At 66.2% G+C, this 115,343-nt stretch carries 94 protein-coding genes, 3 tRNA genes and 1 pseudogene (1 of these 98 cut by a window edge); 59 read left to right on the forward strand and 39 right to left on the reverse strand.

The window, feature by feature from the left end:
- The 4 genes from HWW87_RS04780 to HWW87_RS04795 all read right to left on the reverse strand — a co-directional run.
- On the reverse strand, positions 1–601 hold a 601-nt coding region (locus HWW87_RS04780), incomplete at its 3' end, for a hypothetical protein (protein ID WP_175819457.1).
- Positions 602–931: 330 nt separating this feature from the next.
- A complete protein-coding gene (locus HWW87_RS04785; protein ID WP_175819458.1) occupies positions 932–1,231 on the reverse strand; it encodes an H-NS histone family protein in 300 nt (99 codons plus the stop codon).
- 144 nt (positions 1,232–1,375) lie between these two features.
- Positions 1,376–2,554 (reverse strand): mandelate racemase/muconate lactonizing enzyme family protein, encoded by a 1,179-nt coding sequence (locus HWW87_RS04790; protein ID WP_208449928.1) that lies wholly within the window; start codon positions 2,552–2,554, stop codon positions 1,376–1,378.
- On the reverse strand, positions 2,551–3,303 hold the full coding sequence (locus HWW87_RS04795) for a GntR family transcriptional regulator (RefSeq protein WP_175820674.1): 753 nt from the start codon (positions 3,301–3,303) through the stop codon (positions 2,551–2,553). Before HWW87_RS04795 ends, HWW87_RS04790 begins: the two co-directional genes overlap by 4 nt.
- A 114-nt stretch (positions 3,304–3,417) precedes the next feature.
- Here HWW87_RS04795 and HWW87_RS04800 point away from each other — a divergent pair, with 114 nt between their 5' ends.
- From HWW87_RS04800 to HWW87_RS04820, 5 genes are all read left to right on the forward strand, one after another.
- Entirely contained in the window at positions 3,418–4,185 is a 768-nt protein-coding gene (locus tag HWW87_RS04800; RefSeq protein WP_175819459.1) for an ABC transporter permease, read from the forward strand.
- Positions 4,182–5,009, forward strand: a complete 828-nt coding sequence (locus tag HWW87_RS04805) for an ABC transporter ATP-binding protein (protein ID WP_175819460.1) — start codon at positions 4,182–4,184, stop codon at positions 5,007–5,009. The genes HWW87_RS04800 and HWW87_RS04805 overlap by 4 nt, the downstream gene beginning before the upstream one ends.
- A gap of 45 nt (positions 5,010–5,054) precedes the next feature.
- Positions 5,055–6,056, forward strand: coding sequence for an ABC transporter substrate-binding protein (locus HWW87_RS04810; RefSeq protein WP_175819461.1), 1,002 nt, complete (start codon positions 5,055–5,057; stop codon positions 6,054–6,056).
- A gap of 5 nt (positions 6,057–6,061) precedes the next feature.
- Positions 6,062–7,681 (forward strand): GMC family oxidoreductase N-terminal domain-containing protein, encoded by a 1,620-nt coding sequence (locus HWW87_RS04815; protein ID WP_175819462.1) that lies wholly within the window; start codon positions 6,062–6,064, stop codon positions 7,679–7,681.
- 162 nt (positions 7,682–7,843) lie between these two features.
- Positions 7,844–8,809, forward strand: a complete 966-nt coding sequence (locus HWW87_RS04820) for a dienelactone hydrolase family protein (RefSeq protein ID WP_175819463.1) — start codon at positions 7,844–7,846, stop codon at positions 8,807–8,809.
- A 181-nt stretch (positions 8,810–8,990) separates the two neighbouring features.
- Here HWW87_RS04820 and HWW87_RS04825 read toward each other — a convergent pair whose 3' ends face one another.
- Positions 8,991–9,500 (reverse strand): Lrp/AsnC family transcriptional regulator, encoded by a 510-nt coding sequence (locus HWW87_RS04825; RefSeq protein WP_174388571.1) that lies wholly within the window; start codon positions 9,498–9,500, stop codon positions 8,991–8,993.
- A gap of 295 nt (positions 9,501–9,795) precedes the next feature.
- Positions 9,796–10,995 (reverse strand): amino acid aminotransferase, encoded by a 1,200-nt coding sequence (locus tag HWW87_RS04830; RefSeq protein WP_175819464.1) that lies wholly within the window; start codon positions 10,993–10,995, stop codon positions 9,796–9,798.
- A 259-nt stretch (positions 10,996–11,254) separates the two neighbouring features.
- Here HWW87_RS04830 and uvrB point away from each other — a divergent pair, with 259 nt between their 5' ends.
- From uvrB to HWW87_RS04855, 5 genes are all read left to right on the forward strand, one after another.
- Complete coding sequence (gene uvrB / locus HWW87_RS04835) at positions 11,255–13,345, forward strand: excinuclease ABC subunit UvrB (protein WP_175819465.1); 2,091 nt, start codon at positions 11,255–11,257, stop codon at positions 13,343–13,345.
- 226 nt (positions 13,346–13,571) lie between these two features.
- The gene (locus HWW87_RS04840; protein ID WP_006483880.1) at positions 13,572–14,123 is read left to right on the forward strand and encodes an iron transporter; all 552 of its coding nucleotides are present in this window, start codon (positions 13,572–13,574) and stop codon (positions 14,121–14,123) included.
- Positions 14,124–14,178: 55 nt separating this feature from the next.
- Positions 14,179–14,511 carry a cupredoxin domain-containing protein gene (locus HWW87_RS04845; RefSeq protein ID WP_174387796.1) on the forward strand — a complete coding sequence of 111 codons (333 nt, stop codon included), beginning with the start codon at positions 14,179–14,181 and terminating at the stop codon, positions 14,509–14,511.
- Between the two features lie 58 nt (positions 14,512–14,569).
- Positions 14,570–15,412 (forward strand): FTR1 family protein, encoded by an 843-nt coding sequence (locus HWW87_RS04850; protein WP_027784952.1) that lies wholly within the window; start codon positions 14,570–14,572, stop codon positions 15,410–15,412.
- Complete coding sequence (locus HWW87_RS04855) at positions 15,409–16,806, forward strand: 4Fe-4S binding protein (protein WP_006478305.1); 1,398 nt, start codon at positions 15,409–15,411, stop codon at positions 16,804–16,806. Before HWW87_RS04850 ends, HWW87_RS04855 begins: the two co-directional genes overlap by 4 nt.
- 269 nt (positions 16,807–17,075) lie before the next feature.
- Here the strand turns inward: HWW87_RS04855 and HWW87_RS04860 are convergent, their stop codons facing one another.
- From HWW87_RS04860 to HWW87_RS04870, 3 genes are all read right to left on the reverse strand, one after another.
- On the reverse strand, positions 17,076–17,321 hold the full coding sequence (locus tag HWW87_RS04860) for a hemin uptake protein HemP (protein ID WP_174387798.1): 246 nt from the start codon (positions 17,319–17,321) through the stop codon (positions 17,076–17,078).
- Positions 17,322–17,461: 140 nt separating this feature from the next.
- Positions 17,462–17,944 carry an SRPBCC family protein gene (locus HWW87_RS04865; protein ID WP_175819466.1) on the reverse strand — a complete coding sequence of 161 codons (483 nt, stop codon included), beginning with the start codon at positions 17,942–17,944 and terminating at the stop codon, positions 17,462–17,464.
- A 97-nt stretch (positions 17,945–18,041) separates the two neighbouring features.
- Positions 18,042–18,914 (reverse strand): pirin family protein, encoded by an 873-nt coding sequence (locus HWW87_RS04870; RefSeq protein ID WP_175819467.1) that lies wholly within the window; start codon positions 18,912–18,914, stop codon positions 18,042–18,044.
- Positions 18,915–19,035: 121 nt separating this feature from the next.
- Here HWW87_RS04870 and HWW87_RS04875 point away from each other — a divergent pair, with 121 nt between their 5' ends.
- Complete coding sequence (locus tag HWW87_RS04875; protein ID WP_027784947.1) at positions 19,036–20,010, forward strand: LysR substrate-binding domain-containing protein; 975 nt, start codon at positions 19,036–19,038, stop codon at positions 20,008–20,010.
- A gap of 364 nt (positions 20,011–20,374) precedes the next feature.
- On the opposite strand, the gene HWW87_RS04880 is transcribed toward HWW87_RS04875, so the two are convergent.
- From HWW87_RS04880 to HWW87_RS04920, 9 genes are all read right to left on the reverse strand, one after another.
- Positions 20,375–20,803: a biopolymer transporter ExbD gene (locus HWW87_RS04880; RefSeq protein ID WP_006478310.1), complete on the reverse strand. Its 429-nt coding sequence runs from the start codon at positions 20,801–20,803 to the stop codon at positions 20,375–20,377.
- Positions 20,804–20,816: 13 nt separating this feature from the next.
- Complete coding sequence (locus HWW87_RS04885; protein ID WP_006483875.1) at positions 20,817–21,551, reverse strand: MotA/TolQ/ExbB proton channel family protein; 735 nt, start codon at positions 21,549–21,551, stop codon at positions 20,817–20,819.
- A 36-nt stretch (positions 21,552–21,587) separates the two neighbouring features.
- Complete coding sequence (locus HWW87_RS04890; protein WP_174433924.1) at positions 21,588–22,319, reverse strand: energy transducer TonB; 732 nt, start codon at positions 22,317–22,319, stop codon at positions 21,588–21,590.
- 218 nt (positions 22,320–22,537) lie between these two features.
- Positions 22,538–22,774 carry a (2Fe-2S)-binding protein gene (locus HWW87_RS04895; RefSeq protein ID WP_006482749.1) on the reverse strand — a complete coding sequence of 79 codons (237 nt, stop codon included), beginning with the start codon at positions 22,772–22,774 and terminating at the stop codon, positions 22,538–22,540.
- A gap of 151 nt (positions 22,775–22,925) precedes the next feature.
- Complete coding sequence (murI, locus tag HWW87_RS04900; protein WP_175819468.1) at positions 22,926–23,783, reverse strand: glutamate racemase; 858 nt, start codon at positions 23,781–23,783, stop codon at positions 22,926–22,928.
- Between the two features lie 34 nt (positions 23,784–23,817).
- Positions 23,818–24,294: a bacterioferritin gene (gene bfr / locus HWW87_RS04905; protein ID WP_006762677.1), complete on the reverse strand. Its 477-nt coding sequence runs from the start codon at positions 24,292–24,294 to the stop codon at positions 23,818–23,820.
- A gap of 193 nt (positions 24,295–24,487) precedes the next feature.
- Positions 24,488–26,011 (reverse strand): fumarate hydratase, encoded by a 1,524-nt coding sequence (locus tag HWW87_RS04910; protein WP_006762441.1) that lies wholly within the window; start codon positions 26,009–26,011, stop codon positions 24,488–24,490.
- Between the two features lie 44 nt (positions 26,012–26,055).
- A complete protein-coding gene (locus HWW87_RS04915) occupies positions 26,056–26,640 on the reverse strand; it encodes a TIGR00645 family protein (protein ID WP_124484546.1) in 585 nt (194 codons plus the stop codon).
- Between the two features lie 112 nt (positions 26,641–26,752).
- The gene (locus tag HWW87_RS04920; protein WP_175819469.1) at positions 26,753–27,661 is read right to left on the reverse strand and encodes a DMT family transporter; all 909 of its coding nucleotides are present in this window, start codon (positions 27,659–27,661) and stop codon (positions 26,753–26,755) included.
- Positions 27,662–27,978: 317 nt separating this feature from the next.
- On the opposite strand from HWW87_RS04920, the gene acs reads away from it, so the two are divergent.
- From acs to HWW87_RS04935, 3 genes are all read left to right on the forward strand, one after another.
- Positions 27,979–29,961, forward strand: a complete 1,983-nt coding sequence (gene acs / locus HWW87_RS04925) for an acetate--CoA ligase (protein WP_175819470.1) — start codon at positions 27,979–27,981, stop codon at positions 29,959–29,961.
- 85 nt (positions 29,962–30,046) lie between these two features.
- On the forward strand, positions 30,047–30,391 hold the full coding sequence (locus HWW87_RS04930; RefSeq protein ID WP_175819471.1) for a DUF4212 domain-containing protein: 345 nt from the start codon (positions 30,047–30,049) through the stop codon (positions 30,389–30,391).
- 3 nt (positions 30,392–30,394) lie between these two features.
- Positions 30,395–32,410 carry a sodium:solute symporter family protein gene (locus HWW87_RS04935; RefSeq protein ID WP_175819472.1) on the forward strand — a complete coding sequence of 672 codons (2,016 nt, stop codon included), beginning with the start codon at positions 30,395–30,397 and terminating at the stop codon, positions 32,408–32,410.
- A 222-nt stretch (positions 32,411–32,632) separates the two neighbouring features.
- On the opposite strand, the gene HWW87_RS04940 is transcribed toward HWW87_RS04935, so the two are convergent.
- Both HWW87_RS04940 and HWW87_RS04945 read right to left on the reverse strand, forming a co-directional pair.
- Positions 32,633–32,723, reverse strand: a tRNA-Ser gene (locus tag HWW87_RS04940).
- Between the two features lie 57 nt (positions 32,724–32,780).
- Positions 32,781–34,961 (reverse strand): TonB-dependent siderophore receptor, encoded by a 2,181-nt coding sequence (locus tag HWW87_RS04945; RefSeq protein ID WP_175819473.1) that lies wholly within the window; start codon positions 34,959–34,961, stop codon positions 32,781–32,783.
- 344 nt (positions 34,962–35,305) lie between these two features.
- On the opposite strand from HWW87_RS04945, the gene HWW87_RS04950 reads away from it, so the two are divergent.
- The 12 genes from HWW87_RS04950 (at position 35,306) to HWW87_RS05005 (ending at position 50,245) form a co-directional block, all read left to right on the forward strand.
- Entirely contained in the window at positions 35,306–35,935 is a 630-nt protein-coding gene (locus HWW87_RS04950) for a LysE family translocator (protein ID WP_175819474.1), read from the forward strand.
- A gap of 405 nt (positions 35,936–36,340) precedes the next feature.
- The gene (locus HWW87_RS04955; RefSeq protein WP_175819475.1) at positions 36,341–39,118 is read left to right on the forward strand and encodes a type VI secretion system tip protein VgrG; all 2,778 of its coding nucleotides are present in this window, start codon (positions 36,341–36,343) and stop codon (positions 39,116–39,118) included.
- Positions 39,119–39,141: 23 nt separating this feature from the next.
- Positions 39,142–41,403, forward strand: coding sequence for a DUF3274 domain-containing protein (locus HWW87_RS04960; RefSeq protein ID WP_175819476.1), 2,262 nt, complete (start codon positions 39,142–39,144; stop codon positions 41,401–41,403).
- Positions 41,400–42,881 (forward strand): virulence factor, encoded by a 1,482-nt coding sequence (locus HWW87_RS04965; RefSeq protein WP_175819477.1) that lies wholly within the window; start codon positions 41,400–41,402, stop codon positions 42,879–42,881. The genes HWW87_RS04960 and HWW87_RS04965 overlap by 4 nt, the downstream gene beginning before the upstream one ends.
- A gap of 9 nt (positions 42,882–42,890) precedes the next feature.
- Positions 42,891–43,154 carry a PAAR domain-containing protein gene (locus tag HWW87_RS04970; protein WP_027784933.1) on the forward strand — a complete coding sequence of 88 codons (264 nt, stop codon included), beginning with the start codon at positions 42,891–42,893 and terminating at the stop codon, positions 43,152–43,154.
- A gap of 46 nt (positions 43,155–43,200) precedes the next feature.
- The gene (locus HWW87_RS04975) at positions 43,201–44,538 is read left to right on the forward strand and encodes a virulence factor (protein WP_175820675.1); all 1,338 of its coding nucleotides are present in this window, start codon (positions 43,201–43,203) and stop codon (positions 44,536–44,538) included.
- Positions 44,539–44,887: 349 nt separating this feature from the next.
- Positions 44,888–45,994 (forward strand): toxic anion resistance protein, encoded by a 1,107-nt coding sequence (locus tag HWW87_RS04980; protein WP_175819478.1) that lies wholly within the window; start codon positions 44,888–44,890, stop codon positions 45,992–45,994.
- Positions 45,995–46,014: 20 nt separating this feature from the next.
- The gene (locus HWW87_RS04985; protein WP_175819479.1) at positions 46,015–46,755 is read left to right on the forward strand and encodes a VWA domain-containing protein; all 741 of its coding nucleotides are present in this window, start codon (positions 46,015–46,017) and stop codon (positions 46,753–46,755) included.
- Between the two features lie 43 nt (positions 46,756–46,798).
- The gene (locus HWW87_RS04990) at positions 46,799–47,815 is read left to right on the forward strand and encodes a DUF475 domain-containing protein (RefSeq protein ID WP_175819480.1); all 1,017 of its coding nucleotides are present in this window, start codon (positions 46,799–46,801) and stop codon (positions 47,813–47,815) included.
- A gap of 99 nt (positions 47,816–47,914) precedes the next feature.
- Positions 47,915–48,571 (forward strand): TerD family protein, encoded by a 657-nt coding sequence (locus tag HWW87_RS04995; RefSeq protein ID WP_175819481.1) that lies wholly within the window; start codon positions 47,915–47,917, stop codon positions 48,569–48,571.
- A 51-nt stretch (positions 48,572–48,622) separates the two neighbouring features.
- Positions 48,623–49,495 (forward strand): hypothetical protein, encoded by an 873-nt coding sequence (locus tag HWW87_RS05000; protein ID WP_175819482.1) that lies wholly within the window; start codon positions 48,623–48,625, stop codon positions 49,493–49,495.
- A gap of 129 nt (positions 49,496–49,624) precedes the next feature.
- Complete coding sequence (locus HWW87_RS05005; RefSeq protein WP_175819483.1) at positions 49,625–50,245, forward strand: HAD family hydrolase; 621 nt, start codon at positions 49,625–49,627, stop codon at positions 50,243–50,245.
- 29 nt (positions 50,246–50,274) lie between these two features.
- On the opposite strand, the gene HWW87_RS05010 is transcribed toward HWW87_RS05005, so the two are convergent.
- Positions 50,275–51,384 (reverse strand): fatty acid desaturase, encoded by a 1,110-nt coding sequence (locus HWW87_RS05010; protein WP_175819484.1) that lies wholly within the window; start codon positions 51,382–51,384, stop codon positions 50,275–50,277.
- A 225-nt stretch (positions 51,385–51,609) separates the two neighbouring features.
- On the opposite strand from HWW87_RS05010, the gene HWW87_RS05015 reads away from it, so the two are divergent.
- On the forward strand, positions 51,610–52,647 hold the full coding sequence (locus tag HWW87_RS05015; RefSeq protein WP_175819485.1) for an AraC family transcriptional regulator: 1,038 nt from the start codon (positions 51,610–51,612) through the stop codon (positions 52,645–52,647).
- Positions 52,648–52,722: 75 nt separating this feature from the next.
- Here the strand turns inward: HWW87_RS05015 and HWW87_RS05020 are convergent, their stop codons facing one another.
- Complete coding sequence (locus HWW87_RS05020; RefSeq protein WP_175819486.1) at positions 52,723–53,769, reverse strand: beta-propeller fold lactonase family protein; 1,047 nt, start codon at positions 53,767–53,769, stop codon at positions 52,723–52,725.
- Positions 53,756–55,123 (reverse strand): MFS transporter, encoded by a 1,368-nt coding sequence (locus HWW87_RS05025; RefSeq protein ID WP_175819487.1) that lies wholly within the window; start codon positions 55,121–55,123, stop codon positions 53,756–53,758. Before HWW87_RS05025 ends, HWW87_RS05020 begins: the two co-directional genes overlap by 14 nt.
- Before the next feature lie 410 nt (positions 55,124–55,533).
- Here HWW87_RS05025 and HWW87_RS37080 point away from each other — a divergent pair, with 410 nt between their 5' ends.
- The 3 genes from HWW87_RS37080 (at position 55,534) to HWW87_RS05040 (ending at position 58,471) form a co-directional block, all read left to right on the forward strand.
- Positions 55,534–55,683, forward strand: coding sequence for a hypothetical protein (locus tag HWW87_RS37080; protein ID WP_244107136.1), 150 nt, complete (start codon positions 55,534–55,536; stop codon positions 55,681–55,683).
- Between the two features lie 17 nt (positions 55,684–55,700).
- Positions 55,701–56,681 carry an acetyltransferase gene (locus tag HWW87_RS05035; protein WP_175819488.1) on the forward strand — a complete coding sequence of 327 codons (981 nt, stop codon included), beginning with the start codon at positions 55,701–55,703 and terminating at the stop codon, positions 56,679–56,681.
- 311 nt (positions 56,682–56,992) lie between these two features.
- On the forward strand, positions 56,993–58,471 hold the full coding sequence (locus HWW87_RS05040) for a deoxyribodipyrimidine photo-lyase (RefSeq protein WP_175819489.1): 1,479 nt from the start codon (positions 56,993–56,995) through the stop codon (positions 58,469–58,471).
- A 22-nt stretch (positions 58,472–58,493) separates the two neighbouring features.
- Here the strand turns inward: HWW87_RS05040 and HWW87_RS37400 are convergent, their stop codons facing one another.
- From HWW87_RS37400 to HWW87_RS05050, 3 genes are all read right to left on the reverse strand, one after another.
- Positions 58,494–58,616 carry a hypothetical protein gene (locus HWW87_RS37400; RefSeq protein WP_006478335.1) on the reverse strand — a complete coding sequence of 41 codons (123 nt, stop codon included), beginning with the start codon at positions 58,614–58,616 and terminating at the stop codon, positions 58,494–58,496.
- Entirely contained in the window at positions 58,607–59,836 is a 1,230-nt protein-coding gene (locus HWW87_RS05045; protein ID WP_244107137.1) for an MFS transporter, read from the reverse strand. The genes HWW87_RS37400 and HWW87_RS05045 overlap by 10 nt, the downstream gene beginning before the upstream one ends.
- 165 nt (positions 59,837–60,001) lie before the next feature.
- Positions 60,002–60,943, reverse strand: coding sequence for a LysR substrate-binding domain-containing protein (locus HWW87_RS05050; protein ID WP_175819490.1), 942 nt, complete (start codon positions 60,941–60,943; stop codon positions 60,002–60,004).
- A gap of 136 nt (positions 60,944–61,079) precedes the next feature.
- On the opposite strand from HWW87_RS05050, the gene HWW87_RS05055 reads away from it, so the two are divergent.
- Both HWW87_RS05055 and HWW87_RS05060 read left to right on the forward strand, forming a co-directional pair.
- Complete coding sequence (locus HWW87_RS05055; protein WP_175819491.1) at positions 61,080–62,120, forward strand: alpha/beta fold hydrolase; 1,041 nt, start codon at positions 61,080–61,082, stop codon at positions 62,118–62,120.
- A 130-nt stretch (positions 62,121–62,250) separates the two neighbouring features.
- Positions 62,251–63,006: a 4'-phosphopantetheinyl transferase superfamily protein gene (locus HWW87_RS05060; protein WP_175819492.1), complete on the forward strand. Its 756-nt coding sequence runs from the start codon at positions 62,251–62,253 to the stop codon at positions 63,004–63,006.
- Between the two features lie 21 nt (positions 63,007–63,027).
- On the opposite strand, the gene HWW87_RS05065 is transcribed toward HWW87_RS05060, so the two are convergent.
- Positions 63,028–63,948, reverse strand: coding sequence for a glutamate/aspartate ABC transporter substrate-binding protein (locus tag HWW87_RS05065; protein WP_175819493.1), 921 nt, complete (start codon positions 63,946–63,948; stop codon positions 63,028–63,030).
- 212 nt (positions 63,949–64,160) lie between these two features.
- Here HWW87_RS05065 and hutH point away from each other — a divergent pair, with 212 nt between their 5' ends.
- The 10 genes from hutH (at position 64,161) to HWW87_RS05115 (ending at position 76,727) form a co-directional block, all read left to right on the forward strand.
- A complete protein-coding gene (gene hutH, locus HWW87_RS05070) occupies positions 64,161–65,684 on the forward strand; it encodes a histidine ammonia-lyase (protein WP_175819494.1) in 1,524 nt (507 codons plus the stop codon).
- 4 nt (positions 65,685–65,688) lie between these two features.
- Positions 65,689–66,384, forward strand: coding sequence for a histidine utilization repressor (hutC, locus tag HWW87_RS05075; RefSeq protein ID WP_174387840.1), 696 nt, complete (start codon positions 65,689–65,691; stop codon positions 66,382–66,384).
- A 39-nt stretch (positions 66,385–66,423) separates the two neighbouring features.
- Positions 66,424–68,112 (forward strand): urocanate hydratase, encoded by a 1,689-nt coding sequence (gene hutU, locus HWW87_RS05080; RefSeq protein ID WP_175819495.1) that lies wholly within the window; start codon positions 66,424–66,426, stop codon positions 68,110–68,112.
- A 2-nt stretch (positions 68,113–68,114) separates the two neighbouring features.
- Positions 68,115–68,738 (forward strand): HutD family protein, encoded by a 624-nt coding sequence (locus tag HWW87_RS05085; RefSeq protein ID WP_175819496.1) that lies wholly within the window; start codon positions 68,115–68,117, stop codon positions 68,736–68,738.
- A 4-nt stretch (positions 68,739–68,742) separates the two neighbouring features.
- Positions 68,743–69,966: an imidazolonepropionase gene (hutI, locus tag HWW87_RS05090; protein ID WP_175819497.1), complete on the forward strand. Its 1,224-nt coding sequence runs from the start codon at positions 68,743–68,745 to the stop codon at positions 69,964–69,966.
- A 209-nt stretch (positions 69,967–70,175) separates the two neighbouring features.
- On the forward strand, positions 70,176–71,552 hold the full coding sequence (locus tag HWW87_RS05095; RefSeq protein ID WP_175819498.1) for a formimidoylglutamate deiminase: 1,377 nt from the start codon (positions 70,176–70,178) through the stop codon (positions 71,550–71,552).
- A gap of 51 nt (positions 71,553–71,603) precedes the next feature.
- Entirely contained in the window at positions 71,604–72,401 is a 798-nt protein-coding gene (hutG, locus tag HWW87_RS05100) for an N-formylglutamate deformylase (RefSeq protein ID WP_175819499.1), read from the forward strand.
- Positions 72,402–73,142: 741 nt separating this feature from the next.
- Positions 73,143–73,955 (forward strand): gamma-glutamyl-gamma-aminobutyrate hydrolase family protein, encoded by an 813-nt coding sequence (locus HWW87_RS05105; RefSeq protein WP_174432986.1) that lies wholly within the window; start codon positions 73,143–73,145, stop codon positions 73,953–73,955.
- Positions 73,956–73,966: 11 nt separating this feature from the next.
- Complete coding sequence (locus tag HWW87_RS05110; RefSeq protein ID WP_175819500.1) at positions 73,967–75,304, forward strand: glutamine synthetase family protein; 1,338 nt, start codon at positions 73,967–73,969, stop codon at positions 75,302–75,304.
- 28 nt (positions 75,305–75,332) lie between these two features.
- Positions 75,333–76,727, forward strand: coding sequence for an aspartate aminotransferase family protein (locus HWW87_RS05115; RefSeq protein ID WP_175819501.1), 1,395 nt, complete (start codon positions 75,333–75,335; stop codon positions 76,725–76,727).
- Between the two features lie 154 nt (positions 76,728–76,881).
- Here HWW87_RS05115 and HWW87_RS05120 read toward each other — a convergent pair.
- Both HWW87_RS05120 and HWW87_RS05125 read right to left on the reverse strand, forming a co-directional pair.
- Positions 76,882–76,956, reverse strand: a tRNA-Val gene (locus HWW87_RS05120).
- A gap of 98 nt (positions 76,957–77,054) precedes the next feature.
- On the reverse strand, positions 77,055–77,957 hold the full coding sequence (locus HWW87_RS05125) for a LysR family transcriptional regulator (protein WP_175819502.1): 903 nt from the start codon (positions 77,955–77,957) through the stop codon (positions 77,055–77,057).
- 173 nt (positions 77,958–78,130) lie between these two features.
- On the opposite strand from HWW87_RS05125, the gene HWW87_RS05130 reads away from it, so the two are divergent.
- The 3 genes from HWW87_RS05130 (at position 78,131) to HWW87_RS05140 (ending at position 82,643) form a co-directional block, all read left to right on the forward strand.
- Positions 78,131–79,882 (forward strand): acyl-CoA dehydrogenase family protein, encoded by a 1,752-nt coding sequence (locus HWW87_RS05130; protein ID WP_175819503.1) that lies wholly within the window; start codon positions 78,131–78,133, stop codon positions 79,880–79,882.
- Positions 79,879–81,081 (forward strand): CoA transferase, encoded by a 1,203-nt coding sequence (locus HWW87_RS05135; RefSeq protein ID WP_175819504.1) that lies wholly within the window; start codon positions 79,879–79,881, stop codon positions 81,079–81,081. Before HWW87_RS05130 ends, HWW87_RS05135 begins: the two co-directional genes overlap by 4 nt.
- 161 nt (positions 81,082–81,242) lie before the next feature.
- Positions 81,243–82,643: an MFS transporter gene (locus HWW87_RS05140; protein ID WP_175819505.1), complete on the forward strand. Its 1,401-nt coding sequence runs from the start codon at positions 81,243–81,245 to the stop codon at positions 82,641–82,643.
- Positions 82,644–82,803: 160 nt separating this feature from the next.
- Here HWW87_RS05140 and HWW87_RS05145 read toward each other — a convergent pair whose 3' ends face one another.
- Both HWW87_RS05145 and argA read right to left on the reverse strand, forming a co-directional pair.
- The gene (locus tag HWW87_RS05145) at positions 82,804–83,079 is read right to left on the reverse strand and encodes an oxidative damage protection protein (protein WP_006478357.1); all 276 of its coding nucleotides are present in this window, start codon (positions 83,077–83,079) and stop codon (positions 82,804–82,806) included.
- 48 nt (positions 83,080–83,127) lie between these two features.
- Positions 83,128–84,507 (reverse strand): amino-acid N-acetyltransferase, encoded by a 1,380-nt coding sequence (gene argA / locus HWW87_RS05150; RefSeq protein WP_174391077.1) that lies wholly within the window; start codon positions 84,505–84,507, stop codon positions 83,128–83,130.
- A gap of 23 nt (positions 84,508–84,530) precedes the next feature.
- Between argA and hrpA the strand changes: the two genes are divergently transcribed.
- The 5 genes from hrpA (at position 84,531) to HWW87_RS05175 (ending at position 92,663) form a co-directional block, all read left to right on the forward strand.
- The gene (gene hrpA / locus HWW87_RS05155) at positions 84,531–88,730 is read left to right on the forward strand and encodes an ATP-dependent RNA helicase HrpA (protein ID WP_175819506.1); all 4,200 of its coding nucleotides are present in this window, start codon (positions 84,531–84,533) and stop codon (positions 88,728–88,730) included.
- A 179-nt stretch (positions 88,731–88,909) separates the two neighbouring features.
- Positions 88,910–89,899 carry a beta-propeller fold lactonase family protein gene (locus HWW87_RS05160; RefSeq protein ID WP_174391075.1) on the forward strand — a complete coding sequence of 330 codons (990 nt, stop codon included), beginning with the start codon at positions 88,910–88,912 and terminating at the stop codon, positions 89,897–89,899.
- A 16-nt stretch (positions 89,900–89,915) separates the two neighbouring features.
- Complete coding sequence (locus HWW87_RS05165; protein ID WP_175819507.1) at positions 89,916–90,890, forward strand: sterol desaturase family protein; 975 nt, start codon at positions 89,916–89,918, stop codon at positions 90,888–90,890.
- Positions 90,891–91,023: 133 nt separating this feature from the next.
- On the forward strand, positions 91,024–91,851 hold the full coding sequence (locus HWW87_RS05170; RefSeq protein WP_175819508.1) for an EI24 domain-containing protein: 828 nt from the start codon (positions 91,024–91,026) through the stop codon (positions 91,849–91,851).
- Positions 91,848–92,663 carry a molybdopterin-binding protein gene (locus tag HWW87_RS05175; RefSeq protein WP_175819509.1) on the forward strand — a complete coding sequence of 272 codons (816 nt, stop codon included), beginning with the start codon at positions 91,848–91,850 and terminating at the stop codon, positions 92,661–92,663. The genes HWW87_RS05170 and HWW87_RS05175 overlap by 4 nt, the downstream gene beginning before the upstream one ends.
- 116 nt (positions 92,664–92,779) lie before the next feature.
- Here the strand turns inward: HWW87_RS05175 and HWW87_RS05180 are convergent, their stop codons facing one another.
- Positions 92,780–93,244 (reverse strand): rhodanese-like domain-containing protein, encoded by a 465-nt coding sequence (locus HWW87_RS05180; RefSeq protein ID WP_027784887.1) that lies wholly within the window; start codon positions 93,242–93,244, stop codon positions 92,780–92,782.
- 406 nt (positions 93,245–93,650) lie between these two features.
- On the opposite strand from HWW87_RS05180, the gene glnA reads away from it, so the two are divergent.
- The 4 genes from glnA (at position 93,651) to HWW87_RS05200 (ending at position 100,123) form a co-directional block, all read left to right on the forward strand.
- Positions 93,651–95,066: a type I glutamate--ammonia ligase gene (glnA, locus tag HWW87_RS05185; RefSeq protein ID WP_174432999.1), complete on the forward strand. Its 1,416-nt coding sequence runs from the start codon at positions 93,651–93,653 to the stop codon at positions 95,064–95,066.
- Between the two features lie 161 nt (positions 95,067–95,227).
- Positions 95,228–96,370 carry a nitrogen regulation protein NR(II) gene (gene glnL, locus HWW87_RS05190; protein WP_174391238.1) on the forward strand — a complete coding sequence of 381 codons (1,143 nt, stop codon included), beginning with the start codon at positions 95,228–95,230 and terminating at the stop codon, positions 96,368–96,370.
- Between the two features lie 37 nt (positions 96,371–96,407).
- Positions 96,408–97,922, forward strand: a complete 1,515-nt coding sequence (gene ntrC / locus HWW87_RS05195) for a nitrogen regulation protein NR(I) (RefSeq protein WP_175819510.1) — start codon at positions 96,408–96,410, stop codon at positions 97,920–97,922.
- Positions 97,923–98,014: 92 nt separating this feature from the next.
- Positions 98,015–100,123: a prolyl oligopeptidase family serine peptidase gene (locus HWW87_RS05200; RefSeq protein WP_175819511.1), complete on the forward strand. Its 2,109-nt coding sequence runs from the start codon at positions 98,015–98,017 to the stop codon at positions 100,121–100,123.
- 15 nt (positions 100,124–100,138) lie between these two features.
- Here the strand turns inward: HWW87_RS05200 and xth are convergent, their stop codons facing one another.
- A complete protein-coding gene (gene xth / locus HWW87_RS05205; protein ID WP_175819512.1) occupies positions 100,139–100,915 on the reverse strand; it encodes an exodeoxyribonuclease III in 777 nt (258 codons plus the stop codon).
- Positions 100,916–101,098: 183 nt separating this feature from the next.
- On the opposite strand from xth, the gene HWW87_RS05210 reads away from it, so the two are divergent.
- Positions 101,099–101,175 (forward strand) — tRNA-Met (locus HWW87_RS05210).
- 98 nt (positions 101,176–101,273) lie between these two features.
- Here the strand turns inward: HWW87_RS05210 and HWW87_RS05215 are convergent.
- Positions 101,274–102,068, reverse strand: a complete 795-nt coding sequence (locus HWW87_RS05215; RefSeq protein ID WP_175819513.1) for a DUF3472 domain-containing protein — start codon at positions 102,066–102,068, stop codon at positions 101,274–101,276.
- Positions 102,069–102,363: 295 nt separating this feature from the next.
- Positions 102,364–103,056, reverse strand: coding sequence for an aspartate/glutamate racemase family protein (locus HWW87_RS05220; RefSeq protein ID WP_175819514.1), 693 nt, complete (start codon positions 103,054–103,056; stop codon positions 102,364–102,366).
- Between the two features lie 151 nt (positions 103,057–103,207).
- Between HWW87_RS05220 and dinB the strand changes: the two genes are divergently transcribed.
- Positions 103,208–104,371 carry a DNA polymerase IV gene (dinB, locus tag HWW87_RS05225; protein WP_175819515.1) on the forward strand — a complete coding sequence of 388 codons (1,164 nt, stop codon included), beginning with the start codon at positions 103,208–103,210 and terminating at the stop codon, positions 104,369–104,371.
- Positions 104,372–104,429: 58 nt separating this feature from the next.
- Here dinB and HWW87_RS05230 read toward each other — a convergent pair whose 3' ends face one another.
- From HWW87_RS05230 to fixL, 4 genes are all read right to left on the reverse strand, one after another.
- Positions 104,430–106,517, reverse strand: a complete 2,088-nt coding sequence (locus HWW87_RS05230; RefSeq protein WP_175819516.1) for a M3 family metallopeptidase — start codon at positions 106,515–106,517, stop codon at positions 104,430–104,432.
- 301 nt (positions 106,518–106,818) lie between these two features.
- Positions 106,819–107,679, reverse strand: a complete 861-nt coding sequence (folD, locus tag HWW87_RS05235) for a bifunctional methylenetetrahydrofolate dehydrogenase/methenyltetrahydrofolate cyclohydrolase FolD (protein ID WP_174391041.1) — start codon at positions 107,677–107,679, stop codon at positions 106,819–106,821.
- 242 nt (positions 107,680–107,921) lie between these two features.
- On the reverse strand, positions 107,922–108,560 hold the full coding sequence (gene fixJ / locus HWW87_RS05240; RefSeq protein ID WP_006493245.1) for an oxygen response regulator transcription factor FixJ: 639 nt from the start codon (positions 108,558–108,560) through the stop codon (positions 107,922–107,924).
- Positions 108,557–111,073, reverse strand: coding sequence for an oxygen sensor histidine kinase FixL (gene fixL, locus HWW87_RS05245; RefSeq protein WP_175819517.1), 2,517 nt, complete (start codon positions 111,071–111,073; stop codon positions 108,557–108,559). Before fixL ends, fixJ begins: the two co-directional genes overlap by 4 nt.
- Between fixL and HWW87_RS37520 the strand changes: the two are divergent.
- From HWW87_RS37520 to aceF, 3 genes and pseudogenes are all read left to right on the forward strand, one after another.
- A pseudogene (locus HWW87_RS37520) lies at positions 110,993–111,210 on the forward strand (hypothetical protein); the annotation flags it as partial. The gene fixL and the pseudogene HWW87_RS37520 sit on opposite strands and share 81 nt — an antisense overlap.
- A 136-nt stretch (positions 111,211–111,346) precedes the next feature.
- The gene (gene aceE, locus HWW87_RS05250; protein WP_175819518.1) at positions 111,347–114,043 is read left to right on the forward strand and encodes a pyruvate dehydrogenase (acetyl-transferring), homodimeric type; all 2,697 of its coding nucleotides are present in this window, start codon (positions 111,347–111,349) and stop codon (positions 114,041–114,043) included.
- Between the two features lie 68 nt (positions 114,044–114,111).
- A protein-coding gene (gene aceF, locus HWW87_RS05255) for a dihydrolipoyllysine-residue acetyltransferase (RefSeq protein ID WP_175819519.1) crosses the window boundary here: on the forward strand, positions 114,112–115,343 show its 5' portion. 421 nt of this gene lie beyond the right edge of the window; the window shows 1,232 of its 1,653 coding nt (coding positions 1–1,232); it begins with the start codon at positions 114,112–114,114; its stop codon lies beyond the right edge, outside the window.

Raw genomic sequence — 115,343 nt, forward strand, 5'->3', positions numbered from 1 at the left:
GCATCGTGCAACTGCTCCAGAACGCCATGAACTTCGCGGCGATGGCATCCGCCATCGACGCCGAGTAGGGCGGCGCGTTCCTTTGCACGAATTCGACGAGGAAGTGCAAGTCGTCGTTGATGCCCGCGAGCGTTTGACGCATGATCTCGACATTGTTTTTCGAAATCTCGTCCGTCGCAATGCGACGGATCATCGTTTCTTCATCCGGCCCGCGCTCGAATAGCGTATTCAGGTGGTTGAACAACAGGTTCAATACTTCGCCGACGAGCGGCCCGGCAGCCGGAATGAACGATGCGAGTGCCTTGATCGTGACTTCGCCGAATGCGATGAGCCCCGGCAGCGTATCGGCCGACAACGCTGCATTGACGACATCCGCAATCGCGATGGCCGCCGGCTGGTATTGCTCGATTTGCGTCTTGATTTCGCCGAGCTTCATTTTGAAACCGGGAACCAGCAAGTCGTTTTCGTCGAAGGCATGGACGGGCAGGCCGGCATTTCCCCCAAGACCCGATGCGATGGCGCGTGATCGGGCCGGTGGCGTGCCGTTGTCGTCGCCGCACGCGGCGAGAAGCGGCAGCACTGCGCTGCATGCGCTGTACATCAGGAAGGTTCGTCGGTCGATTCGAGGTGTCATCGCATCTCCGCAGGAAAGTAACGGTGCAACGTGCGGCCGGCGTAATCGGTGATGAATCGGCTGGCTGACGTGCGAATACCCGGCTTGCCGGGCAACGGGAACGGATGTGGGGAGGGGCGGTTCGGGTGCCGCGTGTGTCTTGGGCGAGGTGGCCTTTTTCTTGCTCGGCTTCTTCTTTATGGCGGGAAGGATAACATTTCAAGATACAGGGAAAGCATGCTGCGGTCGGCTACTCGGTAGTCACTGGCAGCGGCCGCAGCCGGCACACGGTGTGTGTATCCGGTGTTTCGCGGGAGTTCAAGACCGGGTGGCGCTTTGCGGGACTTCGAAGAGCGCCCGGTCTTTACCCTCGATCCATGCAGGCGGCCGGCCCCGGCCGCTCCAGGTCGCGCCGGTTTTGGGATCGCGATACTTTACGTCGGGGTGGCTCCGCTTGCGGGTTTGGCGCGCGCCGTAGATCTCCCGGACGCTGATATCGAATTCGCCGACGAGCCGGCGCACCTCCTTCAATGCCGATTCCCGCGCAGGCCTTTTGGCCGCGTTGATTTCCGCTTCGAGTGCGGTGCGCTTTGCGAGAAGTTCTTGGTATGTCGCCATGTTTTCTCCGTTCGTGGTGAGGAAGTTGATACGGGAGCTTCCGGCCGGCATGCCTGAACACGCATGGGTTCTTGCCACTGGCGGATGCTCACAGCAAAATCGACGAATGGCGCGCGTGCTATGACCCTGATCCTCGAAAGCGGATCAGACCTTGTAGCCGTCGTAATCGCCGGCGGCTGCAACGATCTGCCCGATCTGCTCCGGGACCGGCTCGACCCCGATACCCGGTACCTCGCCAAGCGAGAGATATCCCTCCTCAATCCGATGCAACGCCGGGCAGAGTTCCGTGCGCAGCGGATTGGGATTCGCGTCGACCTCCAGCAACCCATCGCCGCCAGCGGCGGCCAGTAGATGTGCAGACGCCAGAAGGCCGATACCGCTTCCCAGATAGTGCGGACAGTAGCGCACCCCCACCGCTTGCGCACGGCGAATCACTGGCCAGCAGCCGGATATGCCGCCCCATTTGGCAGCATCCGGCTGCAGCACTCCAAGCGCCCGAGACTGCAGTGCCGCATCAAAAGCAGCGTTGCCGACAAGGTTCTCACCTGCAGCTAATGCCGGACTTGTGCTTCGTTTCAGTTCCTGCCATTCGGACCACGGTCGATCGGCGCGTAGCGGCTCTTCCAGCCAGGCCAACCGGTAAGGTGACAGTCGCGCGATCATGTACTGCGCCTGTGGCAACGTCCAGGCCTGATTGGCATCGACCATCAACATTGCGCCGCTGCCCAGCGCGTCTCGTATCGAGTCGAGGTTCGCCAGATCCACGCGTTCCCCGAAGCCGACCTTGAGCTTGAAGGCGCGATAGCCCTCGTCGCGCCGCCGAAGGGCGATCTCTTCCGGTCGCTCGGGGTTCAGACCGCTGGCATACACGGGGACGCGGCTACGGTTGCCACCAAGATAGCGCCACAAAGGCTGGGCTTGCCTGCGAGCAGCCAGATCCCAGAGTGCCAGATCGATGCCTGCGATGGTCTGTGCGATCGGCCCATACTCGCCCGACTGGATGGCGAGCACGGCAGTCGATTCGCTTAGATAAGCGAAGGCAGCCTGCGGGCCGTCGAAGCGCCTGCCGACCAACAGCGGAGTCATGATTGTCTCCACCAGACGTGCGCGATGTTCAGCACCGCATCCAGGGAAGTTGCACCAGACCTCTCCCCAGCCCACGACGCCATCGCTATCCTCGACCCGCACGAAAAGGGCGGGCCGATCGTGCATGGCGCCGAAAGATGTACGCACAGGCGTCTTGAGCGGGTGGCGAAACACCATCGCCTCAATCCGTGCGACGGCCAGCGGCATGCGCGGCAGTTCAACGGCCGGCTCGCTCATGGCTTCAGGTTCATTTCCACATGGATCGCATCGCCCCGGTAGACGATTTCGCCGAGATAGATCACCCGCTCATTCTCGTCGCGGAAAACTCGGCGCACCTCGGCCACCGGAGCGTTTAACGGTACATCGAGCAGGTGTGCCACCTCGACGCCGGCAGTCCCCACGGTCAGGACCTGGTGCGCCTTGGCGATCGTTACATTCTTCATCGAAGTCAGCAACGGGATCACTGTTTCTTCGCGGAATCGCTTCGGATAACGGCGGAAAATTTTTTCATCAAGATGGATGTCGATCACGCAATAGGCACGCCCGTCGCGCGAATGCACACGGCGCATATAGACGTAGCGTTCAACCGGGACGCCTTCACCGTCACCCAGCACAGGCGCAGCGGCTGATTCGTCAATCGCGATGATCTGTGTTTTGGTGCCCTGATAAACCCGCGACAACGCATCCAGCGAAGTCACTACATTCAGCCAGCGATCGTTGGCGGGCTGCGCAGTGACAAAGGTGCCACGTCCTTGCTGTGAAGAAAGGAGGCCGTCACGCGCCAGCAGTTCTACCGCCTGGCGGACGGTAATGCGGGCCACGCCGAACTCCGCCATCAGCTTTTCCAGCGAAGGTAGCCGGTGACCCACGGGCCAGGCGCCGCGGGAAATTCGCTGACGCATTACGTCCGCTATCTGCAGATACAGGGGAGCGGGACTCCTGGCGAAGCGAAGATGATCCGTCGATCGCATCAATGGTATTTGCATATTCAAAAAAAATGGTTCTAACAACTAGGACGTTCGGTCAATAATACAACCGGATGGAGGCGAGCGCACGTAGCCGCAAACACTATTTTTCGTTTTTTGTTAGAGAACGCATTCATGTCTATCCGGTCGGTTTTGCCTCGCATTCCGCTGATTCTCGCTCCTTGGGGATTGCTGTTGCTATTGTGGTATGCGGTACGTTCCAGCGGCCTGGTGAACCCGGCCCTGGTGCCGGCGCCACTCGAGGTGGCAGCGAGGTTCCTGAATTTGGCGCGTGGCCGCCTTCTCGGCGACGTCTGGATGTCCACGCAACGCGTGCTTATCGGCGTTACATTTGGCTCGTTGCTAGCGGTGCCGGTGGGCTTCTGCCTGGGTTGGTACAAAGGCCTGCGCAGTTTCATCAACCCGGTCATCAATTTTTTTCGCGCCCTTCCACCCATCGCTTTGATTCCGTTGACCATCGTCTACTTTGGTATCGGCGAGGTGGCGAAGACCGTGATCCTGTTCTATGCCTCCTTCTTCGCCGCGGTCATCGTGATGTATGAAGGTATTGCACAGATCAGCCCGGTCTACATCCGCGTGGCTCGCGCACTGGGCGCGAATGACTTGGAGGTCTTCGGGAGGGTGGTGGTGCCGCTGACGGTGCCGCATATGCTGACGGCCGTGCGTGTGGCATTGGGGGTAGCGTGGGCCACGCTGGTAGCCTCCGAACTGATTGCCGCACAGCAGGGACTGGGTGCGCTGATCCAGAATGCATCGGCATTTTTCCAGCTCGACATCATCTATGTCGGGATAGCCTGCATCGGCTTCATCGCGCTGGCGATGGATTTGGTGTTGCGCACCCTCAGCCACAGACTGGTCGCGTGGCAGGACCGCATCGCATGAGCGCAACGTTCCCTACCGACGCCCCAGTGCGCGTCTCGTTTCGTAACGTGTCGATGGAGTTTTGCACCCCGCAAGGCCGGATTCGTGTGCTTGACGACGTATCGCTGAACATCCGCCAGGGAGAGTTCATCTCGATCGTCGGCCCTTCGGGCTGCGGGAAGACCACATTGATGAATCTCCTGGGTGGCTTCGCGCAACCGACCAGCGGGCAGGTGCTGCTCGATGGCCGGCCGGTGGCAGGCCCGGGCCCGGACCGTGGCGTGATCTTCCAGGAATACGGCGTCTTCCCATGGCTGACAGTGCGGCAGAACATCGCCTTCGGCTTGAAGCTATCGGGTAGCAAGATACCCAGGGCTGGGCACCACGAAATCGTCCAGCGCTACATGGCACTCATGGGGCTGAAGGATTTCGCCGACCATTTCCCCAAACAGTTGTCTGGCGGCATGCGTCAGCGGCTGGCGATCGCGCGCGCCTATGCGGTGCAACCTCAGTTCCTGCTGATGGACGAGCCGTTTGGCGCACTCGACGACCAGACACGCAGCGCGATGCAGAACCTGCTGCTGGAAGTACTTCAGACCGAGGGAAAAACGGTACTGCTGATCACGCACTCGGTGGACGAGGCGATCTATCTATCCTCGCGCATCATCGTTGTCACAGCGCGGCCGGCACGTGTCCGCGCCGTGATCGACGTACCCTTCGGCTACCCGCGCACCGAGAGCGTGTACGAAGACCGGCGCTTTGGCGAGCTACGTGCCCACATCCGTGCGCTCGTCATGGAGGAGTATGCCGTACAGACGCAGCAAACCGGACAGTCGATGGACTGACGGCGGCCAGAGCCTGTAGCACCAGCCATTTTTCGGGGAGAAACCATGCTCATCGAGCGAAGACGCTTTGTCCGTACAGCCGTCGGGGCTGCGGCCGCCATCACCGGCGCGCCGCTGTTTGCGCAGTCGCGCACCCGTGTCAGGGTCGGCTATTTGCACACCCCTGCGGTCGACGGCCACATCTGGCTTGGCCAGCAGACCGGCAGCTTCGCCCGGCAGGGACTGGAGCTCGAACTGGTGCAGTTCGCCACCGGACTGGAACTTTTTCAGGCAATGATTGGCGGCAGCCTCGACGTGGTGTCCGCCGGCGCGGTACTGTCGAATTTCCCGGCGCGCGGGCAGGGCAAGGTGTTTCTGCTCAACGACATCGAATATGCTACCGCGCAGCTCTGGGTGCGTGGCGACGCGGGCATCCGTTCGCTGGCGGATCTAAGGGGCAGGCAGATTGTCACCAGCACCGGCACCACAGCACACGTGTTCCTCGACCGGGCACTACGCTCTGCTCGTCTAGATCCGGCGAACGACGTGCGTGTCGTCAACCAGCGCATGACTGATGCCGTCACTTCGTTTATTGCGGGTGCTGTGCCGGCGATTGCCCTGTGGACACCTTTCGACGCCACGGTCCGCCAAAAGGCGCCGGGGGCGCGCAAGCTGATCGACGCGTCGGCCTTCTTCCCACAGGCGGCCATTGTCGACGGCTGGGCCGCCCGCAACGATTTTTACGAGCGGAATCGAGACACATTGCGCAGGCTGGTGGCCGCATGGGTTCCGGTCAACGACTACATCGTCAATCATCCGGACGCAGCGGCGGAAACACTCCAGAAGGCGCAGTACAAGGACATTCCGCTGGCCGACTTCAAGGAGCAGTTCAAAGCCTCCAGGTACTATTCCTCGGCCGACTGGCACGTGAAGTATGTCGACGGTACGGCCACCCGATGGCTGCAGCAGGTGACCGACTTCTTTGTAAAGAACAGCGGCATTCCCGATTCACTGAAGGCCGGCCAGTACTTCGATCCGTCGATCTACCGCGAAGTCGTGAGGGCCTGACGAAGATGCGCACAAGGGATGGCTGGGACTACATCGTCATCGGCGCGGGATCGGCCGGCTGCGTGTTGGCCAACCGCCTGAGCGCCGATCCAGATAAACGCGTGTTGCTGCTGGAGGCGGGGGGCGCGAGCCGCCATTTCTGGCTGCGCCTGCCGGTAGGCTACTTCCGCTCGATCTACGATCCACGGTTCTCATGGCAGTTCGAGGTGGAGCCGCAGGAGGAGACCGCGCACCGACGCATAGTCTGGCCACGCGGGCGCGTGCTGGGTGGCTCCAGCGCCATCAACGGCCTGCTCTACATCCGCGGCCAGAAGGCCGATTTTGACGATTGGGCACGCGCCGGCGCTGACGGCTGGAGCTATCGCGACGTATTGCCTTTCTTCCGGAAGTCGGAGTGCTACGCGGGCGGTGGAAATCAGTATCACGGTTACGACGGCGAACTCTGTGTCTCCGACCTGCGCAACGATCACCCCTACTGCGCATCCTGGCTAGCAGCCGGTGCGCAGGCGGGCCTGCCTGCTTGCGACGACTTCAATGGCGCACACGACGAAGGCCTGGGAGCGTACCAACTCACGCTGCGCGGCCGTTGGCGCTGCGACGCCGCCACTGCATTCCTGCAGCCGGCGCGGTTACGCGCGAATCTGGACGTGCGTACCGGTGCACACGTGACCCGCATCGCGATTGAGCGGGGGCGGGCAGTCGGTGTCGAATGGCTGCAAGACGGCGAGATACACGCAGCGCGCGCCGAGGCCGAGGTGATTCTGTCGGCCGGAGCCCTGCAAAGCCCGCAGTTGCTGCAGCTCTCGGGTATCGGTCCGGCCGGGATGCTACGTGCCCACGGCATTCCGATACACGTCGATGCACCCGAAGTCGGCGCCAATCTGCAGGACCATTACCAGGCGCGCGTGATCGTCAAGTTGCGCGAAAGGATGTCGCTCAACGACCAGGTCCGCAACCCATTTGCATTGGCCAGCATGGGCGCGCAGTGGCTATTTGGCCGGCGCGGCCCGCTGACCGTTGGTGCCGGCCAGGTCGGCGGTATGGTGCGTACGCCGGTAGCCAAAGACGCACGTCCCGACGCGCTGTTCAACGTGATGCCACTGTCGGTGGACAAGCCGGGCGATGCGTTACACCGCTTCTCCGGCTTTTCCGCATCGGCGACACAGTGCCGGCCCGAGTCGCGCGGAAGCGTAGGACTGCGCTCGGCCGATCCGTTGGCGCCGCCCCGTATCGTGTCCAATTACCTTACCGAGCCTCATGACATTCGGGTGTTGGTCGAGGGCCTGAAGATGTTGCGCGATATCTACCGTCAACCGGCCTTTCGCGACCTGGTGACTGGCGAGGAATATCTGCCGGGCAATGACCTGCGAAGTGATGCGGACCTCGCGCGCTTCGCGCGGGAGAAGGGCGGTACGGTGTTTCATCCGGTCGGTACGTGCCGCATGGGCAGCGATTCGCGCTCAGTCGTCGACGCCGAGCTTCGTGTGCGGGGCATAGCGGGCCTGCGCGTCATCGATGCTTCGGTGATGCCCACCATCACATCTGCGAATACCAACGCGGCAGCGATCATGATCGGCGAGAAAGGTGCCGATCTGGTACTGCGAAAGTACTGCCCGACAAAATAATAGACGAAGGCCGTTTCAACTCATCGAAGGGAGCGCTCTCCAATGAGAGGCAGAGTGACAGGAAGCCATGTTGAAGCGTAATCAGAACATAATCGACGCCCATCAACGAGGTAATTCGAGTCAAGCGATTTTTATTTGAAATAGATCTATAAGGCGAGGAACATGATCACGTGGAATAAACTTCAACGTATGGTTGCTCACTCTTCGGGAAATATGAGGGGGAATGTTTTCCGTAAGGATATCGTATTACTCGTCCTCGTTTTTTCATTGCCTTTGGCCGGACGTGCTCAGTCGGCCGGTGGAAATCCATATGCGATCGGCCCCGATCCCACTGCCAGCAGCCTTGAGGCGAGCAGCGGGCCATTCGGCTATACGTCGACGACTATTCCATCGTCAGAAGCGACAGGATATGGCGGCGGGACAGTCTATTACCCGACCAATGTAAATATTGCAACGGGGGGTATCGTTGTCGTTCCAGGTTATGGTGCGACCCAATCCAATATCAGTTGGTGGGGACCCAGGCTGGCCTCGAACGGCTTCGTGGTTTACACGATCGATACGACCAACCTTTACGACTTACCGGCTCAACGCGCGAAGGAAATCATGGCTGCCGTAGCGCAGTTGAAAACATTCAGCACAACGACTGGCAACGAGATCTACGGGAAGGTCGACACGAATCGTATCGGCATCATGGGCGGGTCGTTTGGCGGCGGTGGCACGCTCATCGCTGAAACGACCCATCCGCAACTCAAAGCCGCCATTCCTTTCGTGCCGAAAATTGCGTCAGGCAACCCGGACCTCTCCAAAATAACCATTCCGACATTGATCATCGGATGCCAGGAAGACCAGGTCGCCCCACCCAAATCCTATGCGATTCCGTATTACAGCGCGATACCCGAACAGAATCACAAGGCATATCTTGAAATATCAAATGGCCAGCATCTATGTGCCAGCACGCAGGGTAGCGACCAAAACAAACCGATTATTGGAAAATATGGCGTTGCGTGGATGAAGCGCTTTGTCGACAACGATAGCCGCTACAACCCATATCTGTGCGGTTCGCCACATCAAAATGACGTATCAAATTCCACGGTCATTTCGGGTTATAAAGACACCTGCCCCTATTGACGGTTCCCCAGCAATAAAGTTGACCACGATGGCTTTTTTGAAGCCATTTCTTATCGAATCGAGCTGTGAACGCGTCCGCGCCAGACGGCACCGACGCGCGAAGCGTGATTGGCTCAGGTCCGTTCGTCCGGGTCGACGCGCACGACGACCTTGTCGAAATTCCTGCCGGCGAGCAATCCGATCAGCGCTCGACCTTCGAATCGACCAGGTCCTCGAGAGCGACACCTCGAAATGGCTTGATCGATTTCAATACGATGTAGCTGGAGAGATTGCTGACCTGCGGGCCGATCTTCAGCAGTTCGTCGGAGAGCATCTGATAAGCGAAGATATCGGGGCAGACGAAATGGACAAGATAGTCGGTCTGCCCACTGACCTTGGTGCATTCGACCACGAATCGCATGGACAACACCATATCCTCGAAGGTATGAAAATCCTCGAGCGTGTGATTCTTCAGTGTGACTGCGGCGATGACGTCGACGTGACGACAAATTTTGGTTAACTGAATTCGTGCCTGATAGAAGGAGATGATGTCGGCACGCTCGAGTCTTCTGATGCGATTCAGGCACGCACTGGGAGAAAGCCCAATCGAATCCGCCAGTTCCTGGTTGGTGGCCCGACCGTCCGCCTGTAGCCGGCTGAGGATTCGAAGATCCAGCTGATCCAGGGTCGTTGCGCCGTCGCCGTCTTTCATTGCCACACTCCAGATGATGCTGATGCAAAGCCGATATCTTTTCGACGCCGCGTCGCTCCGATGCGAATGACGGAGCGGTTTTGTCGAAGCGTAAATGATCAAATTATTGTCGTGCGCAAGATCGTGTGTGACCGACGAAGACCGCAGACGCGACAGCGAAGTGCCGTGTCGGGATGGCAACGTTTTCATCGAATCGTAGGTGCTTGTCCGGTAATCGAGGCCGCGGGAGCAGGCGAGGCGCCTCGAGCGCATGGCACCCGAGGCCGGAAGCTACCGCCAGCCCGACGGCGCGGGGTTACTTCAGCACGGCTGCGACCGCATTGGCGACCGCGTCGAGGTTGCGCGTGTTCAGCGCGGCGACGCAGATCCGGCCCGTGCCGACCGCATAGATGCCGAACTCGTCGCGCAGGCGATCGACTTGTGCCGAGGTCAGGCCCGAATACGAGAACATCCCGCGCTGCGCGTTGATGAAGCTGAAATCGCGATCGACGCCGCTTGCCTTCAGGCGCTCGACGAGACCGTTGCGCATCGCGCGGATGCGGTCGCGCATTTCGCCGAGTTCCTGCACCCACGAAGCGTGCAGTTCCGGCGACGCGAGCACCGCGGCGACCACCGCGCCGCCGTGGGTCGGCGGGTTCGAGTAGTTCGTGCGGATCACGCGCTTCAGTTGCGACAGCACGCGCGTGGCCTCTTCCTTGCTCGACGTGATGATCGACAGCGCGCCGACGCGCTCGCCGTACAGCGAGAACGACTTCGAGAACGACGACGACACGAACGCGTTCAGGTCGGCCGCGGCAAACAGGCGCACGGCAGCGGCATCGGCTTCGATGTTCTCGCCGAAGCCCTGGTAGGCCATGTCGAGGAACGGCACGAGGTTGCGCGCCTTCACGACGTCGACGACCTGTTGCCATTGCGCTTCGGTCAGGTCCACGCCGGTCGGGTTGTGGCAGCACGCGTGCAGCACGACGACCGTGCCGGCCGCGTAGCCGTTCAGCGCCGACAGCATGCCTTCGAAGTTCACGCCGTGGGTGGCGGCGTCGTAATACGGGTACGCGACGACTTCGAAGCCGGCCGCTTCGAACAGCGCGCGGTGGTTTTCCCAGCTCGGATCGCTGATCGCGACCTTCACGTTCGGATTCACGGTGCGCAGGAAATCGGCGCCGATCTTCAGCGCGCCCGTGCCGCCCAGTGCCTGGGCCGTGACCACGCGGCCCGCCGCGATCAGCGGCGAGTCGTTGCCGAGCAGCAGCTTCTGCACGGCCGCATCGTAGGCGGCGATCCCGTCGATCGGCAGGTAACCGCGCGGCAGGCCGGCCTCGACACGCGCCTTCTCCGCGTCGCGCACCGCGCGCAGCAGCGGAATCTTGCCGTCTTCGTTCGTGTACACGCCGACGCCGAGGTTGACCTTGGTCGGACGCGCATCGGCGTTGAAGGCTTCGTTCAGGCCCAGGATCGGGTCGCGGGGAGCAAGCTGGACAGCGGAGAAGAGCGACATGATGATTCGGCAGTAGTGAAAAGAGGGTCAGGCTTTCAGCCGGCGGGGCGGGCGCAGTGGAGCGCGCCAGCGGCGCGACGCCGGGAAGCGCAGCAGCCTGACATTGTAGCGAATTCGCGCTGGCGGGGGCGGTGATTCCGTCGCGATCGGGGCGGCGAATCGCGAATTCGGGCGGCCGGCGCGCGTCAGGAGCCGACAGCAGTTCGCGCGGCCGCGAAGCGCTAGAATGCTTTCTTTGCCCTTGCTCCGGCCGCATTCCATGTCCGAACATCATGCCGAAGTCGGCGACGCGCTCGACGAATCCAAATTCGTCACTTTCGAAGGGTCGCCGTTCCAGCTTTACCAGCCCTATCCGCCTGCGGGCGACCAGCCGACCGCGATCGACACGCTCGTCGAAGGCATCGGCGACGGCCTTGCCTTCCAGACGCTGCTCGGCGTGACCGGTTCGGGCAAGACCTTCACGATGGCCAACACGATCGCGCGGCTCGGCCGCCCGGCGATCGTGTTCGCGCCGAACAAGACGCTCGCGGCCCAGCTTTACGCGGAGTTCCGCGAGTTCTTCCCGCGCAACGCGGTCGAGTATTTCGTCTCGTACTACGACTACTACCAGCCTGAGGCCTACGTGCCGCAGCGCGACCTGTTCATCGAGAAGGATTCGTCGATCAACGAGCACATCGAGCAGATGCGGCTGTCGGCGACGAAGAGCCTGATGGAGCGCCGCGACGTGGTGATCGTCGCGACGGTGTCGGCGATCTACGGTATCGGCAATCCGTCCGAATACCACCAGATGATCCTGACGCTGCGCACCGGCGACAAGCTTGGCCAGCGCGACGTGATCGCGCGGCTGATCGCGATGCAATACACGCGCAACGAGCAGGATTTCCAGCGCGGCACGTTCCGCGTGCGCGGCGACACGATCGACATCTTCCCGGCCGAACACGCGGAAATGGCCGTGCGCGTCGAGCTGTTCGACGACGAGGTCGAGACGCTGCACCTGTTCGACCCGCTCACCGGGCGCGTGCGGCAGAAGATTCCGCGTTTCACCGTGTATCCGTCGTCGCACTACGTGACGCCGCGCGACACCGTGATGCGCGCGGTCGAGACGATCAAGGACGAATTGCGCGAACGGCTCGAGTTCTTCCATCGCGACGGCAAGCTCGTCGAGGCGCAGCGCCTCGAGCAGCGCACGCGCTTCGATCTCGAGATGCTGCAGGAGCTCGGCTTCTGCAAGGGCATCGAGAACTATTCGCGGCATTTCTCGGGCGCGGCGCCCGGCGATCCGCCGCCGACGCTCGTTGACTACCTGCCGCCCGATGCGCTGATGCTGCTCGACGAATCGCACGTGCTGATCGGCCAGCTGAACGGCATGTACAACGGCGACCGCGCGCGCAAGGAAAACCTCGTCAATTACGGATTCCGCCTGCCGTCGGCGCTCGACAACCGGCCGCTGAAGTTCCCCGAGTTCGAGCGCAAGATGCGCCAGGTCGTGTTCGTGTCGGCCACGCCGGCCGACTACGAGAAGCGCGTGACGGGGCAGATCGCCGAGCAGGTCGTGCGACCGACGGGCCTCGTCGATCCGGAAATCGAAGTGCGGCCGGCGAGCTCGCAGGTCGACGACGTGCTGACCGAGATCAACGCGCGCGTGAAGGCCGGCGAGCGCGTGCTGATCACGACGCTGACGAAGCGCATGGCCGAACAGCTGACCGAGTTCCTGGCCGACCATGGCGTCAAGGTGCGCTACCTGCACAGCGACATCGATACGGTCGAGCGCGTCGAGATCATCCGCGACCTGCGGCTCGGCACGTTCGACGTGCTGGTCGGGATCAACCTGCTGCGCGAGGGCCTCGACATTCCCGAAGTGTCGCTCGTCGCGATCCTCGACGCGGACAAGGAAGGCTTCCTGCGCGCCGAGCGCTCGCTGATCCAGACGATCGGCCGCGCCGCGCGCAACGTGAACGGCAAGGCGATCCTCTACGCCGACAACATGACCGAGTCGATGAAGCGCGCGATCGGCGAGACCGAGCGGCGCCGCGCGAAGCAGATTGCCCACAACGAGAAGATGGGCATCACGCCGCGCGGCGTCGTGAAGCGCATCAAGGACATCATCGACGGCGTCTACAACGCCGACGATGCGCGCGCCGAGCTGAAGGAAGCGCAGCAGCGCGCGAAATTCGAGGACATGTCGGAAAAGCAGCTCGCGAAGGAAATCAAGCGTCTCGAGAAGCAGATGGCCGACTACGCGAAGAACCTCGAATTCGAGAAGGCCGCCGCGACCCGCGACCAGCTTGCCGTGCTGCGCGAACGCGTGTTCGGCGCGAACGTCGGCGACCACATCAGCGGCGGTCGGTAAATCTTTCCAAGCGTCACCGAATCCTTTTGGTAAAGCGCCTGTAAGCCTTGTCGGATCAGGGGTTTACGGCGCTCTCCATTTGTTCCGAAACGGGTTCGGTGCTAAACTCCCCATGTATTGAGAATAGTTCGCATTAACGTTCGTCATCGCGTTAGTGTTTCCAGCGGGCGGCCCGGCGGCGGCTCGTATGTCGTCAAGATAGTCAGACAAATAACAAGGAGTGTCCATGTTGGGTTCTTCGTTCATCCGCACGACGGTTGCGGTAGCGGCGGCGCTGGCCGCGATGTCGGCCTCGGCGGCCGAGTATCCGATCGGCAAGCAGCAGATCCAGGGCGGCATGGAAATCGGCGCGGTGTATCTGCAGCCGATCACGATGGACCCGGAAGGCATGATGCGCAAGGCGTCGGATTCCGACATCCACCTCGAGGCCGACATCCATGCGGTCAAGAACAACCCGACCGGTTTCGCGGAAGGCGACTGGATGCCGTACCTGCAGGTCACGTACAAGCTGACGAAGCAGGGCGACACGAAGTGGAAGGCCGAGGGCGACCTGATGGGCATGGTCGCGAGCGACGGCCCGCACTACGGCGACAACGTGAAGCTCGCCGGCCCGGGCAAGTATCACCTGACGATGGTCGTCAAGCCGCCGATGCAGTCGGGTCACATGGCGTTTGGTCGTCACGTCGACAAGGAAACGGGCGTGGGCCCGTGGTTCAAGCCCATCACGCTCGAATACGACTTCCCGTTCGCCGGTATCGGCAAGAAGGGCGGTTACTGATCGGTGGCATCACGAACGGCGCGCTTCGGCGTGCCGTCGGCGTAGAGAACCCAGAATGAAAATTCCCCAGAAAATCGTTGCTGCAGCCGCTGCGCTGTGGCTTGCCGGCGCGGCGCATGCGGCCGATCTGCCGACGTTCAAGCTCGAGATGACGGATGGCAAGCTGACGCCCGCCCGCATCGAAGTACCGGCCGGCCAGCGTTTCAAGATCGAGATCAGGAACACCGGCAAGGGCGCCGCCGAATTCGAGAGCGTGCAGTTGCGCAAGGAGAAGGTGCTCGCGCCGGGCGCCGATTCGTTCGTGGTCGTCGCCCCGCTGTCGCCGGGCGAATACAAGTTTTTCGACGATTTCCACCAGCAGGCACAGGGCGTGATCGTCGCGAAGTAACGCGTCTTATCTGCGCGCGGGCGCACCAGTCCCTTGCCCCGCGCGTCAGGAGGTATCGATGGGTCAGATCTTGTTCATCGTCTGGCGGGAGAGCGTCGAAGCGCTGCTCGTCGTCGGCATTCTCTATGCATGGCTGAAAAACGGCGACGACGACGCGCGCCGCGGCCTGCCTTTCCTCTGGGCCGGCGTCGGCGTCGGCCTGCTGATGGCCGTTGGCCTCGGCGCCGCGCTGGTCGGGTTCACCGAAGTGTTGTCCGGCGACGCGCAGGACTATTTCCAGACGGCGATGGTGCTGATCGCGTGCGTGCTGATCGTGCAGATGGTGCTGTGGATGCGCCGGCACGGCCGCACGCTGAAGCGCGACATGGAGCAATCGCTGCAGCAAAGCACGCGCGATTCGAACTGGTGGGGCGTCGCCGTGCTGGTCGCGCTCGCGATCGCGCGTGAAGGCAGCGAGACGGTGATCTTCCTGTACGGCCTCGGTTTCGGCCAGTCGGGCCACGTCGACGGCAGCCAGATGCTCGCGGTCGTGATCGGCCTCGGTCTCGCGTTCCTCACGTTCTATCTGCTGCAGCTCGGCGGCAAGTACTTCTCGTGGCGGCATTTCTTCCGCGTCACCGAAGTGATGCTGCTGTTCCTCGGTGCGGGCCTGTTCCAGACCGGCGTCGACAAGCTGATCGACAAGGAAATCCTGCCGCTCGGCATCTCGCAGGTGTGGGATACGTCCGCGATCCTCGATGATTCGGGCACGTTCGGCTCGCTCGTCGCGACGCTGACCGGCTATCGCGCGCACCCGGCGCTGACCAACCTGGTGGCGTATGCGGTGTACTGGGCAGTCGTCTGGCTGCTGATGAAGCGCGCGAGCCGTCGTCCGGCCGTTGCAGCGGGTCGCGCGGCATGAGCGTTGTCGCCGCCGTCAAGCCGGGCTGGCTCGCGCAGGCCGGCCAGTGGATGCAGCGCCACGGTGCGCTGATCCGCGGTATCCAGTGGATCGTCGTCGCCGTCTACGCGTTCCTGATCATCGTGCCGGCCGTGTTGCCGCTACCGGACGATTCCGCGCATCTGTGGAACAACCTCACGCTCATCGCGCAGTTCGCGTTCTGGGGCATCTGGTGGCCGTTCGTGCTGCTGTCGATGGTGATGCTCGGCCGCGTCTGGTGCGGCGTGCTGTGCCCGGAGGGCGCGCTCACCGAATACGCGAGCAAGTTCGGCCGCGGCGGCCCGATCCCGCGCTGGATCCGGTGGGGCGGCTGGCCGTTCGTCGCGTTCGGCATCACGACGATCTACGGGCAGATGGTGAGCGTGTACCAGTACCCGCTCGCGGTGCTGTTCGTGCTCGGCGGCTCGACCGTCGGCGCGATCGTGATCGGCGTGTTGTACGGCCGCGAGAAGCGCGTGTGGTGCAAGTACTTGTGCCCGGTCAACGGCGTGTTCGGGCTGCTCGCGCGGCTCGCGCCGATGCGCTACAAGGTCGACGAGGATGCGTGGCGCCGTTCGTACAAGAACGGCGAGCACGGCCATCGCGTGATTCCGATCAACTGCGCGCCGCTCGTGCCGTTGCGCAACATGAAGGGCGCGGCGGACTGCCATATGTGCGGCCGCTGCAGCGGGCACCGCGATGCGATTTCGCTGTCGCTGCGCTCGCCGTCCGACGAAGTCGTGAACCTCGGTGCTGAGCGGGCCAACCCGTGGGACACCGCGCTGATCCTGTACGGCCTGCTCGGCGTGGCGATCGGCGCGTTCCACTGGACCGTCAGCCCGTGGTTCGTGCAGATCAAGCAATGGCTCGCCGGCTGGCTGATCGACCACGACATCACGTGGCCGCTCGAGACCAATGCGCCGTGGTTCCTGCTCACGCACTACCCGGATCGCAACGACGTGTTCTCCTGGCTCGATGGCGGGCTGGTCGTCAGCTACATCGTCGGCACGGGGCTCGTGTACGGCACGGCGCTGCTGGTGTTGCTAGCCGGCGCCACGCTGATGCTCGGCCGCTTCGATCGCGTGCGCCTGCATCACCTCGCGCAGGCGCTGATCCCGATCGCGGGTGCGGGCGTGTTCCTCGGGCTGTCGGCCACGACGCTGTCGTTGCTGCGCGCCGAGCATGTGCCGCTCGGCTGGGCAACCGATGTGCGCATCGCGATTCTGGTCGGCGCCAACGTATGGAGTGCGTGGCTCGCGTGGAAGGTGACGGGGCGCTATGCGGCGTGGCCGCGCCGGCTCGCGGCATTCGCGTGGTTCGCCGTCGGGTTGGCCGTCGTCGACAGCGCATGGTGGTTGATGTTCTGGGGGTTCTGAAGCTGCCGCTTCTCGCTGCCGCGCATTGACGGCAGCCACGATACCCGGGCGACGCGTTTCGCGCATTGGCGGCCCCAACAAAAAAGCGACACGTCCATTGACGTGTCGCTTTTTTTCTTCCTTGTGCGAGAACCAAAAAAAGTGGCTTGGCTTGCTGCAACGGCTGCTTGAGTGTGTTTGCACGAAGGGGTCTAGATCTCGCGTGCAAGCCGTTACGCTGGCTACTGCCCAACACCTCTCAGGGAGGTGGTCCCCACAATACTCGGTTGTTACTTCGTCAGGATCAGTTTGCCGAGCCGCGTGGCGCGCAACTGATAAGTCTCTCCGTTGTGCGCGATGCTGACGTGGCTTTGGCCTTGCAGCAGCGCATCGCTGTTGACGACCCGCGTGCCTGCATCGCGGTTGCCGGCGGGTTTCGCCGGCGTGGTGACCGCTGCCGTCTTCTGACGGCTGCTGGCTGCGGTGCTGGTGGTGCGGTGCAGGGTCAGCGTGGTCGGGCGCATGGTGTCGGTCATTCGGTTTGATCGGTGACTGTCGATACGATGGAATGAATTCTAAATGATAACTATTCCCATTTACAAAAACTCTTTATCGATCGAAATGACAGCTCTGATAGCTTGAATCAAAAAGGGCGGCCCGCAGGCCGCCGCCGGGTTCAGTGCAGCGGATCGGGATCCTTGCGACCCTGCGCGTATTCGCGGATCAGGCGAACGGTGTCGATATCCGACGTGCGGTACGCCTCCTTGACGATTCCGTGCGTCTGTCGCGCATCTTCACTGTCGTCCGTGACCGTCAGCGTCGTGCGGTACTCGAAACGCAGGAACAATTCGTGGTCTTCGCGCTCCTCGATCGTCATCGTCAAGGAGCCGCCGATTTCGCCATCGGCCGCGCGGATGTCGTAGCGGACCTGCTGGTTCGGCGTGAACGTCACCTGGTCGCGCACGGTCGCGTGGCCGTAATGCAGTTCGCGTTCGAGCGTCGTGTCCGTCCGTTCGTGGATGACGCAGCTGTCGAGGCCCATCACGAACAGTTGCGGCTGTTCCGCACGCAGCACGAGACCTTCCCAGAGCTGGTCGCGGGTGAGGGTCGGCACGGCCGGATCGTCGGAGTTGATCTGGATCAGATGTTCGAAGTTCAAGGGGGCGGGTTCCTTCTGGTGGGTGCGTGGCCACATGGTTCAAGAACTTATTGTGACGCAAAACCACCGGCTTCGCGGCACCTGCGCCCCATCTGGTTCACGCTTCGATGCGTCCCATACGGCCGCTCTGGTAGTCGACGACGGCCTGCCGGATCTCTTCCTCGGTATTCATCACGAACGGGCCGTAACGGACGATCGGCTCGTTGAGCGGCACGCCGCCGATCAGCAGCAGGTCGAGCGACGTGTCGCCGGCAGCGAACGTGACGGTGTCGCTATCGTCGCCGTAGACGATCATGTGCCGTGCGTCGACAGCCTGCCTGTCGGGCCCGTAGAGGCCCGTTCCGTCGATCGGATAGGCAAACACGCGATAACCGGCCGGCACGGGCTGCGTGACCGTTGCACCGGGCTCCAGCGTGAAGTGCTGATAGAGGATCGGCGTGCGCGTCTCGATCGCGGCCTGTACGCCGAATGCTTCGCCGGCGATGACGCGTACGCGCGCGCGGCCGTCCGGCGACGTCGCGGTCGGAATGCGGGCAGCCGGGATCTCCTGGTAGCGCGGCGCGATCATCTTGTCGCGGCGCGGCAGGTTGACCCACAGCTGGAAGCCGTGGGAGCGCCCGCCTGCCTGGGCGAACGCCGGGTCCGGCATCTCGCTGTGCACGACGCCGGCGCCGGCCGTCATCCACTGCACGTCGCCGGGGCCGAGTGTGCCGGCATGACCGGACGAGTCGCGATGGCGGAAGCGTCCATCGAGTGCGTAGGTCACGGTTTCGAAGCCGCGATGCGGATGGTCGGGCGCGCCCACGGCTTCGCCGGGGGCGTAGTCGACGGGGCCCATTTCATCGAGCAGCAGGAACGGATCGAAATCCATCAGCAGCCGCGTCGGGAACGGGCGGTGAACCACGAAACCGCCGCCTTCGGTGGTGCGAAGCGCGGGGTAGGTGCGATCAAGCGAGCGAGCGGTGGTCATGGGAAGCCCTCGAAATCATTGGAATAGCGTTATTTTTGAAACATAGCGCTATTATATTGGGGGTTTTACCGTTCGATTTATGGCGGTTCGCAATGGATTGTTCTGAAATTGGAACGATGAGATGAATATCGATGCACATAACCTGAACGACCTGATGTACTTCTCGCAGGTCGTCGAACATGGCGGCTTCTCGGCCGCCGAGCGCGTGCTGGGCATCTCGAAATCGCGCCTGTCGCGGCGCCTGACCGAGCTCGAGGCGGCGCTCGGCGTGCGCCTGCTGCAGCGTTCGACGCGCAAGCTCGCACTGACCGAGGCGGGGGAGCTGTTCTACCAGCATTGCCAAGCGATGCTCGCCGAAGCGCGGGCCGCGATGAACGCGGTGCAGCAGTTGCGCGCGTCGCCGCGCGGCTCGGTGCGCGTCAGCGTGCCGGTGACGCTGTCGCAGACGATGCTGTCGCGCATCCTGCCCGAATTCCTGCGCCGCTATCCCGAGGTGAAGGTGCATGTGCGCGTGACGAATCGCGTGATCGACCTGTTCGAGGATTCGATCGACGTCGCGTTGCGCGTGCGCTCGGAGCCGCCGCAGAACGCCAACATCGTCGTGCGGCCGCTGTGGCGCACCGAGCAGATGCTGGTCGGCGCGCCGAGCCTGCTGAGCCAGAATGCGCCGCCGTTGGCGCCAGACGACCTGACCGGCTTCGAGACGCTCGATACGCCGAGCGTCGACGGCCGGCACGTATTCAACCTGATCGCGCCGGACGGAACGCGCCACGTGCACGAGCATGATCCGCGGCTCGTGACGGCCGACCTGATGACGATCCGCGAGGCCGTGCTCGATGGCCTCGGCATCGCGGCGCTGCCGGAGATGATGTATGGCAACGCGCTGCGCGCGGGGCAACTGTCGCCTGTGATGCCGGGCTGGACGCTGCCGGTGCCGCAGCTGTATGCGGTGTTCGTATCGCGGCAGGGGATGCCGCCTGCGGTACGTGCGTTCGTCGATTACCTGGTCGAGAAGCTCGACCATGGCGCGTACAAGGAGCCAGGTTGCCCCGAGCGCGCGAAGAAGGAAGCGGCGGCCGATGTTTCGGCGACCTGAACACGTCGCGCACGACGACGCAAATTTGTTTTGTCATTGAAGCGTCGTCTGCAATCGCAAGTTTCAATCGCTTGAACCTTGAATGCGTGCGCGGGCGGGCCTATATTGAAATCCCATTTCGTGAAGGAAGTTCTGAGCGAAATCAGGTGGCCGCATATATTGTGAGCCAGATAGGGCAGAACGCGCAGTCCGTGCAGACCACGGCAGAGTCGCATTTGCGTTGCTCGAGGCGCAACCGATACCGCCAAAGAGCCCGCCGCCCGAAGGCGCCCGCGTGCGCATGAAAAAAGGCCTTCATCTGGCGATGAAGGCCTTTTACTTTGTGGTGCAGTTGCTGCTGGCGGCGGGGTCGAACGTGCGCGCGTTACTTCGCTTTTGCGCCGGGCTCCGTCACGAAGCCGAGCTTCGTCAAGCCGCCTGCCTGCGCATCCGACATCACTTCCGCGACGTGCTCGTAGGCTACCTTGCGGTCCGCGCGCAGGTGCAATTCCGGCTGCGGCGTGCGTTTCGCGGCTTCCGCGATGCGTGCCTGCAGCTGTTCGCGCGTGACCGTGTGGTCGTCCCACAGGATCGTGCCGTCGCCCTGGATCGCGACGTCGACGGTCTGCGGCTTTTCGTCGACGGGCTGGCTGCTGGCGTGCGGCAGGTCGATCTTCACCGCATGCTGCATCGCCGGGATCGTCACGAGAAAAATGATCAGGAGTACGAGCATGACGTCGACGAGCGGCGTCATGTTGATCTCGCTCATCACGGCATCGTCGTCATCGTCGCTGAAACCGGTGTTCATGGCCATGGTTCACCTCGTCTCAGCTGGCGGCGCGCGATGCGAGACGCAGGCCGTCGCGCGTCGACGACGACGCGAGGCTCGCGCCCGTCACGAAGTACGCGTGCAGGCCGTGCGCGAAGCGGCGCAGCTTGCTGACGACGCCCTTGTTCGCGCGGGTCAGCGCGTTGTAGCCGAGCACCGCGGGAATCGCGACGAACAGGCCGAAGGCCGTCATGATCAGCGATTCGCCGACCGGGCCCGCGACCTGGTCGATCGACGTCTGGCCGGTGGCGCCGATCGCGAGCAGCGCGTGGTAGATCCCCCAGACCGTGCCGAACAGACCGACGAACGGCGCCGTGCTGCCGACCGATGCGAGGATCGCGAGGCCGCTCTGCATGCGCGAAATGCCTTCGTCCATCGTGTCCTTCAGGCAGCGCGTGACCCAGTCCGATACGTCCATGCGATCGTGCAGGTGCGGTTGCGTCTGATGGTGGTGGTCGGCGGCTTCCTTGCCCGACAGCGCGAGCGCGAGGAACGGGTTGTCGTTCGGCGTCGATGCGGCGAGGCCGAGCTTCTTGATGCCGTCGTCGAAATTGTCGGAATGCCAGAATGCCTGTTCGGCGTTCTTCGTGAGGCGGTTCAGGCGGATCACGTTCCAGCCCTTGATGACGATCACGATCCACGACAGGACCGACATCACGAGCAGCGTGATCGCAATGGCGCGCGTGACGAAATCACCTTGCGCCCAGACGTGCGCGATACCGTAGCTTTGCATTTTTTTGTTTCCTTTGAATCTTCCGGATGAGGCAGGTTAGTCGGTGAGCCCGAAGCTGTAGGGCTGTGTGCGGGCGGCGCGGATCGCCTGGCCGTTCTCGATGTACGGACGGCAGGTGGTCGAGCGCATCGCGTCGAGTGCGGCATCGTCGAGGCGCGGATAGCCGCTGCTCTTCTGCAGATCGATGCTCTCGATCTTGCCGGTCACGCCGACGACGAAGTGAACATAGGCGGTGCCCGATTCGCCGCGGCGGCGCGACATCGACGGATAGTCGGGCTTCACGAAGTTGCATTGGAGCGTCGGCACGTTCTTCGGTGCGCTGACCTGCATCGTTTCGCGCGCCGGGCTCGGCGTGGCGGCCGGTGCCGCGGGAGCGGGTGCGGCGGCAGCAGGTGTCGGATCGGCGGCGGGCGCGGGTACGGGCGACGGGGCCGGCGACGGCGCAACCGGCTGCGGGGTCGGCTTTGCCGCCTTCTGCACCGGCTTCGGCTCGACCTTCGGCTTCACGCGCGGCACGGGCTTCGGCGGCGCGGGCTGCGGGATCGATTCGGCCGCGACCTGCTGCGCGATCGGCGCAGGCGTGATGAGCTGCGCGGTGATCGTCTGGACCTCGACCGATTTCGGCGGCGGCGCGTTGCGATGGAGCCACGCGGCCGTCAGCATGATCGCGTGTGCGGCAAGCACGCCGACCGCGACGACGATCACTCGGGGATTCATACGTGGTGCAGCCGGCATGGCGCCGGCAGGAGCGAGATGCGAAGCCTGCATGTTAGCTTGAAAGAACGATGTCGCACCCGGGGCGCGGCGGGTGAATCGGCATCACTTGCGGAAGATCAGCAGCGAGATGCAAACGGTGGTTAAGAATCCGATCAGCAATTCCATCACAGGCTCCTTGGCAGGTAAGCCGTTGGCTCGCGCAGACGGTGGCTTGCTGACGGTCAAAACAAAAAATGCGGCCTGGGCCGCATGCGCACGCTCGGCGCCGCTCAGGCCGCCTTGCGGTCGTAGAACGTGACCGGGATCGGATGTGCATGATGCTCGACACCGCACCGGCTCGCGCAGACGCCTTGCTCGGCCATGAGGTCGCGTACGGACTCCTCGCACTTGCCGCAGCACGTGGCCACGCCGAGCTCGAACTGGAGTTCATCGAAAGAGTTCACGCCCTCGGCGAGGGACGCGCGAATCTTGCGATCGGAAACAGACTTGCACACGCAGACGATCATGATGAGTTGCGATAGCTAACGTTAATACGAATTATTATCATTAATTTTGCGGGCGTTGACAAGCCTGGGTGGGGCTTTTTTTAAGGTCATCGGACCCTTGAAACGGCGGGAGGCGGCGAAGCCGCGGTGGGGGCGGGCCTGCCGGCCCGCGTCAGGCGGTCGCGCAGGCGTGCGCGTTCGGCGAGGAAATGGTGACGGATTCGACCGGCGCATCGAGGCCGAGCAGCGTCGACGCGAGCGCGCGCAGTTGCAGGCCGTCGCTCGTCGAGCAGAAGCGCGGCGGCGCGGCATGCGTGCCGGCCGGTGCGCGCAGCCCGCGTTCGTCGAGTACCCGCGCGAGCTGGCGGGCGATGGCATCGCTCGTGTCGACGATCGTCAGGCGCTCGCCAACAAGGTCACGAATCGTTTCTGTGAAGAACGGGTAGTGCGTGCAGCCGAGTACCAGCGTATCGGCGCCGTCGTCGAGCATCGGCTGTATGTAACGCTCGAGCAACGCGCGCAACGCGGGCGAGTTCGTGTCGCCGCGTTCGATCGCCTCGACGAGCCCGTGGCCGGGCTGGCAGATGAAGCGGCGGCCCGCGCCGTAGCGGTCGAGCAGTGCCTGGAAGCGCGGGCTGTTCAACGTCGATTGCGTGGCGAGGACGCCCGCGACGCCGGTCGCGGACAGCGCGGCGGCCGGCTTGATGCCCGGCTCGACGCCGACGAGCGGGATCGACAGGCGTTCGCGGATGGCCGCGATCGCCCGTGCCGTCGCCGTGTTGCACGCGATGACGAGCGCCTTCGCGCCTTCGCGGGCGAGCCACTCGCCGATCGCCAGCGTGCGTTCTGTGATGAACGCCTCGTCGCGCGGGCCATACGGCGCGTGGTGCGAGTCGGCGACGTAGACGAACGACTCGTCGGGCAGGTGCGCGCGCGCGGCGCGCAGCACCGACAGGCCGCCGAGCCCCGAGTCGAAGATGCCCACAGGGGAGGCGGCGCGCGGCGCGGGTGCGGCGGACGGGTTCGTCATCGTCGGGCGGGCGGCGGGCTGGCGGGTGGCGCGATTACTCGGCCGAACCCATCATCGTTTGCTGATAGTTCTGCAGGCCGACCTTGCCGATCAGGTCGATCTGCGTTTCGAGCCAGTCGATGTGCTCTTCGGTGTCGTCGAGGATTTTTTCGAAGATCTCGCGCGACACGTAGTCGCGAACCGATTCGCAGTAGGCGATCGCTTCCTTGCAGGTGGTCTGCGAGATCTGCTCGAGCTTCAGGTCGCACTTCAGGATCTCTTCGGTTTCCTCGCCGACGAGCAGCTTGTGCAGGTCCTGCAGGTTCGGCAGCCCGTCGAGCATGAACACGCGCTCGATCAGCCAGTCGGCATGCTTCATTTCGCCGATCGACTCGTCGTATTCGTGCTTGCCGAGCTTGTCGAGGCCCCAGTGCTTGTACATGCGCGCATGCAGGAAGTACTGGTTGATCGCCGTGAGTTCATTCTTCAGTTGGGCGTTCAGATATTCGATGACTTTCTTGTCGCCTTGCATGGCTGTTCCTTGTTCAGTGGGGCTTCAGAAACCGAACGATAATCGCTCGAACGAGAAAAGCCAAGCCTCGAAGCCTTGTCGGGCCTGCCTTTTGCGTGTAATGAGAATCAGCCTTGAACAACCGGCCGAGCACAATAATGAGAATGAGAAGTAAAAAGGCCGGACTTCCGTCCGGCCTTTGGTTCGATCGCGCTTAAGCGGTGGCGACCGGGATCTTGCCGATCTTCGCCTGCCATTCCTTCGGACCCGTCTGGTGCACCGACGTGCCCGACGAATCGACGGCGACCGTCACCGGCATGTCCTGCACGTCGAACTCGTAGATCGCTTCCATGCCGAGGTCTTCGAACGCGAGCACCTTGGCGCCGCGGATCGCCTTCGACACGAGATAGGCCGCGCCGCCGACCGCCATCAGGTAGGCCGCCTTGTGCTTCTTGATCGCATCGATCGCGACCGGGCCGCGCTCGGCCTTGCCGACCATCGAGATCAGACCCGTCTGAGCGAGCATCGTCTCGGTGAACTTGTCCATGCGCGTGGCCGTCGTCGGGCCGGCCGGGCCGACCACTTCGTCGCGCACCGGATCGACCGGGCCGACGTAGTAGATCACGCGATTCGTGAAGTCGACCGGCAGCTTCTCGCCCTTCGCGAGCATGTCGGCGATGCGCTTGTGCGCGGCGTCGCGGCCGGTGAGCATCTTGCCCGACAGCAGCAGCGTCTGGCCCGGCGCCCAGCTCGCGACTTCTTCCGGCGTCAGCGTGTTCAGGTCGACGCGCTTGCTGGTTTCCGTGTTCGGTTCCCACTGCACCTTCGGCCAGGCGTCGAGCGACGGCGCTTCAAGCTTGGCCGGGCCCGAACCGTCGAGCACGAAGTGCGCGTGGCGCGTGGCCGCGCAGTTCGGGATCAGCGCGACCGGCTTCGAGGCCGCGTGCGTCGGCGCCGCCATGATCTTCACGTCGAGCACGGTCGCGAGGCCGCCGAGGCCCTGCGCACCGATGCCGAGTGCGTTGACCTTCTCGTGCAGTTCGACACGCAGCTCCTCGACCCAGTCCTTCGGGCCGCGCGCGATGATTTCCTGGATGTCGATCGGCTCCATCAGCGATTCCTTCGCCATCAGCATCGCCTTTTCGGCGGTGCCGCCGATGCCGATCCCGAGCATGCCGGGCGGGCACCAGCCGGCGCCCATCGTCGGGACCGTCTTCAGCACCCAGTCGACGATCGAGTCGGACGGGTTCAGCATCACGAACTTCGACTTGTTCTCCGAGCCGCCGCCCTTCGCCGCGACCTGCACGTCGACCTTGTCGCCCGGCACGATCTCGTAGTGGATCACGGCCGGCGTGTTGTCCTTCGTGTTCTTGCGGGCGCCTTCCGGCGGATTGACGATCGACGCACGCAGCACGTTGTCCGGGTGCGTGTAACCGCGGCGCACGCCTTCGTTGATCATGTCGGTGAGGCCCATCGTCGCGCCGTCCCAGCGCACGTCCATGCCGACCTTCACGAAGATCGTCACGATGCCGGTGTCCTGGCAGATCGGACGCTTGCCTTCCGCGCACATGCGGCTGTTCGTGAGGATCTGCGCGATCGCATCCTTCGCCGCCGGGCTCTCTTCCAGCTCGTACGCGCGGCCGAGGGCCTGGATGTAGTCGAGCGGGTGGTAGTAGCTGATGTACTGCAGCGAATCCGCGATGCTCTGGATCAGGTCTTCCTGTTTGATGACGGTCATGGCTGAGACTCTGTGGGGACAGTGGGGAATGGTTTGCCGACGGTTCAGGCCGCCGGTCGGGACGCCGCGGGCGCATGCGTCTCGTGGAAATGGGCCGGGTGCGTGTGCGTCGTCAGGCGATCGACCCACGCCATCACGAGCGCCGACACGAGGAACGACACGTGGATGATCACCTGCCACATGATCGCGTGCGTCGTATGCTGGTCGGGGTTGATGAAGGTCTTCAGCAGGTGGATCGACGAAATGCTGATCAGCGCCATCGACAGCTTGACCTTCAGCACGCCCGCGTTCACGTGGTCGAGCCATTCGGGCTCGTCGGGGTGGCCCTCGATGCCGAGCCGCGACACGAACGTTTCATACCCGCCGACGATCACCATGATCAGCAGGTTCGAGATCATCACCACGTCGATCAGGCCGAGCACGGCGAGCATCACGCTGATTTCGTCGAGGCCCGTCGCATGCGACAGCAGGTGCCAGACTTCTTTCAGGAACAGGAACACATAGACGGCCTGCGCGACGATCAGGCCCAGATAGAGCGGAACCTGGAGCCAGCGGCTCATGAAAATCAGCGCGGGAAGCGGACGAAGCGGGCGACGGCCAGGATGGCCGGGCGAATGCGGGGCGGACATGTCGGGGTACGGGCGCGGTGCGCAGGTATCGGGGGTAATCTTGAAAAGGCGCGCTATTGTAACGCGTCGGCCGGCGCGGCTGCAGCGACGCGCCGGCACTGCGGGGGACGGATCAGGAGGCGGCGGCCGGCACGCGTTTCACCCGCAGGCTCGCGAGCACGATGCCGGCGACGACGCACGCGAGCGCGATGCCGTGCGCGAGCGTCGGGCGCTCGCCGAGGAACGCGATGCCGTACGCGGCCGCGGCGATCGGCAGCACCGCGCTGAACACGCCGGCGAGGCTGCCCGGCACGTGCCGGATGCCCTTCATCCATAGCCAGAACGAGAAGATGCTGGCCGACAGCCCGTACCAGACGACGAGCGCCCAGGTGCCGGCGGGCACGCTCGCGTAATCGAAGTGCCACAGCGCCGTCGCGCCGAGCGGCAGCATCAGGAACAGGCCGAACAGGTGGGTATAGGCGCAGATGTCGATCGGCGCGAGCGTTTGCGTGAGCCGGCGCGACAGGATCACGTAAATCGATTCGCAGCACACCGCGCCGAGGATCAGCAGGTTGCCGGTCAGCGAACCGGACGCGTCGCCCTGCGCGCCGTGGCCGGCCGCGCCGCCGTTGGCGAGGTTGATCGTCACGACGCCGATGATCGCGAGCGCGATCGACACGAGCGCACGGCCGTTCGGTTTTTCACGCAGGATCAGCCACGCGAACAGCGCGACGATCGCCGGGATCGTGCTCGTGATGACGCCAGCTGCCACCGCGCTCGTGCGCTGCACGCCGTTGAGCATCAGCAGCGTGAACATGAAGGTGCCGAAGAACGCCTGCAGGAACAGGTTCAGCCATTCGCCGCGCTTGACCGCGCGCATCTTCGCGGGCCTGAACAGCGGCCACAGCACGGCGATCGCGATCACGAAGCGCAGCGTGGCGAGGATGGCGACGGGGACGAATGCAACGATGGATTTACCGATACCGACGTTGCTGCCGACGAACAGCATCGACAGGATGAGGAAGAGGGCGTAGCGATTCAAGCTGGAATCCGGAAGGCGAGTTCAGTTAGGATTGTAGGGTCGCGGTCGTAACAGCGTAAAGCTGACCTCGATGCGGCGCCGCCCGGCGCACGACACGGCGATGCCGCGTAAGTGACGGGTAAGTTGGAGCGCTTATCGTGGAAACTACCGGCCGCAGGTCACGTTCGTGTGATGTGGTGCGGTGCAGCATCGTGCGCAGGCCTTCGCGGTCGCGTGCGGGTGGGTGGGAGACAGCGGCGCGCAGGCGCCGGCCAAGACGCGCGGCGTGCACGATCGCGCCGCCATGCAGAGGATTCATGTTCACCAAGGGGTTGTCGATGTCTGCGATTGAATCGGTTCTTCACGAAACCCGTCAGTTCGCGCCGCCCGCGGCGCTCGAGAAGACGGCGACCATTTCCGGCATGCCGGCCTATCGCGCGCTCGTCGCCGAAGCCGAGCAGGATTACGAAGGCTTCTGGGCGCGTCTCGCGCGCGAGGGCCTCGCGTGGCACAAGCCGTTCACCAAGGTGCTCGACGAGAGCAACGCGCCGTTCTACAAATGGTTCGACGACGGCGAGCTGAACGCGTCGTACAACTGTCTCGACCGTCACGTCGAAGCCGGCAACGGCGAGCGCGTCGCGGTGATCTTCGAGGCCGACGACGGCACCGTCACGCGCGTCACCTATGCGGACCTCCTCGCACGCGTGTCGCGCTTCTCGAATGCGCTGAAGAAACGCGGCATCGGCAAGGGCGATCGCGTCGTGATCTATATCCCGATGTCGATCGAAGGCATCGTCGCGATGCAGGCCTGCGCGCGCATCGGCGCGACGCACTCGGTCGTGTTCGGCGGCTTCTCCGCGAAATCGCTGAACGAGCGGCTCGTCGACGTCGGCGCGGTCGCGCTGATCACCGCCGACGAGCAGGCGCGCGGCGGTAAGACGCTGCCGCTCAAGAGCATCGCCGACGAGGCGATCGCGATGGGCGGCTGCGAGGCGGTCAAGAGCGTGATCGTCTATCGCCGCACCGGCGGCCAGATCGACTGGCATGCGGAGCGCGACCTGTGGATGCACGAACTCACCGACGGCGAGTCCGACACGTGCGAGCCGACCTGGGTCGGCGCCGAGCATCCGCTGTTCATCCTGTATACGTCGGGCTCGACCGGCAAGCCGAAGGGCGTGCAGCACAGCACGGGCGGCTACCTGCTGTGGGCCGCGCAGACGATGAAGTGGACCTTCGACTGGAAATCCGACGACGTGTTCTGGTGCACGGCCGACATCGGCTGGGTCACGGGCCACACGTACATCACCTACGGGCCGCTCGCGTGCGGCGGCACGCAGGTCGTGTTCGAGGGCGTGCCGACTTATCCGGACGCCGGCCGTTTCTGGAAGATGATCGACGATCACAAGGTGACGGTGTTCTACACCGCGCCGACCGCGATCCGCTCGCTGATCAAGGCGGCCGAGGCCGACGACAAGGTGCATCCGAAGAGCTATGACCTGTCGAGCCTGCGCATCATCGGCACGGTGGGCGAGCCGATCAATCCGGAAGCGTGGATGTGGTACCACAAGCATGTCGGCGGCGAACGCTGCCCGATCGTCGACACGTGGTGGCAGACCGAAACCGGCGGCCACATGATCACGCCGCTGCCGGGCGCGACACCGACCGTGCCGGGTTCATGCACGCTGCCGCTGCCGGGCATCATGGCCGCGGTGGTCGACGAGACCGGCCAGGACGTGCCGAACGGGCAAGGCGGCATCCTCGTCGTCAAGCGTCCGTGGCCGGCGATGATCCGCACGATCTGGGGCGACCCGGAGCGTTTCAAGAAGAGCTATTACCCGGAAGAACTCGGCGGCACGCTCTATCTGGCCGGCGACGGCACGGTACGCGACAAGGAGACCGGCTATTTCACGATCATGGGCCGGATCGACGACGTGCTGAACGTGTCGGGCCACCGGCTGGGCACGATGGAGATCGAATCGGCGCTGGTGTCGCACGAGCTCGTGGCCGAGGCGGCGGTGGTCGGCCGTCCGGACGACACGACGGGCGAGGCGGTGGTCGCGTTCGTGGTGCTGAAGCGTTCGCGCCCGGAAGGCGACGAAGCCGCGGCGCTCGCGAAGACGCTGCGCGACTGGGTCGGCAAGCAGATCGGGCCGATCGCGAAGCCGAAGGACATCCGCTTCGGCGACAACCTGCCGAAGACGCGCTCGGGCAAGATCATGCGGCGCCTGCTGCGCTCGCTCGCGAAGGGCGAGGCGATCACGCAGGACACGTCCACGCTCGAGAATCCGGCCATCCTCGAGCAGCTCACCGAAGTGCGCTGAACGCCTGCCGGTTGCGCGTCATGCGCGCGAGCCCCTGCGCGGCAATCCCGATTGCCCGTGCAGGGGCTTTTTGCTACATAACGGCATGACCGTTCCGACCCGTTCGGCGCCTGCTGCGCCACCCCCCGTTCCCGAGCCGCTCGCGCGTGCGCACGCACGCTACTGGCGCTTCAACGTCGCGCTGATCGTGGTGCTGATGGTGATCGGCTTCGCGGTGTCGTTCATCGTGCCGTTCTTCGGGCCCGCGCTCGCCGGCGTTCGCTTCGCCGGCTTCAGCCTGCCGTTCTATGTCGGCGCGCAGGGCGCGATTCTCGTGTACCTCGTGCTGATCGTCGTCTACATCGGGCTGATGCAACGCGCGGAACGTACGCTGCGCCGCGCGTACGACGAGCATGCGGCACGCGCCGGCCATGCGAACGGCGGGCGCTGATTCATGCTGACGCATCGACTGATACGCGCGTACGCGCTCTACACCCTCGGGTTCCTCGGATTCGTGTTGCTGATGTGGCGGATCGAGCGCGCGACGGGCCCGGGCGTGTGGATCGGCTACGTGTTCCTGTTCGTGCCGATCGCCGTGTACGCAGTGATCGGGTTGTTGTCGCGCACGTCCGATCTCGTCGAATACTACGTGGCCGGGCGGCGCGTGCCGTCCGCGTTCAACGGGATGGCGACGGCGGCCGACTGGCTGTCGGCCGCGTCGTTCATCGGCCTGGCCGGCTCGCTCTACGCCACCGGTTACGACGCGCTCGCGTACGTGATGGGGTGGACGGGCGGGTTCTGCCTCGTCGCGTTCCTGCTCGCGCCGTATGTGCGCAAGCTCGCGCGCTACACGATTCCCGATTTCCTCGGCACGCGCTTTTCGAGCACGGCCGTGCGCGCGCTCGCGGCCGGCGCGGCGATCCTGTGTTCGTTCGTGTACCTCGTCGCGCAGATCCAGGGGATCGGCCTGATCGCGACGCGCTTCATCGGCGTCGATTTCGCGATCGGCATCTTCTGCGGGCTCGCGGGCATTCTCGTGTGCTCGTTTCTCGGCGGGATGCGGGCGGTCACGTGGACGCAGGTCGCGCAGTACATCATCCTGATCAGCGCGATCCTGATTCCGGTGTCGCTGATCGCGATGAAGAACGGGCTCGGGCCCGTGCCGCAGTTCAATTACGGCAAGCTGATGGAGCGTGTCGCGGCGCGCGAGGCGCAGGTGCGCGAGGCGCGCGACGAGCAGCAGGTGCGTGATGCGTACCGCCGGCAAGCCGCGGATATCCAGACGCGGCTCGACCGGTTGCCGGCGTCCCATGCGGATGCGCGCCGGCATCTCGTCGACCAGCTTGCGGACCTGCGGCGCCACAACGGGCCGCTGCGCGAGATCAGCCAGCGCGAGCGCGAGCTGGCCGATTTTCCGCGCGATCCGGCGGCGGCGCGCGTGGCGTGGACGCAGGCGCGTGACGACCTGCTCGCGCGTGCCGAGCCGCCGGTGCCGATGCATGAGCCGTTTCCGGCCGCGAGCGAAGACGAACGCAAGCCGCGCGAGCGGAATTTCCTCGCGCTGCTGCTATGCCTGTCGCTCGGCACCGCGAGCCTGCCGCACATCCTGACGCGCTACAACACGACCACGTCGGTCGCGTCCGCACGGCGTTCGGTCGGCTGGACGCTGTTCTTCATCGCGCTGTTCTACCTGAGCGTGCCGGTGCTCGCGGTGTTGATCAAGTACGAGATCCTCGCGAATCTCGTCGGGCGGCCGTTCGCGGAATTGCCGGCGTGGGTCACGCAATGGCACCACTTCGAACCCGACCTGATCAGCGTCGTCGAGGTGATTCGCGACGGCATCGTGCACTGGTCGGAAATCCAGATGCAGCCGGACATGGTCGTCCTGGCCGCGCCGGAAATCGCGGGGTTGCCGTACGTGGTGTCGGGGCTGATCGCGGCCGGTGCGCTGGCCGCGGCGCTGTCGACCGCGGACGGGCTGCTGCTGACGATCGCGAACGCGTTGTCGCACGACGTCTATTACTGCATGGTCGCGCCCGATGCCACGAGCCAGCGACGCGTGACGATTTCGAAGGTGCTGTTGCTGGGGGTGGCGCTGTTCGCGTCGTATGTCGCGTCACTCAATACCGGGAAGATCCTGTTTCTCGTCGGCGCCGCGTTTTCGCTGGCGGCGTCGAGCTTTTTTCCGGTGCTGGTGCTGGGGGTGTTCTGGAAGCGCACGACGACGCGTGGCGCGATCGCCGGGATGGTGACGGGGTTGGCGGTGTGCGTGTACTACATCGTGTCGACTTATCCGTTCTTCACGCAGTTGACCGGGTTCGCCGGGCCGACGTGGTTCGGGATCGAGTCGATCAGTTCCGGGGTGTTTGGCGTGCCGGCGGGGTTTGCGGTGGCGATCGTGGTGAGTCTGTGTGATAAGCGGCCGGATGAGTATACGCGGGCGTTGGTGGATTACATTCGGCATCCGTGAGGGGAGCAGGATATCGACGTGCCAAATGAAAAGCCCCCTGACTTCTCGGGAAATCAGGGGGCTTCATGCATTCTGGTGGAGAGGGGGATTCGCCCATACAAGCGCGGGCTGCGGATTCGGATTCGCTTGCAAGCGAATCCCTTCGAATCCCCCGCGCAAGCCGAACTATCGGCTTGCTTCTCTCCGGAAACGAAAATGCCCGCTGGCGCGGGCATTGAATCCTGGCGGAGAGAGGGGGATTCGAACCCCCGATAGGCGATTAACCTATACACGCTTTCCAGGCGTGCGACTTAAACCACTCATCCATCTCTCCGGAAGACCGAGAGTATAGCAAACTCTGGCGGCAGCTCGCCACCCCCTTCCGCGCCCGTCAGAAATCCGTCGTCATCGACAGCCACACCGAGCGCGGGTCGCCCTGCGTCAGATATCCGCCGATCGTCGACGACCAGTACGACTTGTTCGCGACGTTGCGCACGGTCGCGCGGAACGTCGTCTTCTTGCCGAGCACGTCCGTCGCGTAACGCGCGCCGAGGTCGAAGCGGTCCCACGCCTGGATCGACATCGTGTTCGCGACGTCCAGGTACTGCGGCCCGGTGTGGATCCAGCGCGCGGTCAGCGTGAGCCCGCTCAGCATCGGCACGTCGTATTCGGCGCCCGCGTTGAGCAGGAACGACGGCACGCCGATCGGCCGGTGGCCGTCGTTCGCGCCGCTCGCCGTGTTCTGCAGCGTCGCGTTGAGGTACGTCGCGCCCGCGATCAGCCGAACGCCTTTCCACGGCTCGCCGTACACGGCCGTCTCGATGCCGCGGTGCCGCTGCGTGCCGTCGGCGCCGAACAGGTTCGTCGCCGGAACGGTGTACGCCATCGGCTTCTCGATCTGGAACAGCGCAAGCGACGCGCCGTACTTGTCGGTGTCGTAGCGGATGCCGGCTTCATATTGCTTCGACCGGTACGGCGACAGCGCCTGGCCTGCGTTGCGCGCGGTGTTCGGCGCGATCTCGCCCTGTGCGAGCGCTTCGCTACGGTTCGCGAAGATCGACACGTTGCGCCACGGCTTCACGACGAGACCGAACACCGGCGTCGTGATCGCGTCGCTGTAGGCGCTGGTGACCGCGCCCGTATAGCTGAAATTGTCGACCGAGATCGACTGGCGGCGTGCGCCGATCGTGAACAGCACGCGGTCGTCGAGGAAGCCGAGCGTATCGGACACCGCGAGGCTGCGCAGCCATGTCTTCGTGACGGTGCCCGGATCGTTCATGTCGCCGCCTGTGTAGGCCGTCGGCGGGGACGCGACCGGCGCCGGATCGTAGAGCGTCGTCGGGAACGCGTTCGACATCGTGTACGCGGACTGGCTGTCGACGCGGATGAACGACGTGCCGGCCGTCACGAAGTGCGACACGGGGCCGGTCGTGAAGCGGCCGCGCACCCCGGCTTCGGCCGACTGCGCATCTTCCTTGTGCGGCACGCTCAGGCGCGAGCCGGTCGTGCCGGACGACGAGTAGGTCGGCGTGTAGTAGTCTCCGTGCTCGTTCGTATGGCGCGCGCCGGCCGATACATAGGCCGTCCACGCGGGCAGGAAGTCGTACTCGACGCGCACGATCCCGACCGTGTCCTCGAGTTCGCTGAAGCTCCACGGCTGCGCATAGTTGTGCGTCGCGGACGGCACGGCGGGCAACTGATTGCCGCTGACGAGCACGACCGGGCGGCCGTTGTCGATTCGTTGCCGCTGATACAGGAAGTCGCCGGACAGGCGCAGCCTGTCGCCGCGCCAGTCGAGCGACACCGCCGTCACGTTGCTGCGGCGGCGCTCGTCGTCGACGGCCGTGTCGCCGCCGCTGATCGACTGGTTCACGCGCACGCCGAACTGGCCTTCGCTGCCGAAGCGGCGGCCGATGTCGACATGCGTGCCGAGCGAACCGGACGTGGCGCCGTCGACGGTGACGCGCGTAAGCGGCTTGTCGTCCGCGCGCTTCAGTTGCAGGTTCACGCCGCCGCCGACCGCCGAGCCGTTCGGCGACGCACCGTTCAGGAATGCATTCGCGCCCTTGAACACGTCGACGCGCTCGACCGCATCGGTCTGGACGAGCTGCCGCGGCGTGACGCCGTACAGGCCGTTCAGCGACACGTCGTCGCCGGCGAGCGCGAAACCGCGGATGACGAACACCTGCGAGAAGTTGCCGTAGCCGGATGCGCTGCGCACGGCCGGATCGTTGTCGAGCACGTCGGCGAGCGTGTGCGCCTGCTGGTCCTCGATCAGTTTCGACGTGTAGGTGGTCATGCTGAACGGCACGTCGCTCGCCTTTTGCCGGCCGAGCACGCCAAAATCCGCGCCGCGCGCGACCTGGCCGCCGGCGTAGGTCGGCGCGAGATCCCCGGGCAGCGGCTCGGCCGCGCCGGTCACGTTGATCGACGGCAGCACGGTGGAGTCGGGCGCGGCGTTGGCGGCGGAAATCGCCTGCTGGGCTCGTGCGGCGGCCGGGAAGGTGCAGGCAAGCGCAATGCCGAAGGCGATCGGCGAGAGACGCCGGACGGGTAGCGAAAGTGTCGACATGGGACGCAAATCGGGTGTGGTCAGTGATCCATCCCAGGGCGGCAAGTCGGAATCCGGGCGGCGTGACGCGTCCGTACTGTCGCGGACGTGTTTTTATCGAGCGGCGGAGTCTAACGTAAACGAGAATCATTGTCGTTTACGAAAAAGTCGGGATCACTATTTGGGATAACGGGTGCCGCTCATGCTCGATGGCGCACAACCGTCGAGCGGATGTCGGGATGAACATGCGACTATGCGAAGTCCGCATTCGTCGTAACAAACCGTGCGCACCGGTCGCGGCCTGTCGGGCCGATCATGTCGATGCCGCTGGTCCGCATCGCTATCTTCAAAAGGAACGCCACGCCATGTCGCTCTCCGCCTTGCTCGCTTTTGCGCTGATCCTGTCCGTCGGGGTCGCGACGCCCGGCCCGACGGTGTTGCTCGCGATGAGCAACGGTTCGCGCTATGGGTTGCGTCACGCGATGGTGGGCATGCTCGGCGCCGTCACCGCCGACGTCGTGCTCGTCGCGCTGGTCGGGTTCGGCCTCGGCGTGCTGCTCGATGCGTCGGAAACGGCGTTCGTGACGCTGAAGCTGCTCGGCGCGGCGTGGCTCGCGTATGTCGGCATCCGGATGCTGATGTCGAGCGGCCGGGCCGCGGCTGCGCAGCCACGCGTGCCCGCGACGCCCGATCGGCGGAGCGCCTTTCTGAAGAGCTTCTTCGTCGCAATGAGCAACCCGAAGTACTACCTGTTCATGTCCGCGCTGCTGCCGCAGTTCGTCGACCGGTCGCAGGCGATCGCGCCGCAGTACGCGATTCTCGCGGCGACGATCGTCGCGATCGACGTGATCGGGATGACCGGTTACGCGCTGCTGGGCGTGCATTCGGTTCGTGTGTGGAAGGCGGCCGGGGAAAAGTGGCTGAACCGGGTCAGCGGATCGCTGCTGCTGATGCTCGCGGGGTACGTTGCGCTGTATCGGAAGGCCACGCATTGACACGGTGATGGAGCGCGGAAGCTTCGCGCCGATACCGGCGCGACGATGAAACCGGTCGATCGCTTCGCGCTCGAAACGCACGACGGGCCGTACGAAACGTGGCCGGCGCGCACGCGTGTGCTCGTGGATGGCGTGCGTTCCGGTCTTGCCGTTTCCGGTTACGTACGACACCGGGACGACGATCGAGGGGCATGGGATGGGACCGGCCCGTTTCGAAAGAATGTGAACTGCTGAGCCCGTTGGGCGCTTTGCAAAAAGGATTCTAAATCCTGTCAAAAAGCCGTCACCAAGCTGACAAATTTGCTATGCTCGCCGAAAACCAGACGGGCGGCACTCCCAGGACGGACCAGCGGGCGTGATTGCTCGCCGAACAACGAAGTCAAACAAAATCCTGAGAGTCACGCTGTGAATACAGCCGAATTGCTACGCACGTTTGCGTTGGGGGTGGTCGATCAAAACAATCGGCCGGTTCGCATGAACTGGGGGCCTGCCCAGAAAACGCTCGAGCAAGTGCTTGCGCTCCAGTATGCCGATATCCGCGAAGGGTTGATGACGGGTATCGAGGGGCATCTGACCTGCGTGTCAGCACGGGCCGATCTTCCGATCCGCAGCTTCATCGGGCTGCCGGTTTCCGTCGAGATGACGACCGATCGCGGGCGTCTCCACACCATCAATGGCATCGTCACCGACGTTCGCACCGGACAGTCGGACGGTTCGCTGACCTGCTACCAGCTGACGATTCGCGATGTGCTGTCCGTGATGGAGCGGCGGACCAATTCGCGGTTGTTTCGTTCCAAGAGCCTGCCCGACATCCTGGGTGTGCTGCTTCAGGAATGGCGCCAGCGTAGCTCGGCGCTGGCAGGCGCATTCGAGTTCGACCTGTCCGGCCTGCAAGGCGAGCGTTACCCGGCGCGTGAACTCACGCGGCAGGTCAACGAGTCGGACGCGCATTTCATCCGGCGGTTGTTGCGACGGGACGGGGCGACCGTATTCGTCAAGGCGGGTAAGGCCGGCGAGCGGGCGAGCGGCAATGCGCACGACACGCCGGTGCATACGCTGGTCTTTGCCGACGACTCGATGAAGTTGCCGGAGACGGTCGCCGGCACCATTCGCTACCACCGCGACGCCGCCACCGAAGAGCGTGACTCGATCACGCTGTGGGCGACGAGCCGCCGGTTGATCCCAGGCAAGATCGTCCGGCCGACGTGGGACTACAAGAGCGGCCGGATGTCGCAAACCGAGCAGGCGACGATCGTCGATCAGGGCGACGGCGGCAACGACCTCGGGCATTTGCTGGCCGACGTCGTCATCGATATCCCGCATGCCGGGGATTCGTCGTCCGATCTTGACCGGATCGGCAAGGACCGGATGCTGGCGCATGAACTGCGTGCCGAATCCGTCGATGGCGTAAGCAATGTGCGTGATCTGGCCGTCGGTCACTGGTTTGCGCTCGTAGAGCATCCGCAACTCGACACGTTGCCGGCCGAACAGCGGCAGTTTGTCGTCACGTCGCTTCATCATTGCGTGCGGAACAACTTGCCGAAGGAACTGAACGAGCGCGCGCAATCGCTGTTCGCGGCAAGCCGCGTGCTGTTCAACGCGGTGCCGACCGACGTGAGCGGCAAGCCGGGCGACGAAAGCGACAGGCGCTACGAGAACACGTTCTCGTGCGTGCGGCGCGGCGTGCCGCTGACGCCTGCCTACGATCCCCACGTCGACCTGCCGCCCGTGCATCCGATGACGGCCGTCGTCGTCGGACCGGAGGGCGAGGAGGTGTTCTGCGATGAAATGGGCCGCATCCGTGTGCGGATCCAGGGGCTGAGCGCGGACGATCATGCGCACGCGCAGGGCGCCGGCACGAGCGGCACGCCGTCCGACAGTGCGCCGGTGCGCGTCGCCTGCGCGCTCGCCGGGCCGAGTTTCGGCGCGAATACGTTGCCGCGCGTCGGCATGGAGGTGCTGATCGGCCATATCGGCGGCGATCCGGACCGGCTCGTCGTGATGGGCGTGCTGGCCAACGGGCCGAACATGCCGGCGACCTTCAGTCATACTGGCGCGCTGCCGGGCAACCGCTATCTTTCCGGCACGAAGACGAAGGAAATCAAGGGGCAGCGCTACAACCAGATTCGCTTCGACGATACGCCCGGGCAGATCAGCAGCCAACTGGCGAGCGAGCATGCGTACAGTCAGTTGAACCTCGGCTATCTGACGCAGCCGCGCGACAACGGGCAGGGTGCGGCGCGCGGCGAAGGCGCCGAGTTGCGCAGCGATGCGCACGTGGCGATTCGCAGCGGCAAGGCGATGCTGATTTCAGCCTGGGAGCGGCTGCGCGCGAGCGACGGCCACCTCGCGCGGGACGAGTATCTGCAGTTGATGCAGGAATGCGTCGAGCTGTTCAAGAGTCTCGGCGACTATGCGGGCCAGCATCAGGGCGTTGCGCCGGATATGCAGCCGCACGATGCGCTCATGACCACGGTGAAAGGCTGGCCGAACGGCGAGGCGTCCGGCGGCGGTGAATCGCCAGGCGCGTCGATGGCCGCGATCGGCATCACCGCGCCGGCCGGCATCAGCATGGCGACGCCCAAGACCGTGACGACCCATGCGGGCGGCAACGTCGATGTCGTCGCGCAGAATCACCTGCAGTACACGAGCGGGCAGCGGATCAACCTGCAGGCCGGGCATGGCGTGGCGATGTTCGCCCACAGCGAGGGCGTGTCGGCGATCGCCAACCAGGGGAAGGTGGCGCTGCAGAGCCAGAACGACGACACGCAGATCGATTCGGCGAAGAACATCCAGATGACGGCGGGCGGGGGCAAGCTCGCGGGCATGGCCAGCGAGCAGGTCGTGTTCGTGACGTCGGGCGGCGCGTATTTGAAGCTGCATGGCGGCGATATCGAGCTCGGGTGTCCGGGGAGTTTTACCGTCAAGTCCGCGTCGCATACGTGGGCGGGGCCGGCGAGCATGAGCGCCGACTTTCCGAAGTTCGACCAAGGCTCGCTGGGGCGGGTGCCGAAGCTGGTCCGGGCCACTGACGGGCAGCCGGTCGAGGGCATGGAAGCCGAGGTGCGAAAGGCGTCGGGTGAATTGATCAAGGGGAAGACCGACGCGCAAGGCAAGCTGGCGCCGGTCAGCAGCGATCAGTTCGAACAATTGGCGGTTCGCTTTTTCAAGTCGAGAACCTGAGCTGAGTCTTCAAGAAAAACAACATGTTCAACTACAACTTTGCGCAGAACCCGGGCGGGCAACCGTCGACGGACGACCCGTCGCAGACTTCGGTGGGCGGTGGACTGGGGACGACGCTGTTCAACCGCAACGACCTCGAGTGCGTGATGCAGATGCCGCTGCCGGGCGTCGTCATTTTCGTGCACGGGGTGAATTCGGAAGGGGAATGGTTCAAGGAGGCCGAGAAGGGGCTGTGTGCCGGATTGAACCGGCGCATGGGGCGTTATGACGATCAGCTGTTCCATTGGGGGCCGGTGGCCGGGCAGATGACGCCGGTCAGCTATATCGAAAGCCTGACGCCGGACGGCTTCCTGAATCCGGACATGTCGTCGAAGACGTACATCAAGCCCGATCCGTCCTTTTCGCCCGTCATCCACTTTCGGTGGGGCTATGCTGCGAATGCGGTGGAGCTGAAGGAGTATGGCGACAAGATCATGCTCAACGAAAAGAATTACTGGGGCGGTGGCCCGTTCGCGGGCGGGTGTTCGAGTCTGCCGGATCTGTGGAACGACGGGTTGAACGATCGGCTTTTTCTGTGGCTGACCGTTCAGCACATGAATGGCATCGGCAATCGAAAAATCTACTCCACGCCACCGCGCACTTACGGTGTGCTTGGCGCACTGCGGCTGGCACGCCTGGTCGAATCGATCCGCAAGCGACAGGCCGACGCGCCGATCACGATCGTATGCCACAGCCAGGGGAACATGATCGGCCTTGCCGCTGCATTCCTTGGAGACCGTTTGCCCGAGGTGACGGATCAATGGGGCAAGAAAGGGCGCTGCGTCGCCGATACCTATGTTCTCGCCAATCCCCCGTACAGTCTCGTCGAAGCCAACATGACCGACTCATGGGCCCAGCGCGGGGTGCGCGACAAGAACGGGCACGTGGGGCGCGAGACCTATGTCGCGCGCAAGGAAACGCTGAGGGAGTACTTCGATATCCTGCGTGCCCGGGCCGATCTCGAGATGCCTGCGGAGGATCTCGATCGCGCAATGGAAAACGCAAGGCCGTCGAAGAACGGGGGCAAACCATATAGCGCAGCCAAGGACCGGGAGGCGCATGGGCTGTATCAGAAAAACACCTACGGGAGAGTGACGCTGTACTGTTGCCCGCACGATCAGGTCATTTCTGCCCTGACCGTTCAGGGAATCGGCTGGCGCGGGATGAGTGTCGACGACATCAGTGCGACGAACGCGTGGGGTGTTTTTTCGCAACGCGTGTTTGCATCGAATTTCGAGGTCGGTGGAGAGAACAAGCTCTATCGGTATTGGCAGGATGACTGGCGCAAGGACAAGAACCAGAAGGAAGGTTTCTGGTATCCGCCATCACCGCCTGCGCGGTATGGTCTTGGACGAGGTGTTCATTCCAATGGATGGTGGCTCCCGCAGTTTTTCACGATTGCCACGAGCCCCGTCCTCTCCCTGTTCAATTTGACGAACATGGCGGTCAATGCCGATCCGCCCAAAGACTGGGAAATCCCGATTACGGCACCGATGCTCGACAAGGAAACTCGCTTCCTTCCGCAGGCGTTGCGCTACGACAAACCATCGGGCGCTTGCGATGCGCAAGGGAAACCGATTGAGGAAGGGCGCTTCAACGAGAGTTACGATCCGCCGTCGGCTGGGCGTGACGCCAAGAAGGAGAACAAGCGCGATGACGATCCGTATGACAACTTCGACGCGAAGTCGGAAAAATTCAAGACTGAGGGTGATGCGCTGAAAGCGCAGGGGGATGCGGCGTCCGAGGCTGCTCAGCGGTATGAGGATCATTCGATTCTTCGCATGGAAGCGCGGAGATCCGGAAATCGTCGCTGGATCGACAAGGAAGGAAATGTGGTCGGGGAAGACAATCCGGAGGCAGCGAGTGCTGACTATACCGAATGGCGGAACAACGAGATTTTTCAGATTCTGAACGGCGGGGACAAGAATAACCCCACCAACCATTCGACCATCATGACCAACAAGGACCATGCTGAAAAGGCGTTGGCTTATGATGTCGCAATTGGGCTTTGCTATCTGACTGAAGATGATTTGGCATATCTCAGAACTCAAGCTGATTGGAGGTTTGCCAGTGATTCCAGGAAGAGTGATCCTAATTTCAATTTGATGAATTATATAAATACTGGCAAGCATGGCGATTTGTTTTTGCCTGATTGGGCAAAAAAAGACGAAAATGCCAAGATGCCAGGGAAAATATATGACGAGCGAGATGGCGGATTTTTCCTGAAGCTGGGAGGTGTTTTGTGAAGGCGGTCATTTCTACCTGGCCGCGCCGAGTCGGGATTGCAAGTCTTGCGTTGTTTTTTGCTTTAGGGGCATCATTTTTGATATTGATTTCGTCTGGCAAGCCGACGGGAGAGTTATTGAGTATGGGTAATCTGATGAGACGATTGGTGCTGGTCCCTGGGCTCGTGGCAATCATGGTATTTGCGTTCGCAACAGTGATTGCAGCCCCTCGCGCGGTGGCTGCCTCGTCGACCGATAAGGCAGTCCCCATAGCTGGAGCCAGTTCATCCAAACCTTTCGTTGCTCAAGTTGTAGGGCTTGGATGGATGAATCCCCTTCAACGCAGAGACTATCCTACCGAGTGGCAAATATTGTGGACACTTGGTCTAGTCAAGCCAAATGTCAACGACGATATGGTTCGAACGAACCCGAGGAAATATTCGACGTTGCAGGCAATTTCCATTGTCGCCGATGGCAATCGAGGTAGCGAATCTTTTTCTGGATTTTATGAGAAGTATGTTGATAAGTTGTTGTTGCTGTTCCGGGTTCCGTATTTTACTAACGAAGATTATTTTTATACCGTCAGTGCGGATGAGAAAGGGAAGTGGCGAGAGTTGGCTGGTGTGCACGTCGAACTGGCTATTCCTTCTGGTCGAATTGAGCCTGCATCGGCTGCGTCATATCTGCGCAATCGCATTGTCAATATATTCGAAATCGGCAATCCATCCGCAAAAAATCTATGGAGCCGCGACACACCGCCCGACGTGCACGTGACGACGGGCCACGGCAATGCCGGCTTCGCATCGCTGGACGCCGCGCTGGACTATCTGGCTACGCATCCGGACAAGAGTGCGTGGGTGATGAACTGGGACGCGCCGAGCTTTCCGCCGAACGACGAACAGATCAACGAGAACATGGTGGTGCTATTCCTTGCCGGCCCGGATCTGAAGACCGAGCGCGAGCCGCTGGCGTGGATCGGTAAAGCCGCACGAAGCAACGTCAAGGACTTCGAGGCAAAGCAAGGCGCGAGCCGCGCGGTGCAGGCATGGAAGTCGACGATCGATACGGCGGTGAATAATGCGGGTGTGCCGGTGTCGTCGGTGAATTACGTCGTGCACGACGCGGGCAAGGGCAGCGATGCTGCATCGACACGTATTGCCTCACTGTCGCAGACGCTGACCGAAGTGCTGCCCGAGTACGATTTCCGTACGCAGACCTTCAATACATCGGCGTTGCTCGGTGACATGGGTGCCGGCGCGGCGCTGACCGATGTGGCACTGGCAATCGGCCGAGCGAATCACCTCGGTGGAAATGTGCTCGTAGCCGGAACGACCGACACCGAGCACCCGACAGCGGTGGTGGTGGTCGCGCCTTCGAAACTGACGCCGATTGATGCAAGTAAGAATTGGTTTCGCGCGCGCGGCGGAAACAACGCCTATCTGCCTTGGTGGGGACGTCGTCACGATGCGAGCCCTACGACCCAAGGCTATTCAAAGTAAGGAGCGCGCATGCGCGGAATCATTCGAGTCGGCGACGCAACGAGCCACGGCGGTCAGGTCGTGACCGGCAGCGCGGTCAGCGAAGTGATGGGGCGGCCGGTCGCGCGGCTCGGTGATACGTGTGTCTGTCCGATCGCGGGCCATCAGGCCTGCTTTATCGCCGAAGGCGATCCGCAGGTCATCGTCGACGGGAAACCGGCCGCATTCGATGGTCACAAAACGTCGTGTGGTGCGACGCTGATTTCGAGTCTGGCGTCGTCCGGACGGGAGTGAATTACCGGACCGGCGTTCGGGGTTGGCCGGTTCGATCGGGATATTCATGCACTGCTTCACTCTTGCTAAACGCATCGGGTGCGTCTCGATCGTCATGGCGGCACTCTTGTCGGGTTCGCCGTTGCGGGCCGAGACGAGCACCGCATCGGCGAAATCTGTCGAAGGTGCGGCTGCTGCGCCGTTTGTCGCCCAGGTTGTCGGACTTGAATGGCTCAATCCGCTGCAACGCCGTGACTATCCGACCGAGTGGCAATTGTTGTGGACGCTCGGGTTGGTGAAACCGAATGCCAACGACGATATGGTCCGGACCAATCCCGTGAAATACTCGACCTTGCAAGCGATATCCATCGTCGCGGATGGCAGCCGGGGACGTGAGTCGTTTGCCGGCTTCTATGAAAAATACGTCGACGAACTTCTTGTGTTGTTCCGTACGCGCTACGTGATGAACCCCGATTATTTTTACACCGTCAGCTCGAAGCACAAGCGGGAGTGGCGTGAACTGGCCGGGGTGCGTGTCGAACTCGCACTTCCTGCCGGCCGTCTCGACCCGGTCGCTGCCGGCGCGTTCTTGCGCGACGAAATGGTAAATATGTATGAAATCGGCAACCCCTCCGCAAAAAATCTATGGAGCCGCGATACGCCGCCCGATGTGCACGTGACGTCGGGCCAGGGAAATGCCGGCTTCACGTCGCTGAACGCCGCTCTGGACTACCTGGCCGTGCATCCCGACAAAAGCGTGTGGGTGATGAACTGGGACGCGCCAAGTTTTCCCCCGCAGGACGAACAGATCAACGAGAACATGGTGGTGTTGTTTCTCGCCGGCCCGGATCTGAAGACCGAGCGCGAACCGCTGGCATGGATCGGCAAGGCGGCGCAAGGCAACGTCCAGGATTTCGACGCGAAGCAGGGCGGGAGCCGCGCGGTGCCGGCATGGAAGTCGACGATCGATGCGGCCGCAGGCAATGCGGGCGTCGCAGTCTCGTCGCTGAACTACGTTATTCACGATGCGGGCAAGGGCAGCGCTGCCGCGTCGGCAAGGGCTGCGTCCCTTTCGCAAGGGCTCGCGGAAGCCGTGCCGGAAAGCGACCTCCGCGGCGCGACCTTCAACACGTCGGCACTGCTCGGTGACATGGGTGCCGGCGCGGCGTTGACCGATGTGGCGCTCGCGATCGGCCGCGCAAATCACCTCGGCGGAAACGTGCTCGTGGCGGGAACGACCGACGCCGAGCATTCGACGGCCGTGGTGGTGGTCGCGCCGTCGAAGCTGACGCCGATCGATCCCGGCAAGGACTGGTTCCGCGCACGCGGGGAGAACAACGCGTACTTGCCGTGGTGGGGCCGCCGTCACGACGCGCGCCCGGCGTCGCAAGGCTATTCGTACTAGGACGCGACGTCAGGCCTGCGTTAAGCAATCTGTAACAATCAGCGGAATAGCGAGAGGCAAATTCTTTCAAAATACTTTCAATTTCTCTTTGCCGACGTGTCACGATGAGTCCGGATTCGCGCTCCATCAAGGCATTTGTCCTGACGTTGCCGGAGGCGGCATCGAGGTTCCCATCGCATATATTACAAAGCGTATGAAAATTGAAAGAATCACCCGGCTTGACGCGCCGCACCGTCGCCCTTTATTGTCCGTCTGCCGCCCGTGAGAGAGCACGACGGCACTCGCGGAAGCGCGCCTCGCGCGCACGACAACACGTAGCAAAAAGCAGAAAAGGAAACGGGGTAGCCACATGAAGCCGCTATTCGACGACAAGCAATCCGATGCGGTCAGCGATCGTCCTGCCCCCCCGTCTTTGTCGCCCGTCGCCGTGCCAGCCGCCGTCGCCAACGCTGCCAACGTCGTCGTGCCGGCAGCGCCGCCGACGGAACACGCGCGCCTGATCACCGTCGACGAGATCGACCAGCTCGGCGCGACGCAGGGCACGCGGATCGCCGCCTTCTCCCAGCAGATTCTCGCGAGCGTCCGGGCATCGGACGCCGACCAGTTCGGCGACAAGCTCAACGAGCTGATCGCGACCGCGAAGGAACTCGACCCGCGCGGCGCCGACAAGGGCGGGCTGCTCACGCAGGTCACGCGGCTGTTCCGCTCGACCAAGGAGAAGCTGCTGTCGCAATACGAGTCAGTGAGCAAGCGGATGGACACGCTCGTCGTCGAACTCGAAAACCATGCGCAGCGCCAGAAGGCCGGCATCGACGAGCTCGAGCGGATGTACAACGACAACTACGCGTTGCATCAGGAGCTTGCGCAGTCGAAGGCGCACGGCGAAACGGCGCTCGCGACGCTGCGCGCGCATCTCGCGGCCGGCCAGCAGCCGGCGGACGATGCGTTCGCCGCGCAGCGCCTGCTCGACGTGAAGCGCAAGGTCGACGCGCTCGAAAGCAAGCTCGACGACCTCGACCGCGCGATGCTGATGTCGAAGCAGCTCGCGCCGCAGATCCGGATGGAGCAGGACCAGAAACGCACGCTGACGTCGAAGTTCATGACGATCAAGACCGTGCTGATCCCCGCGTGGACCAACGCGTTCGCGCTCTATCTCGAGCAGCTCAGCACCAAGCGCGCGGCGGCGCTCGCGAACGCGACGTACGACGCGGCCGACGAGGCGATCCGCGCGCAGGCCGACCTGAATCGCCAGAACGCGCAGGAAGTCGCGAAGCTCGGCCAGCGTCCGGTGATCTCGACCGACACGTTCGAATACGCGCAGCAGCAGCTGTTCGGCGCGTTCGACGACATCACGCAGATCATTGCCGACGGCCGTCGCCAGCGCGAGCAGGACGCGCCGCGCCTGCGCCAGCTCGAACAGGATCTGATCACCCGATTCGCTCCGAAGCACAACTAAGAGAACCGAGAGAACACCGCATGATTACGCTTGAGAAACGCGCGGCGAAGGTCGCGATCGTCCTCGAAAAACGTCAGATCCTGAAGCCGCCCGTCGTGCGCGTCGGTGCGGCGCTCGACATCTCGGGCTCCGCGAAGCCGCTGTACCAGTCGGGCGTGATCCAGGAGACGCACGACCGGATCCTCGGCATTGCACTGAAGTTCGACGACAACGGCGAAGTCGACACGTGGACCTTCACCGAAGGCTACGACCGCCTGCCGACCGCGACGCCGGACAACTACGGCTCGTACATTTCCGACCATGTGCTCAACGCGCGGATCGACAAGTGGGGCGGCACACAGTACGCGCCGGTGATGAACGACATCGTCGACTTCTTCTTCCGCGCGCCGGAGCCGAAGCGTGAGGAAAAGCGCGGCTTCCTGAGCCGGCTGTTCGGCGGTGCGGACGACACGTCCGCGCCGGCCGCCTCCGCGCCCGTGAACGGCCATCTGCCCGCGTGGGTGCTGTTCGTCACCGACGGCCAGAACCCCAAGAACGACCGCAAGCGCGTGCGCCAGTTGCTGGCCGAATCGCAGCACTTCCCGCTGTACTGGTCGCTGGTCGGCGTCGGCGATCCGACCGAATTCGACTTTCTCGCGGAAGTCGCGGGCGAAATGCCGAACGTCGGCTTCCTGCATCTCGAGTCGCTCGACCTCAGCGACGAACAGATCTACGAACAACTGATCACGCAGGAATTCTGCGACTGGGTGCGCGCGAAGTAAGCGCGCACCGCCTGCCCATTTTTCTGAACTCGATTACCCCATCATGTTGAAAGACTTCAAGATCCCCTTGTCGCTCACGGTGCTCGCGCTGATCGCGGCCTATCTCCTCGGCGGCGTGAAGGACATGCTGATCGTCGCGGTCCTGTGCGTGCTCGAAATTTCGCTGTCGCTCGACAACGCGGTCGTCAACGCATCGGTGCTCAAGAACTGGTCGGAGAAGTGGCGCAACCGCTTCATGGTGTTCGGCCTGCCGGTCGCGGTGTTCGGCATGCGGCTCGTGTTCCCGCTGCTGATCGTCGCGGTGATCGGCCACATCGGCCTGTGGGACGCGCTGACGCTCGCGGTCGAATCGCCGGACAAGTACGCGGCGGTGCTGACGTCCGCGCATCACGAAGTGTCGGCGTTCGGCGGCGCGTTCCTGCTGATGGTGTTCTTCAAGTTCATGCTCGACACCGAGAAGGACGAGCACTGGATCGGCTTCCTCGAAGGCCCGATGCGCCATCTCGGCCGCATCACCGCGCTGGAAGTGGCGCTGACGCTCGCGATCGTGATCATCGCGTCGTTCTACGTGCCGGCGGCCGAGCAGGTGAGCTTCCTGCTCGCGGGCGCGTTCGGCGTGATCGGCTTCGTGATCGCGCACGGCGTGGGCGACCTGGTCGGCGGCGAGGACACGGGCACGCGCGTGGTGCGCGAAGGCGTCGCGGGCTTCATGTATCTGGAAGTGCTCGATTCGTCGTTCAGCTTCGACGGCGTGATCGGCGCATTCGCGCTGTCGAACAACATCTTCCTGATCGCGCTCGGCCTCGGCGTCGGCGCGGCGTACATCCGGGAAATGACGCTCGTGCTGCTGAAGAAGGGCACGCTCGCGCAGTACCGCTTTCTCGAGCACGGCGCGTTCTGGGCGATCGGCGCGCTCGCGACGATCATGTTCCTGGGCGTGAAGTTCGAGGTGCCCGAGGTCGTCACGGGCCTGGTCGGCGCGGCGATGATCGCCGCGGCCGTGTGGTCGTCGATCGTCGTACAGCGCAAGGAAGACCGCGCTGCGGTGGCGGGCAAGTAAGCGCGCGTCACGCGGCACGAAAACCATCAACGAAGGGGCCGCCCCATGCGGCCCGGCATCGCCGCCGGCGCAACGGCGGTTCCAGCAGAAGAGGTTCAGATGATCAATTTGTCGAAAGGCGGTCGCGTCAACCTGTCGAAGGAAGCGCCCGGCACGCAGAAATTCCGCATCGGTCTCGGTTGGGACGCGAACGCGACGGACACGGGCACGGATTTCGATCTCGACGTGTCGGTGTTCCTGTGCAAGTACGATGCGCAGAGCAATCCGAAACTGATCTCGGATCAGCACTTCGTGTTCTACAACAGCGAAGTGCGCACGATGGAGCGCAAGGAAACCTTCATCCAGCCGGGCGACGATTTCCCGAAGCGCGGGATGCCTTCGTCGAAGTGCCTGGGCGTCGTGCATAGCGGCGACAACCGTACGGGCAGCGGTGACGGCGACGACGAAGTGATCTTCATCGACATGACGAAGCTCGCGGCCGATGTCGAGGAGATCTCGGTGGTCGTGACGATCGACCAGGCCGAAGCGCGCCGCCAGAATTTCGGGCAGGTTCGCAACAGCTACATCCAGATCGCCGACGAGGTGTCGGGCACGGTGATCGCGAAGTACGTGCTCGAGGAAGACTTCTCGATGGAGACGTCGGTGCAGGTCGGCAGCTTCTATCGCCGCGACGGCCACTTCATGTTCAAGGCGGTCGGCGCGGGCTATAACCGCGGCCTCGGCGATTTCGTCCGCGCGTATGGCGGCGCGGTCTGACTGGCGGCAGCCCGGCGCGCGGAACCCCGCCGCGCCGGGCAGGAAGCAGCGATGACGAATCCGTCCGACGAGCCGAAGCGGCTCGAGTTCGATACGACGCCCGAGCGCCCGCCCGGGCGTCTTGCGTTCGACGCGCCGGCCGCGCCCGGTGCGGCGGTCGCACGTGCGCCGGCGCGGCCCGCGCCGCAGGCGCTCGACTTCGGGCCGGCGCCCGCGTCCGATCAAGCCGTGCGTGCGGCGCCCGCCGATGCGGTCGGCCGCGCGCTGTTCGGCGAATCGAATCATCCGCAGCTCGAAGCGTGCTTCCGCGCCGCACAGGCCAGCTTTCCGAATCTCTATCCCGACTACGCGCCGCGCATCGAGCGGCATATCCGGCAACTGGTGCCGCTGAAGCTCGCGACGGTCGCGACGATCGGCGACGGTGCGCTGGAGACGGCCGGCAACCTCGTCGAGGCCGTCGCGGCGACGACGCGAGAATTCAACGAACTCGGCGCGGCCGACATGATGGCCGGGATGCTCGCGCAGGCGACGCGCAAGGCCGGCATGTTCGAACGCTGGTTCGGTGCGGCGTCGGGCCATGTCGACTACCGCGCGGCGCTCGGCGCGCTGAAGCAGTCGCTCGGCTTTTTCCCGCGCCGGACCGAGGAGCTCGCCGCGAAGGTCCGCCATGCGGAGGAGAACCTCGTGGTCGTGCTCGCGGCGCTGAGCGCGGTGTCGGACGTGGTGCGGGCGCCGGACGATGCAGGCGTCGAGCGCACGCTGTTCGATCGCCGCAACATCGTCGGGCAGGCCGTCCAGCAGATCCGGATGCAGCCGGCGCAACTGCGCGGGCTCGACGAGCGCGTGATCGACCTGCTGTCGCGCGCCGATCACCTGATGAACGTCGTGCTGCCGGCGGCGCTGGCCGCGCGGCCGCCGCGCTGAGCGAACGATACGACCGACCGCACGCGCTTCGACGCGCGTGGTCTCGTGTCGGGCGCGGCACGGTTTCGCGCGGGTGGACGCGAGTCTGCTATCTTCCCGGGCATCTCATCGCTTTCCCGCCGATTCTCCATGACCGATCGCATCGTCGCCGCCTTCGATTTCGACGGCACCATCACGACCACCGACAGCTTCCGCCATTTCGTCCGCCAGGCGGTCGGCACGCCGCGTTTCGCGTGGGCCGGGCTGCGCGCGCTGCCGTGGATCGTCGCGATGAAGGCAGGGCTGCTGTCGCGCGGCGACGCGAAGGCGAAATTCGCGTCGTTCGCGTTCGGGCCGATCCGCGAAGACGCGCTCGATGCGCAGGCGCGCAGGTTCGTCGACACCTATCTGTCGAGCCTCGTGCGTCCGGAAATGCTCGAGCGCATTCGCGAGCATCGCGCGCGCGGGCATGAAGTCGTGCTGGTCAGCGCGTCGCCGTCGCTGTATCTGGAGAAGTGGGCGAAGACGGCCGGCTTCGACGCGGTGCTCGCGACGCGGCTCGCGTTCGAGCGCGGCGTCTTCGCCGGGCGGCTCGACGGCGAGAACTGCTGGGGACCGCAGAAGGTCGTGCGGCTGCGCGGGTGGTGGGGCAACCGGCCGCCGAAGCAGTTGTTCGCGTACGGCGACAGCCGCGGCGACAAGGAAATGGCCGAGCTCGCGAACTGGTCGTGGATTCGCGGGCAGGGGCCGATGCCGCCGATCGGCGATTGATGAAGCGCTGAGGCGGCGCGCCGCCGGCGTTACGCGTCGGCCTGCGCGTGGTGCGTGCCGCGAGACGGGCGATAGCCGCCCCAGCGATTCGCGCGCGCGAACGTGCCGACGTCGTTGAAGCGCACGCCGATTTCGCGCAGCGCCGCATGCGCGGTGCGCGCGGTCAGCTGCCGGATGTAGAACGGATCGCGCACCACGAAGTGATGGATCGCGTGCGTGCTGCCGAAATTGAAGCAGAACAGCTGGAACGGCAGCATCCACCACGGGTTCAGCACCTGCGTCTGCTGGATCACGTTGCGCGAATCGATGTCGCCGAAATAGTGCATGTTCGAGCTGACGAAGTTGATGCAGAAGCTGCGCACGAAGTTCGGCCCGAGCCACACCACCGCCAGGAAATCGACGACACGCATCACCCGCTCGACGACGGCCGGCACCGTTACCGCGTAGCCAAACGCGTGCAGCGCAAACAGGCCGACGTGATAGACGATGAACGCGTGCCACAGCGTGTAGTACAGGTGACCGATCGGCATGTACGACGACACCTGCTCGACACGCAACTGCAGGCGCTCGGACGGATCCTGCACCGGCTGCGCGGCCACGTACTGCTTCACCTTGCGGCGCATCGCGGCCGGCCGCAGCACGACGGCGAGCATGCCGTCCGCGATCATCAGCAGGCGCTTCACGCCCCAGCGTTCGCCGTTGGTGATGCCGAATTCCTCGAGATCCGATTCGCCGCCCGACACCTTGTGGTGATGCAGGTGCATGCGCCGGCGCGTCCACGGGTTGATCGTGCCGGGCCGCGTGAGCCAGCACAGCGCCATCATCAGGTGATACGCCCACGGCGTCTTCTTGAAGTACATCAGGTGGATCAGGTCGTGCTCGAGCTCGTGGATCAGCGACGTGACGAACGCGGCGAGCGGCAGCGCGACGTACCACGCGAGCGCGCCGCGCGCATACAGCCACGCGATCGCGAGCATCGCGCTCACCGACACGGCCATCACGGTCGCGCCGACGAGGTTCTGGTTGTCGAGCAGCGGAAAGCGCGCGCGGATCGCGTCGCTCGCGGCGTTGACTTCGCGGCGGACGTACGCGACCTTGTCGGCGTCGTTTCGAAAGACGGTTCGTGCGGGTTGGCTCATCGACCGGGATCCGTGCGAAAAGAGTGGGGCGCAATGCCGATGTGACAAGCATAGGCGCGTGCCGGAGCGCACGCGAGGGCCGTCGGTGCCAATGGTGGTGTCATTTCGGGCCACGTTGGCCGGCAGGCCGGCGCCCGATGCACGGCTGCATGGCTAGAGTGCCGCCGCGGTGTCATTGCGGGCCAGCGACGCTACAATCCGCCGAAACCGCCCGGAGTGAGCCGCATGGTCCTGTCCGTTCCGGATGCCGCGCGCCAGTTGAACAAGGCGACGGTGTCGTCCGCGTATGCGCTGTTCATGCTGATGCTGGCCGAGGAGCGCGGCATCGACGGTGGCCGCATTCTTGCCGGCTCGGGCGTCGAGCGCGAGCGGCTCGCGCAGCCCGATGCGCGCATCACGCCGCTGCAACAGGCGGCGATCGTGTTCAACCTGCTCGACGCGACCGACGATCCGTCGATCGCGATCGAGATCGGCCTGCGCAGCAGCCTGACGAAAGCCGGGCTGATCGGCTTCGGGCTGATGAGTTGCGCGACGCTCGGCGAGGCGATCGCGCTCGGCATCCGTTACCTGCCGACGCGCGTGCCGTTTTTCTCGGTGCGGCTCGCGCAGCTCGACGGCATCGTCGACATCGACGTGCTCGAAGCGTTTCCGCTCGGCCGGCTGCGCCAGTTCGCGGTGGAAAACTTCCTGGTCGAGACCGCGATCCTGTTCAATTCGCTGCTGTATCCGACGCCGGGGCGCACGCTGCAGTCGCGTGCCGAACTCCATTTCGAATGGCCGGAGCCGCCATGGTTCGAGCGTTATCGCGCGCGGCTGCCGCGCTGCCATTTCGATGCGAGCGCGAACCGCATCCGCTGCGACGCCGCGCTGCTCGACGAGCCGATCGGCACCGCGAACGCGCAGACCGCGCAGATGATCGTCCAGCAGTGCGAGGCGGAACTCGCGCGGCTCGGCTATGCGGAAAGCATCGTCGAGCGCGTGCGCAACCTGCTGATTTGCGGCGAGGGCGGCTATCCGTCGGTCGACGACGTCGCGCGCGAGCTGCATGTGTCGGCGCGCACGCTCAAGCGCAAGCTCGCCGAATACGGCGCAACCTATTCGGCACTGCTCGACGAAATCCGGCTGCGCGACGCGCTGCGGCTGCTCGAAGGCACACGCCTGCCGGTCGATGAAATCGCGGCGCGCGTCGGTTATACCGACCGCGCCAATTTCACGCGCGCGTTCAAGCGCTGGACGGGTGTTGCGCCGAGCGAGCGGCGCTGAACGCCGCTGAACGCCGCACCCGCACCCACATCGGCGTGCCGGTTCCCGCGCAGGCGCTGATGCTTCTTCAAACCTTCAGACGATCGCGATCCAGTTCGCGCCGCGGCCGCCCGGCACGCGCGCGTGCAGCGACAGCGTGCCGTCGTCCGGCGCGATCGCATACACCGCCACGTGTTCCGACTGTTCGCCGCAGGCGACGAGCCAGCGTCCCGACGGATCGATCGCGAACCCGCGCGGCTGCGTCTCGGTGGCCGTCGCGTGTGTGGGCTCGAACGCCCCGTCTTCGGTGCGGCGATAGCCGAGCAACCGGCTCGACGTGCGCTCGCTGACGTACGCGAATCGCTCGTCGGGCGTCAGGTGCAGATCGGCGGCCCACACGGACGGCTCGGCGGGGGCGGGCGGGCGCGCATGGCCTTGCGCGAGTTCGGCGACGGCCGGGTGGCGCACGCTCACGAGCGGGTCGCCGAGCCGGCCGGTGTCGGTGTCGCGGGCGAAGGCGGCGAGCGTGGCCTGGAATTCGCTGACGACGACGAGCGTGCGGCCGTCATCCGCGAACCGCAGGTGACGCGGACCGAAGCCGGCCGGCACGCGCGTTTCGCCGTGTTCGACCGCGCGTAGGCCGGCGGCATCCTCGACGAGCGCGAAGCCGAACACGCGGTCCGAGCCGAGCGAACTGACGTACGCGAAACGGTTGTCCGGCGACACGATCACCGCATGCGCGTTCGCGATGCCGCCCGCGACTTGCAGCGGCGTGCCGTCGCCGTCGCGCACGCGTGCCGCGTCGTAGAGGCTCAGCGAATTCCCGCCGTACGACGCGCCGAGCAGCCAGCGGCCGCTGCGGTCGAGCGACAGGTACGCGTGGCTCGCGTCGATCGCGGTCGTGCCGATGCGCGCGAGCGCGCCCGTGGCGGCAACGCGGAATGCGACGATCGTCGGTTGCTCGCCGCGCGTCGCGACGTAGAGCCGCGTGCGGTCGGCCTGCACGGCGATCGGCATCGCGACGTCGGCGGCGGGATAGCGGGCGAGCGGCGCGAGCGTGCCGTCGCCGGCGAGGGAGAACGTGGCGAGGTCGCCGTCGGCGGCATTCGAGACGACGACGGTCAGGCGGTCAGTGTTCGGCATGGCGGAGCATCGAGGCGTGCGTGAAGGATTCGTCGGCCGGCCGGCCGCGCGGCGGATCGCTGCGCCGCTGCGTGCGCGCGAACAGCGCGGCGACCGCGGCGACGAGCGAAGCGATCGCGAGCGCATACAGCCCGCCCGTGATCGAACCCGTATGTTGCTTCAGATAGCCGAAGGCCGTCGGCGCGACGAAGCCGCCGAGGTTGCCGACCGAGTTGATCAGCGCGATCACGGCCGCGGCCACGCGCGTGTCGAGATAGCCCTGCGGAATCGGCCAGAACAGCGACGCCGCGGCCTTGAAGCCGAGCGCGGCGAAGCAGATCGACGCGAACGACCACACCGGATTGGGCGACGTCGACGCGAACAGCCCGCACGCGGCGAGCACGAGCGCGAACGCGAGCCAGCGCTGCGGATGCTTCCACTTCGACGACAGCACCGCGAAGCCGTACATCGCGCCGATCGCGATCATCCACGGAATCGTGTTGTACAGGCCGACCTGGAAATCGGTGAGGCCGCCCATCTTGCGGATGATGGTCGGCAGCCAGAACGTGGCCGCGTAGATCGTCAGCTGGATCGAGAAGTACAGGAAGCAGAACAGCATGATTTGCGGATCGCGCAGCAGCGTGGTGGCGCGCACCGGCACGTTCGAGCGGACGTCGCGCGTCGCGCGCTCCTCGTCGAGCGCGCTCTGGAGCGCCGTGCGTTCCTCGGCGGTGAGCCACGTCGCGTCGCGGATATGCGATTTCAGCAGCAGCCAGCTCGCGCCGCACAGCGCGACCGAGAACAGCCCTTCGATCAGGAACATCCATTGCCAGCCTTCGAGGCCGAAGCCGCGGATCGACAGCAGGGCGCCGGTGACGGGCCCGGACAGCACCGACGCGAACGCGGAGCCGCCGAGAAAGATCGCCATCGCCTTGCCGCGCTCTTGCGGCGGCAGCCATTGCGACAGGTACAGCACGACGCCGGGGAAGAAGCCGGCCTCGGCCGCGCCGAGCAGGAAGCGCAGCGTATAGAACGACGTGTCGTTCCACACGAACGCCATCGCGGCCGCGACGATGCCCCACGTCGCCATGATCCGCGCCAGCCAGATGCGCGCGCCGTAGCGCTGCATCAGCAGGTTCGACGGCACTTCGAACAGCGCATAGCCGACGAAGAACAGCCCGGCGCCGAGCCCGTACGCGGCCGCGCCGATGCCGATCGACGCTTCGAGATGGCGATCGACGAAGCCGACGTTGACGCGGTCGATGTAGTTCGCGATGAACATGATCAGCACGAGCGGGAGCACGTGCCACTTCACTTTCGAGACGGCGGACGCGAGCGGGTCGCGGCCGGGCAGGGCGGACGAGGGCGGGTTCAAGGGTGTCTCCGGTCGGGCGGCGGCGGACGGGGCGGCAGCCCGCGTCGGCGTCTGGGTGGCGGTCTGTGTAGTATGTCGTCGTATGACATGGTACGCCGGTGCACCGACGATGACGTCGCGGGTTTACCCGGAAATTTCCCTGATTTTGGAGAAACTGCGGGATGGGAAGCGCATGGTTTCACATCTGATGACGTATGACATGAAATGACGTTGCGCCGACCGCCAGTCCAGGAGCGGACCAGACTCGGCGTGAAACTCGCGGTCGAGGCGGCGCATCGTGCACGGTACGTTTCCGAAGCCGGTGGAGAAAACCGACCTCGACGGGGCAGTGCTCGATGCCCGCGTGTTTCGCACGATGGCGCTCATGCGGGAAGTCGTGCCGCACATGAAGTGGCGGCAGCGCGATCGTGATGAACGACAGGCAGGCGACCCGCAAGCCGTTTGCAGGGGAGGGCGGCTACGCTCTATTGAAGAACGCGCTCGCGGTTGCGGCAAAATACTGGGCGCGCGACCTCGGCGTGCACGCCACTCGCGCGAACCGCGGCGATTTCATGCCTTGACGATGGAGCAACGGATCATGCAGGACAACCAGCACGCGCGGCATGTCTTCGCGTTCAACGGCGACGCGGACGGCCTGTGCGCGCTTCAGCAACTGCGGCTCGCGGAACGCGTGCACGGCACGCTCGTGACCGGCGTGAAGCGCGACATCAGGCTGCTCGAGCGCATCGACGCGCACGGGGGCGACCTCGTCACCGTGCTCGACGTGTCGTACGACCAGAACCGCGACGCGTGCGCACGGCTGCTGCGCGACGGCGCGACGGTCCGTTACTTCGACCATCACTTCGCAGGCGAGCTGCCCGACCACCCGCGCTTCGACGCGCATATCGACACGGCGGCCGACGTCTGCACGAGCGCGATCGTGAACCGCTATCTCGGCGGCCGGTACGTGCGCTGGGCGATCGTCGCGGCATTCGGCGACGAACTGCCGGCGCTCGGCGATGCGCTGGCGCGCGAGCATGGAATCGACGAAGCCGAACGTTGCGTGCTGGCCGAACTCGGGCTTTACCTGAACTACAACGCATACGGCGAGTGCGTCGACGATCTGCATTTCGATCCGGCGGCGCTCGCGGACGCGATGCTGCCGTGCATCGATCCGCTCGATTTCGTGCGCGAGACCGCCGTGTTCGTCGCGTTGCGCGACGGCTACCGCGACGACATGGCGCGTGCGTGCGCACTGCTGCCGCTGCGCGAGGTGCCGGGCGCGACGCTGTTCAGGATGCCCGATCATCCGTGGGCGCGGCGCGCGACCGGCATGCTCGCGAACGAGCGGATGCGCAATGCGCCGTATGTAGCGCTCGCGGTGCTGTCGCCGAGAGCAGGCGGCGGGCTCGTCGTCAGCGTGCGCGTGCCCGACGGCCGGTCGATCGGCGCGGACGAGTTCTGCCGCGGCTTCGCGACCGGCGGCGGGCGCAAGCGCGCGGGCGGCATCAACCATCTGCCGGAAGACGAGTTCGATGCGTTTGCCGAGCGCTTCGAGGCCGCGTTCCGGCTCGATTGACGCGACGCATCGTTGACCGGATCAGCCGGTCGCACCGGCGAGCACGGTCGGCCCATCGGGCCGCCGCAGCGTGACTCGATGCGTTCGTCAGCCGTGCGCGGTGTGCACGAACCGGTCGACGCACCCCAGCCAGAGAAGCATTGCGTGCGTACCGCCGTCCGGCCGCGCGACTTCCATCGGATTGAAGCGGATCGTGCGGTCGCACGCAGTATCGCCGTGGCGTGCTGGCCGTGACGGCCGGCGTCGACACCGCGCAGCGCAGCCGCGACAATACGCGTCTCTTTTTGCTTTCGCCATCGAGGTGCCTGCCCGTGCCCGCCCAGTCGTCCGTTGCCCCCGCGATCGTCTGGTTCCGCGACGATCTGCGCGTGACCGATCAGCCCGCGCTGACGCGTGCGGTCGAATCCGGCCGGCCGCTCGTCTGCGTCTTCGTCGACGACACGGGCGCCGGCGCCAGGCCCGCGCTCGGCGGGGCGGCACGCTGGTGGCTGCACGGGTCGCTGGCAGGGCTCGACACCGCGCTCGCGCGGCATGGCGGGCGCTTGCTGCTGTTGCGCGGCGACGCGCAGCGCGAGATCGAGCGACTCGTTCGTGACACGGGCGCGGCGGCCGTGTACTGGAACCGCCGCTATGCGCAGCCGCAGCGTGACGCCGACGCGGCGCTGAAGGCGTCGCTCAAGGCGCACGGCGTGACGGTCGAGAGCAGCAACGGCAGCCTGTTGAACGAGCCGTGGGAGGTGCTGACGGGCAGCGGCGGGCCGTACCAGGTGTTCACCGCATACTGGCGCGCGGCGCGCCGCGATCGCACGGTCGCCGCGCCGCTGCCGGCACCCGGGCGGATCGCGCTTCGTCCGTGGCCGCAAGCCGTGCGCGACCGCGCGCTGGCGCTCGACGCGCTCGCGTTGCGTCCGCATGCGCCGGACTGGGCCGGCGGCCTGCGCGATGCGTGGTCGGCGCCCGACGAAGCCGGCGCGCACGTGCAACTCGACACGTTTCTGACGACATCGCTCGCCGGCTATGCGGAGGCGCGCGACCGGCCCGACCGCCCGACGACGAGCCGGCTGTCGCCGTTCCTGCGCTTCGGCAACGTGTCGCCGCGACAGGTGTGGCATGCGGTGCAGGGCGCCGCGAGCGCCGGCGGCGCGGCGTACGCGGCGCACGCCGACAAATTCCTGAGCGAGCTCGGCTGGCGTGAATTCAGCTACATGCTGCTGTATCACTTCCCGTCGCTCGCGACCGACAACTTCCGCGCGCCGTTCGATGCGATGCCGTGGCGCGACGATCCCGCCGCGTTACGTGCGTGGCAGCGCGGGCAGACCGGCTACCCGCTCGTCGATGCGGGCCTGCGCGAGCTGTGGACGACCGGCTGGATGCACAACCGCGTGCGGATGGTCGTCGCGTCGTTCCTGATCAAGCATCTGCTGATCGACTGGCGCGCGGGCGAAGCGTGGTTCCGCGACACGCTGGTCGACGCCGATCCGGCGAACAACGCAGCGAGCTGGCAATGGGTGGCCGGCTGCGGCGCCGACGCCGCGCCGTATTTCCGCATCTTCAATCCGGTCGCGCAGGGGCAGAAGTTCGACCCGGACGGCGCGTACGTGCGGCGCTGGGTGCCCGAGCTTGGCGGCCTCGACAACGCGTCGATCCATGCACCGTGGGAAGCGTCGCCGCTGGCGCTCGAAGCGGCCGGCGTACGGCTCGGCGTCGACTACCCGGCGCCGCTCGTCGAGCACGCGGCCGCGCGCGCCCGTGCGCTCGATGCGCTGGCCGCGTTGCCGAAGCGCCGCTGACCGTCCGCTCCGGTTTGCCGCATCAATTGCAGAACGCGACGTGCTCGAGCAGCGCGTACGCGACGCCCGAATCGAAGTAGGCCGCGCCGCACCACGCGACGAACGCGAGGGTGCCGGCGGCCAGCGCCGCGCGGATCATGCCCATGCCGCGCCGCCCGATGCCGGGCGCGCGACGCGCGCGTCGTCGATCGGCAGGTGCAGCAGCGCCGCGAGCACGCCGAGCGCGATCGAGCCGATCCACAGCGGCATGTACGAATGCGTCGCGTCGTACACGAGCGCACCGAGCCACACGCCGAAGAAGCTGCCGAGCTGGTGCCCGAAGAACACGAAGCCGAACAGCGTCGCGATGTAGCGCACGCCGAACACCTGCGAGATCACGCCGTTCGTCAGCGGCACCGTGCCGAGCCATGTGAACCCCATCACGGCCGCGAACACGTAGACGCTCGCGGGCGACAGCGGCGCGGCGACGAACGCGGCCATCGCGAGCGCGCGCACGAGGTACAGCACCGACAGCACGTACTTGCGCCGCAGCAGCCCGCCGAGATGGCCGCACGCATAGGTGCCGGCCACGTTGGTCAGCGCGATCAGCGCGAGTGCGACGCTCGCGTGGCGCGCCGGCAGCCCGTGGTCGAGCAGGTACGCGGGCAGGTGCGTCGCGATGAACGCGAGCTGGAAGCCGCACGCGAAGAAGCCCGCGTTCAGCAGCCAGAAGCCGCGATGCGCGAACGCCTCGCGCACGGCTTCGCCGATCGACTGCTCGGGGCCGGCGGCGGCGGCCGCCTTCGCGGGCCGGTCGCGCAGCAGCACGGCGAGCGGCGCGAGCAGCGCGGCGACGAGCGCCAACGCGATGAACGCGTGCCGCCAGCCGATGCCGCCGATCAGTTCCTGCGCGACGGGCACCATGCAGAACTGGCCGAGCCCGCCGATCGCGCCGGCGACGCCGAGCGCCCAGCCGCGCCGGTCGGGCGGAAACAGGCGGCTCAGCGCGCCGTAGATCGACGCGAATGCCGAGCCCGACAGCGCGATGCCGATCACGAGCCCGGCGCCGACCGTGAACAGGCCGGTCGTGGCCGCCTGCGCCATCGTGACGAGCCCGGCCGCGTACAGCAGCATGCCGGCGACGATCACGCGCACCGAGCCGAAGCGGTCGGCGACCATCCCGGTGAACGGCTGCGCGACACCCCAGATCAGGTTCTGCAGCGCCAGCGCGAGCCCGAACGCTTCGCGCGACCAGCCGTGGTCGAGCGAGACGGGCGCGAGGAACAGGCCCTGCACGTGGCGGATGCCGAGCGCGGCGCCCATGATCAGGCCGCCTGCCAGCACGGGCAGCCAGCGGCGCCGGACTTCCTGCTCGATCGGGGTCATGCGTGTCTCCGGATGAAGGCGCGCGGCGAAACGGCCGCGCTCGATCCGATTAGACGAGCGGGGCCGCTCTCGCTCAAGCGATCATTCGGTCAGGTTGGCATGCGTGACGGGAATGCGAAGGGATGACGGCGCCCGCCCGCGGTCACGCGCATCCGCACAGTCGGCTCAGGCCGACGTCGTATCGTGCGCGTGCATCGCCGCATCGCATTCGGCCGCTTCGGCGAGCATCCAGTCGCGCACGTCGGCGACTTCGCGGCGCGGGGCCGGATCGTGCTGGAACAGCCAGTAGCCGTACGTCTCCGACAGCGTCTGCGTGTGCGGCCCGAGCATCGCGAGCCGGCCGTCGGCGAGCATCGGCGCGACGAGCGCGAGCCGGCCGAGCGCGATGCCCTGGCCCGCGATTGCGGCCTGGATCACCTGGTCGTACTGGTTGAAGCGCAGCACGCCTTTCGGGCGCGCGTCACCGAGCCCGGCCGCGTGCAGGTGCGCGTGCCACTGCAACTGCGGTTGCGGCGGGCCGTCGAATTCGAGCAGCACGTGATCGGCGATCGCGGCCGCGCTCGTGACCGGCCGCGCGGCGAGCGCGGGATGCGCGACCGGCACGACGATCTCGTCGAACAGGCGCAGCGCGCCGGCCGGCGCGCGGTCGCGCGGGCAGTAGCGGATGCCGAGGTCGATGCCTTCGGCGCGCAAATCGAGTACCTTGTCGTTCGCGGCGACGCGCAGGTCGATCCCGGGCAGGCGCGCCTGCAGCCGCCCGAGCCGCGGCAGCAGCCACAGCGCGGTCACGCCGATGCTGGCGGTGATCGTCACGGGCTGGCGCTCGCGCGCGGCGGCGAGCGACGCGACGGTGTCCTGCAGGCTGTGCAGCGCCGCATCGGCGACGCGGAACAGCCGCTCGCCTTCCGGCGTGAACGCGATCTTCCGGTAGCCGCGCTGCAGCAACGTCACGCCGAGATGCGCTTCGAGCGCATGGACCTGGCGGCTGACCGCCGACTGCGTGACGCACAGGTCCTGCGCGGCGAGCGTGATGCTCATGCGGCGGCCGACGGCGACGAAACCGCGGACGAGGTCGAGCGACGGGAGACGGACGAGTGGCGTTGACATGCGCGTGACTCATGCGAACGGAGCAGCAAGATTGGTTGAGAACGCGGTACGCGTCAAGTTCAATGGAGGCGGGTGGATCGCGGAGGAAGGGGCTGAGTAAGCGCTGAAGCGCTAACTGGGGTCGACAGGAGACACGATGACGATTTCGAACGAGGAAAGCGGGGCGGCGCAGGGCAGTCGCGCGGCGGGCGCGTTGCCGCCCGAACCCGTGACGCTGCGCGCGGCCGACGGCTACGCATTGCGCGGCCATGTCTGGCACCATCGCGGCGGCGGCGCCGTGCGGCCCGTGACGGTCATCAATTGCGCGACGTCGGTGCGCTGCGACTACTACTTTCGTTTCGCGGCCTGGCTGTTCGCGCAGGGGCGCGACGTGCTCGTCTACGACTATCGCGGCATCGGCGGGTCGCGTCCGGAACAGCTCGCGAAGCTGCGCGCGAACTGGCTCGACTGGGGGCGGCTCGATTGCGAAGCCGCGCTGCATTACGCGCGCGACGCGTTTCCGGGCCAGCCGCTCGATGTGGTCGCGCACAGCATCGGCGGCTGCGTGCTCGGCCTCGCGGCATCGAACGTGCACGTACGGCATGCGGTGACCGTCGGCGCGCAGTACGCGTACTGGCGCGACTATCTGCCAGCCGAGCGGCGCCGCATGTGGTGGAAGTGGCATGTCGCGATGCCCGCGCTCGCGGCCGTGTTCGGCTACGTGCCCGCGAAGCGGCTCGGCTGGATGGAGGACACGCCGCGCGGTATCGCGCTGTCGTGGGCGCGTGCGCAGCCGCGTTTCGAGGATGGCTACATCGGCAGCGTGCTCGACGACGGCGGGGCAAGCCGCGTCGCGTTGCCGGCGCGCTTCGCGGGACTGTCGGCGCCGATGCTCGCGATCGGCCTCGACGACGACGCGTTCGGCACGGTCGACGCGATCGAGCGGCTGGTCAGCTATTACACGGGCAGCAACGTCACGCATCTGCGGATCGCGCCGGCCGACATCGGCGTCGACGCGATCGGCCATTTCGCGTTTTTCCACAGCCGCTTCACCGACACGCTGTGGCCCGTCGCGCTGTACTGGCTGCAACACGGCGTGCTGCCGGCCGGTGCGCCGGGTGCCGTGCATGCGCTGCACCCGGCGTCGCGCGGGCGGCTGACGGGGAGCGGCGTGCCGGGCATGGCCGCGAACGGGTGACCGGGCGTAGACGAACGCAACGCGCTATCCCGGTTTGCTTCCCGATCCTGCGGCAGCGGCCGCAGCCGCAGGTCGGCGCGATCGATTAACATCGGACGTTTCGTTTGACAGCACAGGCTGCCGCGCGCCGATGTCCATTCCTTCCGATTCCGCTTCTCCCGTTGCAACGCCCCGCGCGTGGCGCGTGCAAGCACTCGACGTGCCGCCCGCCGCGGCGCGCGCCGGCGTGCGGATCGCGCGCGTCGATTTCGACTGGCGCGTGCCGCTCGTGTCGCCCGCGTATGCGGCGCTGAGCGATGACGAGCGCGCACGCGCCGCACGCTTCCTGCGGCACGAGGATGCGGTACGCAGCGCCGCGACGCGCGCCGCGCTGCGCGACGTGCTCGGCGCGGCGCTCGGCATCGCACCGCACGCGGTCGCGATCGTCGTCGACGCATCGGGGCGGCCGTCGTTGGACCGCGCGCGTTGCGCGTCGCTCGACTTCAACGTATCGCACGCGGGCGATCACGCGCTGCTCGCGTGGGCGCCGACGGGCCGCGTCGGCGTCGATATCGAGGGCTGCAACCGCGCGGCCGACTGGCGCGCGCTGACGCGTGAAGTGTGCGCGCCCGCCGAGGTCGCGTATCTCGACGGCCTGCCGCCCGGCGTGCGCGAGGGCGAATTCATGCGGGTGTGGTCCGCGAAGGAGGCGCTGCTGAAGGCGCTCGGCACCGGCATCGTCGGCGGGCTGCGCGCGTTCGCGGTCGTGCCGCCGCGCGACGCGGCGACGCCCGCGACGACGATCGTCGAGCCGGCCGCGCCTGCCGCCGGCGTCGCGGCGTTCGACGCGGCGTGGCTCGACGCGGCGCCCGGCTACGCGGCGTGCGTCGCGTGGACGCGCGCGTAGGCCGGGGTCCACGCGCGGCGCTTACTCGAGCGGCGCGTCGTTCGGCGCCGCATAGCGCGCCTTGATCACGTCGCTCATCGGGAAGTCGAACGACAGCCCTTTCGGCGGCACCGGCTTCATGAACCACTTGTCGTACAGCGCGTTGATCTCGCCGCTTTTCATCAGCTGCACGAGCACGCCGTCGACGAGCGCCTTGAACTGCGGATCGTCCTTGCGCAGCATGAACCCGTAGGCTTCCGACGATTGCGGCGTGCCGACGAGCTGCCAGTCGGCCGGTTTCGCGGCGAGCTGGCGCACGCCCGCGAGCAGCACGTCGTCCATCATGTACGCGGCCGCGCGGCCCGATTCGAGCGTGAGGCGTCCTTCGCCGTAGTCCTTCGCGCTGATGATCTGCATGTTCATCTTCTTTTCCTCGTTCATCTTGCGCAGCAGGCGTTCGGACGTCGTGCCCTGGTTCGTCACGACCGTCTTGCCGGCGAGATCGGGGAAGTCGTGGATGCCCGAGCTCGTGCGTGTGAGCAGGCGCGTCGTCGCGACGAAGAAGGTGGTCGAGAACGCGACCTGCGCATGGCGTGCGGCGAGATTGGTCGTCACCCCGCATTCGAGATCGACGGTGCCGTTTTGCACGAGCGGAATGCGGTTCTGCGACGTGACCGGAATGAAGCGCACCTGCAGGTCGGGCTTGCCGGTGCGCGCCTTCACCGTGGCGATCACGCGGTCGCACAGGTCCTGCGAGAAGCCGATGACCTTGCCGCCTGCATCGACATAGGAGAACGGCACCGACGTTTCGCGATGGCCGATCGAAATCAGGTTGCTCTGCCGGATCTTCTCGAGCGTGCCGGACAGCGGCTCCGCGGCGACGGATGCGCCGCACGCGAACGCGCATGCGGCGACGAGCAGGGGGCGGCCGAGGCGGGCGGCGAATCGTGACGGGAAAGGCATGGTGGTCTCCGAGGCGAATGGTGATCCGTATGTTGCCAAAGACAAAATAACTGCAACATCTGTTAATACCCGGGTCCGCCGGGCAAGTCGGGCGGGCCATGCCGGACATCAGGGAAATTCCCGAGCCGGAATTATGAAAAACAGGTTGTCTAGACAAGTTGGCGTGGCTACACTTCAATCCATTCCGAACTTGTCTAGACAGGATTGCTCACATGATTACGTTGACCCCCGGCCGCCTGACCCTCCCGCAACTGCGCCGGATCGCACGCGAATCCGTGCAACTGAAGCTCGACCCGGCGAGTTTCGCGAAGATCGACGCGGGTGCGAAGGCCGTCGCCGACATCGCCGCAAAGGGCGAGCCGGCCTACGGCATCAACACGGGCTTCGGCCGCCTGGCGAGCACCCACATCCCGCACGACCAGCTCGAACTGCTGCAGAAGAACCTGGTGCTGTCGCACGCGGTCGGCGTCGGCGAGCCGATGGCGCGCTCGTCGGTGCGCCTGCTGATGGCGCTGAAGCTGTCGAGCCTCGGCCGCGGCCACTCGGGCATCCGTCGCGAAGTGATGGACGCGCTGATCACGCTGTTCAACGCCGACGTGCTGCCGCTGATCCCGGTGAAGGGCTCGGTCGGCGCATCGGGCGACCTCGCGCCGCTCGCGCACATGTCGGCCGCGCTGCTCGGCGTCGGCGAAGTGTTCATCCGCGGCGAACGTGCGAGCGCGCTCGACGGTCTGCGCGTCGCGGGCCTCGCGCCGCTGACGCTGCAGGCGAAGGAAGGCCTGGCGCTCTTGAACGGCACGCAGGCATCGACCGCGCTGGCGCTCGACAACATGTTCGCGATCGAAGACCTGTACCGCACCGCGCTCGTCGCGGGTGCGCTGTCGGTCGACGCGGCAGCCGGTTCGGTGAAGCCGTTCGACGCACGCATCCACGAACTGCGCGGCCATCAAGGCCAGATCGACGCCGCCGCGTCGTACCGCGAGCTGCTCGAAGGCTCGCCGATCAACCAGTCGCACCGCGACTGCGACAAGGTGCAGGACCCGTACAGCCTGCGCTGCCAGCCGCAGGTGATGGGCGCGTGCCTGGACCAGATGCGCCATGCGGCCGACGTGCTGCTGATCGAAGCGAACGCCGTGTCGGACAACCCGCTGATCTTCCCGGATACCGGCGAAGTGCTGTCGGGCGGCAACTTCCACGCCGAGCCCGTCGCGTTCGCGGCCGACAACCTCGCGCTCGCCGCGGCGGAAATCGGCGCGCTGGCCGAACGTCGCATCGCGCTCCTGATCGACGCGACGCTGTCGGGCCTGCCCCCGTTCCTCGTGCGGGACGGCGGCGTGAACTCCGGCTTCATGATCGCGCACGTGACGGCGGCCGCCCTCGCGTCGGAAAACAAGACGCTCGCGCACCCGGCGTCGGTCGACTCGCTGCCGACTTCCGCGAACCAGGAAGACCACGTGTCGATGGCGACGTTCGCCGCGCGCAAGCTCGCCGACATCGCGGACAACACGAAGCACATCCTCGCGATCGAACTGCTGGCCGCCGCGCAGGGCGTCGACCTGCGCGCGCCTTACCACACGAGCCCGAAGCTCGCGCCGGTGATGGAGACGATCCGCGGCCAGGTCGCGCACTACGAACTCGACCACTACTTCGCACCGGACATCGCGGTGATCGCGAAGCTCGTCGGCGAGCGCGCGTTCGCGAAGGTCGCGCCGTTCTCGTTCGCATCGGAACAGTAAGCCGATGAGCGCGCCGGTCTACCAGGAGATCAAGGATTTCATCCTGGGCCGCATCCACGCCGGCGAGTGGGAGGAGGGCGACCAGGTGCCGTCCGAGAACGAGCTGGCGCGCGAGTTCAAGGTGGCGCGCATGACCGTCAACCGCGCGCTGCGCGAGTTGACGGCCGAGCAGGTGCTCACGCGCATGAAGGGCGCGGGCACCTACGTCGCGCGGCCGAAGTACGAGTCGACGCTGGTGGCGATCCGCAGCATCTCGGAGGAAGTCGGCGCACGCGGGCATGCATACCACGCCAGCGTGCTCGGGCTCGACACGATCCGCGCCGACGATGCCCTCGCCGACGAGATGCAGGTGGCCGTGCGCACGAAGCTGTTTCATTCGCAGGTGCTGCACTTCGAGAACGACGAGCCGGTACAGCTCGAAGAACGATGGGTGAATCCGGCGGTCGCGCCGGATTACGCGGAGCAGGATTTCACGAACACGACGCCGAACCTGTACCTGATGCGCGCGGCACCGCTGCAGCGCGTCGAGTACCGGATCGAAGCGGCGGCGCCGGCGCCGGAGCGGCGCGAGCAGCTGCGGATGGACGACGTCGAGCCGTGTCTGGTTTTACATCGGCGCACCTGGTCGCAGGGCGTCGTCGCCTCGGTGGCGAATCTGTGGCATCCCGGCAGCCGTTATCGCTTCACCGGGCATTTCTGATTCCTTATTGAACTTCACTTTCCTTCGGGAGCAGTCGTCATGAACCATCCGAAACACATCGATCCCCGTCTCGATCCGACGCGCACGATCCGCGCGCCGCGCGGCAGCGAGAAGACCTGCAAGACCTGGCTGGCCGAAGCGGCCTACCGGATGATCCAGAACAACCTCGATCCGGAAGTCGCCGAGCATCCGCATGCGCTCGTCGTGTACGGCGGCATCGGCCGCGCGGCGCGCAACTGGGAATGCTACGACCAGATCCTCGCGTCGCTGAAGGATCTCGAAGAAAACGAAACGCTGCTGATCCAGTCGGGCAAGCCGGTCGGCGTGTTCCGCACGCACAAGGATGCGCCGCGCGTGCTGCTCGCGAACTCGAACCTGGTGCCGCACTGGGCGAACTGGGATCACTTCCACGAGCTCGACCGCAAGGGCCTGATGATGTACGGCCAGATGACGGCCGGCAGCTGGATCTACATCGGCAGCCAGGGCATCGTGCAGGGCACCTACGAAACGTTCTTCTCGGTCGCGAACCAGCACTTCAACGGCGATCCGTCGGGCCGCTGGATCCTGACGGGCGGCCTCGGCGGGATGGGTGGCGCGCAGCCGCTCGCCGCGACGATGGCCGGTTTCTCGATGATCGCGGTCGAATGCGACGAGACGCGCATCGACTTCCGCCTGAAGACGCGCTACGTCGACAAGAAGGCGACGACGCTCGACGAAGCGCTCGGCATGATCGAGGAAGCGAAGCGCACCGGCAAGCCGGTGTCGATCGGCCTGCTCGGCAACGCGGCCGACGTGTTCGCGGAATGCGTCGAGCGCGGCATCACGCCGGACTGCGTGACCGACCAGACGAGCGCGCACGACCCGATCAACGGCTACCTGCCGCAAGGGTGGACCGTCGCGCAATGGCGCGAAGCGCAGAAGGTCGATCCGCAGAGCATCGTGAAGGTCGCGAAGCAGTCGATGGCCGTCCAGGTGCGCGCGATGCTCGCGCTGCAGGAACGCGGCGCGGCGACGCTCGACTACGGCAACAACATTCGCCAGATGGCGCTGGAAATGGGCGTCGAGAACGCGTTCGACTTCCCGGGCTTCGTGCCGGCGTACATCCGCCCGCTGTTCTGCGAAGGCAAGGGGCCGTTCCGCTGGGTCGCGCTGTCGGGCGATCCGGAAGACATCTACAAGACCGACCAGAAGGTGAAGGAGCTGATCCCCGACGATCCGCACCTGCACAACTGGCTCGACATGGCGCGTGAGCGCATCGCGTTCCAGGGCCTGCCGGCACGGATCTGCTGGGTCGGCGTGAAGGACCGCTACCGCCTCGGCCAGGCGTTCAACGAGATGGTGAAGAATGGCGAACTGAAGGCCCCGATCGTGATCGGCCGCGACCACCTCGATACCGGTTCGGTCGCGAGCCCGAACCGCGAGACGGAATCGATGAAGGACGGTTCGGATGCCGTCAGCGACTGGCCGCTGCTCAATGCACTGCTGAACACGGCGGGCGGTGCATCGTGGGTGTCGCTGCACCATGGCGGCGGCGTCGGCATGGGCTTCTCGCAGCACTCGGGGGTCGTGATCGTCGCCGACGGCACCGCCGACGCGCACGAGCGTCTCGGTCGCGTGCTGCTGAACGATCCGGCGACGGGCGTGATGCGCCATGCGGATGCCGGCTACGAACTCGCGCAGCAGACGGCCCGCGAAGCCGGCCTGAAGCTGCCGATGCTCGGCCGCTGAGCATGACGGCGCTCGACCACGCGCCGGTGAACGTGACGCTGGCCGCCGCGCTGATCCGCGCGGCGGATCTCGTCGCGTCGCCGTGGAAGAACGGCGGCGGCGTGACGCGCGAAATCGGCGCGTTCCCGCCGGGCGCCGCGCTCGACGCGTTCGCGTGGCGCGTGAGCGTCGCGGACGTCGGCACGGCCGGGCCGTTCTCGCGTTTCGACGGCGTCGACCGCACGCTCGTGCTGCTGTCCGGCGCGGGCATGACGCTCGCCGAAGCGGGCGGCACGCGGCACGTGCTCGATGCACCGCTGGCCCGTGCGGATTTCGCGGGCGAAACGGCGATCGACGCGACGCTGCACGACGGCGCGACGCGCGACTTCAACCTGATGACGCGCCGTTCGGCTGCGCGCGGGTCGGTCGACGTGTGGCCCGAGGGCACGCACCGCATCGAGCGCGCCGACACCGTACTGCTGTTCTGCGCAACGGGTGCGGTCGGTGTCGAGATCGACGGCGCGCACTACGCGCTGCAGGAAATGGACACGTTGCGGCTCGACGGGCCGCGGCGTGCGTTTGACGTCGTCGTGAGCGGAGGCGGCGCGCTGCTCGCCGTCTCGCTCACCGTCGGCGAACGAGACTGAACGCATGAAACCGACTGTCTGGCATCACCTGAGGCTGTGTCCGCACGGCCATCCCGACGAGACGATCGACGACGCGGCGATCGCCGTCGACGAAACCGGCGCGATCGCGTGGCTCGGCGCGCTGTCCGCGCTGCCGCACGGTTATGCGCACTGGCGGCGCGAGGACCTGCACGGCGCGTGGGTGACGCCGGGCCTCGTCGACTGCCATACGCACCTCGTGTATGGCGGCACGCGCGCCGACGAGTTCGCGCAGCGCCTCGCCGGCGTCAGCTACGAGGAAATCGCGCGGCAGGGCGGCGGGATCGTGTCGACGGTGCGCGCGACGCGCGCGGCCGACGAGACGACGCTGTTCGTGCAGGCCGCCGCGCGGCTGCAGCCGCTGCTCGCCGAAGGCGTGACCGCGATCGAGATCAAGTCGGGCTACGGGCTCGATCTGGCGAGCGAGCGCAAGATGCTGCGCGTCGCGCGCCAGCTCGGCGAGCGCTTCCCGGTCACCGTCTACACGACCTTCCTCGGCGCGCATGCGCTGCCGCCCGAATATGCGGGGCGCGCGGATGCATACATCGACGAAGTGTGCGACCGGATGCTGCCGACGCTGGCCGACGAAGGGCTCGTCGACGCGGTCGATGCGTTCTGCGAACGCATCGGCTTTTCGCTCGCGCAGACCGAGCGCGTGTTCGAGGCCGCGACGCGGCGCGGGCTGCCGGTGAAGCTGCATGCGGAGCAATTGTCGAATGCGGGCGGGACGGCGCTCGCCGCGCGTTATCGCGCGCTGTCCGCCGACCACCTCGAATTTCTCGACGAAGCCGGCATCGAGGCGATGAAGGCCGCCGGCACGGTCGCCGTGCTGCTGCCCGGCGCGTACTACTTCATCCGCGAAACGCAACTGCCGCCGATCGAGCTGCTGCGCAAGCACGGCGTGCCGATCGCGCTCGCGACCGATCACAACCCCGGCACGTCGCCGCTCGAATCGCTGCTGCTGACGCTGAACATGGGCTGTACGCTGTTCCGCATGACGGTGCCCGAGGTGCTGCAGGGCGTCACGCGCCATGCGGCCGCGGCGCTCGGCCGCGCGGATCGCCACGGCGCACTCGAGGTCGGTCGCCAGGCCGATTTCGCCGCCTGGTCGGTCGGCTCGCTGGCCGAGCTGGCGTACTGGATCGGCCGGCCGCTGTGCGAGCAGGTCGTACGCGGCGGCACGACCGTGTTTCGCCGGATGAACGGATAAGTTTCGCGACGGATCGGGCCGGGTCGTGACGGACCCGGTCCGGCCGACGCTTTGCATGGGACCGGACCCGGCGCGCAACGGCGCCCTCCGGTCGATCGCCGCGAGGCTGGCGCTGGGCGCGACGCGCGCGCCTGCCGGCCGCGGCACCGGGCCGGACGAGACGCTGACGTTGACGTTGACGCGCTTGATCCGGCCGATGAGGACTCGCAATGACCGATACCCTGTTGTTCGCGGACCATGCCTACCTGCCCGATGGCTGGCGCCGCAACGTGCTGCTGCGCTGGGACGCAACCGGCACGCTGACCGACGTGACGCCCGACACCGACGCACCGGCAGCCGTCGCGCGCGCGGCTGGCCCGGTGCTGCCCGGCATGCCGAACCTGCATTCGCACGCGTTCCAGCGCGCGATGGCGGGGCTCACCGAATACCGCGCGAATCCCGCCGACAGCTTCTGGAGCTGGCGCGACCTGATGTACCGCTTCGCGCTGAAGATCACGCCGGACGCGCTCGCGGCGATTGCACGCTGGCTGTATGTCGAGATGCTCAAGTGCGGCTACACGTCGGTGTGCGAATTCCACTACGTGCATCACGCGCAGGACGGCTCGCGCTATCCGCAGATCGCGGAGCTCGGCACGCGCGTGATCGATGCCGCGCGCGCGGCCGGCATCGGCATCACGATGCTGCCCGTGTCGTACCAGTTCGCCGGCTTCGGCAACAAGCCGCCGCGCGACGACCAGCGTCGCTTCATCAACACGCCCGACGGCGTGCTCGAACTGCTCGACGCGATGCGTCGCGTGGCGCCCGAGCACGGCGGCCTGCGCTACGGCGTCGCGCCGCATTCGTTGCGCGCGGTGTCCGAGAATGGGCTGCGTGTGCTGCTCGACGGGCTGCCCGACGATGCGCCGGTGCATATCCACATCGCCGAGCAGACGGCCGAAGTCGACGACTGCGTGCGTGCCTACGGCGCACGCCCCGTACAATGGCTGCTCGATCGCTTCGACGTCGATGCGCGCTGGTGCCTCGTGCACGCGACGCACGTCGACGCGGCCGAGACGGCGGCGCTCGCGAAGCGTCGCGCGGTCGCCGGGCTGTGCCTGACGACCGAAGCGAACCTCGGCGACGGCGTGTTCCCGGCCGTCGACTATCTCGCGCAAGGCGGCGTGATCGGCGTCGGCTCGGACAGCCACGCATCGGTCGAGTGGCGCTCGGAGCTGCGCCTGCTCGAATACGGGCAGCGGCTCGTGCACCGCGCGCGCAACGTGCTGGCGAGCGACACGCAGGCGCACGTCGCCGATCGCCTGTTCGATGCGTCGCTCGCGGGCGGCGCGCAGGCGAGCGGGCGGCGCATCGGTGCGCTGCGCGCAGGCTGTCGCGCCGACTGGCTCGTGCTCGATCCCGATCATCCGGCGATCGCCGAACACGACAGCGCCGCATGGCTGTCGGGCATCGTGTTCGCCGAGCACGGCGAGACGCCGGTGCTCGACGTCTACACGGGCGGCGAGCGTGTCGTGAGCGGCCGCCGCCATCGCGACGAAGCCGCCGCGTATGCCGACTACCGCGCCGCGCTGGCGCAACTGCTGCGCTGACGCGCGGCAACCGGCGCACGGTGCGCCGGCCGACTCTTACGGTGATGCGACATGACTGAACAACCGGCTGTATTCACGCTGAAGCAGGGCACGCTGCCGCTGCTGATCTCGATTCCGCACGCAGGCACGCACATCCCCGACGACATCGCCGCGACGATGACGCCCGATGCGCGCTTCGTCGACGATTGCGACTGGCATCTCGAGCGGCTGTACGGCTTCGCGGCCGATCTCGGCGCATCGATCCTCGTGCCGTCGCACGCGCGTTACGTCGTGGACCTGAACCGTCCGCCCGACAACGAGAACCTGTATCCGGGGCAGGACACGACGGGGCTCGTGCCGGTCGATACGTTCGACAAGGCGCCGTTGTATCCGGCGAACGCGCTGCCCGGCAACGACGAGATCATGCGTCGCCGCGATCGTTACTGGCTGCCGTATCACGACGCGCTGCAACGCGAGATCGCGCGCCTGAAGGGCGAACACGGCCGCGTGCTCGTGTGGGAAGCGCATTCGATCCGCTCGCACGTGCCGCGTTTCTTCGACGGCCGCCTGCCGGATTTCAACTTCGGCACGTCGGGCGGCGCGAGCGCGGCGCCCGGTCTCGCGGAGGCGCTGGCCGCGCGCGTGCTCGCGCACGGCGGCTATACGGCCGTCGCGAACGGGCGCTTCAAGGGTGGCTACATCACGCGCCACTACGGCGTGCCCGAGACCGGCGTCGAGGCCGTGCAGCTCGAACTGTCGCAGATCACCTATATGGAAGAGACGCGTCCGTACGCGTACGACGAGGCACGTGCAGCGCGGATCGTGCCGCTGCTGCAGACGCTCGTCGAAACCGCACTCGCGCATCGCTGAGCACGGGCCGCGGCTATGCGGCAGCGCGGCGCGACGGTGCGTCCCGCCCCGTCGGCATGTAGCAGGCAAGTTGGTGCAATGCACAAAACGGCATCGATCCGCGCGATCGATGCCGTTTTTTTTCGTCTGATCGATGTCGTCATCGGCACCTGAAAATTTGACGCAATTTTTAAGTGATATAAGCTGAATGTCAGGAAGTCGTCACGCGCGTACCGGCGGCGAGGCCATCGACGATGGTCGGACTGCGCCGGAATCCGTTGCGAGACATCTTGCTGACGTGTCGCCACGCGGCATTGCGACACGTGTCCTGCCTCCATCAGTCAGTCGAGTACGATCGTGAAAGCCGCCAGCCCTTCGATACGCCGGACGCGAAGTCCGTCGGCGGGCGCGCCGCCTCAGGCCGGGCCGAACCGGCATGCTGATCGCGGCACGCGCGCCGCCCCGTTACGCGAGCCTCGCTTCTTCGCCATTTCCCATCGCGGCCCGCGCCGCTTCAATCTCGTGACCGTGCACCTGTTCAGCGCGGTGCAGTGCGACGGCAGCGCATCGTTGTTGCCCTAGCGTCCCTTTCCGCTTCCGTCCCGGGCCGCACCGCCTGTTGCCGCAGCATTCGTGCGGCAGGATCGCGCATGCGCTGGCGTTAGCGCTTGCGTTGCGCGATGGCGTGCGCGTGCGGCGCACCCGAGAACCTGCATCGTTGTGCGCGCGAGCGTGTCGCGCGCCGTCACCGGAGAGACGCCGATGCGTGCGCGACCGATCGTAGCCGTTACCGCCGACCGCATCCTGCGCGGTGCGCATCCGAACCACACGGCGGGCGAGAAGTACGTCGCCGCCGTCGTCGACGGCGCCGGTGCGCTGGCGTTCGTGCTGCCCGCGTTCGGCGCGCGGCAGCCGGCCGACGCGATCGTCGCGGCAATCGACGGGCTGCTGTTGACCGGCAGCTATTCGAACGTCGAGCCGCATCATTACGGCGGCGCCGCGAGCGCGCCCGATACGCTGCACGATCCGGCACGCGATGCGACCGCGTTGCCGCTGATCCGCGCGGCGATCGACGCGGGCGTGCCCGTGCTCGCGATCTGCCGCGGCATGCAGGAGCTGAACGTCGCGTATGGCGGCACGCTGCATCAGCGGCTGCATGCGACGGCCGGCTTCGACGACCATCGCGAACGGCCGGGCGACCCGCTCGAACGGCAGTACGGTCCCGCGCATGTCGTGCAGTTCGCGCCCGGCGGCCTGCTGCAGCGGGTTGCGCGCGGCGCGCACGAGGCGACGGTCAATTCGCTGCACGACCAGGGCATCGCACGCCTGGGCGCGGGGCTCGCGATCGAAGCGAGTGCGCCCGACGGACTGGTCGAGGCCGTCAGTGTGCGCGGCGCGCGTGCGTTCGCGCTGGGCGTGCAGTGGCATCCCGAGTGGCGCTACGCGGAGCAGCCGCTGTCGCGCGACATCTTCGCGGCATTCGGCGCGGCGTGCCGCGCGCACATGACGCACCGCATTCATGCGGCCGGCGGCGCGACGCCGTCGCCGGCCGCATCCGACATCGACATCGACTGACGAGGCCGATCATGCAACCCGAACTGAGCGAATTCCTGCGCCAGCACCGCATCACCGAAGTCGAGGCGATCATTCCCGACATGGCCGGCATCGCGCGCGGCAAGATCATTCCGCGCAACAAATTCGAATCCGGCGAATCGATGCGGCTGCCGCAGGCCGTAATGGTGCAGACCGTCACCGGCGACTATCCGGAAGACGGCACGCTGACCGGCGTGACCGATCCCGACATGGTGTGCGTGCCCGACACGTCGACGATCTGCCTGATCCCGTGGGCGGTCGATCCGACCGCGCAGGTGATCCACGATTGCGTGCATTTCGACGGCTCGCCGGTCGAGATCTCGCCACGCTATGTGCTGCGCCGCGTGCTCGACCTGTACGAGGCGAAGGGCTGGAAGCCCGTGGTGGCGCCCGAGCTGGAGTTCTATCTGGTCGACGTGAACGCCGATCCCGACCTGCCGCTGCGTCCGCCCGTCGGTCGTACGGGGCGGGCCGAAACGGGCCGCCAGTCGTATTCGATCGAGGCCGTCAACGAGTTCGATCCGCTGTTCGAGGACATCTACGAGTACTGCGAAATGCAGGGCCTCGATATCGAGACGCTGATTCATGAAGTCGGCGCCGCGCAGATGGAGATCAACTTCGTGCACGGCGACGCGCTGCCGCTGGCCGACCAGGTGTTCCTGTTCAAGCGCACCGTGCGCGAGGCGGCGCTGCGCCACAACATGTATGCGACGTTCATGGCCAAGCCGATGGAAAACGAGCCGGGTTCCGCGATGCACATTCATCAGAGCCTCGCGGATATGCGCACCGGGCGCAACCTGTTCGCCGACGAAAACGGCGCCGTGTCGCCGCTGTTCCACAGCTATCTGGCGGGGCTGCAGAAGTACACGCCGGCGCTGATGCCGATCTTCGCGCCGTACATCAATTCGTACCGCCGCCTGTCGCGCTTCATGGCCGCGCCGATCAACGTGCAGTGGGGCTACGACAACCGTACGGTCGGGTTCCGTATCCCACAGTCGACGCCTGTCGCGCGACGCATCGAGAACCGGATTCCGGGCGTCGACTGCAACCCGTACCTCGCGTTCGCGGCGACGCTCGCCGCCGGCTATCTCGGCATGACGCAACAGCTCGCGCCGACCGAGCCGATCGCATCGGACGGCTACGACCTGCCGTACCAGCTGCCGCGCAATCTCGAGGAAGGCATCTCGCTGATGGCCGCGTGCGAACCGCTCGCCGGCATCCTTGGCGACAAGTTCGTGAAGGCTTACCTGGCGTTGAAGGAAACCGAATACGAAGCGTTCTTCCGCGTGATCAGCTCGTGGGAACGCAGGCATCTGCTGCTGCACGTGTAAGCGTGCGGCGCTGTTTGACGGAGAAAACATGACCGATAGAAACGAAGCTTTTTCGCCGCACTCGACCGCCGATTTTCGCGCCCTTGACGCCGCGCACCACATCCATCCGTTCTCGGACATGGGCGCGCTCAATCGCGCCGGCAGCCGCGTGATCGTCAAGGCCGACGGCGTCTACCTGTGGGACTCGGACGGCAACAAGGTGATCGACGGGATGGCCGGCCTGTGGTGCGTGAACGTCGGCTATGGCCGCAAGGAACTCGCCGACGCCGCGTATCGCCAGCTGCAGGAACTGCCGTTCTACAACACGTTCTTCAAGACCACGCATCCGCCGGTGATCGAGCTTTCCGCGATGCTCGCGAAAGTGACGCCTGCCGGCTTCAACCACTTCTTCTATTGCAACAGCGGCTCGGAAGGCAACGACACCGTGCTGCGGCTCGTGCATCAATACTGGCGCGTGCAGGGCAAGCCGCAGAAGAAATACGTGATCTCGCGCAAGAACGGCTACCACGGCTCGACGATCGCAGGCGGCACGCTCGGCGGGATGGGCTACATGCACGAGCAGATGCCATCGAAAGTCGAGCACATCGTGCACATCGACCAGCCGTATTTCTTCGGCGAAGCGCAGGCCGGCGAAACGCCGGAAGCGTTCGGCCTCGCGCGTGCGCAGCAGCTCGAAGCGAAGATTCTCGAACTCGGCGCGGAGAACGTCGCGGCGTTCATCGGCGAGCCGTTCCAGGGCGCGGGCGGCGTAATCTTCCCGCCGTCGACATATTGGCCGGAAATCCAGCGGATCTGCCGCAAGTACGACATCCTGCTGGTCGCCGACGAAGTGATCGGCGGGTTCGGTCGCACCGGCGAATGGTTCGCGCACCAGCACTTCGGCTTCGAGCCGGACCTGATCACGATGGCGAAGGGCCTCACGTCGGGTTACGTGCCGATGGGGGCAGTGGGCATCCATGAGCGCATCGCGCGCCCGATCATCGACAACGGCGAATTCAATCACGGCCTTACGTACTCGGGGCACCCGGTGGCGGCGGCGGTCGCGGTCGCGAACCTGAAGCTGCTGCGCGACGAGGGCATCGTCGAGCGCGTGAAGACTGATATCGGCCCGTATTTCCAGCGCCGGCTGCGCGACGCGCTGGGCGACCATCCGATCGTCGGGGAGATTGCAGGAGCGGGGCTGGTCGCCGGTGTTCAACTGGCGCGCGACCGGCACCGGCGCGAGCGCTTCGGCGCGGACGTCGACGTCGGCACGATCTGCCGCGACTTCTGCTTCAACGGCAACCTGATCATGCGCGCGACCGGCGACCGGATGCTGCTGTCGCCGCCGCTCGTGATCCGCGAGGCGGAGGTCGACGAGATCGTCGACAAGGCGAAGCGCGCGTTCGACGCGACGGCGGAGCGGGTGGGGCTGGCACGGTAGTGATGCGCGACGCCTCGATCGCATGCGGTCGACGCGTTGCTGCTCGCCGCGCTCGATCACGCGCGCAAGGAGCCGGGCAGGGGAGGCAGGCCGCAGAAGTAAGGCCGCAAAACGAAAAGGGCCTGCGTCGTGAGACGCAGGCCCTTGAATTCTTTGGTGGGCGGTACTGGGATCGAACCAGTGACCCCTGCCGTGTGAAGGCAGTGCTCTACCGCTGAGCTAACCGCCCAAAGAAGAATGAAATTATGTCAGAGCTTTTGGGGTTCGTAAAGCACTTTCTGCAAATTTTTTCAGATAGCCGCAAGCGCCGGTTCGCGAGCCGCGTGCTCAGCCCGCCAGAGCAGGCAGCGCGTCGATCGAATCACGCACGTAGCCGGCAAAGCGCAGCGCCACCGGTTCGGCGGTGCCGCTGCGTTTCAGCGCGAGCGTGCGCGATTCGAGCGACGCATCCTTCAGCGGCAGGAACGCGAGCCGGTCGCTCTTCACCTGCTGCAGCACGCGCGGCACCAGCGCGATGCCCATCCCGAACTCGATCATCGACAGGATCGTCTGCCACAGCCGTGCCTCGTGACGGATCAGCGGACTGAATCCCGCGTTCACGCACTGCGCGATGATCAGGTCGTGATAGTGCGGCGCGGCGTCGCGCGGAAACAGGATGAATGGTTCCGTCGCGAGCGCGGCGAGCGCGACCTGCCTGCGCCGCGCGAGCGGATGCGCGGCCGGCAGGCAGCACACGAACGGCTCCGCATAGACGGGCACCGATTCGACCTCGGGCGGGAAGTGGCCCCAGTGCGCATAGCCGAGATCGATCTGGCCGCGCTGGATCGCCTGCACCTGCGCGTGCGTGTTCATCTCGCTCAGCACAACCTCGACGCCCGGATAGTCGGCCTCGAAGCGCCGCACGGCGTCGGGCAGCCCGCGATACAGCATCGAATGGACGAAGCCGATCCGCAGCCGGCCCGCGAGACCCGACGCGGAGCGCACCGTCAGGCGTTCGGCTTCGACCGCCTGCAGCAGCAGCCGGCGCGCTTCGCCGAGCAGCACCTCGCCCGCGTTGGTCAGCGCAACGGTCTTGTTGGTGCGCGAGAAGAGCTGCACGCCGAGCGCGTCCTCGAACTTGCGGATGTCGAAACTCAGCGCCGGCTGCGAGATGAACAGGCGCTTCGCCGCGCGCCCGAAATGCAGCTCCTCGGCGACTGCCACGAAGTAGCGCAACTGCCTCAGTTCCACGGTGTTTCCTCCCGGCGTCGGCATCGATAAGCGATATCTATCGTACCGGATAAATCCTGTATTGGACGCTTATCGATCGCGCGCCTACGCTCTGCGGGAGGCTTGACGCAGGACCGGCCGCGCGCTGCGGCACGCGGCCCGGCCGATGCGCAGGCAACCCAGGAGACGCACGCGTGAACGACACCGCTCGCACGCCGGACACCGGCGCATCCAATATCCCCGACAGCCGGGGCATCAATTTCTTCACCGTCGATCCCGATCTCGGCGCGTTGCTGAAGCTGCATCTCGGCGACGCGCACTATGCCGAACTCGAGCCGCGGCTGCGCGCGCTCGGCGCGCGCGTATCGGGCGAACTCGACGAATGGGCGTCGCGCGCGGACAAGCATCCACCCGTGCTCGAGCAGCGCAACCGGCGCGGCGAGGCCGTGCAGCGGATCGACAAGGATCCGGCGTACGTCGCGCTCGAACGCGTCGCGTATGCGGAGCTCGGGCTCGCGTCGCTGAGTCATGGATCCGAAACCGTGCCGCCGCTCGTCAAGTACGCGCTGACGTTCCTGTTCGTGCAGGCGGAATTCGGGCTGTGCTGCCCGGTCAGCATGACCGATTCGCTGACGCGCACGCTGCGCCGCTTCGGCGATCCCGCGCTCGTCGCGCGCTACCTGCCGATGCTTGCGTCGCGCGACTTCGACACGCTGTACCAGGGCGCGATGTTCATGACCGAGCAGGCGGCCGGCTCCGATGTCGGCCGGATCGCGACGCGCGCGACCTGCGAAACCGACGCGCGCGGCGACACCGTCTGGCGCCTGACCGGCGACAAGTGGTTCTGCTCGAATGCGGACGCCGATCTCGCGATGGTGCTCGCGCGGCCCGACGGCGCGCCGGACGGCATCAAGGGCCTCGCGCTGTTCCTGCTGCCGAAGACGCTGCCGGATGGCACGCGCAACCGCTACCGGATCGTGCGCCTGAAGGACAAGCTCGGCAGCCGTTCGATGGCGAGCGGCGAGATCGCGCTCGAAGGCGCGCAGGCCTACCTGATCGGCGAGATCGGCCGCGGCTTTCACCAGATGGCCGACATGATCAACATGTCGCGTCTGTCGAACGGCGTGCGCGCGGCGGGGCTGATGCGGCGCGCACTGAACGAAGCGCTGCACGTCGCCGCGCATCGCGACGCGTTCGGCCGCAAGCTGATCGAGATGCCGCTGATGCAGCGCCAGTTGATGAAGATGCTGCTGCCGACCGAGGCCGCGCGCGCGATGTTCATGCAGATCGCGCTGCTGCTGCCGCAGGCCGATGCGGGCGACGAGCAGGCTGCGCGCTGCGTGCGGATCCTGACGCCGCTGATCAAGTTCCGCGCATGCCGCGACGCGCGCCGCGTGACGGGCGATGCGATGGAAGTGCGCGGCGGCACCGGCTATATCGAGGAATGGAGCGATGCGCGGCTCGTGCGCGACGCGCACCTCGGTTCGATCTGGGAAGGCACGAGCAACATCGTCGCGCTGGACGTCGCGCGCGCCGCGCAGCGCGAGCATGCGCTCGATGCGCTGCGCACGTTCCTCGGCGATCGTCTGGGCGTGGCGCCGCTGCCCGAGGCGAGCCGCACGGCGCTGCGGCGCATTCTCGCGCGGGCGTGCGATGCGCTCGTGCGGGTCGCTGAGGCAGGCGACGATGCGCGCGTGCGGCAGGCCGCGTCCGCGCTGTATTACGCGAGCGCGGCCGTGCTGATGGCCTGCGAGGGCGCACGGCTCGCGCCGGATTTCAGGCGTCTCGCGCTGGCGCACCTGATCGTGCGGCACAAGCTGCTGCCGGTCGATCCGCTCGCGCCTGCACCGCGCGACGACGAATCGGCCGCGGCCGACGCGCTGCTGCGCGGCCTGCCGGTCGGGCTCGACATGGCGCTCGACCTGCTGCCGGAGGTCGAGCGATGAGCGCGACGCGTGGCGCACTGGACGGCCTGAAGGTCGTCGACCTGAGCCGGGTGCTCGGCGGCCCGTACTGCACGCAGGCGCTCGCCGATCACGGTGCGACGGTGGTCAAGATCGAGCCGCCCGACGGCGACGAGACGCGCGGCTGGGGGCCGCCGTTCCTCGGCGACACGGCCTGGTATTTCATGGGCGTGAACCGCAACAAGGAAGGGCTCGCGCTCGACCTGTCGCGAGACGAAGGGCGGGCGATCCTGTGGCGCCTGCTCGAAGAGGCCGACGTGCTCGTCGAGAATTTCAAGCCGGGCACGCTCGCGCGCTGGGGCATGGACTACGCACGCGACCTGCAGCCGCGCTTCCCGCGCCTGATCCACTGTGCGGTGACGGGCTTCGGCGACGACGGCCCGCTCGGCGGCCTGCCGGGCTACGACGCGGTGATCCAGGCGATGGCCGGGCTGATGAGCGTGAACGGCGAACGCGATGGCGGCGCGACGCGCATCGGTTTGCCGATCGTCGACATGGTCACGGGGCTCAACGCGCTCGCCGGCATCCTGCTGGCGCTCGCGGAGCGCGAGAAGAGCGGGCGCGGGCAGTCGATCGACGTGGCGCTGTACGACTGCGGCGTGTCGCTGCTGCATCCGCACCTGCCGAACTTCTTCGGGTCGGGCCGCGTGCCGGAACGCAGCGGCAACGCGCATCCGAACATCGCGCCGTACGACAGCTATCGCACGGCCACCGTGCCGATCTTCCTCGCGGTCGGCAACGACCGGCAGTTCGCGCGGCTTGTCGCGCATCTCGGTGCGCCGGCGCTCGCCAGCGACCCGCGCTTCGTCGATAACCGCAACCGCTGCGCGCACCGGCCGCAGTTGAAGGTCGAACTGGAAGCGCGGCTCGCCGCGCACGCGTGCGAGCCGCTCGCGCGCGACCTGATGGCGGCCGGCGTGCCGTGCGGGCCGGTGCGCACGGTGGCCGACGTCGCGCACGATCCGCATGCGCTGCACCGCGAGCTGTTCGTCGAGATCGGCGCATATCGCGGCACCGCGTCGCCGGTGAAGCTGTCGCGCACACCGGCCACCTACCGGTCGGCGCCGCCCGCGCTCGGCCGCGACACGCGTGCGGTGCTCGATCGGCTCGGCGTCGATCGCGCGCTTCAGCAGCAACTGCTCGATGCCGGCGTGCTGAAGGTCGCGCCCGACCCGACGTGACGGACGAAGGGGCGCCCGCAGATGAACGTCATCTCGAACCGACCGATCGCAACGTCGACATCAAGCAACGCAACGTAGAGCAACCCCGCCAGCCGGCGAAGGCCGGCCATCCGGCAAGGCGCGCGACAGTCGCGCCCCTGATCATCAACATGGAGACCTCGATGAGCCGTCCGCAATCCCCGCCTGCCGCGCCGCCGCCGCCGCGGCCTGGCCGCGCCGCCCTCGCGGCGTTCGTCGGCACCACGATCGAGTGGTACGACTTCTACATCTACGGCACCGCCGCGGCGCTCGTGTTCGGCAAGGTGTTCTTTTCGAGCACGATGGATCCCGGCGTCGCGACGCTGCTCGCGTTCGTCACGTTCTGGGCCGGCTTCGCCGCTCGGCCGCTCGGCGGCATCGTGTTCGGCCATCTCGGCGATCGCGTCGGCCGCAAGACCGCGCTCGTGATCACGCTGGTGATGATGGGGCTCGCGACGACCGGCATCGGCCTGCTGCCCGGCTATGCGTCGATCGGCGTCTGGGCGCCCGTGGGCCTCGTCGTGCTGCGCGTGCTGCAGGGCATCGCGGTCGGCGGCGAGTGGGGCGGCGCGGTGCTGATCGCAAGCGAGAATGCGCCGAAGCATCGCAGCATCCTGTATGCGGCATTCGCGCAGCAGGGCTCACCCACCGGCAACCTGCTGGCCACGGCCGCGTTTTTCGCGCTGAGCGCGCTACCGACGCCGTCGTTCCTGATGTGGGGCTGGCGCATTCCGTTCCTGCTGTCGGCCGTGCTCGTGATCATCGGCATGGTGATCCGGCTGAGGCTCGAAGAGTCGGTCGACATGCAGCGCGTGCTCGCGCGCAAGCGCACGGTGAAGCTGCCGCTGCGCGACGTCGTACGCGATCACTGGGTCGTCGTGCTGCTCGCGGCCGGCACGCTGCCGGTGATCAACGTCACGTATTTCCGCAGCACGTTCGCGCTGTCGTGGGCGACGAAGACGCTCGGTTACGCGCAGGGCACGTTCCTCGGCATCCTGTCGATCTCGCTCGTCGTGCAGTTCCTGATGCAGCCGGTCGGCGCGTGGTTCGTGTCGAAGGTCGACATGCGGCGCGCGATGTGCTGGATCCTGATCCCGGAAATCGTGCTGATGCCGGTGATGTTCCATGCGCTCGCGACGCGTTCGTACTGGGTCGCCGTCGCCGGCATGTGCATTTCGACGATCCCGTCGGCGATGTTCTACGGCGCGGTCGGCGGCGTGCTCGCGCGCGCGTTTCCGGCCAACATCCGCTATACCGGCCTGTCGCTCGCGTATCAGTTGAGCGCGCTCGTCGTCGGCGGCGGCACGCCGGTGCTCGCGCAGGCGATCCTCAATGAGACCGGCAGCATCGTCGGCGTCGCGATCGCGTCGGGGCTGTACGCGCTCGTGTCGCTCGTGTGCATGCTGGCGCTGCTGAATCGCACCGGGTATCGCGCGGACGAACTGTCGACGGCCGAGCGCAGCGATGCGGCGGAATGGGGCACGGAAGGCGCCGGCGCGGGCGCGCCGCCGGACGAGCGCGGCACGTTGAAACCGGCGGGGTGAGTCGGGCACGCCGGCTCGCCCGTGCGCCATTGAGCGCGCGCCGGCGGGTCCGCGTCGATTGCGCTCCCCCAAAAGCAAACGGCACCGTGCGATGACACGGTGCCGTTTGCTTGATTCGCGCGACTAGGCCGGCGCGGCCGGCCTGCGCGATTCGCGGCGCTCAGCCTTCCGTCGGCGGCACGTAGCCGGACGCCTGGTCCGCGCCGTCGCCGAAGAAGTACTTCTCCGTCTGCTTCATCAGGTACTGGCGCGCGCGCGGGTCGGCCATGTTCAGGCGGTTTTCGTTGATCAGCATCGTTTGCTGCTTGAGCCAGCCTTGCCACGCTTCCTTCGAGACGCTCTCGTAAATGCGCTTGCCGAGTTCGCCCGGCAGCGGCGGGAAATCGAGACCTTCGGCTTCCTTGCCGAGCTTCGCGCATTGGATCATTCGAGCCATCGTGTACTTCTCCTGTAATCGGACTGGGGGAGGGCAGTCGTGCTGCGCTCAGAGCTGCTTCATCAGCACGAGCGACTTGCGCTGCCAGTTATAGAGTTTGCGGCGGTCTTCCGGCAGGTCGTCGACGCTGACCTTGACGAAGCCGCGCTTGAGGAACCAGTGCTCGGTGCGCGTCGTGAGCACGAAGATGTGCGTGAGGCCGCGCGCGCGGGCGCGCTGCTCGATGCGCTTGAGCAGGCGCTCGCCGTCGCCCGAGCCCTGCGCTTCGGGTGCCACCGTCAGGCACGCCATCTCGCCGATCTTTTCCTGCTGGTACGGATACAGCGCCGCGCAGCCGAACAGCACGCCATCGTGCTCGATCACCGAGAAGTGGTCGATGTCGCGTTCGATCTGGTGGCGGCCGCGCCGCACCAGCGTGCCGTCGGATTCGAGCGGCTCGATCAGCGACAGGATGCCGCCGACGTCGTCCGGCGTCGCTTCGCGCAGGCTCTCGAGGTTCTCGTACGAGATCATCGTGCCGACGCCGTCGTGCAGGAACAGTTCGAGCAGCATGCTGCCGTCGAGCGACTGGGGAATCAGGTGGGCCCGGGTCACGCCGCCGCGGCACGCGCGGATCGAGTGCTTCAGGAAGAACGCGTCGTCGCCCTGGACGTTGCCGGAATCGAGCAGCTCGGCCGCCGCGTCGAGCGACATTTCGCGCACCAGCTCGCCTTCGTCGTCGACGATGCCGGGCCCGTCGGTCAGGAAGATGATCTTGTCGGCGCGCAGCGCGATCGCGGCCGCCGACGCCACGTCTTCCATCGACAGGTTGAATGCCTCGCCGGTCGGCGAGAAACCGAGCGGCGACAGCAGCACGAGCTTGCGGCTCGCGAGCGAATGACGGATCGATTCGGCATCGATCTTGCGCACGATGCCCGTGTGCGCGAAATCGACTCCGTCGAGAATCCCCACCGGCCGCGCGGTCACGAAGTTGCCCGACACGACGCTGATGTGCGCGTGCGCCATCGGCGAGTTCGGCAGACCCTGGCTGATCGCGGCCTCGATGTCGAGACGCACTTCGCCGGCCGCTTCCTTCGCGGATTCGAGCGCGCGCGCATCGGTGATGCGCAGCCCGTGCGAAAACTCGGATTCGACACCGTGCAGGCTCAACTGCTCCTCGACCTGCGGCCGCGAGCCGTGCACCAGCACGATCTGGATGCCCATCGCCTGCAACAGCGCGATGTCGGACACGAGCGCGTTCAGCAGCCCCTGCTGCACCACTTCGCCGCCGAACCCCACGACGAACGTGCTGTTGCGGAACTTGTGGATATAGGGCGCGACGGAGCGCATCCAGTCGACGAACTGCGCGTGGCTGGCGGCCGAATCGTCGGCGGCCGGCGGCGTCGCGGCGCCGGTCTGGGCGGGAGGGAGGTCGGTTTGGGAATTCATGGCCGGGATTATAATGCGCCCCCATGTCGAATGTTTCTAAAAGTCCCGCGCCGACGCGGGCCAATACGCCGTCGGCGAAGCACCCGGATGGTGCGGCCGATGCGCGCGAGCAGCCGCGCCAGCAGCAGGAAAAGCCGGCGGGCACGCCGGCACCCGCGCCGCGCGGGCCGCGCAATGACGAACGGCGCGGCGGTGCGCGCCAGCCGGCCGCGAAGGGCGCGCCGCAAGCAACGGGCGAGCGTGCCCCGCGCCGCGAGCGTGCGCCGCGCGCCGCCGTCCCGCCGAATCCCGTTCCGCCGATCACGTATCCCGAAAGCCTGCCCGTGTCGGGCAGGCGCGACGAAATCGCGCGTGCGATCGCCGGTCATCAGGTCGTCATCGTCTGCGGCGAAACCGGCTCGGGCAAGACCACGCAGTTGCCGAAGATCTGTCTCGAGCTCGGCCGCGGCCTCGGCGCCGGCGGCACGGGCCTGATCGGCCATACGCAGCCGCGCCGGCTTGCCGCCTCGTCGACCGGCCGCCGGATCGCCGAGGAACTCGGCACGCCGTTCGGCGAGGTGGTCGGCTACAAGGTGCGCTTCACCGACAATCTCGCGCCGGGCGCGTCCGTCAAGCTGATGACGGATGGCATCCTGCTTGCCGAGACGCAGACCGACCCGTTGCTGAAGGCGTACGACACGCTGATCATCGACGAGGCGCACGAGCGCAGCCTGAACATCGACTTCCTGCTCGGCTATCTGAAGGAAATCCTGCCGAGGCGGCCGGACCTGAAGCTGATCGTCACGTCCGCGACGATCGACGCCGATCGCTTCGCGCGCCATTTCGGCACCGACGAACGTCCGGCGCCGGTGATCGAGGTGAGCGGGCGGCTGTATCCGGTCGAGATGCGCTACCGCCCGGTGGCCGAGGATCGCCCGGCGGTGAAGAACGCCGAAGGCACCGGCGGCGGCCGCGATCGCGTGAAGACCGCGCGCGAGGCCGAGCGCGACCTGATGGACGCGATCGTCGACGCGGTCGACGAGCTGTGCCGCGAAGGCCCCGGCGACGTGCTGGTGTTCCTGCCCGGCGAGCGCGAGATCCGCGAGGCGGCCGAGGCGCTGCGCAAGCACCATCCGCCGCACACCGAGATCCTGCCGCTGTTCGCGCGGCTCTCGGCGGCCGACCAGGACAAGGTGTTCAAGGCGTCGAACGCGCGCCGGATCGTGCTCGCGACCAACGTGGCCGAAACTTCGCTGACGGTGCCGGGTATCCGCTACGTGGTCGATACCGGTCTCGCGCGCGTGAAGCGCTATTCGTACCGGAACAAGGTCGAGCAACTGCAGGTCGAGTCGATCTCGCAGGCCGCCGCGAACCAGCGCGCGGGCCGCTGCGGCCGCGTGGCCGACGGTGTGTGCATCCGCTTGTACGAGGAAAGCGACTACCAGGCGCGTGCGCGCTTCACCGACCCGGAAATCCTGCGCTCGTCGCTCGCGTCGGTGATCCTGCGGATGAAGTCGCTGCACCTGACGGCGATCGAATCGTTCCCGTTCCTCGAACCGCCGCCCGGCCGCGCGATCGCGGACGGCTACCAACTGCTCAACGAACTCGGCGCGGTCGACGACGACAACGCGCTGACGCCGCTTGGCCGCGAGCTCGCGCGGCTGCCGCTCGACCCGCGCGTCGGCCGGATGATTCTCGCCGCGCGCGACCAGCAGTCGCTGCGCGAGGTGCTGATCATCGCGAGCGCGCTGTCCGTGCAGGACCCGCGCGACCGCCCGATCGAAGCGCAGGAGCAGGCCGACCAGGCGCACCGCCGGTTCGCCGACGAGCGTTCCGAATTCCTGCAGTGGCTGAAGATCTGGGCGTGGTTCGAAGAGGCCGTCGCGCACAAGAAGTCGAATCGCCAGCTGATCGACGCGTGCCGGCAGAATTTCCTGTCGCACCTGCGGCTGCGCGAATGGCGCGATGTCCATTCGCAGTTGCTGACCGTCGTGCGCGAGCACGGCTGGCGGCTCAACGAAGTCGAGGCCACGCACGAGCAAATCCATCTGGCCCTGTTGACGGGCCTGCTCGGCAACCTCGGGATGAAGGCCGACGACGATCCGCACTACCTCGGCGCGCGCGGCATCAAGTTCTACCTGTGGCCGGGCTCCGCGCTCGCGAAGAAGGCCGGCCGCTGGGTGATGGCGGCCGAGCTCGTCGAGACGAGCCGGCTGTATGCGCGCTGCCTCGCGAAGATCGAGCCGGAGTGGGTCGAGAGGGTTGGCGCGCACCTGCTGAAGAAGTCGCTGTCGGAACCGCATTGGGAAAAGCGTCCCGCGCAGGTCAGCGCGTTCGAGCGCGCGACGTTGTACGGGCTGCCGATCTACCACCGCCGGCGCGTCGCGTTCGGCAAGCAGGACCCGGCGCGCGCCCGCGAGCTGTTCATTCGCGGCGCGCTGGTGGAAGGCGAGTTCGACACGAAGCTGCCGTTCTTCGCACACAACCGCAAGCTGCTCGCCGACATCGAGCAGCTCGAACACAAGTCGCGCCGCCAGGACGTGCTGGTCGACGACGAGCTGATCTACGCGTTCTACGACCAGGCGATTCCGGAAGGCATCCACACGGGCGCCGCGTTCGAGCGCTGGTATCGCGACGAGGTGAAGAAGGGCGGCCAGGCGGAGGACAAGCAGCGGCTGCTGTACCTGTCGCGCGACGACCTGATGCGCCACGAGGCGGCCGGCGTGACGACCGACCTGTTCCCAAAGCGCGCGACGATGGCCGGCGTCGAGATGGCGCTCACGTACCACTTCGAGCCCGGCACGCCGCGCGACGGCGTGACGCTCGCGGTACCGCTCTTCGCGCTGAACCAGGTCGACGCGCGCCGCTGCGAGTGGCTCGTGCCGGGGATGCTGAAGGAAAAGGTGCAATTGCTGCTGAAGTCGCTGCCGCAGAAGCTGCGCCGGCACTGCGTGCCGCTGCCCGAGTACGCGGCCGGCTTCGTCGAACGGATGGGCCGCGAGCGTTTCGGTGCGGGCGGGCTCGTCGAGGCGCTGATCGCCGACGTGCGCGGCGAGACGCAGGTCGCGATGAAAACGGCCGACTTCAAGCTCGAGACGCTGCCCGCGCACCTGTTCATGAATTTCAAGGTGATCGACGAGCACGGCCGCCAGCTCGCGATGGGGCGCAATCTCGCGCAACTGCGCCAGGAGCTCGGCGCGCAGGCGCAGCAGCAGTTCCAGAAGATCGCGGCGGCGTCGACGATCGCGACCGGCGGCGACGCCGAGGCCGGTCAGGCGATCGGCCAAGCGCCCGCGTCGGGTGCCGCGGCCGGGGCACCTGCCCGCGGCGCGAAAGCCGGCAAGGGCGCGGCGCCGCAGACGGCCGCCCCGGCGGAAACCGGCGCGACGGCGCTGTACGAGAACCTGACGACGTGGAATTTCGGCAAGCTGCCCGAGCTGCTGGAAATCCGCCGGCGCGGCCAGACGCTGTACGGCTATCCGGCGCTCGTCGACCGCGGCACGCATTGCGACGTCGAGGTGTTCGATTCGCCGGAGGAGGCCGCGCGCATCCACCGGGCCGGCTTGCGGCGCCTCTTCGCGCTGCAGCTGAAGGAGCCGATCAAGTTCCTCGAAAAGAACCTGCCGGGCCTGCGCGAGATGGCGATGCAGTACATGTCGCTCGGCACGCAGGACGAACTGCGCGACCAGCTGATCGACACGGCGCTCGACCGCGCGTGCCTGCAGGATCCGCTGCCCGACGACGACGCGAGCTTCCACGCGCGCCGCGACGAGGGCCGCAGCCGCCTGAACCTGCTCGCGCAGGAAATCGCGCGGCTCGTCGGGCAGATCCTGGCCGAATACGCGGGCCTCGTGAAGAAGCTCGCACAGGCGAAGCCGTTCGCGCAGGCCCATGCGGACCTGCAGCAGCAACTGGCCGCGCTGGTCGGCAAGCGCTTCGTGATCGACACGCCTTACGCGCAGCTTGCGCATTTCCCGCGCTACCTGAAGGGCATCGCGCTGCGGATCGACAAGCTGAAGGCCGACCCGGCGCGCGACGCGAAGCAGTCGGCCGACCTGCTGCCGCTCGCCCAGCAGTACCAGCGCGCGGTGTCGCAGCGCGGCGGCGTCGCCGATGCGCGGCTCGCGGAATTCCGCTGGCTGCTCGAGGAATTGCGGATTTCGCTGTTCGCGCAGGAACTGCGCACGCCGATGCCGGTCTCTGTCAAGCGTCTGCACAAGGTCTGGGAGTCGATGCAGCGCTAGCGCAACATCGGTTCGCCGGCCCGCCCCGGCGGCCGCCCGGGGCCTGCACCGCAGCGCCTGCCGCGGCGGCCCGTCCGGCAGGCGGGGCGTGCGTCGAAGTGGCGCAATGCCGGCATGGGTCAACCGGAGGGGCCCGCCGAACGTTCTACAATGACTGCTGTTCCACGACGTGAGTCTTCATGCGCACTTTCCTTTCCTTCGGCCGCACGCTTGCGCTGGCCGCCGCCGTGCTGGCGCCCGCCGCACACGCGAATAACGTGATCGTCCTCAATTCGGCCGAAGCGACGCTTTCCCTGATCGACCAGCAGACCCGCGAAGTCGTTTCCACGATGCCGACCGGCAAGGAACCGCACCATTTGATGGCGACGCCCGACAATGCGTCGCTGATCGTCGCGAATTCGGTCTCGAACAGCCTGATGTTCCTCGATCCGAAGACGGGCAAGCTGCAGCGCACCGTCGAAGGGATCGACGATCCTTACCAGCTCGGCTTCTCGCCCGACCGCAAGTGGTTCGCGGCGGCCGGCCTGCGGCTCGACCGCGTCGACATCTACGGCTACGACGGCCGCGACCTGCGCCTCGTGAAGCGCGTGCCGCTCGCGGTGATGCCGAGCCACCTCGCGTTCACGAAGGACAGCAAGACGCTGCTCGTGTCGCTGCAGGTGTCCGGCGAGATCGCGGCGATCGACCTGCCGACGCAGACGGTCAAGTGGAAGATGAAGGTCGGCAAGGTGCCGGCCGGCCTGTGGCTCACGCCGGACGACAAATTCGTGCTGGTCGGGATGACCGGCGCGGATTACGTCGCGGTCGTCGACTGGCGCAACCAGAAGGTCGTCAAGCAGATCTACACGGGCAAGGGCGCGCACAACTTCCGCTCGCTCGCCGACGGCACGCACGTCGCGGTCACCAACCGCGTCGCGAACACGATCAGCATCATCGACGAGAACACGCTCACCAACGTCGGCGACATCACCGGCCTGCTGCCGGGCCCCGACGACATGGAGCTGTCCGCCGACAAGAAGACGCTGTGGGTGACGTTCCGCTTCGCGAAGAAGGTCGGGATCATCGATCTGGCCTCGCGCAAGCTGGTGCAGACCATCGCCGTCGGCCGCTCGCCGCACGGCATCTACTTCTACGACCGCGCGCCGTGGAAGGCGGCGAACGGCGCGTGACGGGCGGAGGCGAACGATGCTGCACCTGATCGATGCGTTCGTGTCGGACATCCAGACCTGGCTGTACGTCGACGTCGTGCAGCCGCTCCTCTTCAAGTTCAACCTGATGGACTATGACGAGGACACCTACGACGCGCTGTACTGGGTGATCATCGGCGCGCTGCAGATGGTGCTGATGTTCGCGCTGCTGCGTCCGCTCGAGGCGCTGCTGCCGGTTGAGCGCTGGAAGAACCGCCGCGCGGTGCGGGTCGACGTGATCTACACGGCGATCTCGAAGCTCGGCATCTACGCGCTGTTCTTCTTCTTCGCGCTGCAGCCGGTGTTCGACAACTTCCAGGCGTGGCTGCGCCTGCATGGCGTCGCGAACGTCAACCTCGACTATCTGTGGCCGGGCGTGACCTCGCAGCCGATCGTCGCGTTCGCGATCTACCTCGTCGTGCTCGACTTCGCCGGCTACTGGTATCACCGCTGGCAGCACAAGTTCGGCATCTGGTGGGAGCTGCACGCCGTGCATCACAGCCAGCGGCAGATGTCGCTGTGGTGCGACGACCGCAACCACCTGCTCGACGACGTGCTCCAGTCGTGCTTCTTCGCGGCGATCGCGCTCGTGATCGGCGTGACGCCGTCGCAGTTCGTCGTGCTGACCGCGGTCACGAACTTCATGCAGAGCATCCAGCATACGAATGCGCGGCTGCCGTTCGGCCGCATCGGCGAGCGCCTGCTCGTCAGCCCGATCTTCCACCGCCGGCACCATGCGGTCGGCTACGGCCACGAAGGCACCAAGTACGGCTGCAACTTCGGCGTGCTGTTCCCGTGGTGGGACATGATGTTCGGCACCGCGTCGTGGAACCGCACGGTCGAGCCGACCGGCATCCGCGAGCAGGTCGAGGGCGTGTCCTATGGCGACGGCTTCTGGTCGCAGCACGGCCTGGCGTTCGTGCGGATCTTCCGGCGCCTGTTCCCCGCGAAGCGCGGCGCGGCGTCGGCCTGATCCCCATCCCCGATCGGGCCTTTCTCCCGTTGAACGGCTTTCCCACACGGCCCGCATGCGCTTTGGCGCATGCGGGCCGTGTGGTTTATCCTTTCCCCGTTTTTCTCCGTCAATCCAGACTCCATAGGCTCGCATGAACGACTTGCTGCGCTCCTTCGTCCGGGCGCTCGCCAGCGCGCTGCACCCGCGCATGCTGTGGCTCACCCTGATGCCGTTCGTCGTGTCGACGCTGCTGTGGGGCGTCGTGCTGTGGTTCTCGTGGCAGACGCTGCTGGATCTCGCGCGCGGCGCGCTCGACGGCTTCGTGCTGACGGCCGCGCTGTATCGCGCGTTCGATGCGATCGGCATGTCGCAGCTGCATGCGGTCGTCGCGCCGTTCGTGGTCGTGTCGCTCGCCATTCCGCTGATCGTGCTGACCGTGCTGCTGCTGATCGCGACGATCTCGATGCCGGTCGTGATCAAGCACCTGTCGAACCGGCAGTTCGCGGCGCTCGAGTCGAAGCGGGGCGGCACCTTCTTCGGCAGCGTGTTCAATTCGCTCGGCGCGGCGCTCGTCGGCGTCGTGCTGCTCGTCGTCACGATCCCGCTGTGGCTGATTCCGCCGTTCTTCGCGCTGCTGCCGCCGGTGATCTGGGGCTGGCTTACATATCGCGTGATGACCTACGACGCGCTCGCGCAGCACGCGAGCCGCGACGAGCGCCGCGCGCTCGTGCGGCAGCACCGCTGGCCGCTGATCGGCATCGGCGTCGCGACCGGGCTGCTCGGCACCGTGCCGACCTTCGTGTGGGTGTCGTCGGTCTGGATGATGGTGCTGTTCCCGTTCGTCGCGGCCGCCATGATCTGGGTTTACGCTTTCATCCTCGTCTTCTCGGCGCTGTGGTTCGGGCACTACTGCCTGCGCGCGCTGGAAGACCTGCGCGCCAGTGCGCGCGCCACCGCAATCGACATGGGGCAGGCATGAGCATCGGCATCATCATCATCGGCGACGAAATCCTTTCGGGCCGCCGGCAGGACAAGCATCTGGCGAAGGTCATCGAGCTGCTCGGCGCGCGCGGCCTCGCGCTCGACTGGGCCGAATACGTCGGCGACGATCCGGCGCGCATTACCGCGACGCTCGCGCGCGCGATCGCGTCGGGCGATGTCGTGTTCTCGACGGGCGGGATCGGCGCGACGCCGGACGACCATACGCGCCAGTGCGCGGCCGCCGCGCTCGGCGTGCCGCTCGAGCTGCATCCGGAGGCGAAGGCGCTGATTGCGGAGCGGATCCGCGAAACGCACACCGATCCGGCCACGCCGGTCGACTTCGAATCGCCGGAAAACCAGCACCGCTTCAACATGGGCGTGTTCCCGGCCGGCGCGACGATCATCCCGAACGGCTATAACCGGATTCCCGGCTTCTCGGTCGGCCATCTGCACTTCGTGCCGGGCTTCCCGGTGATGGCGTGGCCGATGATCGAATGGGTGCTCGATACGCAGTACGCGCATCTGCATCACGCGACGCCGCATGCCGAGCGTTCGCTGTACGTGTTCGAGCTGCCGGAATCGACGCTCACGCCGCTGATGGAGAAGATCGAGCGCGATTTCCCCGGCGTGCGCGTGTTCAGCCTGCCGAGCGTCGGCGACGCGGAGCGCGGCGGCATCTACGCGCGCCGTCATATCGATCTCGGCGTGAAGGGCGAGCCGGAGGCGGTCGCGGCCGCGTTCGTGAAGCTGCGCGAAGGCGTGCACCTGCTCGGCGGCGACGTCGTCGAGCCCGATACGCCGCGCGCCTGAGCGGCCTGCCACGCGGCCGTACCAAAAGCAACGGGCCGCGCAATGCGGCCCGTCATCGGCATGTCATCGCCCGGCTCGACGATGAGGTTGTCGCAGCCGGCGCGCGCGGCGCGCCGTCAGGCGCCGATCCACGGCAGTTTGCGGAAGCACCACCCGTCGACCGTCTTGCGGTGGCCTTCGGCGTCCTTCGCGCCCTCGAAGCCTTCGAGCAGGTCGAACGCCTTCGTGTAGCCGGCCTGCGCGGACGCGACCGCGGCGAGCTTCGAGCGCGCGGCGCTGCGGCACAGGAACAGGATCGGCGTATCGGCCGGGAGAGCGGCCTTCAGTTCGTTGACGAATTCGGCGTTCGGCACGCCGCCCGGGTAGCGCGTCCATTCGAGGTGCAGATACTGGCCGTCGCCGACGAGCGGGCGGCCGATCCAGTCGAGCTCGGCGCGCGTGCGCACGTCGACGAGGCGCGCGGACGGGTCGAGCTGCAGCAGTTCGAATGCCTCGACCGGCAGCAGCGCGCCGGCGTAGTTGAGCGCGCCTTGTGCGCGGCGTTCGTCGGCCTTCGCGTAAAGCTGGTCGAGCGTACTCATGGCAGGGGGTCTCCGTATCGGTCAAACGATCATTCTAGCGCGGCGTCGTGGCACGGATGTCCGCCTGCGGCACGGTGCGCGGGCCGTACACGCGCTCACCAAAAGAGTGCAGAATGGCGCGCATGCACCAAAATGAATCGATGGGCGCGGCGGGTTGCGGGGATTGCACCACATCGGTGCTTTTGATGCGAGGCCGATGGCGCGTGAAGCCCCGGAATCGCGCAGCGCAGCCCTGACGTGGCGAGCCCCCGCGCGATTCGCGCCGCGCTTGCGTAAAGGTGGCACGGAAGCTGCTATATAGAATTCGGTCGAATCGGGGCGCGCTGCGCCAAAGCAAGACCCCGGTCAGCTCGATAAACGAGGCGGTTCCCAGTCCGCCGGAATTGTTCAATCAGGAGAAGAGGTTATGAGTAAAACCGTCGCCGACGTCATGCAGCTCGTGAAGGACGAGGACGTCAAGTTCGTCGATTTCCGCTTCACGGATACGCGCGGCAAGGAACAGCACGTGTCGGTGCCGGTTTCGGCGTTTGACGAAGACAAGTTCGAGAGCGGTCATGCATTCGACGGTTCGTCGATCGCGGGCTGGAAGGGCATCGAGGCGTCGGACATGCTGCTCATGCCGGACCCGACCGCTGCCTTCGTCGACCCGTTCTATGAAGAGTCGACCCTGGTGCTGACCTGCGACGTGGTCGAGCCGGCGGACGGCAAGGGCTACGAGCGCGATCCGCGTTCGCTCGCGAAGCGCGGCGAAGCGTACCTGAAGAGCACGGGCATCGGCGACACGGCGTACTTCGGTCCGGAACCGGAATTCTTCATTTTCGACTCGGTCCAGTGGAACACGGACATGTCGGGCTGCTTCGTGAAGATCAATTCGGAAGAAGCACCGTGGTCGGCCGGCAAGGAATTCGAAGGCGGCAACACGGGCCACCGTCCGGGCACGAAGGGCGGCTACTTCCCGGTCGCGCCGGTCGACACGTTCCAGGACATCCGTTCGGAAATGTGCCTGCTGCTCGAACAGCTCGGCATCCCGGTCGAAGTGCACCACCACGAAGTGGCGGGCCAGGGCCAGAACGAAATCGGCACGAAGTTCTCGACGCTGGTTCAGCGCGCGGACTGGACGCAATGGTCGAAGTACATCATCCATAACGTCGCGCACTCGTACGGCAAGACGGCGACGTTCATGCCGAAGCCGGTCGTCGGCGACAACGGTTCGGGCATGCACGTTCACCAGTCGATCTGGAAGGACGGCCAGAACCTGTTCGCGGGCAACGGCTACGCCGGCCTGTCGGAACTGGCGCTGTTCTACATCGGCGGCATCATCAAGCACGCCCGTGCACTGAACGCGATCACGAACCCGACGACGAACTCGTACAAGCGTCTGGTCCCGCACTTCGAAGCACCGGTCAAGCTCGCTTACTCGGCGCGCAACCGTTCGGCATCGATCCGGATTCCGCACGTGTCGAGCCCGAAGGGCCGCCGTATCGAAACGCGCTTCCCGGATCCGATGGCGAACCCGTACCTGTGCTTCACGGCGCTGATGATGGCCGGCCTCGACGGGATCCAGAACAAGATCCATCCGGGCGAAGCAGCGGACAAGAACCTGTACGACCTGCCGCCGGAAGAAGATGCGAAGATCCCGACCGTGTGCGCGGGCCTCGACCAGGCACTCGAAGCGCTCGACAAGGATCGCGAGTTCCTGACGCGCGGCGGCGTGTTCACGGACGGCATGATCGACGCGTACCTCGCGCTGAAGGAGCAGGAGCTGGCGAAGTTCCGCATGACGACGCACCCGATCGAGTTCGAGATGTACTACTCGCTCTAATCGGCGATGGCGCTTCGATACAGCGCCGTCATGCCGGTTCGTTCCCGTCGCGCGGCTTGCGGCGGGAACGGCGGAGTCTGAAAGGGGACGGCGTCCGGCCGTCCCTTTTTTGTTCCGACGATTTTCATTTTCTGGCCCGGTGAGGCGCGACAAGCACGCAGATGGTTCTGAAGAATCTGATCAAGGCGAAAACGGGGCAGCCCGAACGACTGACGGACGACGAGCGGCTCTCGCGCTCGGGTCTGCTGGCGGGGCTCGAAGCGCTGCCGACGGTCGTGATCGTGCTCGACCGCAAGACGCTGCGGATCGCGTTCGCGAATCCGTCCGCGGAGGCGATGCTCGACATCTCGCGGCGGCAGCTCGCGCAGCGGCCGTGGGGCGAGATATTCCCGAACGCGAACGAGCTTGCGTCGACGATCACCGCGATCGGCGAGGAACGCTTTCACGCGACGCACCTCGATACCGTGCTCGACCGGCCCGGCCGCGAACCGCTGCATGTGCACGCGATCGTCGGCTTCCTCGAGACCGCGCCCGATTTCGTGCTCGTCGAGCTGTTCGAGAACGAACGGCAGTCGCGCACCGATCGGGAAGAGCGCATCCACGACCTGACCGCGGTCAACAAGCAACTGATCCGCAACCTCGCGCACGAGATCAAGAACCCGCTTGGCGGCATTCGCGGCGCAGCCCAGCTGCTCGAATTCGAACTGGGCGAGCGCGAGCGCGGCGAGTTGCGCGAATACACGCAGGTGATCATCAAGGAGTCCGATCGCCTGCAGACGCTCGTCGACCGGTTGCTGGAGCCGCACCGGCATCCGCACATCGTCGGCGACGTGAACATTCATGAAGTGTGCGAACGCGTGCGCGCGGTGATGCTCGCGGAATTCCCGCGCGGGCTCACGATCGAGCGCGATTACGACGTGAGCGTGCCGGACCTGCGCGGCGACAAGGAGCAGTTGATCCAGGCGCTGCTCAATATCGTGCGCAACGCGGCGCAGGCGCTGCGCGAACGGATCGCGCAGGGCGACGCGAAGATCGAGCTGCGCACGCGCATTGCGCGCAAGGTGACGATCGGCAAGCGCCTGTACCGGCTGGCACTGGACTTGCACGTGATCGACAACGGGCCCGGCATTCCGGAAGAGATCCGCGACCGGATCTTCTACCCGCTCGTGTCCGGGCGCGATGACGGCAGCGGCCTCGGCCTCACGCTCGCGCAGACGTTCGTGCAGCAGCACGACGGGATGATCGAGGTCGAAAGCCGGCCTGGACGTACCGAATTTCAGATCCTGCTGCCGCTCGACCATTGAGCGGCGACATTGCGATTCACCCATACCTGACCGACCTATGAAGCCGATCTGGATAGTAGACGACGACCAATCGATCCGCTGGGTGCTTGAAAAGGCACTCGCCCGGGACAGCTTCGCGACGAAGAGCTTCGCGAACGTGCGCGATGCGCTGGCCGCGCTCGACCACGAGACGCCGCAGGTGCTCGTGTCCGACATCCGGATGCCGGGCGGCTCGGGCCTCGAGTTGCTGCAGGCGATGCACGAGCGGCTGCCGGGCCTGCCCGTCATCATCATGACGGCGTTCTCCGATCTCGACAGCGCCGTCGCGGCGTTCCAGGGCGGCGCGTTCGAATACCTCGCGAAGCCGTTCGACGTCGACAAGGCGGTCGAGCTGATCCGCCGCGCGGTGGAAGAAAGCCTGCGCGGCGGCGCGCCGCTGGACGAGCGCGTGGCCGAGGCGCCCGAGATGCTCGGGCAGGCGCCCGCGATGCAGGACATGTTCCGCGCGATCGGCCGCCTGTCGCATTCGGCCGCGACCGTGCTGATCACCGGCGAGTCGGGCACCGGCAAGGAGCTCGTCGCCCGGGCGCTGCACCGTCACAGCCCGCGCGCGAACGGGCCGTTCATCGCGCTGAACACGGCGGCGATTCCGAAGGATCTGCTCGAATCCGAGCTGTTCGGCCATGAGCGCGGCGCGTTCACCGGCGCGCAGACGACGCGGCAGGGCCGCTTCGAGCAGGCCGAGAACGGCACGCTGTTCCTCGACGAAATCGGCGACATGCCGTTCGACCTGCAGACGCGCCTGTTGCGCGTGCTGTCGGACGGGCAGTTCTATCGGGTCGGCGGGCACAACCCGCTGCGCGCGAACGTGCGCGTGATCGCCGCGACGCACCAGAATCTCGAGTCGCGCGTGCGGCAAGGGCTGTTCCGCGAGGACCTTTACCACCGGCTCAACGTGATCCGGCTGCGCCTGCCGCCGCTGCGCGAACGCAGCGAGGACATCGCGCTGCTCACGCGCCACTTCCTGCAGAAGAGCGCGCGCGATCTCGGCGTCGAGCCGAAGCGCGTGTCCGACGATGCGCTCGCGTATCTGACGTCGCTCGCGTTTCCCGGCAACGTGCGGCAGCTCGAGAACCTCGCGAACTGGCTGACCGTGATGGCGCCCGCGCAGACGGTCGAGATCAAGGACCTGCCGCCCGACCTCGTGCCGGCCGGTGCGCCGGTCGTCGCGACGGGCGACGGCGCGGACGTACACGGCAGCGGCGGCCACGCGGCGGCGGCGCCTGCCGCGATCGGCGCAACGCCGGCGGCCGCGCCCGTCGCGAGCGCGGCGAACGGCAGCGCGCCGGCCGGCTACCCGCTGTGGGAGCACGGGCTGCGCACCGAAGTCGCGCGGCTGTTGCGCGAGAACTCGGCCGACGTGATGGACGAGCTCGCGCGCCGCTTCGAGGCGGCCGTGATCCGCGAGGCGCTCGACTTCACGCGCGGCCGCAAGGTCGAGGCCGCGGAGCGGCTCGGCATCGGCCGCAACACGATCACGCGCAAGATCCAGGAACTCCATCTGGAGCCCTGACCGAGCACGATTCGCGGCATGCGCGGGCCCGCGCATGCCGCGATCGGACATAATCGCGGTTTGCACGCAGCTTGCCATTCCGCCGATCCTCAATGTCCGAATCCTTCCGCTGGCCCGCCGGGGCCGACCCGTTCCGTTTCCTCGAAGCGCTCGACAGCAAGCGCGCCCGCACATGGGTCGACGAGCAGAATGCGCGCACGCGCGCCGCGCTGCGCGACGACGATGCGTATCGCGCGCTGACCGCGCGTCTCGCGAAAGCGTATCTGCCGCGCGAACGCCCGGTGATTCCGACCCGCTGGCGCGACTGGGCGTACGACCTGTGGCAGGACGATCTCCATCCGAAGGGACTGTGGCGCCGTACGCGCTGGGCCGACTGGCGGGCCGGCCAGCCGGCGTGGGAAACGCTGCTCGACGTCGACGCGCTCGGCGCCGAAGAGGGCGAGTCGTGGGTGTTCGAGCAGGAGGCGATCCTGTATCCGGACGGCGATCGCGTGCTGCTGTCGCTGTCGCCGGGCGGTGCCGACGCGGTCGTCGTGCGCGAATTCGACCTCGTCGAGCGCCGTTTCGTCGACGGCGGCTTCACGATCGACGAGCCGGGCCATCACACGGTCGGCTGGATCGATCGCGACACCGTCTACGTGAGCTGGGATCGCGGCGAAGCGCATGCGACCGCGGCCGGTTATCCGTATGAAGCGCGGCGCTGGGTGCGCGGCACGGCGCTCGCCGATGCGCCGGTCGTGTTCAGCGGCGAACCGGACGACATCAGCGCGGGCGCATGGTACGACCCGATCGACCGCCGCCACGTCGCGTGGCGCAGCGTCGATTTCTTCGACGCGCACGCGTACCGGCTGACCGACGCCGGCGAATGGGCGCGCTACGACGTGCCGACGCATGTCGAGGTCGGGTTCTGGGAAGGCTGGCTCGTGCTGGAGCCGCGCCTCGACTGGGATTGCGACGGCGTGCGCCATGCGGGCGGCTCGCTGCTCGCGATTCGCGAGCAGGCGTTCCTCGCCGGCGCGCGCGAATTCACGACGCTGTTCGCGCCGCAGCCGACGACGTCCGCCTGTACGTGGACGCACACGCGCACGACGCTGATCGCGAGCTGGCTCGACGACGCGCACAACCGCACGATGCTGTGGCAGCCGCGGCAGGCCGACGATGGGGCGTGGACGTGGGACGCGCGGCCGTTCGACTGGCCGGGCGACGCTCAGATCGACGTCGAGCCCGTCGAGTCGACGCTGAACGACGAGGTGTACGTCGACGTCGACACCTATCTCGATCCGCCCGAATGCTGGCTGGCCGACCTTGCCGACCGCGCCGACGATGCGCCGTCGCGCCGCGTGCTGCTCGACCGGCCGCCGGTGCAGTTCGACGCGGCCGGCCTCGTCGTACGCCGCGCGAGCGCGCGTTCGCGCGACGGCACGGTGGTGCCGTACACGCTGATCGGGCCGCGCGATGCGCTCGACGCACCGGAAGGCGGGGCGCGCGTCGCGCGGCCGTGCCTGCTGTCCGGTTATGGCGGCTTTGCGATTCCGAACCTGCCGGGCTACAGCGATGCGTTCGGTATCGGCTGGCTCGAACGCGGCGGCGTGATGGCGTTCGCGCACATCCGCGGCGGCGGCGAGTTCGGGCCGCGCTGGCACGTCGACGCGCAGCGCGAATACCGGCAGCGTTCGTTCGACGATTTCATCGCGGTCGCCGAGGATCTGGCCGCGACCGGCGTGACGAGCGCCGCGCAACTCGGGATCGAGGGCGGCAGCAACGGCGGGCTGCTGGTCGCCGCGTGCATGATGCAGCGGCCGGAGCTGTTCGGCGCGGTGCTGTGCCGCGTGCCGCTGCTCGACATGCAGCGCTATCCGAAGCTGCACGCGGGCGCCGCATGGCTCGACGAATACGGCGACCCGAACGATCCGCGCGAAGGCGCGGCGCTGGCCGCGTATTCGCCGTATCACCGCGTGCGCGAAGGCGTCGTGTATCCGCCGTTGCTGCTGACGACGTCGACCCGTGACGACCGCGTGCATCCCGCGCATGCGCGCAAGATGGCCGCGCGCATGCAGGCGCTCGGTCACGAACGGGTGTGGTACTGGGAGAACACCGACGGCGGCCACGGCAGCGCCGACGATCTCGAACGCGCGGAAGCCGACGCAGCCGAATTCGGCTTCCTGTGGGCCCATCTCGGGCCGGCGCCCGCGCGGCGCTGAACAGGCCCTACACGATCAGCCGACGATCGCGACGACGGGCGTGTGGTCGGACGGCTGTTCCCACGTGCGCGGCACGCGATCGACCTCGCACGACGCGCAGGTCGTCGCGAGCGCCGGCGACAGCAGGATGTGGTCGATGCGCAGGCCCGCGTTGCGGCGGAACGCCATCATCCGGTAGTCCCACCACGTGAAGGTTTTCTCGGGCTGTTCGAAGCGGCGGAACGCGTCGACGAAGCCGAGTTCGATCAGCTGCGCGAAGTGCGCGCGCTCCGGCGGCGACACGAGGTTCTGGCCTTCCCATTTCGCGGGATCGTGCACGTCGCGATCTTCCGGCGCGATGTTGTAGTCGCCGAGCAGCGCGAGCTTCGGGTGGCGCTGCAGCTCGGTGCGCAGCCACGCCTGCAGCGCGTCGAGCCACTGCATCTTGTAGACGAACTTGTCGGAGTCGGGCGACTGGCCGTTCGGGAAGTAGGCGGACACGATGCGCACACCGTCGACCGTCGCGGCGATCACGCGCTGCTGCGGATCGTCGAAGCCGGGGATGTTGCGCACGACGTCCGATTCGTCGACGGCGAGCGTGTCGCGCACGAGGATCGCGACGCCGTTGTAGGTCTTCTGGCCCGTGAACCAGCTGCGGTAGCCGATCGCCTCGAGATCGGCGCGCGGGAATTTCTCGTCCGGCAGCTTCAGTTCCTGCAGGCACAGTACGTCGGCTCCGCTTTGCGCGAGCCAGTCGAGTACGTGCTGTTTGCGGACGTTGAGCGAGTTGACGTTCCAGGTGGCGATTTTCATGAACGGGAGGGTGTGTGCGGCGTGAATGCGAAGGCCGTCATCTTACCGCGAGCATGGGGTGCGAACATGGACGTGATGCGGTGGCGCGCAGGTATCACGCATCGTCGCGTGAGGAGCGGAAGCAGAAATTGTGACAAAAGTATTGACGTGAGTACTTCCTCACCCTATAATTTATTTCTCTGACGCGGGGTGGAGCAGTCTGGCAGCTCGTCGGGCTCATAACCCGAAGGTCACAGGTTCAAATCCTGTCCCCGCAACCAAGCACACCAGACGATGTGCAGCGCAATTGACCGATGCGCACTTCGTCGACAAAGAACCCGGCTTCCATGCCGGGTTTTTTGTTTTCCGCGCTCGCCCGTTATTTCGACGCGCCCGGGCTCCCGGGCAGGAAGCCGTTCTCGAGCGTCGTGTTGACCAGCGTGGCCCGCGCGTTCGGCGTGCCCGACAGCACCGCGCACTTGTCCTTGCCCGTATTCAGCCGGATCGACCGCTCGGTCGTCGGGTAGTCGACATCCTTCAGATAGAAATGCGGTAGCGATGTCCTGTAGCGCGCATACGGCACGCATGGCCGCTGCAGCGGGTCCTTCGATGCAGCGTTGAACGGAAAATATTCGTCGAACAGATAAGCCGAGCTCGACAGGCCGCCCCAGTCGGCCGGCACCGCGATGCTGCCGGTCGGCGTCGTGGCGCCGGTGGCGACGTCGGTGATGAAGCCGTCGACGGTCGAGCGTCCGTCGCTGCGATCGGCCTGCGTCACGGTGACCTGCAGCCGATAGGCGTGCCCGGTTTTCCACGGGTAGGCGATCGAGCACGACGTTCCGGAGCCGCCGTCGGCGCCGCCGCGGCAATTCGCCGACAACGGCGCGGTGCCGGTGCCGAACGCGCTGAAGATCACCACGTTGGTGCTGCGGGTGCGCGGCTGGATGCCGGTGTAGATCGCGTGCCCGCCATGTTGCGACGACAACTGGTTGGCCCAGTAGTAACTGGCGTTGACCTGGGTCGGCACGACTTCGGGCGTAAGCTCCCACGTCATGCGATCGAAGCCGTCCCTGGGCGTCGTGGCCGCCGATGCGGTGATGCTGGGGTCCGCGTGCGCGTTGAGCGTGGCCGACACGGCGAGCAGCGCACCGAACGCGGTGCTGAGTCTTTTCATATTCCTGTTTCCGTTGGTGGACAAAGAGACCGCGACGAGCAGCGTCGATTGCGGCGCCGCTGCTCGCGTACCAATTTGCAGTCACTTTATTACCAATGAATAACCAGTCGTGTCGGCGCGCCCGCGTGAACCGAGTCGCGTGATTCGGGGCTGTTCGTGCCGCACCCGTGGGACGGGCGAGAGCAGGGAATCGGTCGGGCGGCGACGCGCACGCCGGGAGAGCGAATCCCGCCGCGCGGCACAATGCGGCAGTGCCATCCGGCGGCGATCGTCGATACGAGACGGCGCGCAGCGTTCAGCGCGCCGCCCACTCGACGGCCGCCTTCGCGTGCAGCGCGGTCGTATCGAATACCGGCAGCGGCGAATCGTCCGCGCCGATCAGCAGCGTGATTTCCGTGCAGCCGAGGATCACGGCCTGCGCGCCGCGCGTGGCCAGTTCGCCGATGATCGACACATACGTCGCGCGCGATTCCGCCGAGACGACGCCGTGGCACAGCTCGTCGTAGATGATCCGATGCACGTCGTCGCGCCCGCGTTCGTCCGGCACCAGCACGTCGAGCCCGAACTTCTCGCGCAGCCGCTCTGCGTAGAACGGCAGTTCCATCGTGTAGCGCGTGCCGAGCAGGGCGACGTGCTCGACGCCCGCGTCGCGCAGCGCGCTGCCGGTCGGATCGGCGATGTGCAGGAACGGCAGCGTCACCGCGGCTTCGATCGCGTCGTGCACGCGATGCATCGTATTGGTCGTCAGGACGACGAGATCGGCGCCGGCCGCTTCGAGCTGCCGCGCGGCGTCGGCCATCCGTTCGCCGAGCGCCGCCCAGTCGTGCGTGCGCTGCAGCGCCTCGATTTCGGCGAAGTCGACCGTGACCAGCACGCTCTTCGCGTTGTGATGCCCGCCGTGCAATGCCTTCGAGTGCCGGTTGATCATCCGGTAGTACTCGGCCGACGATTCCCAGCTCATGCCGCCGATCAGTCCGATCGTCTTCATCTGTCACCTGTGCGTTTCATGTCTTGCGGCAGACGAGTATAGGCGCCGCTGTCCGTGCCCGGCCGGTACGATCCGCACAAACCGGGCCGGTACGGCGCAGCCGGTTGCGGACGGCCGGCCCCGGACGTACGCGGCAGTTGAAACCGGCACTGTGTTTTTGTACAGTATCGGCACCGTGAGCCCGACCACCATCCCGCCTGCCGATCCGCACGCGCCGCCGCCCGGCGACGCGCCGCCGCGCATGCGCAAGATCATTCATTGCGACTGCGACTGCTTCTACGCATCGGTCGAGATGCGCGACGACCCGTCGCTGCGCAACCGGCCGCTCGCGGTCGGCGGCCGGCCCGACCAGCGCGGCGTGATCGCGACCTGCAACTACGAGGCGCGGCGCTACGGCGTGCATTCGGCGATGTCGTCGGCGCTGGCGATGCGCAAGTGTCCGGATCTGCTGATCCTGCCGTCCGCGATGGACAAGTATCGCGCGGCGTCGCGGCAGATCATGGCGATCTATCGCGACTACACGCCGGACGTCGAGCCGCTGTCGCTCGATGAAGCCTACCTCGACGTCAGCGGATCGGAACGTTGCCAGGGCAGCGCGACGCTGATTGCGCGCGAGATTCGCGAGCGCGTGCGCGACACGGTCGGCGTGACCGTGTCGGCGGGCGTCGCGCCCAACAAGTTCATCGCGAAGATCGCGTCCGACTGGAACAAGCCCGACGGTCTGTTCGTCGTGCGGCCGCACGAGATCGACGCGTTCGTCGCGGCGCTGCCGGTACGCAAGCTGCACGGCGTCGGCAAGGTGACGGCCACGCGGCTCGACCGGCTCGGGATCCAGACCTGCGCGCAGTTGCGCGACTGGCCGCTGATCGACCTGCACCGCGAGTTCGGCGCGTTCGGGCGGCGGCTGTACGAACTGTCGCGCGGGATCGACGAGCGGCCCGTGCAGGCCGACCAGGAGCGCAAATCGGTCAGCGTCGAGACGACCTACGTGACCGACCTGACGACGCTCGAGCAATGCGCGGACGAAATCCGCCGCCTCGTCGTGCAGCTCGACGCGCGGATCGATCGCGCGGGCGCCGCGCGGTCGATTCGCAAGCTGTACGTGAAGATCCGCTTCGCCGATTTCCAGCGCACGACGGTCGAGTGCGTGGCCGACGCGACGAATGCCGAGACGGCCGTCACGCTGCTCGCGAAGGGGTTGTTGCGGCGCGCGCAGGCGGTGCGGCTGCTCGGCGTCGGCGTGCGTATCGACGAGGACACGGCCGAGCGCCACGGGCAATTCCTGCTGTTCGACGACGCATCGCCCGAGCAATGAAAAAAAGCACCGCCGAAGCGGTGCCTGTCGATACAGCCGGCCTGGCCGGGCAACGCACTCAGTGCGCGGGCGCGGCCATCCCGTTGTGGCGCAGCAGCGCGTCGATCTGCGGCTCGCGGCCGCGGAACGCCTTGAACGACTCCATCGCCGGACGGCTGCCGCCGACCTCGAGGATTTCGCGGCGATAGCGCGTGCCGGTTGCCGCGTCGAGCACGCTGCCGCTGGCGGCGGCCGCTTCCTCGAACGCCGCGTACGCATCGGCCGACAGCACCTCGGCCCACTTGTAGCTGTAGTAGCCGGCTGCATAGCCGCCCGCGAAGATATGGCTGAACGTGTTCGGCCAGCGCGAGAACGCCGCCTGCGGGATCACGTGATAGCGTTCGTTGATCTCGCGCGCGAACGCGGTCACGCCGGTGGCGCCGGCCGGGTCGAAGTCGACGTGCAGCAGCATGTCGAACATCGAGAACACGATCTGGCGCAGCGTGCCGAGCCCGCTCTGGAAGTTCTTCGCGGCGATCATCTTGTCGAACAGCTCGCGCGGCAGCGCGGCGCCCGTATCGACGTGCGACGACATCGACGACAGCACGTCCCATTCCCAGCAGAAGTTTTCCATGAACTGCGACGGGAGTTCGACCGCATCCCATTCGACGCCGTTGATGCCCGACACGCCGAGCTCGTCGACGCGCGTGAGCATGTGGTGCAGCCCGTGGCCGAACTCATGGAACAGCGTGATGACTTCGTCGTGCGTGAAGCACGCGGGCTTGCCTCCGACCGGCGCGGAGAAGTTGCAGGTCAGGTACGCCACGGGCGTCTGCACGTCGCTGCCGCGCTTCGCACGCGAACGCGCGTCGTCCATCCACGCGCCGCCGCGCTTGCCTTCGCGTGCGTACAGGTCGAGATAGAACTGCGCGACGAGCGAGCCGTCGCGGTTCTCGACGCGGAAGAAGCGCACGTCCTTGTGCCACACCGGCGCGTCGTCCGGCTTGATCCGCACGCCGAACAGCGTTTCGGTGACGGTGAACAGGCCCTTCAGCGCGGCCGGTTCCGGGAAGTACTGCTTGACCTCGTTTTCCGAGAACGCATAGCGTTGCTGGCGGAGCTTTTCGGCCGCGTACGCGACGTCCCACGGCGCGAGTTCGGCGAGGCCGAGTTCCTTCGCGGCGAACGTGCGCAGCTCGTCCCAGTCCTTGTCCGCGTGCGGGCGTGCGCGCGTCGCGAGATCCTCGAGGAACGCGATCACCTGCTGCGGAGATTCGGCCATCTTCGGCGCGAGCGAGACTTCGGCGAAGTTGCGATAGCCGAGCATCTGCGCCTCTTCGCGGCGCAGCTTCAGCGCGTCGGCGACGATCGCCGTGTTGTCCCATTCGGCCTTGCCGTCGCCGTACTGCGGCCCGAGCTCCGACGCGCGGGTCGCATAGGCGCGGTAGAGCGTTTCGCGCAGCGCGCGGTTGTCCGCGTACTGCAGCACCGGGAAGTACGACGGGAAATGCAGCGTGAATTTCCAGCCTTCCTTGCCGTCCTTCTGCGCGGCTTCGCGGGCGGCCTCGATCGCGTCGCCGGGCAGGCCGGCCAGCTCGGCTTCGTTCCTGGCGAAGTACGCGTACGCGTTGGTCGCGTCGAGCACGTGATCGGAGAACGCCTTCGACAGCGCGGCCTGCTGTTCCTGCAGCTCCGCGAAGCGCGGCTTCTGGTCCTCGGGCAGCTCGGCGCCCGACAGGCGGAAATCGCGCAGCGCATTGTCGAGGATCTTCTTGCGCTCGGCGGACAGCGTCGCGTATTCGGCGCTCGCGGCGATCGCCTTGTACTTTTCGTACAGCGCGAGATTCTGGCCGACGCTCGACCAGAACTCGGTCACGCGCGGCAGGTTTTCACCATAGGCTGCCCGCAGTTCGGGCGTGTCGGCGACCGCGTTCAGGTGGCCGACGATGCCCCACGCGCGGCCGAGCGGCTCCGTGGCCTGCTCGACCGTCTCGACGACGGCGGCCCAGGTCGACGGCGTTTCGCTCGCGCTCGCGGTTTCGACCGCGCGGCTGGCGGTATCGAGCAGCGTATCGAGCGCGGGCGTCACGTGTTCCGGGCGGATCTCGCCGAAACGGGGCAGGCCGGAGAAGTCGAGGAGCGGATTGGTGTTGGCGCTGGCGGACATAAGACTCCCTGTCTGTTGCCGGATGAACCGGGATGAAAAGGGTAACGGCGGCTGGGCGCGAGCGCGCCCGATATCGACATTATTGGGGCGCATCGCGCGCTTTCCAATCGTTAGTTTCTAACGACGCGATTGACGCAGGGTCGGATGCGGGCGGCCGGCGAGGTGTGGCCGGCGAGGTGCGGCCGGCGAGGTGCGGCCGGCGAGGTGCGACCGGCGTACCGGCTGGCGAGATGCAGCCGGGCGATTGCGGCTGGCGAGGCGCCGGCGCACGGAACCGCGCGCCGGCTGGGCGGGCGGAGCGTCAGGCTGCGGCGGCAGCAGCGCGCTCGGCGGATTCGAGCGTGTTGATCAGCAGCATCGTGATGGTCATCGGGCCGACGCCGCCCGGCACCGGCGTGATGTAGCCGGCGACTTCCTTCACGCCCGCGAAATCGACGTCGCCGCACAGCTTGCCCGCGTCGTCGCGGTTCATGCCGACGTCGATCACCGTCGCGCCCGGCTTCACCATGTCGGCGGTCAGGATGTTGCGCTTGCCGACTGCGGCGACCACGATGTCGGCCTGACGCGTATGCGCGGCGAGGTCGCGGGTCTTGCTGTGGCAGATCGTCACGGTCGCGCCGGCGTCGAGCAGCATCATCGCCATCGGCTTGCCGACGATGTTCGAGCGGCCGATCACGACCGCGTTCGCGCCTTGCAGCGCGATGCCGTGCGCTTCGAACATTTTCATCACGCCGTATGGCGTGCACGGGCGGAACAGCGGCTTGCCGGTCATCAGCGCACCGGCGTTCGCGACGTGAAAGCCGTCGACGTCCTTCTCCGGCGCGATCGCCTCGATCACCTTGTGGCTGTCGATATGCGCGGGCAGCGGCAGCTGGACCAGGATGCCGTGGATCTTCGGGTCGCGGTTCAGTTCGTCGATGCGCGCGAGCAGGTCGGCTTCCGACAGCGTGGCCGGGTACGCGTCTTTCTGCGAGAAGAAACCGTTGTCCTCGCACGCCTTGATCTTGTTGCGCACGTAGACTTCGCTCGCCGGGTTCGCGCCAACGAGGATCACCGCGAGACCGGGCTGGTGGCCGCGTGCGGTCAGCGCGGCGGCGCGTTCGGCGGCCTGACCGCGCAGAGTCTTCGAAAGGGCGTTGCCGTCGATGAGGAGGGCTGTCATGGTGGTGGGTCCTGCCGGGAAGTTGGAATGCGGGCGTACGGCGCCCGAAGCGCCGTAGCAAAGCACGCAATTATACCGTTCGCCTGCTGCCGTCCGACAGCGAATCAACGGGAAGCGTCATGGCCGCGGCGCTCGCGCGCCGGGAGGAAGCGCCGCCGCCGCGCGAGTGGGCCGCATCGCGCGGGGCAGCAAACACCGGTTGCGGGCCGGGCGGGCGGTGCCGCCGCGGCCGGAGCACACGCTCAGGCCTGTTTCTTCGACAGCGCGAGGCGCAGCAGGTCGGCCACCGTGTTGACGTTGAGCTTTTCCATGATGTTCGCGCGGTGCGCCTCGACCGTCTTGATGCTGATGCCGAGGTCGTCGGCGATCTGCTTGTTCAGGCGGCCCGCGATGATCCGCTCGAGCACCTGCTGCTCGCGCGCGGTCAGCTTCGACAGGCGTTCGCTCGCGGCACGCTGCTCCTGGACGCTCTTGCTTTCGCTTCGGGCCTTGTCGAGCATCCGCTCGACGAGCTTGCGCAGCTCGGCTTCGTCGAACGGTTTCTCGATAAAGTCCATCGCACCCTTTTTCATCGTCGACACGGCCATCGGCACGTCGCCGTGACCGGTGACGAAGATGATCGGCAGCGCGGCATTGTCGGCGATCAGGCGTTCCTGCAATTCGAGGCCGCTCATGCCCGACATCCGCACGTCGAGAATCAGGCACGCGATCTGGCCGGCCTGCTGCGCCGGCTGGTACGCATCGAGGAACTGCTCCGCGCTCGAGAAGCATTGAACGCGATAGCCGTTCGCCTCCAGCAGCCAGCGCAGCGAGTCCCGTACGGCCTCGTCGTCGTCGACGACGAAGACGGTTTCCTGAGTGGTGGTGACAGGGCTATTCATAGTTCTCCCGTAACGGTATGTGATGCCGATGCCTCGCGCCCCCCTTGGCCGAGATCAGCGGGTTCCCCAATGGGCAGGCTGCAGTGGAACGTCGCGCCGGAAATGCGGCCATCCGGCTCGACGTTGTTGACCACCCACAGACGCCCCCGATGCGATTCGATGATCGAACGGCAGATGTTCAGCCCCATGCCCATGCCATCGGACTTGGTGCTGTAAAACGGTTCGAACAGGCGCTCGGCGGTCGCTTCGTCGACGCCCGGGCCCTGGTCGATCACACGGATGTCGACGAAGCCCGCATCGATGTCGGCGACGACGCGGATCACGCCGTCCGCCGACGCCGGCTTCACGTCGGCCATCGCCTCGGCTGCGTTCTTCATCAGGTTCATCAGCACCTGTTCGATCAGCACGGGGTCGACATAAATAATAGGCATTCTTGCGAGGATTTCCGTGACGATCCGAATCCTGCGCTTTCTGGCCTCGATTTCGGCCAGCCCGACCGCGTCGGCGACGATGTCCGCGACCCGCGCCGGCTGGCGCTTCGGCTCGCTGCGCTTCACGAATTCGCGGATCCGCTTGACGATCATCCCGGCGCGCAGCGCCTGCTGCGCGGTCTTTTCCAGTGCGGGCTGCAGCGTCTCGGGCGTGCCGCGGCCGCTTTTCACGAGCGCGAGCGTGCCCGAGCAGTAGTTGTTGATCGCGGCGAGCGGCTGATTCAATTCGTGAGCAATCGACGACGCCATTTCACCCATCGTCATCAATCGGCTCGTGAACTGCAGCTTTTCTTCCTGCTGGTGCGCGAGTTCCTGCGCCTTCTTGCGGGTCGTGATGTCGGTCGCGATCTGCATCTGCGCGAGGTGGCCGTCCACCCACTGGATGTACTGGCGGCGCACCTCGAACCACTTCTGGATGCTCTCGACGTACACCTCCTGCGCATCGGCGGTGCTGTTCGTCAGCGCGGCGGCCGGCAGGCCCGCGAACGCGTCGACCATGTCGATCGAGTCGGACGACGCCTGCGCGCGGTCGAAGCCGCCGCCGGACAATTCGAGGTGGCCGTCCGGGCGAATGCCGAACAGGTGGCGGTAGTAGCGGTTCGCGAACAGCAGCTCGGCCTCGTCGGCGGCGAGCACCGACACTGCGGCGTCGAGGCTTTCGAGCACCGTCGTGAAGCGTTCGTGCGCGGCCGCGAGCTCTTCCCGCGCGCGCTTCGGCTCGGTGATGTCGGTCATCGACGACATCCAGCCGGTCTGGCGGCCCGAACTGTCGATCAGCGGCGACACGTACAGGCGCGCATGGAACAGCGTGCCGTTCTTGCGCCGCACGCGCAGCTCGAAGCCCGAGCTCGGCGCCTTGCCGCGCAGCGTCATGTCGAGCTGGCGCTGCATTTCCGGGTACGCGTCGCGCGGCCAGTACGGGAACGGCGCGACCTTGCCGACCAGATCGGTTTCGTCCCAGCCCGTCATCCGGCAGAACGCGGGGTTCACGTGCGTGATGCGGCCATGCATGTCGAGCACGCGCATGCCGATCAGCACCGAGTTCTCCATCGCGCGGCGGAAGAACGCTTCCGCGTACAGCGCCTGCTGCGCCTCGAAGCGCTGGCGCGTGTGCTTCCACAGGCTCCAGAGGCTCCACAGCACGAAGCACGACAGGCCGGCGACGAGCCACACGAGCGTGTTGTTGGTCAGGTTCGTGAGTTGCGGGAACGCGTACACGCGCACCGTCAGCCCCTGGCCGGGCGGGTCGAGCGGGAGATCGTAGTGGGAGTCGCGCGGCAGGCGCGGGCGCGTCGACGTGGATGACAGTTCGCGGTTGTTCGAATCGGTGATCGAGATCTTGTACTTCGACGACAGTTCCTGCGGGATGTCGTGTTTCAGGATGCCCTCGACCGAGAACACCGCGGCGATCGAGCCGAGATATTCGCGGTCGCCGCGCATCACGGGCGTCTGCAACGTGATGAAGCCGTTGCCGAAGTCGTCGTAGATCAGCGGCGAATAGGCCTGGCGGCGCGTGCCGCGCGCCTCGTCGTACGCGCCGCGTACGGCGTCCTGCATCTGCGCGTCGCCGGGCTTCGCGAGCCGCTGGCCGAGCAGCGGCGGATGCACGGCCGGCCAGCGCTGCACGCCCGGCGCCGTATACCAGTTTAGGTAGAGGATTTCCGGATGCGTCTGCATTACGTCCGCGACGGCCATCTGGAACGCGTTCTGGTCGAGGCGGCCGGACGCGAGGTCGCGCGACAGCGCCTGCAGCTGTTCCTGCGCGCCCGTCATCGACAGACGGATCTGCTGCTGGGCCCACGCGACGTTGCGAAACAGGGTGTCTTCCTGCTGCTGCTGTTCGCGCCGGTTGAGGCTCCACAGGATGAGGCTCATCACGACGAGGAACACCAGGATCGACAGCAGCGGCGTCAGCAAATAAGAGTTGGACCACCACGGTCCGTGGTGCCAACGGGACGGCTGCGACTCCGCCGGCGGGCCCGGCGGTCGCGCCGAGCGTGCGAAAAGCCGATCGGTCAACATGGCAGGATTGTAGCGCAGCGCAATACATGGAAAACCGATACCGGATAGGTTGAACGGAAACGGTTTTGTTCCGACGAGATGTGCCGGAGAGCTCCGAAATAGCGGTGCAGCGCAGCAATATTCCGCATTACGAGAAAAGATCTCACGATTCGAAAATTTTGTTGCGCGGCCCCGTCCACGCTCATTACAATCCGTCGGAGCTTGCCCGCAGCCGGCCGTATCGCGTCGTCTGCACGAGAGCGATCCTCACATTCCAGGACCCAGGAGACGAGAATGTCCGCTGTACCGAACGAAGTGATGAAGTATGTCGCCGCCGAACGTGACGACGACCCGCAAGAAACCGTCGAGTGGCTCGAGTCGCTCGATGGCGTGATCTCCTCCGTGGGCACCGGCCGCGCGCATTACCTGATCGAAAAGCAGATCGAATTCGCCCGCATGCACGGCGAACACCTGCCGTTCTCCGCCAATACCCCGTACATCAACACGATTCCGCTCGAAGCCCAGGCGAAGATTCCGGGCGACCAGGACATCGAGCACCGCATCCGTTCGTACACGCGCTGGAACGCGTTGGCGATGGTGCTGCGCGCAGGCAAGGACACCAACGTCGGCGGCCACATCGCGTCGTTCGCATCGGCCGCGACGCTCTATGACGTCGGCTACAACCACTTCTGGCACGCGCCGTCCGAGAACCACGGCGGCGATCTCGTGTTCGTGCAGGGCCACTCTTCGCCGGGCGTGTACTCGCGCGCGTTCCTGCTCGGCCGCCTGAAGGAAGAGCAGCTCGACAACTTCCGCCAGGAAGTCGACGGCAACGGCATTTCGTCGTACCCGCACCCGTGGCTGATGCCGGACTTCTGGCAGTTCCCGACCGTGTCGATGGGCCTGGGCCCGATCATGGCGATCTACCAGGCGCGCTTCATGAAGTACATCGAAGCGCGCGGCATCGCGAAGACGCAGGGCCGCAAGGTGTGGGCGTTCCTCGGCGACGGCGAGACGGACGAGCCGGAATCGCTCGGCGCGATCGGGATGGCGAGCCGCGAGAAGCTCGACAACCTCGTGTTCGTGATCAACTGCAACCTGCAGCGTCTCGACGGCCCGGTGCGCGGCAACGGCAAGATCATCCAGGAACTGGAATCGGAATTCCGCGGTGCCGGCTGGAACGTGATCAAGGTCATCTGGGGCAGCCGCTGGGATGCGCTGCTCGCACGCGACAAGACGGGCGCGCTGATGCGCCGCATGATGGAAGTCGTTGACGGCGAATACCAGACGTACAAGTCGGAATCGGGCGCGTTCGTCCGCGAGCACTTCTTCAACACGCCTGAACTGAAGGCGCTGGTCGCCGACTGGTCGGACGACGACATCTGGGCGCTGAACCGCGGCGGCCACGATCCGCACAAGATCTACGCGGCGTTCCACGAGGCCAGCAACTCGAAGGACGCGCCGACCGTCATCCTCGCGAAGACCATCAAGGGTTACGGGATGGGCGAGTCGGGTCAGGCGATGAACATCACGCACCAGCAGAAGAAACTGCCGGTCGAGCAACTGAAGAAGTTCCGCGACCAGTTCCGCCTGCCGATCACCGACGAACAGATCGCCGACGTGCCGTACCTGAAGTTCGAGGAAGGCTCGAAGGAACTCGAATACATGCGCAAGCAGCGCATGGACCTCGGCGGCTACCTGCCGCAGCGTCGCGAGAAGGCGACCTCGCTGCCGGTGCCGGCGCTCGACGCGTTCGAGCCGCTGCTGAAGGGTACGGGCGAAGGCCGCGAGATCTCGACGACGATGGCGTTCGTGCGGGTCCTGAACATCCTGCTGAAGGACAAGGCGCTCGGCAAGCGCGTCGTGCCGATCGTCCCGGACGAATCGCGTACGTTCGGCATGGAAGGCCTGTTCCGCCAGATCGGTATCTGGAACCAGGAAGGCCAGAAGTACGTGCCGGAAGATTCCGACCAGCTGATGTTCTACAAGGAATCGCAGACCGGCCAGATCCTGCAGGAAGGCATCAACGAAGCGGGCGGCATGTGCGACTGGATCGCGGCGGCGACGTCGTATTCGACGCACGGCGAGATCATGGTGCCGTTCTACATCTTCTATTCGATGTTCGGCTTCCAGCGGATCGGCGACCTCGCATGGGCCGCGGGCGACATGCGTTCGCGCGGCTTCCTGCTGGGCGGCACGGCGGGCCGTACGACGCTGAACGGCGAAGGCCTGCAGCACGAAGACGGTCACTCGCTCCTGTGGGCGGCATCGGTGCCGAACTGCGTGAGCTACGACCCGACGTTCGGCTACGAACTCGCGGTGATCATCCAGGACGGCCTGCGCCGCATGGTGCAGGACCAGGAAGACGTGTACTACTACATCACGGTGATGAACGAGAACTACGAGCACCCGGCGATTCCGCAGGGCGAGCACGTGGCGGCCGACATCATCAAGGGCATGTACGCGTTCAAGAAGGCCGACGCCGACAAGAAGGCGCCGCGCGTCCAGTTGCTCGGCGCGGGCACGATCTTCAACGAAGTGATCGCTGCCGCCGAGTTGCTGAAGAACGACTGGGGCGTCGCCGCCGACCTGTGGAGCGTGCCGAGCTTCACCGAGCTCGCGCGCGAAGGTCACCAGGTCGAACGCTGGAACCTGCTCCATCCGACCGAGGAGCGTCGCCTGTCGCACGTGCAGAAGTGCCTGAAGGACACGCAGGGCCCGATCATCGCGTCGACCGACTACGTCCGTGCGCTGGTCGACCAGATCCGCGGCCAGATCGATCGCCGCTTCGTCGTGCTGGGCACCGACGGCTTCGGCCGTTCGGACACCCGCGAGAAGCTGCGTCACTTCTTCGAGGTCGACCGTCACTGGGTCACCGTCGCTGCGCTCAACGCGCTGGCCGACGAAGGCACGATCGAGCGCAAGGTGGTCGCGGACGCGATCGCCAAGTACAACCTCGATCCGTCCAAGCCCAACCCGATGACCGTTTAACGCACACGCCGTGTGATGCCGCGCGCCGCTCCCGTGAGGAGCGCGCGCGGCCATGGAGACAGAAACAGATGAGTCAAGCGATCGAAGTGAAGGTGCCGGATATCGGCGATTACAAGGACGTGCCGGTCATCGAGATCGGCGTGAAGGTCGGCGATACGGTCGAGCCCGAGCAGTCGCTCGTCACGCTCGAGTCGGACAAGGCGACGATGGACGTGCCGAGCCCGGTGGGCGGCGTCGTGAAGGAAATCAAGGTCAAGGTCGGCGATTCCGTGTCGGAAGGTTCGCTGATCGTCCTGCTCGAGGGCGGCGCAGCCGCCCAGGCGAACGGCGCGGCTGCGCCGGCCGCGGCTCCGGCTCCGGCTCCGGCAGCAGCGCCGGCACCGGCCGCCGCAGCGCCCGCTGCCGCACCGGCAGCGTCCGGCGGCACGCTCGAAGTGAAGGTGCCCGACATCGGCGACTACAAGGACGTCCCGGTGATCGAGATCGGCGTGAAGGTCGGCGACACGGTCGAGAAGGAACAGTCGCTCGTCACGCTCGAGTCGGACAAGGCGACGATGGACGTGCCGAGCCCGGCTGCCGGCGTCGTGAAGGACATCAAGGTCAAGGTGGGCGATTCGGTGTCGGAAGGCACGCTGATCGTGCTGCTCGAAGCCGCCGGCGCACCGGCTGCCGCCGCACCGCAGGCCAGCGCACCGGCTCCGGCCGCTGCCGCGCCGGCGCCCGCCGCTGCACCGGCACCCGCGAAGGCTGCGCCGGCCCCGGCTGCCGCCGCACCGGCCGCCGCGCCGTCGGGCGAATACCGCGCCAGCCACGCATCGCCGTCGGTCCGCAAGTTCGCGCGCGAACTCGGCGTCGAGGTCGCACGCGTGCAGGGCTCGGGTCCGAAGGGCCGCATTACGAAGGAAGACGTCACGGGCTTCGTGAAGGGCGTGATGACGGGCCAGCGCGCGGCACCGGCCGCGGCAGCCGCGCCGGCAGGCGGCGGCGAGCTGAACCTGCTGCCCTGGCCGAAGGTCGACTTCTCGAAGTTCGGCCCGTTCGAGGCGAAGCCGCTGTCGCGCATCAAGAAGATCTCGGGCGCGAACCTGCATCGCAACTGGGTGATGATCCCGCACGTCACGAACAACGACGAAGCGGACATCACCGAGCTCGAAGCGCTGCGCGTCCAACTGAACAAGGAACACGAAAAGGCGGGCGTGAAGTTCACGATGCTCGCGTTCGTGATCAAGGCGGTCGTCGCCGCGCTGAAGAAATTCCCGACCTTCAACGCGAGCCTCGACGGCGACAACCTCGTGTTCAA

The organism is Burkholderia sp. BCC0419 (assembly GCF_902830285.1).
Lineage (GTDB): Bacteria > Pseudomonadota > Gammaproteobacteria > Burkholderiales > Burkholderiaceae > Burkholderia.

Bases quoted from the DNA above. Each gene is read 5' to 3' on its own strand.
- hrpA (WP_175819506.1), top strand. From the start codon at position 84,531: ATGTCGAATGTTTCTAAAAGTCCCGCGCCGACGCGGGCCAATACGCCG.
- HWW87_RS05055 (WP_175819491.1), top strand. From the start codon at position 61,080: ATGACGATTTCGAACGAGGAAAGCGGGGCGGCGCAGGGCAGTCGCGCG.
- HWW87_RS05045 (WP_244107137.1), bottom strand. From the start codon at position 59,836: ATGACCCCGATCGAGCAGGAAGTCCGGCGCCGCTGGCTGCCCGTGCTG.
- HWW87_RS04800 (WP_175819459.1), top strand. From the start codon at position 3,418: ATGTCTATCCGGTCGGTTTTGCCTCGCATTCCGCTGATTCTCGCTCCT.
- HWW87_RS05230 (WP_175819516.1), bottom strand. From the start codon at position 106,517: ATGTCCGCCAGCGCCAACACCAATCCGCTCCTCGACTTCTCCGGCCTG.
- HWW87_RS04795 (WP_175820674.1), bottom strand. From the start codon at position 3,303: ATGCAAATACCATTGATGCGATCGACGGATCATCTTCGCTTCGCCAGG.
- argA (WP_174391077.1), bottom strand. From the start codon at position 84,507: ATGAATTCCCAAACCGACCTCCCTCCCGCCCAGACCGGCGCCGCGACG.
- HWW87_RS04785 (WP_175819458.1), bottom strand. From the start codon at position 1,231: ATGGCGACATACCAAGAACTTCTCGCAAAGCGCACCGCACTCGAAGCG.
- HWW87_RS05005 (WP_175819483.1), top strand. From the start codon at position 49,625: ATGACCGATCGCATCGTCGCCGCCTTCGATTTCGACGGCACCATCACG.
- HWW87_RS04810 (WP_175819461.1), top strand. From the start codon at position 5,055: ATGCTCATCGAGCGAAGACGCTTTGTCCGTACAGCCGTCGGGGCTGCG.
- hutH (WP_175819494.1), top strand. From the start codon at position 64,161: ATGATTACGTTGACCCCCGGCCGCCTGACCCTCCCGCAACTGCGCCGG.
- HWW87_RS05060 (WP_175819492.1), top strand. From the start codon at position 62,251: ATGTCCATTCCTTCCGATTCCGCTTCTCCCGTTGCAACGCCCCGCGCG.
- HWW87_RS04870 (WP_175819467.1), bottom strand. From the start codon at position 18,914: ATGACCACCGCTCGCTCGCTTGATCGCACCTACCCCGCGCTTCGCACC.
- aceE (WP_175819518.1), top strand. From the start codon at position 111,347: ATGTCCGCTGTACCGAACGAAGTGATGAAGTATGTCGCCGCCGAACGT.
- HWW87_RS05165 (WP_175819507.1), top strand. From the start codon at position 89,916: ATGCTGCACCTGATCGATGCGTTCGTGTCGGACATCCAGACCTGGCTG.
- HWW87_RS04845 (WP_174387796.1), top strand. From the start codon at position 14,179: ATGAAAATTCCCCAGAAAATCGTTGCTGCAGCCGCTGCGCTGTGGCTT.
- HWW87_RS05065 (WP_175819493.1), bottom strand. From the start codon at position 63,948: ATGCCTTTCCCGTCACGATTCGCCGCCCGCCTCGGCCGCCCCCTGCTC.
- HWW87_RS04885 (WP_006483875.1), bottom strand. From the start codon at position 21,551: ATGCAAAGCTACGGTATCGCGCACGTCTGGGCGCAAGGTGATTTCGTC.
- HWW87_RS05110 (WP_175819500.1), top strand. From the start codon at position 73,967: ATGCAACCCGAACTGAGCGAATTCCTGCGCCAGCACCGCATCACCGAA.
- fixJ (WP_006493245.1), bottom strand. From the start codon at position 108,560: ATGAATAGCCCTGTCACCACCACTCAGGAAACCGTCTTCGTCGTCGAC.
- HWW87_RS04970 (WP_027784933.1), top strand. From the start codon at position 42,891: ATGCGCGGAATCATTCGAGTCGGCGACGCAACGAGCCACGGCGGTCAG.
- HWW87_RS04840 (WP_006483880.1), top strand. From the start codon at position 13,572: ATGTTGGGTTCTTCGTTCATCCGCACGACGGTTGCGGTAGCGGCGGCG.
- HWW87_RS05220 (WP_175819514.1), bottom strand. From the start codon at position 103,056: ATGAAGACGATCGGACTGATCGGCGGCATGAGCTGGGAATCGTCGGCC.
- HWW87_RS04890 (WP_174433924.1), bottom strand. From the start codon at position 22,319: ATGCAGGCTTCGCATCTCGCTCCTGCCGGCGCCATGCCGGCTGCACCA.
- HWW87_RS04825 (WP_174388571.1), bottom strand. From the start codon at position 9,500: ATGAAAGACGGCGACGGCGCAACGACCCTGGATCAGCTGGATCTTCGA.
- ntrC (WP_175819510.1), top strand. From the start codon at position 96,408: ATGAAGCCGATCTGGATAGTAGACGACGACCAATCGATCCGCTGGGTG.
- HWW87_RS04910 (WP_006762441.1), bottom strand. From the start codon at position 26,011: ATGACCGTCATCAAACAGGAAGACCTGATCCAGAGCATCGCGGATTCG.
- HWW87_RS05180 (WP_027784887.1), bottom strand. From the start codon at position 93,244: ATGAGTACGCTCGACCAGCTTTACGCGAAGGCCGACGAACGCCGCGCA.
- HWW87_RS05215 (WP_175819513.1), bottom strand. From the start codon at position 102,068: ATGAAAAGACTCAGCACCGCGTTCGGTGCGCTGCTCGCCGTGTCGGCC.
- HWW87_RS04960 (WP_175819476.1), top strand. From the start codon at position 39,142: ATGTTCAACTACAACTTTGCGCAGAACCCGGGCGGGCAACCGTCGACG.
- HWW87_RS05035 (WP_175819488.1), top strand. From the start codon at position 55,701: ATGCAGGACAACCAGCACGCGCGGCATGTCTTCGCGTTCAACGGCGAC.
- bfr (WP_006762677.1), bottom strand. From the start codon at position 24,294: ATGCAAGGCGACAAGAAAGTCATCGAATATCTGAACGCCCAACTGAAG.
- HWW87_RS04805 (WP_175819460.1), top strand. From the start codon at position 4,182: ATGAGCGCAACGTTCCCTACCGACGCCCCAGTGCGCGTCTCGTTTCGT.
- HWW87_RS05140 (WP_175819505.1), top strand. From the start codon at position 81,243: ATGAGCCGTCCGCAATCCCCGCCTGCCGCGCCGCCGCCGCCGCGGCCT.
- HWW87_RS04975 (WP_175820675.1), top strand. From the start codon at position 43,201: ATGCACTGCTTCACTCTTGCTAAACGCATCGGGTGCGTCTCGATCGTC.
- HWW87_RS37400 (WP_006478335.1), bottom strand. From the start codon at position 58,616: ATGGGCATGATCCGCGCGGCGCTGGCCGCCGGCACCCTCGCGTTCGTC.
- HWW87_RS04985 (WP_175819479.1), top strand. From the start codon at position 46,015: ATGATTACGCTTGAGAAACGCGCGGCGAAGGTCGCGATCGTCCTCGAA.
- HWW87_RS05020 (WP_175819486.1), bottom strand. From the start codon at position 53,769: ATGCCGAACACTGACCGCCTGACCGTCGTCGTCTCGAATGCCGCCGAC.
- fixL (WP_175819517.1), bottom strand. From the start codon at position 111,073: ATGTTGACCGATCGGCTTTTCGCACGCTCGGCGCGACCGCCGGGCCCG.
- folD (WP_174391041.1), bottom strand. From the start codon at position 107,679: ATGACAGCCCTCCTCATCGACGGCAACGCCCTTTCGAAGACTCTGCGC.
- HWW87_RS04915 (WP_124484546.1), bottom strand. From the start codon at position 26,640: ATGTCCGCCCCGCATTCGCCCGGCCATCCTGGCCGTCGCCCGCTTCGT.
- HWW87_RS37080 (WP_244107136.1), top strand. From the start codon at position 55,534: ATGAACGACAGGCAGGCGACCCGCAAGCCGTTTGCAGGGGAGGGCGGC.
- hutI (WP_175819497.1), top strand. From the start codon at position 68,743: ATGAAACCGACTGTCTGGCATCACCTGAGGCTGTGTCCGCACGGCCAT.
- HWW87_RS04815 (WP_175819462.1), top strand. From the start codon at position 6,062: ATGCGCACAAGGGATGGCTGGGACTACATCGTCATCGGCGCGGGATCG.
- HWW87_RS04830 (WP_175819464.1), bottom strand. From the start codon at position 10,995: ATGTCGCTCTTCTCCGCTGTCCAGCTTGCTCCCCGCGACCCGATCCTG.
- HWW87_RS04995 (WP_175819481.1), top strand. From the start codon at position 47,915: ATGATCAATTTGTCGAAAGGCGGTCGCGTCAACCTGTCGAAGGAAGCG.
- HWW87_RS04895 (WP_006482749.1), bottom strand. From the start codon at position 22,774: ATGATCGTCTGCGTGTGCAAGTCTGTTTCCGATCGCAAGATTCGCGCG.
- HWW87_RS05200 (WP_175819511.1), top strand. From the start codon at position 98,015: ATGTCCGAATCCTTCCGCTGGCCCGCCGGGGCCGACCCGTTCCGTTTC.
- glnL (WP_174391238.1), top strand. From the start codon at position 95,228: ATGGTTCTGAAGAATCTGATCAAGGCGAAAACGGGGCAGCCCGAACGA.
- HWW87_RS04790 (WP_208449928.1), bottom strand. From the start codon at position 2,554: ATGAGCGAGCCGGCCGTTGAACTGCCGCGCATGCCGCTGGCCGTCGCA.
- HWW87_RS04880 (WP_006478310.1), bottom strand. From the start codon at position 20,803: ATGGCCATGAACACCGGTTTCAGCGACGATGACGACGATGCCGTGATG.
- HWW87_RS04875 (WP_027784947.1), top strand. From the start codon at position 19,036: ATGAATATCGATGCACATAACCTGAACGACCTGATGTACTTCTCGCAG.
- HWW87_RS04980 (WP_175819478.1), top strand. From the start codon at position 44,888: ATGAAGCCGCTATTCGACGACAAGCAATCCGATGCGGTCAGCGATCGT.
- HWW87_RS04860 (WP_174387798.1), bottom strand. From the start codon at position 17,321: ATGACCGACACCATGCGCCCGACCACGCTGACCCTGCACCGCACCACC.
- hutG (WP_175819499.1), top strand. From the start codon at position 71,604: ATGACTGAACAACCGGCTGTATTCACGCTGAAGCAGGGCACGCTGCCG.
- HWW87_RS05135 (WP_175819504.1), top strand. From the start codon at position 79,879: ATGAGCGCGACGCGTGGCGCACTGGACGGCCTGAAGGTCGTCGACCTG.
- uvrB (WP_175819465.1), top strand. From the start codon at position 11,255: ATGTCCGAACATCATGCCGAAGTCGGCGACGCGCTCGACGAATCCAAA.
- HWW87_RS05085 (WP_175819496.1), top strand. From the start codon at position 68,115: ATGACGGCGCTCGACCACGCGCCGGTGAACGTGACGCTGGCCGCCGCG.
- hutC (WP_174387840.1), top strand. From the start codon at position 65,689: ATGAGCGCGCCGGTCTACCAGGAGATCAAGGATTTCATCCTGGGCCGC.
- HWW87_RS04945 (WP_175819473.1), bottom strand. From the start codon at position 34,961: ATGTCGACACTTTCGCTACCCGTCCGGCGTCTCTCGCCGATCGCCTTC.
- acs (WP_175819470.1), top strand. From the start codon at position 27,979: ATGTCTGCGATTGAATCGGTTCTTCACGAAACCCGTCAGTTCGCGCCG.
- glnA (WP_174432999.1), top strand. From the start codon at position 93,651: ATGAGTAAAACCGTCGCCGACGTCATGCAGCTCGTGAAGGACGAGGAC.
- xth (WP_175819512.1), bottom strand. From the start codon at position 100,915: ATGAAAATCGCCACCTGGAACGTCAACTCGCTCAACGTCCGCAAACAG.
- hutU (WP_175819495.1), top strand. From the start codon at position 66,424: ATGAACCATCCGAAACACATCGATCCCCGTCTCGATCCGACGCGCACG.
- HWW87_RS04950 (WP_175819474.1), top strand. From the start codon at position 35,306: ATGTCGCTCTCCGCCTTGCTCGCTTTTGCGCTGATCCTGTCCGTCGGG.
- HWW87_RS05000 (WP_175819482.1), top strand. From the start codon at position 48,623: ATGACGAATCCGTCCGACGAGCCGAAGCGGCTCGAGTTCGATACGACG.
- HWW87_RS05160 (WP_174391075.1), top strand. From the start codon at position 88,910: ATGCGCACTTTCCTTTCCTTCGGCCGCACGCTTGCGCTGGCCGCCGCC.
- HWW87_RS05175 (WP_175819509.1), top strand. From the start codon at position 91,848: ATGAGCATCGGCATCATCATCATCGGCGACGAAATCCTTTCGGGCCGC.
- HWW87_RS05170 (WP_175819508.1), top strand. From the start codon at position 91,024: ATGAACGACTTGCTGCGCTCCTTCGTCCGGGCGCTCGCCAGCGCGCTG.
- HWW87_RS04855 (WP_006478305.1), top strand. From the start codon at position 15,409: ATGAGCGTTGTCGCCGCCGTCAAGCCGGGCTGGCTCGCGCAGGCCGGC.
- HWW87_RS05050 (WP_175819490.1), bottom strand. From the start codon at position 60,943: ATGTCAACGCCACTCGTCCGTCTCCCGTCGCTCGACCTCGTCCGCGGT.
- HWW87_RS04930 (WP_175819471.1), top strand. From the start codon at position 30,047: ATGACCGTTCCGACCCGTTCGGCGCCTGCTGCGCCACCCCCCGTTCCC.
- HWW87_RS05115 (WP_175819501.1), top strand. From the start codon at position 75,333: ATGACCGATAGAAACGAAGCTTTTTCGCCGCACTCGACCGCCGATTTT.
- HWW87_RS05015 (WP_175819485.1), top strand. From the start codon at position 51,610: ATGGTCCTGTCCGTTCCGGATGCCGCGCGCCAGTTGAACAAGGCGACG.
- HWW87_RS04820 (WP_175819463.1), top strand. From the start codon at position 7,844: ATGATCACGTGGAATAAACTTCAACGTATGGTTGCTCACTCTTCGGGA.
- HWW87_RS05145 (WP_006478357.1), bottom strand. From the start codon at position 83,079: ATGGCTCGAATGATCCAATGCGCGAAGCTCGGCAAGGAAGCCGAAGGT.
- HWW87_RS04850 (WP_027784952.1), top strand. From the start codon at position 14,570: ATGGGTCAGATCTTGTTCATCGTCTGGCGGGAGAGCGTCGAAGCGCTG.
- HWW87_RS05095 (WP_175819498.1), top strand. From the start codon at position 70,176: ATGACCGATACCCTGTTGTTCGCGGACCATGCCTACCTGCCCGATGGC.
- murI (WP_175819468.1), bottom strand. From the start codon at position 23,783: ATGACGAACCCGTCCGCCGCACCCGCGCCGCGCGCCGCCTCCCCTGTG.
- HWW87_RS05010 (WP_175819484.1), bottom strand. From the start codon at position 51,384: ATGAGCCAACCCGCACGAACCGTCTTTCGAAACGACGCCGACAAGGTC.
- HWW87_RS04990 (WP_175819480.1), top strand. From the start codon at position 46,799: ATGTTGAAAGACTTCAAGATCCCCTTGTCGCTCACGGTGCTCGCGCTG.
- HWW87_RS04935 (WP_175819472.1), top strand. From the start codon at position 30,395: ATGCTGACGCATCGACTGATACGCGCGTACGCGCTCTACACCCTCGGG.
- HWW87_RS05105 (WP_174432986.1), top strand. From the start codon at position 73,143: ATGCGTGCGCGACCGATCGTAGCCGTTACCGCCGACCGCATCCTGCGC.